The sequence below is a fragment of the Alkalibacterium kapii genome, from assembly GCF_007988865.1.
In the GTDB taxonomy this organism is placed as follows: Bacteria; Bacillota; Bacilli; order Lactobacillales; family Carnobacteriaceae_A; genus Alkalibacterium; species Alkalibacterium kapii.
Genome location: NZ_BJUY01000002.1, coordinates 1 through 115343 on the forward strand (window position 1 = coordinate 1; position 115343 = coordinate 115343).

The following is a 115343-nucleotide window of genomic DNA, read 5'->3' on the forward strand; positions in this document are numbered from 1 at the left end:
GAAGAATAGGTTTTGAGGTTTTTATTATGAGAGTGGTTTAGAGAAGTGTGAAAATGGATCGATGTGTTGCTCCACATGTTATACTGTTTATAAAAGTAGTGAGAAAGAGGCGGCGGGGATGTTCACAAAAATCGTTGATGATGAGATTTCTCTGAAACTAAAAGAATATCAGGATAACGTAGAGTTCTTCCAACTGATCGATGCTTCGCGTAAGCATCTTCGTCCATTTATGGTATGGGTAAATAGTGTTCAGTCCGTGGAGAACGTGGAGGAAGTGACGCAACAGCATCTGCTTGAATTCGTAAACAAGAAAGCGATGCATTGCCTGATTCTTTACAAAGGAAAAATTGCCGGTAGTATCAGTCTTCAGGATTTCGATTGGACGACCCGGTCAGCTGAAATTGGCTACTGGCTGGGTAGTGACTTTACAGGCCGAGGTATCATGACCCGGTCTGTCAGTACATTGCTGGATTATGCCTTTAGTGAGCTGGATTTACATAAAGTAGAAATCTGGGCAGCCGAAGAGAATACAAAAAGTCGACAGATTCCTGAAAGACTAGGCTTTACACAAGAAGGTAAACGGCGGGATAATGAATATATTAATGGAAAGTATCTGACGATGGTCATATATGGTTTGCTTAAGGATGAGTGGCAGCAAATGAAGTATGTTTTTTAACATCCAATAATGTAAAAAAACGCTGGCTACGCCTTCCTTTTTTAAGAGAGGTGTAGTTTTCTTTTATTATGAACATTAATTATGATAATAAATTGTATTTGGTGCCGAACAACTTAAAATAAGTGCTGTTTTTCCTTGATCATATCGTTCTTTCACACATTCAGACTTCGAAGAAGAACTAAACCTGTCGAACATCACTATTTTCGACACATTCTCAACTCACCATAACTTCGAATCAACTGAACATCAAGGCATTCTTCAACGTAATTACTACCCTAAACAGCCCCAAAAAAATCCCAGCCTGAAAAATACCAGAAAGGAATTTGGTGTGTGATAGCAACATTTTTCATAGGCTTTCGAAGCAGTTTTTTTCATTTAAGTATATGGGATTATTATTCAGTGAGGATATGTTATGATTAATTGTGAACGTTGTATGATAAATGAATGAATTTATTGTAAATTTAACTCAGTGAGGTTTGTTTATGAGAAACTGTATGATCGTCATACCTGTATTAAATCCGAATGAGGCTTTCCTGCCTTATGTTGAACAACTGATAAAGGAACAATTTCCCTTTATCGTCATCGTAAATGATGGCAGCTCGAAAGATAAGATACCAATTTTTGATGAGCTGTCTGAGTTGCCCGAAGTGACTGTATTGACCCATGCTGTCAATCTAGGTAAGGGGCGCGCTTTGAAAAACGCCTTCAATTATATAATGAATGAACCCGAGTTTGTTACATATGATGGTGTGATCACAGTCGATGGGGATGGACAGCACGAAATTGATGACGTGATCGCACTTTGCCGTAAATTGGAAGAAAAAAACGATGAGTTGGTGCTGGGCGTCAGACTTTTCGATAAAGAAAACGTGCCCTGGACAAATCGTATGGGGAACGGGATTACCAAGCATCTTTTTGGGCTCTTATATGGCAAAAAAATAAATGATACGCAGACGGGACTAAGAGGGCTGCCTGCCGACATGTTATCGCATTTTGTAGGAATCGAAGGTGAGCGTTACAGTTATGAAACGAATATGCTGATTGTCGCGGTTCAAAGCGGCATGGCATTGACAGAAATTCCCATAGAAACAGTATATTTAGATGATAATAAAGAGAGTCATTTCAACAAAGTAAAAGATTCAGTGGACATTTATATGTTGCTTTTCAAAAATTTTTTTAAGTTTATCAGTGTTTCTTTAACATCCTTTTTGATTGATCTCTCATTTTTTCAAATCTTTCTTCTGGTATTCAGTTTTTTAATTAAAAGAAACCAGATTATCACAGCCACTATTTTAGCTCGAGGTATATCCAGTTTATTCAACTTTACGCTGAATAAGAAATGGGTATTTGAAAGTGACCGCGAGTGGAAACAGACCTTTTTCAGTTATTATGCACTTGTGGCCGTGACAGCAATCGTATCGGGACTTAGTGTGTACTGGCTGTTCAAGTTGACGAGCATCGAGGAACTGGTTTTAAAGATTTTCATTGATGCGATCCTGTTTACTATTAGCTACCGCATTCAAAAGTCACTGATTTTCACAGCAAAAAAATAAAACTAGTCCCGTCGCTCAAGTATAGGGTAGCTTGGGCGTATGAACTAGTTTTGAGATCAGTTTGAGATTATAGTTTCTGCGGCAAACGAATCGGCGCGAGATTTTGTGACTCCATATTCAATTGCATGGCCTGTATCTAAATAAGTGATCTGTTCTGTGACAGCAATAGGATCATTTCTATCGACATTCAGATAGCGCGCTTCTTCGTCGTCAGCTTTTTTGACAGTGAAGAGGCGATGGGCGCTTTGTATATTTAATCCGAGCTCTTTTTTTACGTAATGGTAAATAGAATTCTCCAGATGTTTTTTTTCAAGGCCCGGTACACTTTCTATAGGCATAGCAGCCTTTTCTAAAGCTGCAGGTTTATCATTGATGTACCTTACTCTGTAAATGTTATAAACAAAACTTCCCGGTTTTAGATTCAGCTTGTCCATCACGGTTTCGTCCGCCTGTCTGACATCGAATGCCAAGACTTTACTTGTAACTTTATTGTCGCCTTTACTGTGAGCGGCTGTAAATCCATTTAGCTGATTGATTTGAGTGATCCGCTCGATTTCTTTTTGACTCAAGTCTTTTACAAAAGTACCTGAACCGCGACGCTTGATGATCAGGCCTTCGTCAACTAATAAATCCAGGGCACGCTTGACTGTCATCTTGCTTGTGTTGTAGGCGTCACACAGGTCTTTTTCAAATGGTAGCTGCTCGGTGGCAGTATATTCGCCACTTACGATTTTATTTTTAATATCAGTATATATTTCTTCATATTTTTTCATAACGCACCACACCTTCTATTATAGTTGATTCACAATGTTTAATATAACACACCAAATCCTATACAATATGCCAATTTGTGACAACTATAAATATATCTGTTTTATAAAATAACACGCTTTATACTTGTTATGATATACTTAATAAAAGTAAAAATCAAGCACTTGGAGGGACTATTATGTTAAAAACAATTAAAAACAAACTGATTGTGTCTTGTCAAGCTCTTTCGGATGAACCCCTTTATAGTTCATTCATAATGGGACGTATGTCCAGAGCAGCAACCGAAGGCGGGGCGTCAGCGATACGAGCAAATTCCAAGGAAGATATCGTTGAAATAAAGAAGCAGACTGATCTGCCGATTATTGGATTGGTCAAACGTCATTATCAGGGCGTTAATGTCTACATTACAGCAACAATAAAAGAAGTGGATGAACTGATTGATGCCGGGTGTGACATGATTGCCTTGGATGCCACGAAACAAGAACGACCTGATGGAGAAACGCTGGAAGAATTCGTCAAGGCTATACGTAAAAAATATGATGATGTACTTTTGATGGCCGATACTTCCACCGTCCTGGAAGGAGTAGAAGCTGAGCGGTTGGGATTTGACGTGGTCTCTACAACGCTTGTAGGATATACAAGTTATACAGAAGATCAGTCGCTGTTTGAAGACGATTACGCGATGCTGAAAGAGTACGTTGAAAAAATAAGTATACCGGTCATCGCCGAGGGAAATGTAAAAACTCCTAAGCGGGCCAAAGCAGTCCTTGACCATGGCGCTTATGCTGTCGTGGTGGGCAGTGCAATAACGAGACCTCAAGTGATCACACAGCGGTTCATTAAAGAAATAGAGAGTTGAGCAAGATTGTATAAAAGAATAACCCTGTAGTATTTACTTAGACTATTTACTACAGGGTTGAATATTTTCTATCTGTGTTATTTTATTTCCTTACATCCTTGATCTGATCTAATTTTTCGATATCTTCTTTTGAAATTTCAAAGTCAAGCTGTCTGTTTTCAATGATCCGTTTTTCGTGAGTCGACTTTGGAAGAGGAAGTGTATCTTTTTCTAAACAATAACGGATAGCTAATTGTGCGACAGTGGCATCATATTTTTTGGCCATTTCTTTCAACTCAGTCAAACCTAAAATATCCCCAGTAGCTAAGGGTGAATAAGCTTCGACGACGATATTATTCTCTTTACAAAACGATATCAGTTCCTCTTGATCTTTACCGATGTAAAAAGGGATTTGATTTGCATGAGGCACAATGTCGCATTTATCTAAAATCGGTTTTAAATTTTCAATTTCAAAATTTGAGACACCGATCGCTTTGATTTTTCCTTCATTATATAATTTCTCCATTGCTTTAAAAGACTGTATATTTGCTTCTGTATAATCTGCACCCTTTTCACCCCAAGGCCATGGTGCATGAATGAGGTAAAGATCTAGATAATCCACACCTAAATTTGTGATCGTGGTATTGAACGCTTCAACTGTCTCATCATAACCCTTTGTTTCTGCAGGCAGTTTACTTGTAATAAAAACATTTTCCCGATTTATGTTAAAGTCACGGATCGCCTTGCCCACATTTTCCTCATTCTTATAAGCCAGAGCTGTGTCGATATGGGTATAGCCATTTTTCAAAGCCATTGTAACGGAGTCGTAAGCTTCTTCATTTGGGATCTGCCATGTACCAAATCCGATACTTGGAATGGTGACACCGTTGTGAAAAGTAAAGTTCTCTTTAGACATATTTTTATTCCTCCTAAATATAGTTATCCCTAATAAGTATAACGTAAAAAGATTGAAAATGCTTACTTAAGGTTTCTAAAGTCATTTGTAATCGACTAAAAGGAGAAATTCTCCGTCAATAACCGTCTGCTCTTCGATTTCAATTCGATTAACGATAACAATCAGGCGGTAGTCATCCGTTTCTTCGGTCCACTGCATGTCTTCAAGCGGTCGCGTAAGAGGCATTTCATTTGCTGCCGGTACTTCATCGACCAATTCCGATAAGTCCTGCTGGAGAAGAACTGTATCATTTCCTAAAAGCTGAAAGCAGAGGTTTTCGCTTTCTTCAAGGATTCTAATGGCAAAAGCGTTGCGATTCAATGTAATCGTATCATTGTTCAGTTGATAAGTTGAAACGTCCCCAACTTCATCGATACCTTCAGTTGAAAGGACAAGAGGGTCTATCATATCGCGTTCGATATAGGCATACGCTGGGCGTGTGACATCTAAATTTTCGTTGCTATCAAAATAGTAGTAATCAGAACTGAAACCAAAAGTACTCTCAAAGTCAGACGGGTAACTGAAATCATCAGGCAGCCAGTCTAAACACCCAAGTTTTTCCTGCTGGCTCAAGTAATTCATACTGTAACTGAAAGACACTTTTTCATCAGCCGTCAATTTATCGACTAGGGTAGTCACTTGTCCTGAATCATCGATATGAGGTTTGGCAAGTTTGTTTATCTTGGCGGTCTGGTTGGTGACCCCGATCGAAACAGCATCAATGATAGGTAAAATGGAGACAATGCCTAAACCGATCAGAAAATAAGGAATAAAGAATTTTTTAGAAGTGAAAAAAGTATAAATCAGGGTACTGACTATAGAGAACAGTCCAAAAAGTAATACGAAATAACGGCCATGTGTCAGTCCGATTTCTGCGGTTTTCATACCTGAAGAAACAGTCTGGAAAATCGCAATGACGAGTAGTAGATAAGGATAAAAACGAATAAATAAACGGGAAATCCTTTTTGTAATTTTTTCAGATAAAAACAGCGTGATGATTCCGATGACTGTATAACTGATCAGCATAGGTTCCAGTAAATTATCCTGCCAGAAATCACTTGAAATATTCATCAGGATGTAAACGATCAGGATCAAGCTGAAAATAAGGAGCAGGGGGGTAATGACATAGGCAACCAGGATTTCAAGTAAAGACATCATCTCTTTTGCTTTATCGATGTCTTTTGTATGCTTTTCTTCATCAAATACCGGTAATTGAGACAGAAAATAAACGGGAGTGATAAATTGAAAGATAACTGCAGCACTATAAGCAAACCACCGGTAGTTTAAATTGAAAATCAGTGTCGTGTACGCAGAAAGTACGGCATTGACGCCAATAAATAAAATAAGTAAAACCAGCACACTGGAAAAGAAAGCTTTAATATAGATGATGAGTGAATCACTGAACGTCAGCCGATGGTTAAGCGTGGGCAGCACGATCAGTAACAAGGTGACAATAAAGTAAATGACGACTGTCCGCACCTGACCTGACTGATTGAAATCCATGGGTGCCTGGCGCAAATAAAAATAGTAACTTACCGGTAATATAAGACTGGACAGTTTAAAGATAAAAGTCCGAGCTTGGGTCACCTTGAATATTTCAGAAATAAGTTGAATGGAGACAAGAAGCAGTACACTTAACCCCAAGCTGATCAACTGATCAGTAAAATTTAAATCACCTTCTGAGTGAATGATCAGAAACGTTAGAGTGAGTGCTGCGACGAGTGATATGATAGCTAAAGGAAAGCGTGAAAAAGATTTCAGCCACAATATTTTTCTGTCTGTAAACCACTGTTTTATCAACATAAGGCATCTCCTTTCAACAAGTTTATATGTTCACTAATTTTACGTTTTTCTGACAGATTTAGCAATGATTTGAACGGGTCGAAAAAAGTCATCCCAACCGAGATCAAAAAATCACTGTATTATTTGCAGCACTTTAAACAAGTGAGCTGCATAAATTTTTGTGAATAATCGAATAAGTCAGGGTACATTTATTAACGATTTAGTGTATACTTACTATATTGATATATAGGGTGGCGGAGTGATAGCATGAAAAAATGGGTATTCTCTTTTTTAATAGCTTTTTTAGCAGCCTTTCTTTTATTCATACCTGTTCATTCGCTTCATCGCGAATACAATGAACAATTGATCGAAGAAGAACATACGGCCGCAAGCAAACACTTAGATCAGGTGGAAAATGACATAAAAGCACGACTTGACAGCAGTCTGTTTTACGCAGACTTTTTTGAGATGATCGTAAGTCAAAATCCCGGTATAGGAGAACATGAACTGCTGAAGTACAGCAAACTTATTGTGGAGCGTAACCCCCTCATCGATAGTGTCAGTTTAGCTAAGGATGGTATTATAAATTTTATTTATCCGTTAAAAGGGAACGAAGAAATGATTGGTTTCAATTTGACAGCGGATTCAAAAGAAAAGATCTTTTTGAAAAAGGCACTGAAAGAACCTAACAGCGTGGCACAAGCGCCAGTCAAAACTGTTCAGGGAAGCAATAAAATTTTCAATCGGAAACCTGTGATCATCAAAGATACAGGGGTTGAAGAAATTTGGGGTTTCGCTAATGTGGTGATCGATTTCGATAAGTTAGTGGAGAGTACTTTGTTACCTGACCAGATATACATGTTTGAATCAGCCATAGTCGTCGAATCAGAATGGGCCGAACCGATGATTTTTGGAGATCCGGCTATTTTTGAAGGAGATGCGTTAAGAACTTCTATTCATCTGCCGGAACATACTTGGAAAATTGCCACGCTGCCGATCGGTGGATGGAGCAGTGACGAAAATTATCACCGATTGGAAACCGTTGTGTTTTACTTCTTCATACTTATTATATTCTTTCTGGTTATGTTTTTCGTTCTACAGTACTTCAAAAAACGAGAACTTTCACGGATAGATGCTTTGACTCAATTACTTAACAAAAAAACATTTGAAATGCTGGTCAAGAAAATATTGCAAAGGTCCAAAAATAAGAATGGCTTGCTTTTAATGGATTTTAATAACTTCAAAGAGATCAATGATACGTATGGTCATTTAGTTGGGGATCACATACTGACTATCAGTGCAAAACGTCTGATGAACTGTTTGAAAAAGGGGGATGTCATAGGTCGAATTGGAGGAGATGAAATAATGATTTTCGTTAAAGACGTAGAGACAGAAGATTTAAAAGTTATCAGTGAACGTGTCGTGCAGCAGGTCGAAAAGCCTGTTTCTTTAAATGGTTCAACCATCGTACCATCTGTTTCGATCGGGTTCATGCTGGTTGAGCGATGGCTGCCATTCAATGAAATTTATGAAAATGTTGATAAAAAAATGTATCGTGAAAAGTCCAAGAAAAAAATGGAAAAAGTGACATCAAACCCCTGTTTTGAAACAGATTACTGATCCAGCCAATTCTGTTAAAGGATTTTCTCCAGTTCTATTTTTTGAAATCATGAGACCTTTCAAGGTAATCTAAAGGTACAAGTCAATCTTTGAAAGGAGAAATATCATGAAATTGAAAGATAAAGTTGCTTTAGTGTTTGGCGGAACGTCAGGCATTTTAGAGGCTGCAGCAAAAGCATTTGCCGATTAAGGAGCCAAAGTCGTTGTTTGTGGTCGGGATAGAGATGATGGTCAAAGGATCGTTGACGAAATCAGAGCCAAAAATCAGGAAGCACTTTTTGCAGAAGTCGATATAACAGAAAGCACCGAAATTAAAAAGGCAGTGGATAAAACGCTTGAGCAATATAACCAGATCGATATTCTTTATAATGGAGCAGGTATTCATGACAAGTACAAAACAGCCGGAGAAGTAGAAGAAGATGAGTATGAAAAACTGATGGCCGTTAATGTCAAGGGACCTTATCTAGCTGCAAAAGCAGTCATCCCGCATTTTCTGGAAAGAGGAGGCGGTATTATAATAAATGTCGGCTCACAAGCGTCTCACGTTGCCGGGCCGGGCGGTTCAGCTTACGTCACATCCAAACACGCCATAAAAGGTTTCACTAAGCAGTTGGCTTATGATTATGGTCAGCAAGGAATCCGAGCTAATCTATTGGCACCTGGCTATATCGATACGCCAATGACGGAAGGCATCCAGGATGAACGACTGAATGATATACCCGCTGGACGTGCCGGGAAACCCGAAGAAGTTGCTGCACTGGCAGTATTTTTAGCTTCAGATGATTCCAGCTATATGCATGGAACAACGGTAACGATGGACGGTGGCTGGGTCGTCGGGAGATAACAAATAGAAAATAAAAGGCTGGAGGTTTCCGGCCTTTTATTTGTAATGAAAAGGTTTAGATAATGGAAGCAGTCAGTGTTGCGGTAGAATGTCAATACCTCCCTCAGTAAAATCGGTTAACTAGGTCTGTCTTTGTTCGCGTAAACACAATATAATCGCTTTTTTTATAAAAATATCTGAATATCGCTTTATTTATTCCTTTATTTTTGTTAAACTATTCACATAAAGAAGGTTAGGAGAGATTACTATGAAAAAAATCATGAATGCTCTGCACTTTATTTTTCGGAATGGTGAAACCTGGACAGTCAATCGTGAAACGATCGGAGACTTGTGGATCAAACAAGTGACAACGAGTTTTGGTCGTATAGACGGTGGAGAATTTGAAGAGATCCATCCATGTGAATCATTGAGGATCGAAATATACAAAGAAGCAGACCATGTAAATTCTGACGATATCAACAAAGGCGGACTGGAAGCGGGGATGTTTGCCCGCATCAAACAGTTCAAGGATATTGAAAAGATGGATATTCTATATCGCGATACCAAAAATGGTGAAAAGCGTATGAATGTTGAAAAAGACACCATTTATTTCCCTTATGAAGCGCTCGATACTGATGGTCATGACAACGCACACCAAACTTCGAAAGTCATGAACGAGACGCTTTATATCGTTATCGACCCTGAGAAAACTGTCGAGGAAATTTATCCGGAAACAGGCTCTTCTCATTCCTAATGTGTTCCCTTACCTCAGCCAGATGAATAACCCTCATCTGGCTGTTTTTTTTGCTTAAAAATTGTATTTCAATAGATCAATCGGTACAATAAGTATGAAGAAAAAGGAGGATCAGCATGACGAATGAGAAATATAGACGACCTTTTACTTTCAAGAGTGGCCAGACTTTGAAAAATCGATTTGTAATGGCACCGATGACCACTAAAATGAGCTTTTATGACGGTGTGATCACAGAAGATGAAAAACGTTATTATCAGATGAGAAGTAAAGAAGTTGGAGCCGTGATCACTGCAGCCGCGAATGTGTCTGAAAATGGTAAAGGCTGGGAGGGTGAGCTTGGCGTTCACGATGACAAGCATATCGCTGGACTCAGTGAATTAGCTTCTTCCATCAAAGTTAATGGAACAAAAGCCATTTTACAACTTTATCATGGCGGACGTATGACACACGCGTCTGTCTTGAAAGGGATGCAGCCTGTTGCTCCAAGTTCTGTGAAGGCACTGAGACCCGATTCGGAGATGCCGAGAGGACTTGAAGAAGAAGAAATCGTTCAAATCATTGATGACTTCAAAGGAGCGGCAATACGTGCGGCTAAAGCGGGGTTCGATGGAGTAGAACTTCATGGAGCGAATACTTATCTCATCCAGCAGTTTTTCTCACCGCATTCAAACAGACGATCAGACAAGTGGGGCGGCAGCAGGGATAAGCGGTTCAGGTTCATCGATGAACTGGTGGACAGCGTGACTGCTGCTGTGGAAGAAATAACCACAGACCCTTTCATCGTCGGCTACCGGTTTTCTCCGGAAGAGATCGAAGATCCTGGGATACGCTTTAATGATACCCTTTATCTTATAGAACAACTTTGTCAGAAACCGTTGGACTACCTGCATGTTTCACTTAGACACTACGACCAGGTCTCACAGTCAAAAGACTATAAAGACCAGCCCATACTCAAGTATTTACACGAGCAGATAAATGGCCGTGTGCCTCTTATTTCAGTCGGTGATATAAGAACAGGGGAAGATGCTGAAAAAGCACTGAAAAACAGTGAGCTTGCTGCTGTTGGACGTGTTTTGCTGTCCGATCCCAACTGGATCAATAAAGTCATGGAAGATAAAGAAGACATGATTCGTTATGATGTGACTGAAGAAGAACGCGATCTTCTGGCTTTGACGAACGGTGTCTGGGGATTCATGCAGGGCATGATGCCGGAACGTTTAAAATAAGTATTGTAACGTATTGAGGCAGAAATGAGGTGGTTCAAAAGGAAGTGAGTATTTGTTAAAACGATTATACACCAAATTTCAACAATTTATCGATTACTTTCTTTTTGGACTGATTACAGCGGTTCTTGCCATCGGTATTTTTTATGTCATGAATGTATGGGTTGGTCTGCAGTATTTACTGGCGAATATTATTTCGGTCATTACAGCGATCCTTTTTTCTTATACTGTGAACAAACGCTATGTCTTTAAGACGAAAACGCGCACTTGGAAACAATCACTCAGAGAGTTCGGCTTGTTTGTTTCAGTGAAGATGTCAGGATCCCTGCTGAACATGCTCGGTTTATTTGTATTCGTACAGTTCTTGAATATGAATCCTACTTGGGCTAAAATCGTCCTGGAACTAACGATTGCCTCGCTGAGTTATTTAATCAGCAGGAACTTGATTTTCAAGAAAATAACGGAACTGGAAGGAAGAGACGAATGAAAAAAGCGTTGATCAATATCGATTATACGATAGATTTTGTTGCAGACGGTGGCGCGTTGACCAGTGGTGAGCCGGGGCAGGCAATCCATGACAACATCCTTGAACTGACAAAGGAGTTTTATAATACGGGAGATTTTATTGCTTTCACAATCGATAAGCATACAAAGAATGATCCCTATCATCCTGAGACCGGCTTATTTCCAGCTCATAATATCGAAGGAACAAAAGGACGTCTACTTTACGGGGAATTAGAGGACTATTATCAGGAAATAAAAGAAGCTGAAAACGTATATTACACGGATAAAACCCGTTACAGTGCCTTTCAAGGGACGGATCTGGAAACGAAGTTAAGAGAACGCGAGATTACTGAAGTGCATCTCGTAGGGGTTTGCACAGACATATGCGTATTGCATACGGCTGTGGATGCTTATAATAAAGGATTTTCCATTGTTATTCATAAAGATTGTGTGGCCAGTTTTAATCAGACAGGACACGAATGGGCTCTCGGACACTTCCAGGAAACACTCGGCGCAGCTATCGTTTAACTGTTCAAATGAAATACAACAGCCCCTGTTCACTCATTTTTTAAATGGGTCGACAGGGGCTGTTTTTCAGCTGAATTGGATATAAATACTTAAATCGAATGGTTCTTTTTCTTCCTCAATGACGACGTGCTGTTCTTCGTTGTAATATTTATAAGGGCCACCTTTTATATAAGCAAAAGCCGTCATCATACTTGTCTGCAAGTAGTGTCTCATATCGGGATTTAGTTCTTTTGGTACTTGGCCTAAGTAAATATTCTCCACATAAAGGTCAAAACCGTTTTTAGTGTTTGGAGTAACCTTGATGTTTGATGTGCAGAAACTTTCATACTTGTAGATCGTTCGCTTTGCAGCTTCAATGTTCTCGTTTTTTTTGCCTATGTAATAACGGTGCGATCGATCTCTTTTAATAATTTTTTTAACGATCAGATCGATGGTTTTCTGATAAGCCGACATGTCGCTGGCTGAGAACAGATGTTTATTTTGAATCGTTAAAATATTGCGTGCTTTCTTTAAAGTGCTGGCTCCAACAAAATCGCTTGAATAAGCCGACTGGTTTTTTACTAAGTATTTTAATCGGTTAAAAAAACTCAAGAGTACTTCTCCTTTCGCATTTTGATCCTTTCGTAACGACTCACCACTAAACAGGATGTGTAAATCCTTTTTTCGCCCTTTTTATGTCTTTATAGATTAAAGAACTGGCAGCAGGGTTCACACTATAATAAAGTAAACTGGAGCTGTATTTATCCTGCCCGGAAATGAAACTGTTTACAAATAAACTCTCTAATAAATATAATCGACAAAAAGAGTTGAACATTAACCTGTTTAATAAAAAGCGACTATACTATTTTAATACAAATAAAGGAAAATGAAAAGGGAAAGGATGTTTATTCTGTTTAAAAGGCGTTTATAGATAAGAAAAATCATCTTCAGGATTTAATGAAAAAAATAAATACCAAAAAAGAAGAAGGCGTTCTGATTTATCTAAAACTTAATGAGTTAATATCCACTTTTAAAGTGCAACCAATTTTGCTTGATAAACTTGAATCATTTAAAGTATTTTAACTTCCAGTAAACTAAAGGGCTTTCTTTCAAACAGGATAGAGAAGCCAGTTATCAGTCACTTAACAAGATTTTTATTTTTGAAAAGATGTTAATATAAAACTAATTTAAATGAGTAATGATTTATAAATGTTATTTTAATAACAAGTAACTTGATTTCACTTCTAATATCTTAACAGTGTTCAAGTCTTATCAATTGCTTCTAAAAAAGTAGTACCTTAATATATTAAGTGTACAAACTAATCGGTGCGTACATATATTATTAAAAACAAGGAGGAATTACGTTGGGCACTTTTGAGTGGAAGAAATATATTAAACGGGGAATCATGCTTTCCTCTATACCTTTAGTACTGGCAGCATGCGCAGATGATACGGAATCGGATACGACGAGTGGAGAGGATCCTTCTGCAAATGATACCGGCGATTCGGGGAATGGGGGAGAAGTTGCCGAACTTGAATTCTGGTCATTCTGGGGTTCAGGATCAAGACGGGAAACCATTGAAGCGATCATAGAAGATTTCAACAGTGAACATGATAACATCAACGTTGAACATGTTTATCAGCCTTGGGGGGATATCTGGACAAAAGCACTGGCAGCCATCGCGGGAGGGAATGCACCTGATGTCATTGTTCAAGACATCAACAGCGTTAGACAACGAGCAGAAGCTGAGCAGGCAACGAATCTTGAAGAATATATTGAAGATGAAAGTTTTTCTGAAAAATTCTACCCTCAATTATGGGACACCGTACTTTATGAGGATGAAGCATATGGCGTACCATTCAATACGGACACGCAAGTTATTTTTTACAATAAAGATGCTTTTGAAGAAGCCGGACTCGACCCTGAAAATCCACCAGCAACCTGGGCTGAACTTGAAGACGCTGCGCGCGCTTTGGATATTGAATCAGGTGATGGCTATGAACAGATCGGTTTTTACCCTCGCTGGAACATAGGACCGGATGTCTGGACTTTAAATGCAGATGAAGGCGTTTCCTGGTTTGATGATGAAGGAAACGTTGAAATCAATACACCTGAAAAAGTGGCGGCCCTTGAATGGATGCTGGAGTGGCAGGATTACTATGGTCGAGATACCATTAATCAATATGAAGCAGAATTCGGTTCTGGTGTAGCTGATCCATTTATTTCAGGCCTTGTAGCTATGCGGGGACAAAACTTGAACTATTATGTCAATCTTCAGGAAAATGCGCCAGATGATTTAGATTTTGGTGTTTTCCGCTTACCGGAATACGAAGAAGGCAGTGGACACTGGACATGGGGCGGCGGATTTGTTCTGGAAATTCCGGAAAATACCGACAACCCTGAAGAATCCTTTGAATTTATCAAATACCTGACATCAACTGAAGTACAAGAACGCTTTGGTATGAACAGTTTTGATATTATGGCCAATATCGAAGCCAATGAAAACCTGACCACACATCCTGAACTTGGTGAACGTGGTTTAGAGATGTATCAAATGGCTGAGAAAAGTCTGGAAAAAACAGTCATTACACCGGTTCCTTTAACAGCACCGGATTATATTCCGCTGGTCAACACACAGATCGATGCTGCTTTCTTAGGAGAGCTGACAGCTCAAGAAGCTTTGGATGCTGCACAAGAATCTGTTGAGAATCTTGTAGAACAGAATCAGTAACAAAAAATATGAAATCCTGATGACATAAGATAGAGAAAAGGGAGTGAAACCATTCCCTTTTTCTGCTATTTAAAGAAAGGGGTGCAGATGATGAAAAACGCCGATACGTCCCAGTTTAGTAAAGCAATACAAGAAATCAAAACTTTGAAAAAGAAGAACTGGTCGAAAAGAAAGAAGAAAGAAGCATGGTGGGGACTATTGTTTGTTGCGCCATTTATTATCGGATTTTTAGGCTTTATGCTTTTACCGATGCTTTTTTCTTTCTATGGAAGTTTTACGAATTATAATATTACATCGCAGATGGACTTTATCGGACTGGCTAATTTTAAGCGTATGTTCACCCAGGACGAATTATTTACAACCTCTTTATATAACACGGCCTATTACGTCTTGTTCAATGTCCCATTGACAGCGGTCGGCAGTGTGTTTTTAGCCGTATTACTTAATCGCCAAATCTTTGGTATCCGTGCTTTTCGAACAATATTTTACTTACCTGCTGTGTTATCCGGAGTAGCCGTTTATGTCTTATGGATGCAGTTGCTTTCTCCTTCTTCAGGACTTGTCAACACAGTTTTGTCCTGGGTAGGCATTGATGGACCGGCTTGGCTGTTTGATCCTGAATGGACAAAACCTGCTTTGATACTTATGCGGCTATGGAGTGTAGGCGGGTCTATGCTCTTATACCTGGCGACATTGCAGAATGTACCTAAACAGTTATATGAATCAGCAGAAGTGGATGGAGCGGGTTTTACAAGAAAATTTTTCCACATTACACTGCCGCTTATCACGCCGATCATATTTTACGATATAGTCACGTCGACGATTGGTGCCTTCCAGATTTTCCAGGAAGCTTATGTTATGACAGAAGGCGGGACAGGAGGCCCTTCCAATTCACTATTGTTTTACAACCTGCATATGTGGAATAAAGCTTTCGTAGCTTTTGATATGGGGTATGCTATGGCGATGTCGATGATTCTATTCATTATTGTTTTAACTTTAACTTTTATAAACTTGAAATTAGCCCCTAAGTGGGTCAACTATTAGAAATATTAAACCTTTGAAAGGAGGAAAAAAATGGACTTATCTAAACAGGCACCTATAGAACAAGCAGGAAAGAAAGTCAATGAGAAGCATTTTAAAAGCCGTAAACGGCAACAATTTATCGGGAAAATAATCGTGTATATCATATTGATCGCGGTCAGTCTTGTCTTGCTCGCACCACTTGGCTGGATGGTCAGTACATCTTTAAAATCAATGGAAGAGATCGTTAGTTTTCCTCCTACATTATTGCCTGAAACATTTCACTGGGAAAATTATGCCTATACAGTAAAAGCCTTTCCCTTTTTTAACTACATGAAAAATACAATATTCATCACTGCTTTCGTGGTTGCGGGAAATGTTTTATCCAATTCTTTTATTGCTTATGGCTTTGCAAAAATAAACTTTCCAGGTAAGAATGTCTTGTTTGCCTTAGTTTTAGCGACGATGATGGTTCCAGGCTTTGTTACAATGATTCCTCAATATATTCTTTTTACTAAAATCGGGTGGGTCGGAACCTATTTACCGCTGATCGTACCTTCTTTTTTCGGTAGTGCTTTTTACATTTTTCTGATGAGACAATTCTACATGTCTATTAATAATGAACTGATTGAATCTGCCCAGATGGACGGCGCGAATCATTTATATATCTGGAGCCGTCTGATGTTGCCGCTGACAAAGCCGGCGCTCATCACTATTGGAATCATGTCGTTCAACGGAGCCTGGAATGATTTTCTCGGACCTTTGCTTTATATTACACGCGAAGAGAATTATACCCTGCAGATCGGTTTACAGAGTTTTCAGAATCAATCAACAACTCAGTGGAATTATTTGATGGCAGGAGCGACGCTGGTTATGATCCCGACTATCGTACTGTTCTTTTTTGCACAAAAATACTTCGTTGAAGGAATGGACTTAACGGGAGGAACGAAAGGATAAAATATAGCCGCTGAAAGGAAGAAAGAAGAAGATGGATTCCGCAAAAAATGAAAAAGCAGTTGTAGTAAAGTTTACTGAAACGTTTTCGACACTTGCAGTACTGAACGTCTACTGGCTCTTTTGCGCACTTTTTATCTTGCCGCTCTTTTCTGCAACAGAAGCGGTCTTCTATTGTATCAATAAGTATATGGAAGAAGGAGAGACAGAATTCAGACAGATTTTTTTTCATTACGTCAAATCTAATTGGTTTAAAAGCTTCAAAAGACACATCTTGCCTTTTATGATTCTTTTAGTCACCATACTTGATGCGCTGGTAATATATTTCAGTCCAATGCATGGAGCGATGCGCTCCTTAATGCTTGGAATCTTTTTACTTATGAGTATTCTCGCGTTTTTCTTATTCATGTATCAACTGAGTGTGATGCTTTTAGATAATGGCACAGAAAAAACGATGAAATATAGAATGCTGAAAGCTCTCTTTATTATTATGCGCTATCCGCACTATACCCTGGCTCTTTTCTTGACCCTATTTGTTTACTTGCTGATCGCTCTCTATTTTGTTCCGATGCTCATTTTCTTTGTAGTGAGCTTTCCAGCGTATTGCTTTACTTACGTTATTTTAAAAAAGATCAATCAAAAAAGTCACCGAATGGAGTAAATCTGTCCGGTGACTTTTTGACTGAATGACGTGTCAAATGTTAGTGATTATGAGAAAGAACGATTTTACCCACCGTATGTCCGGATTGAAGCTGTTGATACGCTTCTTTAAGGGTATCTTCATTCATTTCTTTGAAGTGTGTTTCAAGATTGGAAGAAATGAAACCTTGTTCGACCTGGTTTTTCAATTCTGTCAAATACTCGTGCTGCTTGATCCAGTCTTCTGTTTTATAAACAGACCGCGTATACATCAATTCATAACTGAAGGTGATGCTTTTACCAAAGAAGCGTCCGGGTAGAGCGTTACTTAAAGGGAGCAGAGAGCAAATATGTCCCTGAGGTGCAATCACTTTGCTTGCTTCGTCAATGTTTTTGTCTGCCTCAGCAGCGATAAAAATCGCGTCCACTGTCTCGATGCCTATTTGTTGAAGTTGTGGCTTATAAGCTTTAGTATGATCAATGATGTTTTTTACACCGAGATTTTTTACATAAAGTCTACTTTCATCTCGAGAAGCTGTACCGATAACGTTAAAGCCGTAGTTTGATGCAATCTGGCAAGCGACGGAGCCCACACCTCCAGCAGCACCAATAATAAGCAAGGTGATATCGCTTGGGTTTTCCTTCAAAGAAAATAGGTTTAAACGATCATGGATCACTTCATAAGAGGTGAGAGAAGTTAAGGGAAGGGCGGCTGCTTCTTCGTGCTCCAAGTTTTTTGGCTTAAGAGCCGCCATGCGCTCATCGATTATGTGGTAATCTGCTTGTGCCCCTTGAATGTTACTCGTGCCGGGATAAAACACATCATCTCCTGCTTTAAAAAGTGTGACCTCTTCTCCAACTTTTTTGACTGTGCCTGAAACGTCCCGGCCTAAAACGGTGAAAGAGTCATCAGAAGACTTTTTCATCATACGGGTAGCCAAATCAGTTGGATTCACACTCACTGCTTTCACTTCAACAAGTATTTCGCGCTCTTTAGGTGTGGGTATAGCCATCTGGATTTTTTTGATAGGCGGCAAGCTCTGATCTTTTTGTGGATCGTAAAAACCATAGGCAGTCATTTTATCATTCATTATTATCATCCTTTCAGCCTTTTCTCCAGTGTACAATGTAAGAGAGGCAACAACAACTTTGAAAGGATTAAATGAGAAAATAATTATTTCCATTTTTATTTTTATATTGAAGTATTATTCGATATGATATGATAACAGTAGAGTTTAGAGAATAGAGGAGAGAGAATATGACCAATTATATTGATAATGCTTTGAAGTGTTTGAAAATAATCTTGATTTAAAGAAAGATGAAAAGGTCGTGATCGTTACGGATGACCGCATGCGTAATATTGCCGTCCCTTTTTACGAAGCGGCCTGCATCAAAGGGAATGAAACAGTTTTTCTGCAATTCCCTCCCCTTTATAAATCCGGTGAAGAACCACCTGCGGTAATAGCTGAAGCGATGAAAGTAGCTGACGTGGCACTTTGTGTAACTCAAGCAAGTCTGACGCATACGCGAGCCAAAAAAGAAGCTGCCGCAACCGGAACGCGTATTGGAACGATGCCTGGGATCACCTTTTCAATGCTTGAAAAAGGGGCGATCGAAGCGGATCCCGATACTGTAGAAGAACTGACCAAGTATTTTACAGATTTACTTGAACGCTCGAGTGAAGTAAAGGTTGAAAAAGATGGAGAAGTACTCACATTTTCAATCGACGAGCGTAAAGGAATATCAAGTACCGGTATCTTCCGCAAAAGAGGTCAGGCGGGAAATGTACCTTCAGGCGAGGCTTTCATTGCACCGATCGAACATTCCGCTAATGGAAAGCTGGTCATTGACGGTTCTATCGCTCAACTAGGTAAAATAGATAAACCGGTAATTTTGACAGTGAATGATGGAATACTTGTTGACGCAACAGGGAAACGCGGGAAAGAGTTGCTTGAGCTTTTGGGAACTGAGGAAGGAAAAACGATTGCGGAGTTTGGGATAGGCACCAATCCGACAGCCAGAATCACTGGGGTTGTTCTGGAAGACGAAAAAGTATTCGGCACCATTCATATCGCCTTTGGTTCCAACAAACCTTTCGGCGGGGTCACAGAAGCCGGGGTTCACATTGATTGTGTCGTAAAAGAACCTTCTTTCTGGATCGATGGCAAAAAAATCATGGAAAAAGGAAAAGTTCTCGACTTTGATTCACATATTGTTAAATAAAATGTGATCAGTATCGTCGATCGGCGTACTCAGGCTGAGATTTCTTTGAGTTAGCTGATATGGGTGCTACATCGACGGACTTAGAATGAAATCCATTTGAGTCAGCTGATATAGGTTCTACATCGACGGACTCAGAATGAAATCCATCTGAGTTAGCTGATATGGGTGCTACGTCAACGGACTCAGAATGAAATCCATTTGAGTTAGTTGATATGGGTGCTACATCGATGGACTCAGAATGAAATCCATTTGAGTTAGCTGATATAGGTTCTACATCGACGGACTCAGGACTAAAATCATTTGAGTTAGTTGATATGGGTGCTACATCGGTGAACTCAGAATGAAATCCATTTGAGTTAGTTGAAATGTCAAACTCACGCATCTACTCATCTCTGAGTCTGCACTTTCACAGTCCAAATGTCGAACTCGGGAGTCAACCCTAGCGCGAGTGTGCACTTTTTAAGATGAAATGTCGAACTCGCGAAGTACACCCTGCGTGAGTGTGCAGTTTTTATTATGATATGTCGCACTCAGGCGTCTACTCCTCTTTGAGTAGGCACTTTTACAGTCTAAATGTCGAACCCAGGCGTCTACTCATCTTTGAGTTAACACTTTTTCATCTCAAATGTCGATCTCAGGTGTCTGATACTCTTTGAGTCTGCACTTTTACAGTCTAAATGTCGAACTCGACCACCTGCTCATCTTTGAGTCTGCATTTTTACAGCCTATATGTCGCACTCACGCATCTACTCATCTTTGAGTTAGCTGACAAGAGCATCACATCAACTTACTCAAGACTAAATCCAATTTGAGTTAACCGATATCGACGTAGAGCAGCGAAAAGATGGCCTATAAGATAACAAATATTTGCGAAGCGAAACCTTAGTTAAAACAAATCGAGCTGCTTTGGACCTAAGCCGGTAAAATCAATACCGAGTATGGACTGTAGCTCTTTTGCATTTTTAGCGGCGTGACTACCGGAATTATTGTTGAAAATCACAGAGACCTCTTCAGCCTCCTTCTGCAATCGACTCACTATATCAGCCAACTCCTGCAGTTCTTCTGAAGAGTAATCATAGAGCGTGCGTTCAGCGCGCCAGTCGTCAACGTTTTTGCCCAGCCAGCCTTCGTAATTGCGACCATGCAGACGAAGCACGCTTAAAGTCCCGGTCGTGACTACAGGAACCTTTGGAACGCTATTGTTAGGGGTTTGTGGCTGATCCACGATAACATTGGTCCAGTTCTGCTTTTTTAAAAAGGCGAGGGTATTGGCTTTATTGGTTTCATTAAACCAGCTGGGCTGGCGAAATTCAACAGCAACAGGCAAGTCGCCCATCCGCTCTTTAATGTAGCGAAGATAGGTGACATGTTTTTTAACACAATCAAAGTAAGGTGGAAACTGAAACAGAAAAGCTTTGATTTTATTCTGTTCGAGCATCGGTCGAAAGGCATCCTTGTATACATCAAAGGCTTCATCCAGTGAGTTGAATGCTTCTTTATATGATTTATGCAAAGTCAACACACTGTATGCCTTAGGAAAAAATTGAAAGGCAGGCGCTGTTTGCTCGATCCAATTTAAGATTGTTTCTTTTTTGGGGATCGCGTAAAAGCTGGTGTCGACTTCGACAACAGGAAAGTGCCCAGCGTAAGCGACTAATTTTTTTGTCTGATTTTGCTGAATGAGCGGGTGATCGCTCCATCCCGTTAAACCTATTGAGATCATCGAACTTTAATCCTTTCTTTCGTGTTTAATTTCTTCGATCACAGAGACAAGTAACTCTTCAAAATCAACTTGTACTGCATCAGCAAACGGGTGAAGTGATTTTACCCGCTTACTGCGTTTTGACGTTCGTCTTGCTTTGGCAGAAAGGTGACGGCCATCAACAAGTTTCTGAATAATGGCTTCAGTATACTCGTAACCGTCATGATGCAGCACACGGCACCCTTTAGGCAGCAGCATGGAAGCCAGTCCAAAATCCTGCGTGATCACGATATCATTCGGCAAGGCGATCTCAACGATTTTAAAATCAGCCTGATCGTTCCCGCGTTCGACCCACAGCTGGCTCACATGATCAGGCATTTTTTTGGTAGAGAAATGGGCGATGCTGGCTACGAGCATCACTTCAAGATCATTTATTTTAGCAATAGCGATCGTTTCTTCTTTTTTGGGACAAGCATCCGCATCAATTATAATTTTCACAGGGATCATCCTTCTTAAGTCATTGTTTTTGGAGAATTTTTTGGGTAATTGTGAATGGGCTAGCTGTGACGTATGTCCAGGCCCAGTAAATCAAGAAAGTCTAGTGCTTGTGTCTGGTTGACGATGGCGCCTTTTAAAGCATCGATAGAAACTGACAGCGCTTCAAGTGAAGACGTACTGAAATCTATACCGTCTAGTGATGTTTTGGTGAATCGGGCACCTTTAAGGACAGACTCACTGAACCGAATATCTGACCATTTGATTTCCAGGAAATCGGCTTCATTGATTCGAGTTTGATTGAATTCAATAACATTAAGTGTGCTGAAACCGAAACTGCAGAGATCCATGATGCAGTCATTAAATAAAAGGTGTTCCAGTTTGGAGTCATTGATCAAGGTGCCATTTAAACGGCATTTACTGAATTCAACACGCTTGAATGTCGTATTGGAGAACACGCCTCCAACAAAGTGGCACTTTTCAAAAACAACATCTCTGAAATAACCGGCATCCAGTTCAATGCCTTCAAACTGCACATTGATGAAGCGGACGGTTTTGAATTCCATTTGGTGAATATCATGCATGGCCACAACGCAATCTCTGATTTCGACGTATTCAATATAAGGATCATCTAAATCGAAACTGTTGTCAAAGGTCGCTGAATCAAGATGCATGGGTACTTTTGGTTTATTGCGTTTTTTCATAATAAATCTGCTCCTTTATCTGAAGTATAACATGTTAAGCATTTTCTATAAGAAGAAAGAGAAAGATTTTCTCTTTTGGCTTAATCTTTGTTATAATAGAAAGATGAACAATTACGACTTATAAAGCGTAAAACTTTTTTCAAAAAGAAAAAGTTTTCTATAAATAATAGGTTAAAGGACTGACAAAACCTTATGAAAAAGCAAACCTTTCCAGAAATGACATTGACAAGTCTGGCAAGTAATTATCCGACTTTTCTTCAAGGGAAAGAACTGTACAAAAAAGGACAAGTAAAAAATCTGAAAGCAGAAGAATCAAATAATACGATTCAAACATTAGTGGAAGACAAGCAATTGCAGACGGTGCATTTAAGGTTTTATCCAAACGGCGTTGCAAGGAAATATCATTGCACATGTAAAGCCTTTGAAAAAAATACCGGAGCCTGTCGACATGTGATTGCTTCGATGATGTACCTTAATGACCTGGATGCGGAAGATCTGACCAAAGATACGACGGCCGAAAGCAAAACGGTATCGCCGTCCATGTTTTCTTATAAAAAAAGTGAGAAGGCCATCAATGCACTGATTCATTATTCGAAAAAAGAAATTTCGCGTCAGACGGATATCCTATACAAGGAACCGGTCTACGTTGAGTATATATTGAACGTGAGCGGCACAAGGGCCAATCCAATCTATGATTTGTACTTCAAGGTGGGGAAAGATTATCTTTATGTGATCAAAAACAGTACCCAGCTTATTTCAGATATCGCCAATGAAGAAGACATTGTTTTTGGTAAAAACTTTACTTTCAATACAGACGAGTATGCGCTGATGCCCGAAGACAAAAAAGTTTTTGATCGACTGAATGAGATTCAGACCGTGATCAAGTCTATTTTGCCTATGGGCTATGAGAATCAGTTTTTAAATAAAGACAGCTTTACTTTACCGCCTTCTTATATCAAGGAACTGTTGACTTTACTGGACAAGACGATGGGGGCTTTCGTCCGTTTTGGCCGTCCGCCGCGCCAGCTGAGTCAGGCAGACCGAGGAGAAACGCTTGAAATACGCAGTGATTTATCGGAATTGAATCTGTCTTTTCGTATTGATAAAATCGATACGCTGTTTCATTTCAAACTGACGGATGCCGAGCTTAGTTTAAATGATTTAACTTTTCATGATCAGACAAAAATGATCGAGTATGAACACATTTTCTATTTCTCTGAATCCCCGTATTATGAGCTGATCAAACAAATCATTGAAGGTCTCAAAGAATCTGGCTCAGATACGTTAGTTATGCGCCGTCAAGAACTGGAGTCTTTTTTATCCGTGACACTCAGTCAACTCCAGCAAATCGTTGATGTGACAATGGATGAGGACGTCCAGGCTTTACTTCATAAAGCGCCTTTTGAAGCACAGCTTTATATGGATACACAAAATGATCACTTACTCGTGCGTCCTGTGTTTACTTATGGGAATGTCACGATTTACCCACTTGAAGAAAGCACGTCTGAAAAAAATGAATCGATCGTGGTGCGTCAGTGGGCAGAAGAGTCAAACATATTGGGACGTTTATTTGAAGAAATCCCATTGCCTGCTCGAAATGGCGATGTATGGGAACTCACACAAACGGACACGATCAGTCACTTCTTATACGACGCGCTGCCAGGATTAGCAGATGACATGGATGTTTTTCTATCTCAATCTGCTAGAAGCTTGCTTTACAGTCCGTCTAAGCAGCCTCGCATCACGATGGAAATGCGGGAATCGTCCAACTTACTGGATATTTCCTTTGATACTGAAGATATTTCAACGGACGAATTGAAAGAATTACTCAAAGAACTCGAGAAAAACCAGTCCTACTACCGCTTGTCAAGTGGTCAGATCGTCAATTTGAAAGATCCAGCTTTCCAGGCGATGCGCCGTGCCAAGGATTCACTGGATATCGAAGACGATGAACTGGAAAAAGACATGACGGTGTCAGTGTTCCAGGGACTTTCAGCGATGGAAGAAGATACGATCAAAACCGGTAGAAAATTTAAAAACCTTGTCAAGCAGCTGTTTTCACCAGAAGATTTGACCTTTGACTTGCCGGATAAACTAGAAGCTGAAATGAGACCTTACCAGGTCACGGGTTTTAAGTGGCTGAAAAGTCTGGATCATTACGGTTTCGGTGGCGTACTGGCTGATGATATGGGACTTGGTAAAACGATTCAGACGATCGCCTTCCTTCAGTCAAAAATCGAACAGGAAGAAGGAAAGTACCTGATCATCTGTCCGTCGAGTGTACTGTTCAATTGGCAGCACGAGTGGGATAAGTTTGTTCCTGAAACGGAAACGATCATTATTTCCGGGAACAAAGAGGAGCGCGAAGAAAAGCGCCAGGAAGCGATCGATAAAAATATCCCGGTATGGATCACCAGTTATCCGCTTATCCAGCGTGATTTCGATTTATATAAAGACGATACATTTAAAACCATCGTGCTTGATGAATCCCAGAACGTGAAAAACAGTGCAGCCAAAACCACTAAAGCGGTGAAGCGACTGACATCTGAAACGAAAATCGCCTTGTCAGGCACTCCGATTGAAAACCATCTGGGTGAGTTGTGGTCACTATTTTCGATCATCCAACCTGGCTTGTTCAGGAATAAGAAAGCCTTCCAGTCAATGGAACACGAACGGATCGCGGCGAAAATCAAACCGTTCATCCTGAGACGTCTGAAACGTGATGTTTTAGACGACTTGCCTGAAAAAACAGAAACCACCGAGTATATCGAGCTGTCTGAAGGGCAAAAACGTTTGTATCAGACCCAGCGTGCCGCAATCAAACAGGAACTGAAAGAACTGGTCGATTCAGATACCTTGAAAACGAACCGCATCAAAGTGCTTGCCGGTATGACACGACTGCGTCAAATCTGTTGTGATCCGAGACTGGTCATGCCGGATTACGAAGGCGAATCTTCAAAACTGGAAAGATTGATGGAATACCTGAAAGAAGCGCGCGCGAACGGGAAGCGTGTCGTACTGTTTTCACAATTCACGTCCATGCTCAAAATCATTCGTGAGCGTCTGGATGCCATAGATGTGGATTATCACTACCTGGATGGCCAGACCAAAAATGAAGAACGTCTGAAACTGACGACCCGCTTTAATACGGGAGAAAAAGACTTGTTCCTGATATCTCTGAAAGCGGGCGGGACCGGGCTTAACCTCACCGGTGGAGATACGGTTATTCTCTTTGACTCCTGGTGGAATCCGGCAATTGAAGACCAGGCAGCTGACCGTGTGCACCGTTTCGGTCAAAAGAAATCGGTGCAGATCATCCGTTTCATCACGACCGGAACCATTGAAGAGCGAATCAATGATTTACAGGATAAAAAGCGTGAGCTGATCGATTCAGTTATCACGAAAGGCAATAAAGAATCCGTGACCAGTCTGTCAACGGAAGAAATTCTGGAACTGCTTTACGAAGATTAGATAATCGTACTGCTTTAATCAATAAAATTTCGGGCTTCCGATACATTTGAGTCGAGTACTCATGTATCGGGAGTTTTTTAATAGCTGTCCATGTCTCGGTGCTGTCAATATATATACAGTCATTTTTTAACCGATTCATTTAAAAATATAGATAAACAGTCGAAATAGACTCTTGCTTTTAAACCTCAATCAACGACACTAACCTAAGCGAGTGGGTTGATTTTCTATACAAATCAGCAAACGAATCTTTAATACATGAAAATCTGTGCCATGTCTTTTATCATCACCCAGGGTCTGTGCTATACTGATTACGACAGCTTATGAGTGGAGGATTTATGTGAAAGAAAAGATAATCGTTATAGTAGGGCCAACAGCCGTAGGGAAAACGCAGCTTGGGATCGCTCTTGCAAAAGCTTTTAACGGCGAAGTGATCAACGGAGATTCAATGCAGGTGAATAACCAGCTGGATATCGGCACAGCAAAAGTGACTGACGAAGAAGCCGATGGGGTTCCGCATCATCTGATCGATATAAAATCACCTGCTGAAAGCTACACCGTTTCTGATTTCAAAAAGGATGGTAGAGAGAAAATACAGGAAGTGATCACTAAAGGAAAACTTCCCATCATCGTTGGAGGGACGGGTTTATACATCGAATCGCTTCTATATGACGTGACCCATGGCGGCAAAGCCGAACCAAACCCGGCGTTCCGTGATGAAATGAATCGTCTGGCTCATGACAAAGGGCGGGAAGCTTTACACCAGTTACTCCAGGATAAAGATCCTCAAGCTGCGGAGAGAATCCACCAAAATAATGTGAGACGCGTCATCCGAGCGCTTGAAGTGATGCATGAAACCGGGAAAAAGTTCTCCGACCATCAAAACGAATGTAAAAAGGAACCTCTGTATGATGCCTATGTGATTGCCTTAAACACTGACAGAGACGTTTTGTATGACCGCATCAATAAACGTGTTGAACTAATGTTGGCTAAGGGATTACTTGAAGAAGTAAGGTGGCTTTATGAGAGCTTTCCTGGTGACTTGCAAAGTAAAAAAGGCATTGGTTATAAAGAATTCGATGCGTATTTACAAGGTGACCAGTCTTTTGATGAAGCCGTTTCGCTGATCAAACAGCATTCAAGGAATTATGCCAAAAGACAACTCACCTGGTTCAAGAATCGATTCAAGGTGAACCAATGGGACGATCTAGTCGCACATCCAGAAGAGCTGGAAAAAATAAAAAACAGCATCCAAAATTTTATAGAGGGTGATTAAATGGATAAAGAAAAAGTATATGAAAAAGTTATTATCGTCGGGATCGAAAAGCAGCATGAGGAAGAAGCCTTTAATTATTCTTTTGACGAATTGGAGCAGCTGGTCGAAAATGCCGGCGGGAAAGTTGTTGCCCGACTGTCACAAAAAAGGGAACGACCAGATTATAAAACAGTGATCGGTAAAGGAAAAGTAAACGAGCTCAAGAATCTGGTGGAAGAATTGGATGCACAGACAGTCGTATTCAACTCGGAATTATCCCCAAGTAATGTACGCAATATTCAAGAAGTCATTGACACCAAAGTCATCGACCGCATCCAAGTGATTTTAGATATTTTCGCTTTGCGTGCTAAAAGTAAAGAAGGTCGCCTGCAAGTCGAGCTGGCTCAGCTGTCTTATATTTTACCGAGACTTGCCGGACAGGGCGTCAACATGTCACGACTCGGTGCAGGCATCGGGACGCGTGGACCAGGAGAAACCAAGCTTGAAACCGATCGGCGTCACATTCAGAGCCAAATGTCAGATATCAAACAGGAACTGAAAAAGTTTGCCGCACACAGAAAGCGCAGCCGTGAAAAGCGTAAAAACAATAATGTGTATCAGATTGGTCTTATTGGCTATACGAATGCCGGGAAATCAACAGTCTTGAACCAGTTGACCGATGCAGAAACTTACGAGAAAGACCAGTTGTTTGCGACGCTTGATCCGCTGACACGAAAATTTGAACTGCCGAGAGGGATGCAAGTTACCTTAACCGATACGGTTGGCTTTATTCAGGATTTGCCGACCCAACTGATTGAAGCGTTTAAGTCCACTTTGGAAGAATCGATGGATGTCGACTTGCTTTTACACGTGATTGACTCTTCAGCAGAGAATTTAAAGGCACATGAGCAAACCGTTTTAGACTTATTAAAAGAATTGGGTATGGATAATATCCCAACTTTGCATGTTTATAATAAACGTGATTTAGTCAAAGGGCCTGTTCCGTCCACGCTTTATCCTAATATCGTTATCTCTGCTCAAAATGATAATGATGTTTTAGCTCTGCGTAAAAAGCTGGAAACTGAAATGAGAAAAAACATGAAGCCATATCAGCTGGAGATCGAAAGTCATCGAGGGGATCTCCTCATAGAATTGAGACAACAGACCCTGCTCGAGCGACAACTGTTCGATGAAGAAAACCAGGTCTATTTTGTCGAAGGCTATGCCAAAAAAGGGTCTAAGTGGGTGACGATGCAGTAAATTCATTTAAATAATTAAATTTTAAAGTTAATTAGACCAGTCGGAGAGCACTAAGCTCCAACTGGCTTTTTTTATTATGTAAGAGTCGAAGGGCTTCGACTCTTGCCAATCAGCATAAACCACAAATCAATAGATGAATACTTTTATTTTATAGAATGACGTTAGAATCAACCGAATATAGTGTTGTTCGACAGATTCGGGAACAGCTTTATGCTTAAATCGACCGAAGATGACAACGTTCGGCACATACGGGGGAAACCAGTAGTGCAATCGACCGAAGTAGCTGAACTTCGGTCAACAAAGGAACCTGTTGATACCGTTAACGACCGAAGATGACAACGTTCGGGACTTACGCGGGGAAACCAGCAGTGCAATCGACCGAAGATAGCTGAACTTCGGTCAACAAGGGAACCTGCTGCTTCAGTGAATGACCGAAGATGTCAACGTTCGGCACTTTAGGGCTACACCAATAATGTTGTCGATCGAAGATAGGCCAAATTTGACAGATCGAAGTTGTAAACAATTAATTTCGACAAAAGCTAGGCTTCAACTTAAGTTATAAATACTTCGACGATTACCGATGCAATAAGAAGGGATCTATATGAGATCAAAATCAAATAACAATTCACTGATTTTGTACTTTTTTCACTAAATCACCAAAAAGCACTTAAATCTTATCTATTCTATCCGATAGTACAATGGGCGTGGATATCATAAGAAAGAAGGAGTTGAATGAAAAAGATAGCATTTTTTAAAAATCTAAAGGAGAAAAAGAAAATAAAACGATTCGAACACGTTTTATTCTAATGTTCACAAGTATTGTTTTTGTACCTATTGTGATCGTTTCGCTTGTTTTATTTTACAGAATGGATGAAGCCGTGACTCAAAGAGTGATGCATGAGCAGCGGGAAGCAACCAGCAGTATTGTTGAAATGTTTGAAAATATTAGAGATGAAGCTAATAATTCACTCGCTGTCCTTTTTGAAGCTGATGAAGTACAAGGTGCTGCGGGTTTAGAGGATACAACGGAACTACAGCAAGTCATCTCGCTCATCCAGGCAGCTTCAGATTACATAAGTGACGTCTTTGTATACATACCTGAATCGAAAACACTTTCAACTAGAGAAACGGAAGCTGTTGAAAAATCGACAGGTGAGTGGCTGGAAGAAACACTTTCAGCAAACGGTTAAATCGTTTATTCCCAACCTTATGCCGACGTTGTAAGCAGTGCGACTACAATGGCTGCGACAATGGAAATTGAGCAGTCAAATGGAGAAACAAGTATCCTTGGTGTACAGATCGACATGGACTGAAGAAATATCTAAATAGAAACTGGAAATATACAAAAAGTTTCAAACAGCGGAATCTTCCTGTATCCGATGGGACAGGTGTGTGTGAAACAGGTCATCGTTTGTACAGTTACCGTACGGAAAAACAGGGACGTAGCTGGACAAAAAAAGGTGTAGCTAACGTAGTAGCTATCCTCACAGCTGAACAAAACAATTTTTTAAATGATGCTTTAACCACAGAAATAGATTCTGTGGTTGAGCCGTTAGGCGAAGATATTAAAGGGGCCGTACGCCAGGCTCTGAAAAAGTCTGAATCGACACCGCATACTGTTCAAACGTGAAAAATAGCTAACTATGGTTCCGTAAGCAGCTTCGTTGGGAAATTAGCACAATCATTTAGTTAAAAATATATATTTATTACTGATTGAAGGTTACCGAGAAAAACTTGACACATACTTATTTTAAGTGAAAAGTGCAATTTTAATGACAGCCGTGTATACTAAGAACTAACTAGAAACAGATAAATGAGTCAGCTCGCATCAAAGTGACGGAGGGAAGCTTATGATTGAAAAATGGAATTTAAGTATGGAGGAAAGAAAAGTATGGCTGACACTTGGCGGGAGTGTCCTGTTTTCATTTTCCTTAGCTGTTTTAGTTATTCTTTTTGATACACGCATATTAGCAGGGGTAGAGTATTTGCCTAAATGGACACTGACGAGCGTAGGACTCGCACGTCAGATTTTAGGTCTCCTGGCAGGTTCCCTTTTTTCAGTCGCAACCTTTACCTTTGCCACGATGCTTTCAATCATCACGCTCTACACATCAAATTTTAGTCCGCGGGCCATTGAAAATTTCCTGCTCAATCCTACATCGATGCAGACGTTAGGTATCTTTTTAGGCGGCTTCATCTATTGTCTGGCCTCACTCTTTTTTATGCGAAGTTCGGAAGATGAATACGTTGTCGTATCAGCGACGATTGCGCTGGTGTATGCCTTAGGAGCGGTATTTACCTTTACCCGATTCGTATACACGAGTTCGCAGTATGTCCAGCTTGAAAAGCTGATCCACAGTTTGTACGAAGAAGCACAGGAAGTTTACGATAACTATATTAAGCGGTTTGAAGATTATCCATCGATCAAGCATCTGCCAGAGATGACTTACATGTATACTTTCGATATTACAGCCACAGAGAGCGCATACGTTGAACATATCGACTTTGGCACATTGAAGAAAATCGCCGATGAAGAAGAGGCCAATATCATCGTGACCATACGCGTAGGATATTTTGTCACCAAAGACGAACCGATCATGGAAATCAAGACAAATAAAAATTTGGAAGATGATATGGAAGAAATTACCAGAAGAGTGAATCAGAGTTTGAGTTTCGAATCAGAAAAATCAGCGATGTATGACCCGGACTATGCACGGATAAAACTGACTGAAGTGGCTTTGAGAGCAGTATCCCCCGGCGTCAACGATCCGAATACGGCTATCCATGTTCTGCATTACAAATCTTTGCTTGAAAAACGACTGGCAGGAATGCCCGGTAAATATGCGATCTTTATAAATGAAGACGAAGAAGAAAAAGAAGACAAGGACAAAGGCACAATCGATCAGGGAAAAGAGAAAAATGAAAAGCAGAATACAGATGAAGCTCAAAAAGAGAATGAGCCCAGCACATCAGAAAAATCCAAAGAAAAAGGAATCAATCCTGAAGATGACGATTCAAAGGATGAAGAAAAGGAAAGTAAAGCTTATAAGACGGAAATTATATCTTCAGATAAAGATCAAAACGATGAAGAAGACAAAGAAGAGGATAAAGAAAAAGATAACAGCAATAAAAAAAGATCAAGAGTTATTTCTGGTATAAAAAATTCCAGCGAAAAGAATAAAAAATATGAAGCGATCCTGAAAGACGATTCAGAAGATAATAATCCAAGTAAAGATAATAAAAAAGAGGAAAAAAAACAGAAAGACAATAAATACACTAAAAGCGTTTTTTACCGCTACAATGATTTTGCGGAAGACTTGCATTCGGGTTACTGGCAGCTCGTCTTTTACATGCAGAAAGATATCTCTGGCGTTCACGCCTTGTTTGAAGCGTTAAAAACGATATCTTATGCTTCACACCTGGACAATCTGGGATTTATCAAAGAGTATAACGAGTATTTATACAATATGACCTCTAAAAACTTTCAGGAAACTTTTGATCAGAATATTATTGAAAGAGACTATGAAGCTGTCAAAACGATCATTGAAAAGAAAAAGGCAGAATTAAGTGAATAAGGACGAAAAAAAGACATATTAAAAAATATGTCTTTTTTTGCAATTTCAGCCTTAATAGTAAAGATAAGTGGTCGATAGTAAGACATATGAAAAGAATCGAGGGGGATATGGAAACAACTCAAAAAAATTAGCCTCAAATAAATGTGGAAGATACAGCGACTGTAAAAGAAATTCTTAAAGAAAAATTAAACCTAAAAGCTTCAAAAATTATTAACTATATTAAGTGTGATTATAATAATGACTGTTATTCCAGTTATTTATATTTTGAGTTCTATGGATTTGATACCAGCAAAAAGCTTATGCGGGTTCCTTATTTTTACAGTTTCAATCAGTTTACATATATATGATAGTCAATTTATATATCATCATATGAAACAAAAGAGAGAAGCCTTGATTGAAATCATGCTCAGCCTTTTAACTTTTTCTGAAGAAAATGCCTCAACAATAGAAGAAATATCGGCTTAAATGCGTTCTACCAATACAGATCTAGGATCTATTTCGGAAGAAATCGACATTATATATCACTAAATAAAGAATTTAAAAAAGTCACAAAAAAATAAACAGTACCTATTCTCACAGAGATAAATAGTGTATGCTTGTTTTGTAAAAGAGTTAAACTAGAAATAATAAATCAGTACTTGTTAATGAATAAACAGAGTATGATACTTTTCGACAGGTATTGAGAGGAGTAAAAAGTAATATGATAAATCACATACCATCATTACTGATACTAAATGTATTAAATAACTTGGATCTTACTGATTTAAAAATCATTGGTTTTGGGTTCTATATAGTCTTTTTATTTCAAATAAGCAAAAAAATACATCCTTCTTCCTATATATATTCTATTGTTGAAGGGTCATACAATGATAATAAAAAGGAATATGAGACTAAGAAACAAGATGAGAAGTGGTTCAAGAAAATGTTTAATAAATTTAAAATTTTCAGTAAAAAAGAACAAGACATGATGCTAGACGCTGAAAAACAGAGAAAAGAGTTACACCACGTTACATATTTTGATATGCTCACAGAACTACCTAACCGTACGAAGCTCCACGACGATTTTAATTTAAAGCTGGCTTATTATTCAAAAAAAGAAGAAATGATTGAAATGTCTATTTTCGTTTTGGACATCGATCGCTTCCGTACAATCAATGAATTATATGGACGGGATGCAGGAGATAAAGTGCTGATCATGGTGACACAGCGCCTCAGAAATCTCTTAGGTGAATTAGTGATTATAGCGCGGGAAAGTGAAGATGAAATTTTTATTTTAATCGAAGATATCGATGAAGGAGAAACGGTTAAAACAGCTGGTGATATTGTAGAGTTATTTACAAAACCATTTAAAATTAATGATTATACCTTTTATGTGACTGCCAGTATAGGGGTCAGTCGCTATCCTGAAACTGCTCAGGACATTGATGCTCTGCTGCAGCAGGCTGAGATTGCAATGTATAAAGTAAAGCAATCAGGAAAAAATAATTACCACATTTTTATGGTCGATGATGCCGCGGCAATCGAAAGAAAGAGACGAATAGAATTTGGATTAAAAGAAGCCATATTACATAATGAATTGTATTTGCTTTATCAACCTAAAGTGAAAATCGTGACAGGTGAAATTTATGGCGTCGAAGCGCTTCTGCGCTGGGAACATTCTATATTAGGCTTGGTGTCACCTGTTGAATTTATACCTATCGCTGAAGAATCCGGAATGATAAATGAAATCGGTTATTGGGTCTTACATGAAGCAGTCAAACAGACTAAAGATTGGCATAATCAAGGAAAACTGTTAAGTGTCGCAGTCAATGTTTCTGCACTGCAATTTGATGATCCTTATTTTGTAAAGCGTGTGCAAAATGTTTTAGATTTATATGAATTAGACGAACGCTACCTGAACATAGAAATAACAGAGAGCGTTATGAAAAATACAGATTATGCAAATAAAATCATTAAAGAATTACATGATATTGGCGTGGGTGTGGCTATTGATGATTTTGGGACAGGGTATTCTTCTTTAAGTGTTTTGAATAATATGTTTATTGATACGGTTAAGATTGATAAAGCCTTTATTGATCACGTCGTTTCAAGAAAAAACACAGCTTCTCTTGTAAAAACAATTATCGAAATGAGTAAAAGTATGAACTTTAAAACAGTCGCTGAAGGCATTGAAACAATCGAACAGTCATCCTTTTTACAACAGCATAACTGTGAATTTGGCCAAGGGTATTATTTCAGCAAACCAATAAAACCAGACGAGGTCATCACACTTATGAATAAAGATAAACCGTGAAGGAACTAACTTCACGGTTTTTGAGCAATGCATACTGAAATGAAAGCGATATTAATAATTCGATGTATTTTTATACCAAATCGATTGACTATTATACTGAATAAATATAAACTTGTAATGTTACGTTCATCTCATTTTAATACTAAGATAACGAGGTATATATAATGAATAAAGAAAAAAAGCAAATGCTCACCTGGGTATTTGTTATTCCCCTAACCGGAATAATCCTTAGTACCGCTTATTACATAGAACTGAATGTCTCATCTTTTTTGACAACTGACTACATTATTTTGTTGCTGTTAGCTATTTTAGTCGGTTTATTTCCTATTAAAACAGAAAATTCAATTTTGTTTCTAATCAATGGGATATCACTACCCGTATTAGTTATTTTTGGTCTGGTACCTGAAATCCTTGTGTCTTCCATTGCCTTAGTTATTTTAATGATAAGATCCAACTTGAGAATAGATCAACATTACAGGTATGCAGTCAATTTATTGATGTTTTACTTCCTCTCCGTCTTCTCAGCTGTATTTTATTACTTCACTGTCAGTATTACGAATAGCATCTTTGATCGTCCTTTTATCTTTTTAGCGCTCGTTATATACTTCACTGCTCACTTTACTTTGAATCAAATAGGTGTTTATTTAATTAACCGGTACTGTTATGATCAAAAAAATAATTGTGTATTCGAGGAAAATTCTGTTTTCTTTTTATTTATTAATCTATTGATTTCACCTTTATCTTTTTTGCTTATTTATTTATATGAGATTGCAGGAACAATAGGTATCCTAATCGGGGCGTTTCCTTTTTTAACTTTGACAATAGGGATCAATGTCTATTACAAAGTAAAAATGCATAACAAATATTTGAAACAAATGAATCGTTTTTCTCAAAAATTGAATGCTAAAAAAAGCCGGGAAAATGTTCTGAATATGTTTATTCATGCCTTAATCGAAATTTTTCCAACTGATGCTTTATCTTACTTTACCATTGATGGACAAGACAGAGTTTTACGGGAAAAAGTTATCGTGAAGAAAAAAAGTGTAAAGACTAATCAAGAAGAGTTCCATCTCGCTGAACAGTCTATCTTGAAACAAGCAATTGTAAACGATCGGATCCTTTATCACAGCCAAGCAAAAGACTGGAAAGCCTATTGTGAAAATGATTTATCTTACAATGCGGAAAGTGCACTAGTCATGCCTGTAAAGGTACTGGATAATATTCAAGGTGTTATATTGATGACACACAATACACGCTCAATCTACGATGAAATGCTTGTTTCCCTTATAGAAGTTTTCCATAAATACTTTATTATTGCCATGGATAATGCGATGTACTATGACCAACTCGAACAAAGTGCTGAAAAGGATTACCTGACTGCATTACCTAATTTAAAAGGACTTTCTAAACAATTACAGCTGTTAAAGCAGAAAGACTGTTTAGATTCTTTATCATTAATCGTGCTGGACTTGGATTTTTTTAAAAACATTAATGATACACATGGCCATCAATCCGGGAATGAAATTCTTAAAGAATTGGGCAAAAGATTACGGGCAAATTTACCTGAAGATATCTATATAGCCAGATTCGGTGGAGAAGAATTTATCGTCCTGCTCCCCAATTTTTCACAAGAGACCGCGTTAAAGATTGCCGAAGAAATCCGACAGTTGATTGCAGATACACCATTTTCAGTCTCCGAATCCATGCAGACAAATACTAAACAAGAGGTTACCGTAACAGCGAGTTTGGGCGTGGCTACGAGTACACATCAAGGCGCTGATATTGAAGAGCTGATCCATCTCGCTGATCGCGCCATGTATATTGGTTCAAAACAGCAAGGAAGAAACAGAGTGACCGTAGCTCAAAAAGGAAGTTGATTTTATGAGTAAAAAAAGCACCTTCAAAAAAATGAGAAGTGATGACACGGGTGTTACCCTAGTTGAACTTTTAGCTGCCATTGCTATCTTATCGATAGTAGTGACAGCCTTTTTGGCTTTTTTCATCCAAGCGGCTGAAACCAATAACCGTACAAATGAATTAAATGAAGCAACTTTTTTGGCTCAGGAAGAAATGGAATTAGTTACAAGTTACTCAAATGGAAATTACAGTGGTCAAGAGGTTGTAAATGATTTTTTTGAAGGAACTATGCAAAGAGAAAAAACGACAAATGGATTTACTGTAAAAACAACATTAACAGAACCTGACGGGGATACTAACTTATATAAAGTAATCGTTACAGTCGAAGGGGATAAAGGACATGCTAAAATGGAGACACGCTTGCCATTCGAAAAGGATACAGAAAAATAATAAAGTTCAGTGGAAGAGTGATAAGGGGATTACTTTAGTCGAATTACTTGCTTCCTTAGCTATTCTTTCTATTGTTATATTACTCGCCGGTTCAGTTAACATATTTGGACAAAAACAATTTATCAATCAGACACAATCAGCGAGTCAGGCTAATGATATGAGCTACGCCTTGTCCGTGATGTCACGAGATTTAAGAAAAGAAGAAGCAGGTGCAGTGAGTGTGACGGAAGCGGAAGATGGGAAAGAAATAACGACCAATAGTGGATTAACATTCACTTATATAAATTCAAAAAATCAGTTAAGAAAAAATGGAACAGTTCTTGTTGATGCGATCAGTTCAGCGGAATTTGAAAAAAACGATAATAATATCAAAATCATTCTTAAAAATAATTCACCACAAGTAAAAGACAAGTCGTATCAGACAACTATTTACTTTAGGAGGTAAACAATGTCATTCAAACAATTACATTCATATATAAAAAATGAAGAGGGTAGTGGCCTTATTCTTGCACTAATGACATTATTAGTTTTATCTGTCTTAGGAGCTTCTTTAGGTGCTGTAACCATAGGTAGTTTTAAGCTAGGGGATAACACCCGTGATGACAGTTCTGCCTATTACATAGCAGAAGCGGGCGCCAACATGGCTTATGAAGAAATGAAAGCTGGTGTTATGGCTGTTTACGATAAAAACCTTCCTGAAAATTCTTTTTTTAACGGTGAAGATGGAGTAAAGGGAGTAAGAGAATCGATAGACGGAGAAGGGTACACTTTTGAAGAACAGTCAGGAGAGGTACCAACCGCTACAATTACAGTAAAGGAAGTATCAAATGCTAATCCCAGAGAATATGTTATCACCTCAGTAGGTGAAGTAGATGGCAAGACAAGGACAGTGAAGAAACCATTAACAGTAAGTTGGTCAGAAGGCGATATTCCTATTGAGTTCCCTAATGAATCTGCCATTATTTCAAAAGGGGATATCGAATTAAAAAATGGAGTTGAAATACATGGGAATATTTATCTTCCATCTGATAAATCAATAACTAAGAAAGGAAACCCTACTATATATGGAGAAACATTTCATGATTCAAAATATGATGGTTTGTATGATAAATTAAATGGTTATATTTTAGAGGATTTTAAAAATCCTGGGGACGACACAGTAGTTATTGATGAGGGAGATTATACTGTACCTAAAAAGTCAACACACAATGGTACAATAATTGTTTTAAAGGGTGATGTTGTTGTGCCTAATCATACAGTAGTTAATGGATCAATTTTTGCACCTCTAGGAAATATATATATAGGGACTAAGTCAGATATTTACGGAATGGTTTTAGGTATAAATATTAATATTGATACCCATTCAATAATAAAAAATGAAAATAACTTTGATTTCCCTCCTGGTTTAGAAGAAGATACTAACGAGAAAAATGATGACTTAATCTCCACCAAACCCGCCATAGAACCGAACTAGAAAGGACATGTTATATGAGAGAACAAAAAAGAAAAAAATTAGGCGATCTGCTCAAGGACTCAGGATTAATAACTGAAACAGAGATCGTTGAAGCTTTGGAAAATAAAAAGCCTCATCAAAAGTTAGGCGTAGCTCTGGTTGATCAAGGCTATATTACAGAAAAACAACTTCTAGATGTTCTTGAAATCCAATTGAAATTAGAAAGTGTTTCACTCTATCAATACCCAATAGACGAAACGCTTATTGACTTGGTGTCTAAAGACTTTGCACGTTCCAATCTGCTTTTGCCAATCAAAAAGGAAAATAATCGTTTGATTGTCGCAATGCATGATCCGCTAGATTTTTATGCGATTGAGGAACTTGAATTGGCTACGGGCTATAATCTAAAGCCAAAGATTGCGACCAAAGATGATCTGCTTCAAACAATTAACCGCCTTTATGATGCGGAAGAAGTTGAAATCGAAGAAATGGAAGGTGGCGATTCTCCTGCCGTTCGTATCTTTGATCAACTGCTTGAAACGGGTGTCGCCATGCATGCGTCTGATGTTCACTTGGATCCAAAGGAAAATACGGTTTCTGTTCGCTATCGTGTGGATGGCATCTTAAGAAATGACCGCACTCTGCCCAAGTCTGTCATGAATTCTTTGGTCGCCCGTATTAAAATAATGGCAGGTTTAAATATTACTGAAAGTCGACTGCCACAAGATGGTCGAATCAGTACGACAATTATTGACAAAAAGGTTAACTTAAGGGTTTCAACTTTGCCCATCGTTTTTGGTGAAAAAGTGGTTATACGAATTTTAGATATGTCGAATGTGTTTAATAAAGTTTCTGATATCGGACTTCAAGAGGATACATTAAAAGAATACCAAGACTTGATTAGACAACCCTCTGGACTTATTTTACTTACAGGTCCAACAGGTTCAGGTAAATCATCTACATTATATGGTTCAATTAATGAACTGAATAGTCCAGAAAGTAATATCATAACAATCGAAGATCCCGTGGAATATCAACTGGATGGCATCAATCAAGTCCAGGTCAATACACCTATCGGGCTAAGCTTTGCGAAGGGCTTACGCTCTGTGTTGCGACAGGATCCAAATATCATCATGGTAGGGGAAATACGTGATACTGAAACAGCCGAAATCAGTATTCGTGCGTCTTTAACAGGGCACTTGGTTTTCAGTACACTACACACAAACAGTGCCATTGAAGCTATACCACGACTATTGGATATGGGAGTCGAACCCTATCTTGTTGTATCCTCATTAAGTGGCGTGATGGCTCAGCGTCTTGTGAAAAAGGTCTGTAAAGATTGTAAACAAGTTCGACAAGCCAGTCCGATTGAAAAAGACGTGTTCAGTAAAAGAGGAATGACTATAAATGAAGTATCCATTGGCATAGGGTGCGACGCCTGTCGTCATACCGGTTACCGTGGGCGTATGGCGATTCATGAACTGATCGTCATTACAGATGATATCAAAGAAATGATGATGAATAATGCATCAATGCAAAAAATAAAAAATCATGTAAAAGAAAAAGGCGTCCGTTTCTTAATTGACGATGGACTCGAGAAAGTTAAACAGGGTAAAACGACGATCGACGAAGTTTTACGTGTTGCTTCACTGGATGAATAAAAGTACTGAAGGAGGTATGACATGGAGCATTTGGATGAACTCCTTAAAATCGGTCATGGTAAAGGTGCATCAGATGTACATATTGTTGCAGGCTCGCCGCCGATCTACAGAATAAATGGACAACTTATTCCTCAAAGACAAGAAGATAGAATGCTCCCAAAAGACACTTCAAAAATGGCAAAAGCAATTTTGACTGAAGAAATGTGGGAAACACTGGATAAAAGACGTGAAGTTGACTTGTCTTATGGGATAGACGGTGTTTCTCGTTTTCGTGTGAATATTTTCTTTCAAAGAAGTGCTATTTCTCTCGCTTTTCGTGTGATACCTCGAAAGATTCCATCAATAGATGATTTGGGTATACCTAAGATTCTGGAAAAAGTTGTACAGAATCCACATGGCTTGTTTTTAGTCACGGGTCCTACTGGAAGTGGGAAAAGCACCTCTCTAGCGTCAATGATCGATTATATGAATAAAAATATGAATAAACATGTGATAACTTTAGAAGACCCGATTGAATACCTGCATTCGCATAATCAATCGATTATTGAGCAACGTGAGATCGGTTTTGATACCTTATCGTTTAAAGACGGATTGCGCGCCAGCTTGAGACAAGACCCGGATGTCATTTTAGTCGGGGAATTGCGTGATCTGGATACGATTCAAACCGCAATCACAGCTGCAGAAACTGGTCATCTGGTTTTGGGCACTTTGCATACACAGGATACAGCCGGAACGATTGACCGAATGATCGATGTGTTTCCTGTCCACCAGCGGAATCAGACACGAACGATGCTCGCTAACGTTCTGATCGGTGTAATGTCGCAGCGATTATTCAGAACAATCAGTGGTGACCGCGGACGTGTCGCGGCGACTGAATTATTGATCAATAATGCGGCGATCAAAAATCACATCCGAACTGAAAAAATGCATCAGATACCCAATGTTCTTCAAACGGCCAGAGACCAGGGGATGCACACAATGGAAATGAGTATCAAGCAACTCATTGCAGAGAAAAAAATTCGCGCATCAGAGTTAGACCCTTATTCATAAAATATATCAATCGAAAAAGAGAGGAGGAATATTTTGGCTACCTATTCATATAAAGCTAAAACTAAAGAAGGTAAAATTATTAAAGGGAAAGTAGAAAGTTCCAACAAAAAAGAAGCAGTCAGTGAACTTTCGCAAATGAGTTTGATCGTTTATGAAGTGGAACCTTTGAATGATATCTTGAACAGAAATATAGTGATTGGCCGTCCTTTGAAACAAAAAGACTTTGTCATTTTTTTAAGGCAGTTTGCAACACTGATGGAAGCGGGATTGCTGCTTGTTGACTCGATAGAACTATTATCGGAACAATCTGAAAGCAAAGCCTTGAAAGAAGCGCTGGATGAAATTGCCGTGGACATCAAAGAAGGAATCCCGCTGTCTAAAGCGATGGCAAACTACCCTAAACTGTTCCCGGATTTACTGATTCAAATGATCAAATCTGGTGAGGTGAGTGGTCAGCTTGAAGAGGTACTGGAACGGATGGCAACCTATTATGAGAAACAGTACCGGATCAAGCAGAAAGTTTCTACGGCTTTAACATACCCACTGGTCGTCGGGACGTTCGCAGTCTTGATCACTGTCTTTCTTTTAGTGTTTATCGTCCCCATTTTTGGAGATTTATTTGCTTCTTTTGGAAGTGATTTGCCTTTTATTACCCAAATCGTTTTAAATCTAAGTCAGACTATGCAGACGTACTGGTGGATATTAGCAGGATTGTTGCTTGTGATGGGATTTGCTTTCATCCAGCTTAAAAAAAGAGAGAACGTCCAGTACTATTTAGATAAAATATCTTTTAAGATCCCAATCCTGGGTACTTTTATTCAGAAGGCGGTCTTGTCCCGGATGACTCAGACACTCAGTTCCTTGATCAACAGTTCTGTTCCGATCTTACAAGCTGTTGAAGTTACGAGTCAGGTCGTTGGGAATCGCGTGGTTAAAGAAGTGCTTTTAGACTCGCGTGCTTCATTGGAGCGGGGAGAGTCTTTGGCTAAACCGATGTCAGAACACTGGGTATTTCCGCCACTTATCATTCAAATGATACGCATTGGTGAACAAAGTGGGGCCCTAGACGATATGCTGAAAAAAGTTGCAGATATCTATGAGCAGGAAGTAAACGAGGCGTCCGACAAACTGCAATCCCTTATTGAACCCGTGTTGATTATATTTTTAGCTGTTATCGTAGGATTGATCGTTTTGTCTATCGTTGTCCCGATGTTCAGTCTTTTTGAAACGATTTAACAGTATGTTCACATATTAAAGTATATAATAGTTGTGATTATACAATAAGTATTATATAATTATTCCAAGTACGACCCCTGTAGACTAGGCTCTAGCCAATGTTTATAGAAAAATGCAATAAAAAATGAAAGAATATTCACTCTAATTAGAATTGATGAATCAATCTTGTACTATTTACATAATGATTCATTAAACCCTGGTAGAGTGGAAAAACTATTAGGAGGAAAAAGAATGAGAAACAAAATCAGACAGATGATGAAGAAAGAAGAAGGATTCACACTCGTAGAACTACTGGCGGTAATTGTTATTTTGGGTATTATTGTTGCTATTGCGGTGCCATCAATTGGTGGTATTATCAATCGTGCTGAAACTAAAGCTAGTGAAGCAGAACAAGAATTAGTAGTTGATGCAGCAAGACTTTATATTACAGAAAACGGTATGAAAAAAGATGCTGCAGATGGCAGTTTAACTGTTAAAGAATTGATTGACGCTGGATTTTTAGAAGATATTACGAACGGTGAAGAATCAAATCCAACTGTAAAAGAAGATACGAGTTTGAAACTAACAGACTCAGTACAAGTTAATAAAGATGATAGTAACAAAACTTATACTTACAAATTTAGCGAAGGTACTGCGGAAGAAAACCCAGCATAAAATCTTATTTTCGAAAGACCCCTGGGATGGGGTCTTTCTTACTACATAGGAGATTTACTATATGAATGTTTCCATACTACTTATTCTTTTCTTATACGGCTTGATCTTCGGTTCGTTTTTCAATGTCGTTGGACTACGAGTACCTAATAAAACCTTATTTAAGCAAAAACGTTCTTACTGCGATACGTGTGAACGCACGCTCACTTGGTCTGAATTAATTCCGGTCTGGTCTTTTATTGTTCAAAGAGGGAAATGCAAGGAATGCAAGTCTCAGATTTCTTTCCTTTATCCCATTATGGAACTTACCACAGGTTTTTTATTCGTCTTTACTTACTATCTGACAGGATTCACTTCTGAATTTGTTTTGGGACTATTACTTATTGCACTTATTATTCCCGTAACGGTTTCAGACATTGTTTACCGACGGATTCCTAACCGATTGCTATTATTTTTCAGTTTAATATTCGTTAACTATCGCCTTTTTTATCCGCTAGATCCTATCTGGGATTCTTTTATCGGTGCCGGCTTTGCATTAGTTCTTGTCTTCCTTATCATAGTACTTTCTAAAGGAGGCATGGGGATGGGAGACCTAAAGTACTATACGCTGTTTGGCTTTATCTTCGGGTTCAGTCACTTCTTGCTTTTGTTTTTCCTGTCTACTTTATATGGGGCTGTTTTTGGAATAGTCTTTGCAAAAATCAAAAATCTGGGACGAAAAGCAAAAATCCCTTTTGGACCTTTTATCGGACTCGCCGCATTGACCGTCTTTTATTTCGGGGACACTTTGATTCAGTGGTACTTGAATCTCTTTCTTTAAATCAAAACAATTACATTATCCTATTCTATACCGGAGGAAACCATTATGCTATTCGATTCTAAACCTTTAATATATTTGCAGCTTCTAGATCAGAGTTTAAGATATCTTGCTCTTGATCCAAAAGACCACACCATTATCGATAAAGATGACATCGTTTTTGAAACAAGCATCATAGAAGAAGGAAAGATCACGAATATCCCCTTACTTGAAACGCGACTTGATGCGTTAGTCAAAGAGAAAAAGTGGAAGAATGCCAAAGCACATATTTTGCTGCTCAATGACTTTGTTGCGGTAAGAGAAGAGACTGTTCCTGTACAGTTAACGCCGTCAGAAATAAAAGATTATTTGTCTTTACATATCAATCAGTCCATTCGTTTACCTTTTGACAATCCAGTATTTGACTTTCAATTGATCGAAAAGAATGATTCTGAACAAAAAGTGGTGATCATTGCTTATCCAAATGAACAAGTCAAGCAGTACCAGACGATCCTGCAAAATGTTTCACTGAAACCGGCTGTTGCTGATATTTCTGCTCTATGCCTCTATAGAGTAGCTGAGAAACAGAGTCTGATCGATTCAGACCAAGAAAGGCACTCGCTTATTCTGGAATGGAATCCCTCTGATTTATCGATAATGGTTTTCAATGACGATGCCCCTAAATTCAACCGTCATTCACGCCTGCCGCGTGTTTCTGAGAACTGGGAAGTGGATAATAAAGGAAAATGGACATGGAAAAATACTGAAGCCGAGCTTGAGTTAATGCTTGAAGACCAGCTTGACGGATTAGAACGTTTCCTGGATTTTTACCGCTATAGTGTTCTGGATGGTAAAGGCAGTGTTACAGAAATTATTCTCACTGGGCATTATCCAGATCTGGAAGAATTGAAAACACGTTTGTCAGAAATATTTGACGCAAAAGTAGACCTGCTCAAATTACCTGATACGCTGGAACAAGCTTTTGCTGCTCTTTACGGTTTATCACTGAAAGAAACTAAAATCAAAGCAAAAAAAGCAAATAAAACCAATCGAAATAAAAATAAAGGTAAAATAGCTGGCATTAAAAGTGAGGGGGGAGCAGATGCTTAACATCAATTTTTTTGAGAAAAAACAAGTCAATGTGCTTCCCTATGTGTTAGCCGGCGTGTTTTTAGTTCTCATTGTTCTTATGGGCATTTATTTTTACTTTACGCAACTATACTATAATGAGGCAATCGAACAAGATACTGCCTGGGTAGAATCAAATGCTTCTGACGTTGCTTTGTCGCGCCGCATCGAACAAATCGATGAACGTACGAATCAGGCCAGCAGTGTACAGAACACGCTGACCGATACGCAGTTTCCTATGAGTTATGTTACCGCTGACTTAACAAATTTGATTCCTGAAGAGGAGAACCGAGTATTATCGTATCAGTTGAGCGAAGCAGATCAGATCGTACTGGTTCTGGAAAATACCAATGTCAATGAAGCTTCTTCGATCATCAATGATTTCAAGGATTTAAATTACATTGACCGAGTGCAGTTACTAAGGCTTGAAAATCAGCTCAATGACTCGGACCAGTTTTTATTTGAATTGACCTTGGACCTAAATAGAGAAGTTTTACATGAGGTGACTCAAAAATGACCGTAAAATGGAATAGAGAAAGTTTCCTCATCACACTGACCCTCGTAGCGATTTTATTCGGACTGTTTTATTATGGGAATCAATACTTTGTCACTCCTGTAAAAGAAGAAGCCGACACTTTATCAGTGCTCGTGAGCAATCAGAAGTCGGTTCTTTCAGCTTATCCGCCAGAGGAAACTTTGTATGATGAATACGAGTCTGAATACGCAACGACAGAAATTTATTTACCCGTGAATGATGATTCAGAAAAAGCGATGGTAACACTCGAGGAGCTAGCCGATAAAGCAAAGGTTGACATACTCACGATTGCCCGGCTGACAGACCAGGAAACTGTTGAAGGTGTCCCAGATAATTTTGTTAAGAACAGTTATCATGCCGAAGTGACTAGTAAGTCATCTGAAAACTTGAGGAACCTTATTGAACGCTTAATGAAAGAGGAACGCACTTGGAATATCACTTCATTTTCTTATGAAAAAAATAGTGAGGCTGATTACTCTGGTAACTTCACCTTTGAGTTGTTCTATTACACTGATATGTATGAATAGAATAGTTAACTTATGATTAAACTAAAACAAAAGTAGGGGATTTCGTTTTGAGGATCGAAATCTTTTACTTTTTTCTTTTCCAAGAGATTCGTATAGATCATAGTAAGTATAGAGCACCGTAAAATGCGGATGTAGGGGAACAAATCCTAAAAATGTTAAACTCAAACTTCTATTTAGTTTGAGTGTGCACTTTTTAGAGCAGAATGTCGAACTCGTACCACCAAACTCAAGCGAGTATGCAGTTTTGCAATCTAAATGTCGAACTCAGTTTCTCCCATCAGTACGAGTGTGCACTTTTCAAAGCAGAATGTCGAACTCATCAGGTAAAATCCATTTGAGTGTACACTTTGTCATCCAAAATGTCGAACTCAAGCACCATAAACTATCTGAGTATGCACTTTAAGAACTAAAATGTCGAACTCGAGTACCAACGACAGATTGAGTATGCACTTCCTTTAGTGAAATGTCGAACTCAAGGCAAAAGTGTAGTCGAGTGCACCCATTCTAGTTCAGAATCTCTTATATTGAAAGGGTCATTCAAATCGATCATGAAATAAGGAAGAGAGATGGCCATCTCTCTTTTTCATTATAAAGTACTCATTGAACAAGCTTTATAAGAAGTAGGAATAATCATTTTTTTATAGCTGACCAATAAATGAACAAATTTTTAATTTTATATATAGCTATTTTGGTCAATGTCGCGTATCATAGATAGAGTTAGTTTCATAAGTGGAGGAAGACACATGAACTAAAATCAATAACGTTGGAAAAGGAAGTTGAAATATGGAACAAAATAAAATGGGAATTATGCCCATCAACAAACTTTTAATCAGTATGTCTCTACCTATGATGATATCTATGATCGTGCAGTCTTTATATAACGTGGTGGACAGTATTTTTGTCGCGCAATTAAGTGAAAATGCGCTCACAGCTGTAACGCTCGCTTTCCCTGTTCAAAACTTAATGATTGCGATTCAAGTAGGTACAGGAGTGGGAATGAATGCCCTTCTATCAAGAAGATTGGGTGAAAATAGATATGAGGAAGCAAATAATGCCGCCAGTAATGGAGTTTTTATATCGATTCTACATTACCTTGTCATTTTGATTTTAGGCTTAACTATTGTCCCGTTCTTTTTCAGAAGTCAGACCAGCAATCCTGAAATACTGGCTCAAGGTGAATCCTACATGCGGATCATCATGATTTTCTCACTAGGGCTCTTTATGCAGGTTATATTTGAAAAGCTCCTTCAAGGTACAGGGAAATCCATCTTTTCGATGTGGGTACAAGGTTCCGGTGCCATCATAAATATTGTTTTAGATCCTCTTTTCATCTTCGGCTGGTTCGGTTTTCCAGCTCTTGGTGTAACAGGTGCGGCGGTCGCTACAGTTATCGGTCAGACACTTGCGGCTACGGTAGGGTTTCTCTTGAATTATTTTAAAAATGATGAAATCAAGCTGCAGTACAGAAATTTCCGTCCTCATTTAAAAACGATCAAAGATATTTATATTGTAGGTATACCTTCTTCGATGATGATCGCGATCACTTCAGTAACAATTTTTTCAATGAATAAAATACTATTGAAATTCTCGCCGACTGCTATTGCAGTGTTCGGTGTTTACTTCCGTCTGCAGAGTTTTGCTTTTATGCCGATCTTTGGTTTGAATAATGGTATGATCCCAATTGTTGCCTTTAACTATGGCGCTCGCAGCAAAGAACGGATCAAGCAGGCTATTCGCTTAGGTATTACTTATGCAATGGTCTTCATGATGATATGCTTAGCTATTTTCCAATTTTTCCCAGTAGCATTATTGAATTTATTCAATGCGTCACCGGAGATGCTTGAAATAGGGATCCCGGCCATGCGCATCATCAGCATCAGTTTCTTGTTTGCAGGGTTCAGTATCATTGTAAGTACGATATTCCAGGCTTTTGGCAAAGGAACGTTTGGTTTATATGTATCGATCGCTCGTCAACTCGTCGTACTCATCCCACTGGCTTATCTCTTTTCGTTAACTGGAAGAGTAGAAGCCATCTGGTGGTCCTACCCCGTATCTGAGCTCGTGTCAGCACTTTTATGTGTGTATTTCCTGCGGGTGATTTACAAAAAATACATCGAACCGCTTCCTGATGAACCAATCAACTTAACTCACCAATAATATATACAGAAAAGCTGTTTCTCACATAATAAAGAGGAGCAGCTTTTTTTACATTTCAGTATTTATCTGTATTGTGGGAAAAGTTCGGCCACTTTTAAAGCCAAGTCTCCCTATACATGTTGACGATTGTTTAATTTAAAGGATTCGACACATAGTAAAGATCCTAACAACTGAATCCACCGAAGAATGCAAACTTCGACACATTTAGCTCATCATTTCTCTGTTATATGTCGAACCCCCCCTAAGTTCGGTCGCTACAAAATATCGACTCAACGGAATCAACCGAACATCGCAAACTTCGACACATTCTCCTCTTCTCTAAGATTTAATCAGCCGAAGTAGGAGCAGGTTCGACAGTTATTTGAGGAAATTCATTTCGAATCAACCGAATATCGCATACTTCGGTACTTCCAAGTCCACCTTAAGATTCAATCAGCCGAAGTTGGAACATGTTCGACTACAAATCAATAGATGTTATTTCCTATCAACCGAACACCACCCACTTCGACACATTTAACCCATTCTCAAACTGAATTTTGCCAAATTTCACACAATATCACTGGTTTCTCCAATACACTAAAAAGAGCACGTCAAAAGCAATCAATGGCGCTTGCCCTCAATCAGTTTTTCATGAAATATCAAGTTTTCTGTGTTAAGATAAAAGAATACTGAATAGAAAAAGAGGCGAGTGCGATGTCTTATTCAACACAGATGATCGAAGCGATCCAGAATGAAGAATTGGGACTGGCATCTGAGTTGCTTTTACAAGCAATCGACAGTGATCCAGATGAAGAATTGTATGCTTTGATCGAAACACTTTATGATTTAGGCTTTTTAAATGAGACGAAAGAAGTCGTAACCGAGCTTTTAACGCGGTACCCTGAAGATGATGGCTTGAAACTGACTTTGGCTGAAATAGCTATTGAGGAAGGCGACGAACTGGAAGCTTTTGAATGGTTAAACAAAGTGGAGCCTGATAGTCCGTTTTATGTTCAGTCACTCCTTGTCTCGGCAGACTACTATCAGACGCTCGAATTGCCTGAGGTTTCTAAAGAAAAGCTGATCGAAGCTAAAACATTATTACCTGAAGAGCCTGTCATAGATTTTGCTTTAGGCGAGCTGCTCTTTACCAGTGGAAAATATAAAGAAGCCATACCTTATTATGAAAATTTACTGATGAGTCACCACTTAGAATTTGCCGGAACAAGTATTTATGGCAGATTAGGTAGTGCGTATGGAATCATTGGTGATCTGGGTAATGCCATCGATTACATGACTGAAGCGGTAGATATGCAGGAGAGCACCGACCATCTTTTCCAGCTGGGGTATCTCTATTTCACGAATGAAAACTATACACGTTCAACTGAGTTGTTCAATAAAGTAAAAGAACAAGACCCGAGTTATACATCCGTTTATGTCTATCTTGCTAAAGGGTATCTCGAACAGAATGATGAAGAAGCGGCGCTCAAAGTCGTTGATGAAGGACGATTTTACGATAAAGAAAACCCTTCCTTATATATTGTAGGAGCTGAAGCCAGTTTGGCAAAAGGCGACACTGAAGCAGCCGAAACCTTTTACAAGAAGGCAATGGAACGAGATCCTGAAAATCTGACGCTGACTCTGCACCTGTCTAATCTTTTAATTGAACAGGAGCGGTTTCAGGAAGCCTTAGATATAATGGAAATGCCACTTGAAGCCGGAGAAGACGACCCACAGCTTTACTGGAACAGTGCCAAAGCCTATAACCATGAGGAAGATTTTTATAAAGCACGTGAAAATTACGAAAAAGCTTATTATTCTTTGAAAGATTCACCTGAATTTCTTAAAGATTATGCAGTTTTTCTCCGTGAAGAAGGGGACAGAGAAGGATTTATAAAATTAAGTGAGCGCTATTTAACACTGAGACCAGACGACTTGGAGGTGCTTGAGTGGGTAAACAATGAAGAACTGTACTAATTTTGGTATAATGTAAGTAACCAGAAGGAGGGGAGTATCCATGTATGATCGTGTTCAACTCAAAGAGAAAAAAACGTTCCTGAAGTGGTTTCTAGAACGTTATCAACTGAAAAGAAGAGAATCGATGTGGATTTTAAATTATTTACTCAATCATGATATTGTCTTGAACAAAACAAAGTTTGTTGAAAAAGCGGATCGAACTCCTCGAGGTATCAGTATGGCCACCGTGGGGGGCGACGATGAAGCCTTCCGTTTTTATAAAGATGGACAGGAATTCAATCATCCTGAACAAGCGTTTCATGAAGTGAGACTGAACTGGCATACTGACTTGTATATCGAACTGTTTTTCAAAGATGCTCAGTTGTCTCCGGAATATGCAAAGGTACTTGAGGATAATCCTTATGCAAAATGGAATGACCTTATCCCAGAAGAAATGAACCAGCACGTCGACGAGGCAATCGATAATTTTTATCTTCAGGAACAAAAACAACAATTACTGAACGACATAGATCGTGCGCTGGAAACAGATAATAGAGAAGGATTTTACGAGCTGACAGAGTCATTGAAGGATATTGAAATGAAATTGGAAAATGAAGTATCTCCTTCTTAAACTACCTGAACAAGGGGAATAAATATGACTGAAATGAAAGACATGCAGGCCAGGGTGGATGACTATATCGGGCAATTTAAATCTGGATATTTTACTCCACTTGTTCAGCTTGCCCGTTTATCTGAAGAAGTAGGTGAGCTTGCCCGGGAGATCAATCATGTTTACGGGCAGAAAAAGAAAAAAGACAGTGAAACAAACAAGCTGATGGAAGAGGAAATTGCGGATGTGCTCTTTGTCCTGATCAGCTTATCGAATGCACTGGATATCGATTTATCAGAAGCATTTGATTTAACCATGAAAAAATTTGAATCACGCGATTATTTTCGATTCGAACGTGTGGATGGACAAACAGATTCAGGCACCACACGTTGAGAACTAAAGGAGAGAGAGAACATTAGAGTTGGAGTATAACTTTAGATGTTCGTTTATATGATGAAAAGAGTACCGATCACAGGTGAATTCAAAAAAGCCTTACCCGTGTTGAAAAAGATTCAGGCTGCTGGTTTTGAAGCTTATTTTGTTGGCGGAAGCGTGCGCGATGCGCTGCTTGAAAAACCAGTTAACGATGTGGATATCGCGACAAGTGCCTTTCCTCAGGAGATTAAAAAGCTGTTCAAGAAGACAGTGGATGTAGGCATCGAGCATGGGACGGTTATGGTTTTGATGGAAGGCGAAAGTTATGAAGTTACGACCTTTAGGACCGAATCGACGTATCAAGATTTTAGACGTCCTGATTCGGTCACTTTTGTGCGCTCTTTAAAAGAAGATTTAAAGCGGCGTGACTTGACGATCAATGCTTTTGCTATGAATGAAATGGGCGAAATCAAAGACTTCTTTGGTGGAGAACAGGATCTGTATGATAAAGTGATCCGTGCGGTAGGCAAAGCGGAAGAGCGTTTTCACGAAGATGCCCTGCGCATGATGCGTGCTGTTAGATTTGCTGCCCAGCTGGGGTTTGACTTGGAAGCTGACACCTTTTATGCGATCGTAGTCAATGCTCATTTGCTGAAAAACATCGCTACCGAGCGTATTCGCATCGAATTTGTAAAAATGGCCATGGGTAAACACTTAATGCAGGGGATGACAGGGTTTATTGAATCCAATTTGTATAAATATTGTCCCGGACTGGCTCAGGCAGAAGAAAATCTGGAACAGTTTGCCAAGATAGAAAAACCTATCAATAAAGAGCGACATGTGTGGGTGCTGCTGTTATATTATCTAAGGATCCAGAACGAAAAAGAAGCCCGTGCCTTTTTGAAACATTGGAAGCTATCCAATCAACTGATTAAAGAAAGCACAGAACTGCATCAGCTTTTTCTTCATCGGCTGCTTTATGATCATACTAACGCAACAGTATATCGTTACAAGAAAGACCTTGCCTTAGATTCAGAAACGCTGTTAGAACAAATAGGAAAAACCGGCGATAAAAATGCGGTGGAACAAATCGATAAGAACTTGCCGATCCATAGTCGGGACGAACTTGCAATAAACGGGAAAATCATTCTGGAGGAAGCTGAGCGTCCTGGTGGGAAATGGCTGGGATTGGCTCTTGAGGCTGCAGAAAAGGCTGTCGTTACAGGAGAGCTGGCCAACGACACTACTGAAATACTGGCTTATTTAAAAGATAAGCATTACATTTCTTAAGTATAAAAAATACAACTGGAAGGAGGAAAATAATGAAAAAAAATCAAATCTATGCAATCGTCGATATCGAGGCCACAGGAGCAAGTATAGGTAGAGACGAGCGGATGATACAGTTTGCCTGTGTGCTTTTAAAAAATGGAGAGATTATTGAAATTTTTGATTCATATGTCAATCCTTCACGAAAAGTCAGCCGTCTGATCCGTAATCTGACAGGTATTACCAGTAAAGATCTGGCAACCGCTCCATATTTTGAAGACATTGCCCAGCCTATCCATCGACTTTTAGAAGACACGATTTTTGTCGCTCACAACGTGGCCTTTGACTTTGACTTTTTAAATGAAAGCTTCAAACGGGCGGGCATGCCAGCCCTAGACATACCGGCAATCGATACTGTCCAGCTTTCACAGATCCTCTTTCCTAAAGAAGAAAGCTATAGATTGAAAAATTTGACCGCTTCGCTGGGGTATACCCTCGACTATGCACATAATGCGCTTTTTGATGCTAAAGCAACGGCTTATCTTTTAAAGAAACTGGATGAAAAATTAAAAGGATTACCCTTAGTGACTCTTGAAAAACTGGCGGAATTATCTGGAGCAACAATCGCTGAAACGTCGCTCTTTTTTAAGCAGGCTTTATACGAAATGAAGAAACAACCGGTTGATTTGGATGATTCACTGATGATCGTAGAAGGACTGGCGCTCAAAAAGTTGAAGTCGGACAGTGAGCAACTGGATCATCGAAAAAGTCATACATACCCTTATAAGGAATCAGATAAGCGGGCACAGCTGGAATCGATGGGACTGAACTACCGCGAGAGTCAAAATCAGATGATGAATACAGTATTCAATTATTTAAAAAAAGAACATCCTGAGCCTGTTCAATTTATTGAAGCACCCGCTGGTTCCGGAAAGACATTCGGTTATCTCTACCCGAGCCTTTATCTGTCGTCTCCAGAAGAAAAAGTCGTGCTCTCAACTTATACGAAATTGCTTCAGCGTCAGCTTGTCGAGGATAATCTTCCACAGTTACTTGATCGTTTACCTTTTGATAAAACGATCGCACTGATGAAAAGCCCGAGTCATTATTTATCACTTTCTGCTTTTTATACAAAACTGAAAAATATTGATATCAACGATACAGAAGCTTTTTTTTGTATGAAACTGCTGGTGTGGCTGACTGAAACTGATGAGGGGGATTTGGAAGAAATCGGTTTGGGGAAAACCCTTCATCACACGTTCTGGACTGAAGTAAAAAGCACGCTTGATGCCAAAAACCAATTGGACAGCTTCAAAGAAATGGATTATCTGGCACGTAGAGAAAAGCGGCTGAAAAATGCCTCAATACTTGTGGGCAATCATGCTTATCTGTTTTCAGAATGGCAGCATCATCCCGGACGATTCAACAAAGCAAAAGTGCTGCTGGATGAAGCACATCATGTTCCTGATGTCATTGAACAGAATGCGACGATGAAGCTATCTGTTAAAACATTAACTAACGAACTGAAGCAATTAGGGTCAAAAGAAAAAGAGGACACACTGTTATATGAATGTCTGAAACTTTTACCGTCTCAAAATATAAAAGAATATCAGCTGGACACGCTACATTCGACTGTTTCGATCGTTTCAGAAGAATGGGAAATGTGGTGCCGAAAATGGACCGACTGGCTGATGCATAATGATGCATATGAAGACCATGTCGCTGAGTGGAAAGAAAAAACGGTTTACTATGATCAATTACCGCTTGATATCAAGCGGGACACCAAGTTTTTCTGTAGAAACCTGGAAGAACTCGTTTATGTAGGACGCCAGCTGACTCAGTTCCTGGATACAGCTGATCAGGATCTGCCAAAAAATGAACAGCGGCTTTTATCTAAAATAAATGTGATGCTTGATCACTTTTCAACGGTGATCGATCGTTTGAACTATCTGTTTTCTTCAAAGAATCCTTCCAATCCGACGATCATACGGTTTTACTCTAAAAATCCATTGGCTACATTGAATTTTTATCGTTTTGATCAAAAGATTAAAGATCAGCTTTTGAAAGAATTGAATAAGACGGAACATCTGATCCTTACAAGCAGCACATTAACAGTCAATGGTTCCGTGTCTTATCTGAAAAAACAGCTGGGGATAGAGAAAGAGCGGCTAAATCGATACCCATCTTCTTACAACTATAAAGAACAGGCAAGGTTTTATGTCACAAAGGATGTGGATACTTCTGCACAAAAAAATTCGAGTGTCTCAGCCTCTTTTATAACTGATCTGATCGAACGCATTTTGAGTAAAACAGATGAGAATTGTCTCGTTTTATTTCGTTCGCATGATATGATCCAGCGTGTTTACAAAAGGTTGAATCAACGCGGACAGTTGAAAGACCGTACGATACTTGCACAGAATATTTCGGGCAGTACAACAAAAATAAAAAAACAGTTCAAAAAAGCGAAACAAAGTGTGCTGTTAGGCTCAGACAGTTTCTGGGAAGGCGTCGACTTTCCTTTAGATGAACTTAAAATCGTGATCATCACTAAACTGCCTTTTGATTCACCAGAAATGCCTGTGGTGAAAAGACGTCATCAAACCTTGCGTGAAAGCGGAGAAAATCCTTTTGTGACTGATCTTTTGCCGCGTGCAGTCATTAAATTCAAACAAGGCATCGGCCGACTGATACGCAGCGAGCAGGATAAGGGTGCATGGATCGTTCTGGATCGTCGTTTTGTGGAAGCAAGTTATGCATCCCTGTTTATTGATTCTTTACCAGAATGCCTCGATATCAACGAACGGTCTCTTGATGAAATAAGTGAAGAGTTGACTAAATTTTTCGATCAGTAATAGTGACCGGAGATACACCTGTGAATTCTTGAAAAGGCGTATTTATTTATCTCTTCCAATTTGATATACTTAAAACATTGATTAGAATGAATAAATGAGGAGACCAACGTGAAAAAAGTTATTATCGGACTTGTCCTTACTCTGAGCGTCATTATCGTTGGGGCTATTTATGTCTATCAGACTGCCCATGCTCCTTATGCTCAAGCAGAGCAGGAGACCATTACTTTCTTGAAAGAGCGGACAGATTTGAACGACGTAAAAGATTTCTACTGGTATAACGGTGAAAAAACAACATTTACTGTCAGAGGTTCGAATGAGTCTGACGAGGAAAAATATTATATTGTGAAACCTGACGGCGGAACGGTCATTACTTTGGATGTTGCTGAAACACTGTCAGAACAAAATGCCCGAAAAATGGCTACAGATGCAACAGATCTGAAGCGTATTTTAGATGCGAAAATTGGTTTAATGGAAGACACGCCTGTCTGGGAAGTTACTTACAAGAATGAAAACGATCGGCTGGGGTATTACATCATTGATTTAAAGACAGGTGAATGGATGAGGTCTGTCGATAATATATGAGATTGATTAAATGACTAAAGGAGATACACGATGAAAAAGATACAGATTATAGACTCGAAAAAACATGTAGGAGAAAGAGTGACAATCGGTGCCTGGATCGCAAATAAGCGTTCCAGCGGTAAGATTGCCTTTCTAAGTCTGCGTGATGGTTCTGCCTTCTTCCAGGGTGTTGTGGTGAAAAGCGAAGTAGACGAAAAAGTTTTTGATCAGGCAAAAAGTTTGAATCAGGAAAGCTCCGTCTGGGTCGTAGGGACGATTCAGGAAGATTCACGTTCAAAATTCGGTTATGAGATACATATCGAAGACATTGAATTGATCAGTGAAGCGATCGACTACCCGATCACACCGAAAGAACACGGGACAGAATTTCTTATGGACAACCGACACTTATGGCTCCGTTCATCCAAACAGCATGCCATCATGCAAATCAGAAATGAAATTATTCGAGCAACGTACGAATTTTATAACAACAAAGGCTTCGTTAAAATCGATCCGCCTATCCTGACTGGAAATGCTGCAGAGAACACGACTGAACTTTTTCAGACCAGGTATTTTGATCGTGATGCTTTCTTATCCCAAAGTGGACAACTGTATATGGAAGCAGCTGCGTCGGCACTTGGCCGCGTTTTTTCGTTTGGTCCCACTTTTAGGGCAGAAAAATCAAAAACACGTCGTCATCTGATTGAATTCTGGATGATGGAACCTGAAATGGCCTTTATGAATCACGATGAATCACTGGAAATTCAAGAACAGTATGTGGCATATTTAGTGGAAAGTGTCCTGAAGAATTGTGACCACGCACTGGATATTCTTGAGCGGGACAAAGAACTGTTGAAAAAATATACGGAGCTGCCTTACCCGCGCATTTCTTATGATGAAGCTGTAGAGATGCTTCAGAAGAATGATTTTGACGTAACATGGGGAGAAGACTTTGGTTCACCGGAAGAAACCTTTATTGCCAAGCATTATGATAAGCCGGTCTTCATCGTGAATTACCCTAAAGCAATCAAACCTTTTTATATGAAAAAACACCCTGAGCGTGAAGATGTCGTTTTATGTGCAGATATGATCGCGCCTGAAGGGTACGGCGAAATTATTGGTGGATCTGAACGTGAAGATGACTATGAAACCTTACGTAAAGAGATCATCGACTTTGGTTTGAATGTGGATGATTATGAATGGTATCTGGATCTGCGTAGATATGGTAGCGTACCGCATTCCGGCTTTGGCTTAGGTTTAGAGCGTATGGTAACATGGATCAGTGGAACGGAACATATTCGTGAAGCCATCCCATTCCCACGTTTATTGAACCGTATTTACCCTTAAACAATTATTAAGAGACTTAGAAAGGAGGATTGGGACATGAACCCGGTCCTTTTTTCGTAGACTATCACTGAAATTGAATGAAATATTTAGATGTAGCCTTGAAGGAGAATAACAATGAATAAGCACCTGCTGTTTGAATGGATAAGGACAGGAACATTGGCTGTTCCCAATTATCTTTTGAAAAATTATAAAAAAATAGGTCTCGATAATGATGACCTGGTTACCCTTCTTCAATTACTGGCACTGGTGGAAAATGGCCAACGATTTCCAGATAGTCAACTTCTCGCTGACCGGCTTGCCGTTTCGAGGGAAGAGGCTTTTAAGGCCATTCATCAACTGATCACGAAAAAAGTATTGACCATTGAAACGCGAACTGATGAAGAAGGAAAAACAACGGATGAGTTCTCGTTTGATTTACTTTACGAAAAACTTGCCACCCTGTTGACGCAGTCTATTGAAAAAGAAGAGACAGAAAAGGAATTATTGGCTTCAAAAAATATTTATCAGCTTTTTGAACAGGAATTCGGCCGAAGTTTGTCAGCGATGGAGATTCAGACTTTGAATATGTGGATCGAAGAAGATAAATACCATCCCGAATTGATAGAAATGGCTCTAAGAGAAGCTGTATTGAATCAGGTTTATAGTTTGAAGTATATCGACCGTATCTTATTGAGCTGGGAAAAAAAGAATATACGTACAAAAGAACAAGTAGAAAAAGAATCCAAACGTTTCAGAAAAAACCAGGCCAATGAAGAGACTAAGGAAAAATCGGATCCCAATGAGACACCCGTACCCATGTATAATTGGCTTAAAGATAAATTGGATAATTAAATGGTTAAAGGAGACAAGAATTTGGAAAAGAACGAGACCTTGCTTTCATCTAAAGAAACGATTGAACTGATCGATGCCATGGGCGTGCTGTTTCCTGAGGCTAAGGCGGAATTGACGCATAAAAATGCATTTGAACTGCTGATATCGGTTATATTGAGTGCACAAACGACTGATGTCGGAGTAAACAAGGCAACACCGAAACTTTTCGCAGCCTATCCAACACCTGAAGCCATGATGCATGCTGATATCGATGATATTATAGACAAAATAAAAACTATTGGATTATATAGAAATAAAGCTAAGTTTTTGAAAAAGTGTGCGACTCAACTTGTTGAAGAATTTAATGGAGAAGTACCACAAACTCACAAAGAGCTCGAGAGCTTAGCAGGAGTCGGAAGAAAAACAGCCAATGTCGTAATGAGTGTGGCCTTTGACGAGCCGGCGATTGCAGTGGACACACATGTTGATCGCATTAGTAAAAAATTTAATATTGCTCCGCAAGAAGCGACGGTCAGACAAGTTGAAAATATACTGATGGACAAACTGCCGCGTGACATGTGGAGTTCTGCCCACCACCGCATGATTTTCTTTGGACGCTATCAGTGCCCAGCTCGCGCCCATGATCATGATGAATGCATCGAAAAAATCAATGTGGCCATAAAAGAAAAAAGAGAAGTTAAAAAGTTGAGTTTTAGAATGTAACGTTTTCATAATTACACCACATACGTTATAATTATAGATGTTAGTTTAAAAGTCATGAAGGGAGGATTTATGGATCAGAAACAAAGTCGTTTAGATAGAGCAAGGACTCAATATGCCCTTTACAAAGAGCGTCCGCTAGATATATCCATGGCTAGAGGGATTCCTTCAAAAAAACAACTTAAGCTGTCTGAATCTTTAGTCAATGATATAGAAATAGAGAGCTGGCTCAGCGAGGATGAGCTTGATATTCGTAACTACGGCGGCCTTTATGGTATAAAAGAAGCCAGAGAGCTGTTCGGATTGTTACTTAAAACAAAGATTGAAGAGACATTCGTTGGGGGGAATTCCAGTCTTCAATTGATGTTCGCTGTTTTGAATTATCATATGTATAATAAGCAAAATCCCTGGAGCAAAGCGAAAGATCAGCCAGTTAAATTCATTTGTCCCAGCCCGGGATATGACCGGCACTGGTTTATGCTGGATTATTTAGGTATTGAAATGATTCCAGTAGAACTGACGGGTAATGGTCCGGATATGGAAGTTGTTGAAAAACTCGTCTCACAGGATCCTTCCATCAAAGGGATGTTTGTAGTACCGAAATACAACAATCCGACAGGCGAATCGGTTTCAGATGAGGTGGTCGACAGATTAGCCTCTATGCATACGGCCGTACAAGACTTTCTGATCTTATGGGACAATGCCTATATAGTGCACCATTTAACGGATGAAAAAGTAGAGATCAAAAACATCTTGGCGGCGAGTAAAGATTCCGGTAACCCGGATCGTGTCATTCAATTCGTCTCTACCTCTAAAATGACACTCCCAGGAGCTGGAGTTTCAGCAATGGGATCCTCAACTAAAAATATCGATGCTATGGCAGAGTACTTCAGTAAACAACTGATCAGTTTTGATAAAATCAATCAGAAACGCCACGTGAAATTTTTGAAAGACAAGCAATCGATCGAAGCACATATGGAAAAACACCGAGAGATACTGGAGCCTAAATTTTCCTGGATCGATGCCATTCTTTCTGCTTATTTTGGAGGGGAGAGCCAGTCATTTGTCGAATGGACGTCACCAAAAGGCGGGTATTTCGTTCATCTGACTACTCGAGTAAATTGTGCCAGTAAGATAGTAGCGGCGATGGCGGACATCGGGATAACATTGACACCGGCGAATGCAGCCTATCCTTATGGCAGCAACCCACTGGATAACAGCATCCGACTGGCACCGAGTAATCTTAGTCTTGATCAATTGGAAATCGCGATGGAAGCTTTATGTGTCTGCATCGAAATGGTGACACTGGAAACTTATGAAAATCTCTAAGGAGGAATTGATATGTCAAAAAAAAGTTTTGGATTAGGAGCAATATTAGGGGCACTAACAGGAGCAGCGGCAGCTTATTTGCTGGCTCCACAATCAGGACAGGAATTTCAAGACGATATGAAATTAAAAGTCAAAGAAGCAAAAAATAAGGCAATCATACGCATGGATGAAGCAGTCATGGAAACAGAAATTTGGCTCGATCAGCAATTATCTGAACAGGATATTAGAAACCAGCCTGTCAAATACGAACGCACACCTGAAACTACAGCAGAAGCACCAGTTCATGCTTACACAGATACAGATGACTACACAGAATCCCCAGATGTTTTCACTGAAGAATAACTAAACCGATGATGTAGAGAGAAGCGTTGTGCTTCTCTCTTTCCTTTTTAACTAGAGAGGAGAGAGTCGGTTTTGACCGACTCCTACTCGATTGGGTGACTTCGGTCGATTATGAAATGCGGAAGTATTTGCAAGAGCCGAAGCTAATAATATTCGGCTGATACGAGTAGTAAAAAAGGAGACAAACGACCGAACGTGGATGAACTTCGGTCGATTGCGATATGAAAAGTGGTATGCAAGAGCCGAAGTTAATGATGTTTAGCTGATACGAGTATTAAAAAAGGAGACAAACGACCGAACGTAAGAAATAATAAATGAATACTAATAAAAAAAAGACTCATAAAGCAGCATGATTAGCTGAGCTTTACGAATCTTTAATTGTAAATTATTAGTCCTGGCGTTCGCCGTCTTTTGTAAAGCGAATAACTGAGGACCCCTTGTTTTCAGCGATTTCTTTTGCCCGGTCGACCGCATCGTTTTTCTTTTCAAAAGTCCTATCAGCCTGTTTAGCATTTTTAGTTCGTACTTTCCATTGGTCTTCTTCAAAGTAAACCAGTACATCATTATCCAAGAGATCCGTGCGAGCTTCTGAATCATGTTCATCATTTTTTCTTGGGCGATCAGCATGTTTATACGAACTCAGTTCCTCATCCGAGGCATTGTCAGCCCACTCTTTTGCCTGGCTTGTAGCTATAGGGATCGCACGGTCCTCTTCATAACCCTCATCAACTAAAGCATTAGCAATATCGATGGCTTTTTTTCTGACAACCTGATCGAGATTCTTGAATGAAGCCGGGTAATCGTCTAAATTCCATGGCATAGTGTTTCATCCTTTCTTATTCCTTGTTTTCGTTATATCATGAATAAGTAAAATCGTCTAATATTAACTATTGAAATGAGGCAAGTGTATGAAAAAAAGCGATAAATCAAAACTGTTCCTTCTGGATCATTTAAATCTGTTCAAATGTCCAGTTTGTGATAGTGACTTCGAAGAGATTTTAGATAATCAACTGATTTGCAGTCAAGATCATACTTTTGATATTTCAAAAAAAGGAACCCTTCATTTCCTTATGAAACCTTCTAAAACTGAGTACTCGAAAGATATGCTGTTATCAAGGCAACATATTGCTAAGATGGGTTTCTGGCAGCCCATGCTGGATGTTTTATATTCATTGCTGAAAGAAAAAGGTGGGACGACATTGGATGCAGGGTGTGGCGAAGGATCACACAGTGCTTATCTTAGAGAAAGAGGCTTAGCAGGACCTGTGATTGCTTTTGATATTTCTAAAGAAGGGATCAATTTAGGCGCGGCAACTTATGAAGATCTGTTTTTCCTTGTTGCGGATCTAGCTCAATCACCTTTTCAGTCGGAACAGTTCGACACGATACTGAACATACTCTCGCCCTCTAATTATAAAGAATTCAAACGTCTATTAAAAGATGGTGGGCAGGTCATTAAAGTCATTCCGGGACAAGATTATCTCATCGAGTTACGTTCTTTTCAGACCAAAGAAAGGCAGTTCTATTCTAATGAAAATGTGAAAGATAAATTTATTGAACACTTTGAAGATTTGGAAAGTCATCCTGTCAGGTATGCTGTTGAGCTTACAGATAGAGAAATAAAAGATTTTTTAAAAATGACACCACTAGGATGGAATGTAAAAGTCACAGAGAACGATTATAAATCATTGAGAAAAATAACTGTGGATATGGAAATACTTATTGGAAATAAAACAGCTTAGGAACGCAAATACCAGCTTGAATTTCAAAGGCTCTAAATTTGTTAAAAAGCTCGATAATCTTATAAGAATAGTCATTAATCACTTGTGCTTGCTTAATAAAAGTGATACTATAAATAACATAGTCTTATTTGGTTCATTCATTTTTATCAGCAAACCCATCAGAAGCTGATAAAAGCAAATGACGACCCAAGGGCTTCATTAACGTACCGTTTCGCAGTGCTTGACACCGAGGCGGTACGTTTTTTTTGTGAAAAATCAAAAAGTAGGCGGTGAGTCTACTTAAATTAACCCAGAATAGTGTATAATATGATTAGAAAACAACAGAGGAGAATGAATATGGATATTGTTGTATTAGCAGGAGGGTATAGCCATGAGCGTGAAGTGTCCCTGAGCTCGGGGAGTTTGATCGCGAACGCTCTAATGGAAAACGGTCATCGGGTGATACTTTTGGATCTTTATTTTGGAACAACAGAAGCGACGACTTTTGAAGAAGCCTATACTAAATTAAAAAAAGACAAATATGAATACAAAGTTAAAAGACAAATTCCTGATTTAAATGCTTTGCGGTCACAAAAAACCAAGCCAAATGAGTTGATAGGTGATAATGTTATTTCAATCAGTCAAACAGCTGATCTGGTCTTTTTATCCCTGCACGGTGAACTTGGAGAAAATGGTCAGATACAGGCTGTGTTTGATTTATATGATGTTACTTATACAGGTACTGGCTACATTGGCAGTGCGATCGCCATGAATAAGATCCTTGCCAAAGAAGTGATGTCCCAGTATGGAATTAAAACACCTAAATGGGAGGTGCTTAGCACAGAGCAATCACCTAAAATCTCTGTTCCATGCGTGGTGAAGCCAGACGCTGGCGGTTCAAGTATCGGGGTATATCTCGTTGAGAAATCCGAAGAATTAAAAGATGCGGTAAAAGACGCCAGACGGTATTCAAAAGATGTGTTGATAGAAGAAATGATCAAAGGAAGAGAGTTCTCAGTTGGCGTCCTGGAAGATAACGCTTTGCCGCCCATAGAAATCATTCCTAAATCCGGCTTTTATAACTATGAAAATAAATACCAGGAAGGGGCAACTGTCGAAATATGTCCCGCTGAAATCAGTCAGGATCTGACCGAAAAAATGCAGACGATTGCCAGGAAAGTACACAGTGTTTTAAGACTTGAGTATTACTCCAGAATTGATTTCATTGTTACAGAAACTGAAGAAATCTACTGTATTGAAGCCAATACCTTACCAGGCATGACGCCGACAAGTCTTTTCCCACAAGAAGCAAAAGCTGGTGGGATCGATTACAATACCTTATGTAACCGAATTGCCCAACTCGCTGCAGATAAAAAATAATAAAGCGAAGTAAAGAAAGAATGCAATGAAAGTGAAAGGAGTAAAAAGATGAACCAGGAGCTTAAGGAACTGATAAAAACTAAAGCAGCAGAAATCGGAATCGATAAAATTGGTTTTACTCATGCGGAACCTTTTTACTCTCTGGAAGATAAATTAAAAAAACAGCATGCAAAAGGACACCATTCAGGCTTTGAACACAAAGTTATTGAGGAACGTATTTATCCCGAGAAAATCTTTGCTGAACCAAAATCCATTATCTCGATTGCCTTAGCCTATCCATCTAAAATGCCAAATAAACCTCCTCGAGTAAAAGGAGAGCGCCGGGGAGAGTTTGCCCGGGCATCATGGGGGACCGATTACCATTATGTGTTGAGAGACCGAATGAATAAATTGATTAAATATATTGAAGAAATCGGGCCAGAAGACGTCGCCTTCAAGCCAATGGTCGATACAGGAGAACTTGTGGATGTGGCGGTAGCACAACGCGCGGGGATCGGATTTATAGGTCGAAACGGACTGCTTATCACGAAAGAATTTGGTTCATATGTTTATCTGGGAGAAATAATAACGAATCTTGAATTTGAACCAGATGAAGAAGTGACCTACGATTGTGGGGACTGCACACGCTGTGTTGATGCCTGTCCGACGGATGCTTTACTTGGAGACGGGCGTATGAATGCTATACGTTGTCTGTCCTATCAGACACAGACAAAGGGCTACATGACCAAAGAGTACCGCCGAAAAATGGGGCATGTGATCTATGGATGTGATATTTGTCAAATCGTCTGTCCTTATAATAAAGGGATCGATTCGCATATTCATGAGGAAATGGAACCTGAACCTTTTAATACGAATCCAAAACTAAAGCCGCTTTTGACTATTTCAAACCGTGAATTCAAAGAGACATTTGGCAATTTGGCTGGATCCTGGCGAGGCAAAAAACCTCTACAGCGGAATGCGATTATTGCTTTAGCGAATTATCGGGATTATTCTGCAGTCCCAGATCTGCTGAACGTTATTGATAATGATGTCAGACCGATGATCAGAGGAACTGCTGCCTGGGCGGTGGCGGTTATTACCCAAAAACGCCCGAATACTGAAGTGATCGCCTTTTTAGAAGACGCGCTTTTAAAAGAAACAGAAGAAGAAACGATCAGAGAATTCCAGGGAGCTATAGAGAATTTAAAAGCTCGAATGTCACAGCTTGAAACAAAGGAGAATTGATTTGACGAATCATATCGCTCTATTTGAACCACTCATACCGGCTAACACAGGCAATATCTCACGGACATGCGCCGGTACTAATACGAATCTGCATCTTATTGAACCTCTTGGATTCAGTACGGATGACAAGCACTTGAAACGCGCCGGACTTGACTATTGGGACAAAGTGGGAATCTTCTATCATGAGAATCTGGAAGCATTTTTAGAGGTTGTAGGGGATAGCCCACTATATTTGATTTCTAAATTTGCCGAAAAAGTATACACGGATGTCGATTATTCAGATACATCCAAGGATCATTACTTTTTATTTGGAAAAGAAACGACAGGTCTGCCTGAAACCTTTATGAAGAAAAACCCTGAAAAGTGCTTACGTATACCTATGAACGATGAGCATATCCGGTCTCTCAATCTTTCAAATACGGCCAATATCCTTATTTATGAAGCATTGAGACAGCAGCATTTTGCCGGTTTAGACAGGGTGCATACTTACCAAAATGATAAATTAAAGTGACAAGTCAGAAACAATACAAACGTTGACCATACAAAAACGGCATCCTCCTTTATAATCAAAGGGGATGCCGTTTTTTTAAAAGTCAGTATTTACATTTCATCTGGTGCTTCGACACCTAAGATCCGCAAGTCTTCTTTCAAAACTTCAGTTGTGGCAAAGACTAGAGCCAGGCGAGCTTCTTTTTCATCGTGTTCATCTAAAACACGGACATTTGCATAAAAACGATTGAATGCCTGAGCCAAATGAATGGCGTGTTTTGCAATAATTGAAGGTTCGTAATTCAAATAAGCACGTTTCACTGTGTGTGCATATTCTTGAAGCAGCTTGATGACTTCCCAGCTATAGTCGTCACTGAGTTCAAAGTCACTTGATGCATCAAAATCAAAAACGCCGGCTTTGCTTAATATGCTCATAGCACGAGCTCGAGTATACTGGACATAAGGGCCGGTTTCGCCTTCAAATTGAACGACTTCCTCGATTGTAAAGTCAAAGTTATTTAAACGATCATTTTTGAGATCGTGGAACACAACGGCACCGACACCCACTTGTTCAGCTACCGTTTCTTTGTTCGGCAAATCTGGATTTTTCTCTTCTATCTGCTGCAAGGCCAATGAACTCGCTTCGGAAAGGACGTCTTCCAGCAAGACAACTTTACCCTTACGCGTAGACAGTTTCTTTCCATCCTTAGTGATCAGACCGAATGGAATATGATGAATATCATCAGCCCATTCAAAACCGGCTTCTGTTAAAACAGCTTTCAACTGATTAAAGTGGTTGGACTGTTCCTGACCAACAACATACAGAGATTGAGCAAAATCATACGTCCTTTTTCTATAAATAGCGGCAGCCAAGTCCCGTGTCATGTACAAAGTGGCGCCATCGGATTTCATGATCAAAGCCGGATTCAAGTCATACTTTTCCAGATCGACGATATGAGCGCCCTGGTCGGCTGACAGTAAATGCTTGCTGTCAAGAAGTTCAACGACTTCTTCCATTTTGTCATTGTAGAAGGCCTCACCATTCGTAGAATCGAAGGAAATATTCAAACGATCATACACTTTGTTGAATTCGTTGAGCGATTCTTCTCTGAACCATGTCCATAATTCCACTGCTTCCGGATTGCCGTTTTCCAGTTCTTTGAACCATAAGCGACCTTCTTCCAAAAGAGAAGGGTCATCTTCAGCCACTGCATGGAATTTGACGTATAAGCGGAGCAGTTCTTTGATCGGCTCCTTTCTGACGTCTTCCTCAGACCCCCATTTTTTGTAAGCTGTGATCAGCTTGCCAAATTGTGTGCCCCAGTCTCCAAGATGATTGATACGGATAGGCGTATACCCAACTTTTTCAAAAATATTAGCCAAAGAGTTTCCGATAACCGTTGAACGCAGGTGACCCATAGACATTGGTTTGGCAATGTTTGGAGAAGACATATCGATAGGAACGTTGCTTTGGTTACCAATGTTCAAGTTACCAAAGTTATTTTTCTCTGACACGACTTCTTTCAAGACCGCATTAGAGACGATTTCTTTTTTAAGGAAAAAATTGATGTAAGGTCCGACGATCTGTTTTTCTTCTATAAGTGGGGAAGAAACAGACTGACCAATCTCCTGTGCTATTTGAGCTGGATTTTTCCTGAATAATTTTGCCAGCTGGAATGTGGGAAAGGCAACATCACCATGGTCGGCATGTTTAGGTTTTTCGAGTAAATCTTTTATTTCATTTAATTCGAGTTGATCGCTGAGTTGTTCGTGCAGCGTTTCAGCTATAAGTTGTTTATAGTCCATTCAAAGACCTCCAGTAATTGATTTCAAAACACGATCGTTTAATACGTGTATAAAAAAAGGGCAATAATTTTCAACATCTAAAATCACACCGTCTCTTTTTACATAAGTATTAAGCACTTGTATTATAGCAAAGCTCAAAGGCACTAGCAAGATGTTATACAGAATGCCGGACAAACAGACATCACTTATTTAGTACTGTTAATGAGTATTGGATGCATGTTTATTCGAAATAAGGTATAATCGTGCTATACATATACATTAGATAATGGAAAGTAGGGAGGAAATGAAAAAAACAGAAAGACAGTTACTTATAAAACAGATTATTTTAAATAACGAGGTGTCTACTCAGGATGAACTGCTTGAGCATCTTTCTGAAAATGGAGTCCGGGCAACTCAGGCAACGATATCCAGAGATATCAAAGAATTGAATTTGGTCAAAACATCTTCGTCCGACGGTAAATTAAAGTATACTATTTATCAGAACAATCAAGTGACGATGGAAGAAAAACTGAATTCAACCATAAGAAGCGTTGTGGTAGAAGTGGCTCAAGTACAGTTTATCAATGTTGTTAAAACCTTACCAGGAAACGCCCATGTTATTGGAGCTCTGGTCGATGATATTCATTACCCCGAAGTAGTAGGGTCTGTTGCAGGGAATGATACGATCGTTTTGATTTCAAAAACTGAAGAGGAAGCAAAAACGGTTTTCCAGCATTTTGATGGAGAACTGCAAAAAGTGACATAAATGTATAAATAAAGAGATAAGGAGCTGTATTAATGTCAACTATAGACTTGAAAGCTTTGCAGAATGGTTCTGATATCAGAGGTTTTGCACTGGATACAGAAAAACAGAAGAAAAATCTGAACGAAGAAACGATCAAAAAAATCGCTCACGGACTTATCCATTGGTGGTCAGGTAAATCAGAAAAAGAATTATCTGAAACAATTATTACGATTGGTCATGACAGCCGTTTGACAGGTCCGGCCATTAAAAACTGGCTGACTGAAGTGTTTACAAAACTGGGTATCAATGTGATAGATGCAAATATGGCAACGACTCCGGCACTTTTTATGTCGACACGATACAAGAATTTCCAGTCTGATATCGGTATCATGATCACAGCCAGTCATTTGCCAATGGAATATAATGGGCTGAAATTTTTTACACATAGTGGGGGTCTTGAACACGAAGATATTGAATCACTGTTGACTTTAGCCGAAGAAGAAGTAGAAGGCACTGGTGCTGCAGAGACAAAAGCTGTCGAAAAAGATTTACTGTCCGTCTATGCGGAAGATCTAGTAGGGAAAATCAGAGAAGCGCTAAACGTGGATGACTCGAAAAACCCTCTATCAAACCGCAAAATCATAGTGGACGCAGGGAATGGTGCCGGGGGATTTTTTGCTGATAAAGTCCTGGAAGTTTTAGGTGCGGATACTAGTGGCAGTCAGTTCCTGGAACCGGACGGAACATTCCCGAATCACGAACCCAATCCGGATAATAAAGAAGCCATGAAGAGTATTTCAGATGCTGTTTTAGAAAACGAAGCAGACTTAGGAATTATTTTTGATACTGACGTTGATCGCTCGGCAATTGTTGATAGTAAAGGTAACAGTATCAACCGCAATAATTTAATTGGCTTGATCGGCGCTATTGTTCTGGATGAAAATCCTGGAACGACTATCGTTACCAATTCACCTGTATCTGACCATTTGATTCAATTTGTTGAAGAAATGGGAGGTAAGGTAGACCGCTATATTTCAGGCTACCGCAATGTCATCAATCGCGGGATTTCACTGAATGAAGAGGGAATAGATTGTGCCTTAGCTATAGAAACGAGTGGTCACGCCGCTTTACGTGAAAACTACTTTCTTGATGACGGGGCCTATCTTGCAGCAAAAATCATTGCCAAAGAAGCTGAAATGGCCGAAGATAATAAAAGTGTAACAGACCTGATTAAGCATCTGGAGCAACCAGCCGAAATAGAAGAAGTGCGGTTCGTAATAACAGATGATGATTACAAAGAATTAGGGATGGAAACTCTCGAGCGCTTCGCTGACTGGGTAAATAATACAGATGGCTTTACCTTAGTTCCTGATAATCTTGAAGGCAAACGGGTACAAATCAGTGAACCTTATGGTAAAGGATGGCTCTTGCTGCGAATGAGTCTCCACGAACCAAAGCTCGTTCTGCAAATTGAAAATGACCATGCAGGAACGATATCAGCCATCAAAGATAAATTGAAGACATTTTTCCATTACGAAAGTCGTATTGACAATAGCCAACTGTAGTATAAAAACTAAAACAGCCTACCTCGATTAAATGGTGATTGAGGTAGGCTTTACTAATGAGTTTAGACCTCTTTGATTGAATAAAAATCACTCATTTTTGAAAAGACACTGTAAAAGTCTAAGGATTATGAATTTCGGCTTATTCGAGTCGTAAAAATGAATACAACCGTCCGAACCGGGAAGCACTTCGGTCGATTAGATTACGAGAACTGATTGTAACTGCTGAATATTGAAAAGTTCGGTTATTTCATGATATTATGCTACCTTAAATCAAATCCAAAGATTACAAAATTAAACTCTCCAGTAAAGTCAATATAATTAATTAAAATTAAAAACCCGTTATTTACAGATTAGGACCTGTTTATAACGGATTTTTACTAGTTAGAATCTCTAAATAGACTGAATCGTCATACTCTATTATACGTTCGGATTATAAAGCCATCTCTGATCATCCTTGGTGAGCAATTCGTCAGATTCGTCTGGTCCCATGGAACAGGCAGAGTAGAAAGGAATATTATCCAAGTTCTCATTCCAAGCATCCCTTATATAATCTACATATTTCCAGGAAGCAGCAACTTCACCCCAATGAGCGAAATGCGTTTCGTCACCATTCAAAACATCCAGCAGAAGCTTTTCATAAGCTTCTGGTTTCGACTTGATTTCTTCTTTGGAACAAATCGAATTTAATCTGACTGGGCAGATATCCATGCCCGGGCCAATTTGTTTATCGTTCAACTGAAGTTCAAAACCTTCATCTGGACTGATATGGATCGTTAAAAATGAGTCGCCTTCATCAAAAAGCTGGTGATCGGTTTTTTTCCAAAGTACATCGATGCGAGAAGTTTTCTCTTTCATTCGCTTACCCGTTCGAATATATATAGGAACACCACGCCACTTATCTGTATCAACAATCACTTTTCCAGCCACGAACGTTTCAGTCATCGAATCTGCACTGACTTTTTCTTCTTCACGGTACCCCTTCAGTTTACCATCCTCGGAAGTTTTATATTGTCCTCTGACAAATTCTTCTTTTACATTTGGCTTTTTAAGAGATTCAAGTACAGCCAATTTCTCTTTTCGGACATTGTCGGTAGTAAAGGACTCTGGTTCATCCATGGTCAACAGACTGACGATTTGCAGGACATGATTTTGAACCATGTCTCTAAGAGCACCACTTTTATCGTAATATTCACCGCGTTCTTCAACACCTAGATCTTCTGAAAGAGTGATCTGGATAGATGAGAGAGACTCGCTATCCCAGCTTTCCTTTATTAAACGGTTTGAGAAACGAAGAGCGAGGATCGCCTGAATCATTTCTTTCCCTAGATAGTGATCGATTCGGTAAATCTGATCTTCATCAAAGGAGTCGGTGATTTCGTTATTCAATTTTATCGAAGATTTCAAGTCTGTTCCAAAAGGTTTTTCAATGATCACACGATTGAAACCATTCTCAGTTACCAGATTCTGATTTCTCAGATGAGTCGTGATCGTTCCAAAAAAGGCTGGAGACATGGAAAGGTAAAAAATACGGTTTCCTTCAATATTATACTTATTGTCCAGTGAATCGGCCAGGTCTTTAAGAGTATGATAGTGTTCAGAATTCTTCACGTTATGTGACTGATACCTAAAATGACTGGAGAAGTCTTCTGCATCCTTATCAGATTCCTTGATATCGTCAATGGCATCCTTGACAACAGACTGGTAATAATCATCAGACCATTCTCTGCGCGCTGTCCCGATTACGGCAAAATGATCTTTCAAGTATCCTTTTGTATACAAGAGATATAATGCTGGATATAATTTCCTGGAAGCTAAATCTCCTGTTGCTCCGAATATAATATATAAAGCTTTCTTTTCTGTGGACATTATTTCCCTCTTTTCTACATGACAAACATGTTAATACATCTCAATACTATTCTACTTTTAATTGGTGTAGCAATCAACTGAATTGTCGCAAAGAAGCGATTGTTTCTATATAAAGCGTTTTTATTGCAAAAGTGAATAAAGATGAATTACAGTTGAATAAGAGAGACAAGCGAAAGGAAGGATACAAATGCAGAAATACGAACAGCTGGACAAGAACTATATTGACGGTAAATGGCGTGATGGAAACAGCCAGAAAGTGATTGAATCGATCGATCCATATAAAGAAGAAACGTATATGTCACTGCAGGTCGCTTCGCTTGACGATTTGGATGAAGCATACGAGAGTGCAAAAAATCACCAAAAAGAGTGGGCTGAAACGAACCCATTCAAAAGAGCTGAAATCATGAAAAAAGCGGTACAGATCATGAAAGACAGACATGACGAAGTGATCGATATTCTTGTGAAAGACTCAGGCTCCACTTTGGCAAAAGCTGAAATGGAAATGAATATCACTACTGGAATCATGGAATTGGCGGCAGATTTTCCGTTTAAAATGGAAAAAATCGTCAATGATTCAATGATACCCGGCAAAAAAAATCATCTCATCAGAAAAGCACGAGGAGTAGTGGGTGTGATCGGTCCTTTTAACTTCCCGCTTTATTTAGCTATGCGATCAGTAGCACCAGCTTTGGCTACAGGAAATGCAGTCGTACTAAAGCCAAGCAGTCAGACGCCGATCAGTGGCGGCAATATTATTGGAAAGGTCTTTGAGGAAGCAGGACTTCCAAAAGGATTGCTGCACGTTGTTCATCCAAAATCGTCTGAAATTGGGGATGCGTTCTATTCACATCCTGTGCCGGATATGATTTCTTTCACAGGTTCCACAAGCATTGGTAAGCAAATAGGAGAAGTATGCGGAAGAGAAGTGAAAAAAACGATCCTGGAGCTTGGCGGGAACAATGCCATGGTTATTTTAGACGATGCAGATATGGATTTAGCAGTGAAAGGAGCGATTTACGGACGGTTCATGCACAGTGGTCAAATTTGTATGGCAACGAACCGTATTATCGTTGATGAATCGATATTTGATGAATTTGCTGAGAAATTTGTTGAGATGGCACGTTCACTTAAATACGGAGATCCGACGCAGGAAGGTACGCTGATTGGTCCACTTATTTCAGGTGACGAGGTCGACCGTCTGCTTGATGAAATTGATAAAGCGAAGTCAGAAGGCGCAGAAGTCCTGCTTGAAGGAAAACGTGAGGGCAACGTCCTGACACCGGCTATACTAAAAGGAACAAACGACATGACAACGGCCCAGCATGAAATGTTCGGTCCAGTCATAACTTTGATACCTGCAAAAGATGAAGCGCACGCTCTGGAACTGGCTAATGATACCGAAGCTGGTTTAAGCGGAGCCGTGACTTCAGGCGATACTAAACGCGCTTATGCCTTTGCGGAGAAGATGGAAACAGGTATGATCCACATCAATGATCAAAGTGTCAATGATGAACCTTACATTGCTTTTGGCGGAGAAAAACAGTCAGGAGTCGGACGGTTTGGACGCGAGCATTCACTCGATGAATTTACGACATGGAAATGGATTTCTGTTCAAGAAGAACCAAGAAACTATCCATTTGAATAAAGAGTGAAAATATAAAAGCGGCATCTTCTTTTGGGAAGGTGTCATTTTTGCGTTGTTTACTATTTGCTATAGTCATAGCGGCCAGGCTTTGGTACAATGTGAGTTGAAAAGAAATGAGGAATGAAAAATGACACATCCATTTGATAGATTTAATTTGAATGATTATTTGATAGAAGCGATAAGTGACATAGGATTTAAAGAACCGACTGAAATCCAGGAAAAAGTGATCCCAGTAGTGAAAAAAGGACGAGACATCATTGGACAATCACAAACAGGATCCGGGAAGACGCATGCTTTTCTGCTGCCGCTTTTTAACCAGATCGACCCGGATAAAGAAGAAGTACAAATCGTCATTACGGCACCAAGCCGAGAACTGGCTGAACAACTTGCGAATGCTGCATCACAGTTGGCCAGTTATTCAGAAAAACCGATCAATGTCCAGTCTTATATTGGCGGCACTGACAAGAATAAACAGATTCAAAAACTGCAGCATGCGCAGCCTCACGTAGTTATTGGGACACCAGGACGTTTGGTCGATGTCATTGAGAGTAATGATTTGCTTATATATACGGCAGATTATATGGTCGTGGACGAAGCGGATATGACCCTGGATATGGGTTTCTTGGAAGATGTTGATAAAATTGCCGCCCGTTTACAGGAAAACGGACAAATGCTCGTTTTTTCTGCAACAGTACCACAAAAACTGCAACCGTTTTTGAAAAAGTATATGAATAATCCAATTATAATCGAAGTGGAAAACAAACAGGTAATCGCAGACACTGTCTCAAACTGGCTGATTTCCACAAAGGGAAAAAATAAAATCAATTTGATTCATCGACTTTTAACAATAGGACAGCCCTATTTGGCTCTGGTCTTCGCTAATACGAAAGAATACGTGGATGAGATCGCTGAAGAGCTGAAGAAAAAAGGTTTGAAGGTCGCCGTGATCCATGGTGGGATTTCTTCCCGCGAACGTCGTCGAGTCATGAGGCAGATCCAAAATCTGGAGTATCAGTATATCGTGGCCACAGACTTGGCTGCTCGCGGTATCGATATCGAGGGCGTTTCCCATGTCATCAATGCGGAAGTTCCTCAAGATCTGGATTACTTTGTTCACCGAGTGGGGCGTACAGGTCGTAACCAATTAAGCGGAATTGCCATTACACTATATGGTCCGGACGACGAACAGGACATTGTGACGATTGAAAAACGTGGAATCACTTTTTCGCCTAAAGAAATTAAAAATGGCGAAATCGTCGATTCCTATGATCGAAACCGTAGAAATCAGCGGAAAGGCAAGAATGTGCAAAAGACCGACTTCGATCCTGAAATACACGGGTTAAGAAAAAAACTGAAGAAAAATGTCAAACCGGGATACAAGCGCAAAATTGAACGTAAAAAGCAGGATAAAAGAAGACGTGCCAAACGATTAAACTCTAAAGATAATAAATAAATAAAAAAGTTCTTCACACTGATTCTCAGACACATCAGTAGTGAAGAACTTTTTTTAAATTTTTTGTTTATCTATATAAGCTTTTAAAGAACGATAGACGAAATAGAGTGAAAAGCCTAAAGTGATCTCAAAAGTATAGGGAATAAACAGGCCTAAGGTTTCAAATATAGCGAAAATCGTCGTAGGAACACTTAAAGCGATCAGAGCCATGCGGGCGATTTTTCCAAAAGGAAGAGTGATCCGAGAAAAAGTCTTCAGTATATTCGCAAACAAAGCAATGATCAGCCATTCATACAAGAGACTGATACTGCTTGCCAAATATGTGACCACAAAGGTAAATATGAGGACGACTGGTGAGAAACGTCCCATATCCTGCATGATATCCTTGAAATTCGAGTCAGTGAAACGATCGAGCTGAGTATAAGAAACAGGTAAGGACTGGCCCATAATATTTAAGTAAAATTGATCATCCATCAAACCGATACCGATAGGCACATTCAAACGTTCAACATTACTGTCGATTTCTTCTTCTTGTATGGAGTTATTAGGGTCAAAGAAGAAAAGAAAAGACTCTGTCTGATGTACATATGATTCTGTTTCCTCTTCGGTCACAAGCTTATCGTTTACGATTTCAAAAGATGGGAGCTTTTCAGTGATTTCCTGTCCGTCTTCTTTGAGATTTCCCATCACGTTCATTAAAAGGGAAGCCATGGATACAGTTACGATAAGACTAAGTAAAGCAAAATAGTAAAATAACTGTTTTCTGGACATTTTGACAGCCTTGTAGAGCTGTTTTGGAGCAGTGAAACCGAGTTTTAAATAGTCTTTCATTTAGCAAACGCCTTTCTAATTTAGATAATAAGATAAGTCTACTTCTAAACAAAGGAAAATGCAATCATCCATTAGTCGTAGAAGGAAATTCGCGTGTCATTATTATGAAAGGAAAAATTTATTCAATGCATATCATTTGATAAGTGTATCTTAAATGTTAAAATTAAAGTGTAAGATAAAAAGTACAGGAGGAATGTTAACTATGGCATACACTTTACCAGATCTACCTTATGCTTATGATGCATTGGAACCGACGATCGACGAAGAAACCATGCATCTCCACCATGATAAACATCATGCAGGCTATGTAACTAAAACAAATAAAGCTCTGGAAAACCATCCAGATCTCGCTGAATTAAGTATCGAAGATTTAATGAAGAAACTGGATTCAGTTCCAGAAGACATTAAGACAGCTGTAAGAAACAATGGCGGCGGACATGCCAACCATTCACTATTCTGGAAAGTCCTTTCACCAAATGGCGGTGGAGAACCAGCGGGTGAATTAGCTGATGCAATCACAGAAACTTTTGGTGACTTCGAGTCATTCAAAGAAAAATTTGCTGCAGCGGCAACCGGACGTTTTGGTTCAGGATGGGCATGGCTCGTTGTTTCTGATGGGAAATTGGAAGTCATGAACACCTTGAATCAGGATTCCCCTTATTCAGAAGGCAAGACCCCTATTTTGGGACTGGATGTCTGGGAACACGCATATTACTTGAACTACCAAAACAAACGTGCGGAATATGTGAAAGCTTTCTGGAACGTTGTAAACTGGGAAGAAGTATCAGACCGTTACAATAAAGCTAAATAATTTCAAAAAATCAAATCGTGCATGTCAAAAGGCCGGGAAATCTCTCCCGGTCTTTTTTACATAAAAAAGTCACAATTCCAATGGTAGAATTCACTTTTGTGTCATAGCATTATTCACTTGAATTTGGTAAACTAGTACGAGTATATAAAAAGTATTGTTGAATCTAGAGTCATCAACAAATATTTTCCGTGTAACTGAGGAGGAAATAAAGTGAAAGTACCTAAGAAAAAGAAAAACAATAAAAAGAAATCACATATTCCTTTTCGATTGAATTTACTGTTTTTTATTATTTTCTTACTTTTTTCAACATTGATTTTACGTCTGGCTTATTTGCAGATCGTACAGGCCGATGAGTATAAAGCGGAAGTTGAACGGACAGAACAGAGAACGATCACCGGCAGCGTCCCCCGCGGAGAAATATTTGACGCGAATTTAAACAAATTAGTGGGAAATGAAGCAAGACACACGATCACCTATACACGTGGAAGTAACGTTCCCGCAAAACAGATGGCTGCTGTTGCTTATGAACTGGCGGATTATATAGATATGCCCCACACGACATCCTTTGAAGTTGATCGACAGTTTGATCTAAGTGAAAGAGATTTGAAAGACTTTTTTATAGCCCGAAATCAAGATGAAATAATCGATAGGCTAAATGATGAAGAACAGAATTTATCTGGTTCTGAATCGTATAGTGCCATGCTCGATAAAGTAGAGGAAACCGAGATTCTGTCGTTAGATGAAAGGCAATTAGATGCAGCAGTAATATTCAAGAAAATGAATGCTGCATACGCTTTAAGTACAGTCAACATTAAAAATCAGGATGTTACCGAGATAGAAATTGCACGCGTAAGTGAAAATCTGGATAAATTCCCCGGCGTCGATACAGGAACGGATTGGGTAAGGTATTATCCTGAGGGAGACATGCTAAGTTCGATCTTGGGAGTCGTCACTTCTGAAGAGCAAGGGGTACCTGAAACAAGACTGAAAACATATCTTGCAAAAGGGTATTCAAGAAATGACCGCGTCGGAAAAAGTTATTTGGAACTTGAATATGAATCTGTATTGAGTGGAACGAAATCGCGGATCGAAACAGAAACGAATACCGATGGTGATATTATTAATCAAGTCCAGAAATATTCTGGTCAAAAAGGCGATAATTTGGTATTGACGATGGATATTGATTTTCAGGAAACCGTTGAACAGATCGCTAAAGATTCACTCAGTCAGCGGGAAGGCCTGAATAATAGTATTTATATTGCAGCAATGGATCCCAATAATGGAGATATACTCGCTATGACAGGCAAAGAAATCGATGAAGGCAAAGTGAACGACATCACTTATGGTATTTTTAATCATAATTTCAGTATGGGTTCCTCGATAAAAGGGGCAACCGTCTTGTCTGCCTACATGGACGGCGTTTTAGATAAAAGCAATAATGTGATCGTCGACCAGCCTCTCCATTTAAAAGACTCTAAGACCATATCTTCTGTCTTCAACAGATACGGCGCTGAACCGGTCAATGATATTAAAGCTTTGGAGGTGTCGTCAAACGTTTACATGGCGCGTCTTGCTATGAGAATGGGCGGAGAATATGATTACACTAAAAATATGTCTTTAAATATTAGCGGGCAGAGGCTTTTGGATAAAGAAAGACATTATTTCAATCAGTTAGGACTTGGAGTTCCAACCGGTATCGATTTACCATCAGAATCAACCGGATTGGAAGGAGCAGCCAGTGTTCCAGGAGGCTTGTTTTTCTCTTTCGGACAGTATGATACCTACACACCGCTCCAGCTTTTGCAGTACACATCAACAATCGCTAATGGCGGTACGCGTATAGCTCCACGTTTAGTATCTGAAATCCGTGATACTAACAAAGATACGGGGAGCGTCGGGGCTTTGAGAACTGAAATTCCAACAAAAGTACTCAATACAGTCGATGTTTCAAAAGAAGCGATGGATCGGGTACAAAAAGGATTTTATGAAGCAGTTAATGGTAGTAGAGGAACAGCGAGAAATTATTTTAAAGGAACGCCTTATGTATCTGCCGGTAAAACAGGAACAGCAGAAGCGTTTTACTGGGATGATGATTTAAAAGAAATCACTGAAAGTGTTATAAACATCACCTACGTGGGATACGCACCCCATGATGATCCGGAAATTGCTGTAGCTGTTGTGGTTCCAAACCTTCCTTTAACAGGACGTACGAATCGCGAAAATACTAGAGCGGCGCGTCGAGTAATGGATGCTTATTTCCAGGTTGGCGAATTTAAAAAAGATAGCTCAACTAAGCCACTGGAAACAGTAGAAGATTTGGCTGACGAAGCGGAAGATCTGGCGACAGAAGAAGCGCCTGAAGAAGTCGAAGAAGAAGTAAATGAAGGAAGCATAGACGAATAGAATCATTTAAGGCATGCTGTGGTGTTTTGCAGCATGCTTTTTCGTATGATAATTTACTTTATTGAAATATATAAGTAAAATTGGAGAGCTTTTTATTTTAAAATTACACGTTCGACAGATAAAGTAGCGTCTTACTGTTCGAACCAGCCGAAGAAGGCTAAGTTCGACTGATTCGTCAGGATAATTAGATGCAACATGCCGAAGTAAGAAAAATTCAACTTTAATAGATAGGTTCGCAAAAAATCTTCTATAAATACAGTATTTACAGTTAACACTTTTTTTAAGGAAACGCTATTAAAAATGAACGCACAAAAAAGGAAGATAAAAGATTCACTTTTATCTTCCTTATATAGGTTTTAAACTGATTATTTCGTTTCGCGGTGCAAAGTTACTTTGCGTTCGCGCGGGCAATACTTTTTAGCTTCCAAACGCTCAGTGTTATTACGTTTATTTTTTGTAGTTATATAGTTACGTTCTTTACATTCTGTGCATTCCAAGGTAATGTTTACTCGCATGATTGTCCCTCCTACTATTCCTGTTTTGAAGGCTATCAAACATGTTAGGGTATCTAGCCTTATACCTTGATTAGAATACCATAATCTGACTTTAAATGCCAATATTTTTTTACAATATCATTCTTTTTTATCTGAAGTTTTCATATAGTGTTCACTCCGATATCCTGCTGGTAGGCTTTTAGTTTATTCTTAAATATGCTATTATTTTAAGGTGAAAGGGGCTGTAATTGTTAGGAACAGAATCGTTTAGAACATATTTGATGGTTTTTTGTATAATTTGTTTACATTGGAAATTACATATTTATACACATATAAAATGGAATAAAAAGCCTAGAAAATTAAGGTTTGAAAACTGTATAGAAAGGTGGAATAAAAAATTGAAAAAGAAGACGATTCAGATACTTTGTCTGGGCTTATTGTTATCTGGCGTAATATTTTTAGGTATGATAAGACTGTTTCCAACACAACCTGATTTAACCAGTGTCCAATCTTCTGAGTCTCTAGTAGAACAAGTGAATATACTTAAAGAAAAAACTCAAAAACTTGAAAAAGAGAATGACCGTATAATAGACGAACTGGATCGCCTGACTGAAGGCTACTCTAATACATTGTCTCTTACAAAAATTTTAGAAATCAAAGAAGATGACCAGACTGAGTATGATTTAGTCGAGGTAAGCAGTGAGAAAGAGTCGCGCGAAAGAAAACAGTTCACTATAACCGTAAAAGATGGAGAGCCGAGCAGTGTGATAGCGGAGCAGCTTCTTGATTTGGGGCTAATTGAAAATCGTTTAGAATTTAATGATTATTTACAGAAGAAAAATTTAGCAGACAAAATCAGTCCGGGAAATTATGTCGTCAGTGAAGGTATGACTAGAGATGAACTTGCTCAAGCTGTCATAGATTAAAAGCTAATATTTGTATTCATACCTATTTCCTTTAAAATAAGAGTATATGAAATGGAGGGAATAAGAGATGGAACTTACAAAAATAACATTAACGGATGGTACAGCACATATTGTCAGCCATTCTCCCCAAGAGGTTTATGAAACGGTTACACACTCTGATGGAAAACCCAAAAACCTTATGCATCTTTTCAAACTGGAGAATCGTGAAGAAATCTATATCAATGCGACTTATATTCAATCAATTGAAAAGGTTGAATCCCATATGTCAGAAAATCATGCCGTAAACAAGCAATCAGAAAACAAGGACGATTCTGAACGCATCAAAGAAAATTTGGAAGCCTCTAAGAAATTTAAAGAAGATCTAGACGGAAACATGGAATAAAACGTTCAATTATCTAAGCTCTTTATACTGTAAAACTGCCTTAAACGGTCGTTAACAGGAAGGGCTTAGATTTTTTTGTGAAAAACCAATTATGGATTGGGTCATTGCAGAAGGGTATGCTATACTATTTAGAGAAAGCAGCAGGGGAGATTAAAGGATGGATTATAAAACAAGACTCAAGATTGAAAGATGGAAACAAGGCCCTTATATTACTTATATCATTCTGGCTATCACAGGATTTATGTATGTGATACAAGAAATATTAGGCGGGAGTACCAATCAATTTGTCCTAGTCAGGCTGGGAGCAAAAGTAAATGAATTCATTGTGCTGGGAGATTGGTTCCGACTGATCACCCCTATGTTTTTACACATTGGTCTTACGCATATTTTATTTAATGCGCTGATTATCTATTTTCTTGGTATTCAACTGGAATCGATTTTTGGACACTGGCGTTTCTTTTTACTATATTTTTTAAGTGGTATTGTTGGTAATGCAACCAGTTTTGCATTCAATCCAAGTATCTCTGCAGGTGCCAGTACAGCTATTTTCGGACTGTTCGGTTCGACCTTGGTTCTGGTGAAGTTATTTCCGGGGCAACCTCAAATCAAAGCCATGGCTAAAAATTTCACCCTGCTGATCATTTTGAATCTGGTTTTTGGGATTTTCAGTTCGGGTATTGACATGGCGGGCCATATAGGCGGATTGATAGGCGGGTATTTAGCAGCTTTTGCACTGTCAACACCAATCGCTTGGCGCACAGATAAAAAACAGCAGTTAATGTATGGTGCACTGTTATTGGTCGTTTTGATCATCCTGATTGTTTTAGGGTACAACAATCTTATTTCTTTAGTAAACCTTTTTTCTTGAAAATGAATAGATAATGGAGGAAAAAACATGCAGAATAAAAACATTATTGGTGTGGACTTGGGTGGCACAACAATTAAATTCGGTATTATAACCCGAGAAGGTAAAATATTGGAACAATGGAGTATAAAGACGGATATAAGCGACGAAGGAACACATATCACGCCGTCGATCATACAATCGATCAACAGTTACATGAAAAAGAACGATCTTTCTGCTAGTGATTTCCTAGGAATCGGTATGGGGTCACCTGGTACAGTGAATAAAAAAAGAGGTACAGTGATAGGTGCCTATAATTTAAACTGGAAAACAGAACAGCCCCTGGAAGAAATGATTGAAGGACAAACAGGGATACCCCTTCATATCGACAACGATGCAAATGTGGCGGCACTTGGAGAACAATGGATCGGTGCGGGGAACAATGAACCGGATGTTGTTTTCATCACGCTCGGTACCGGTGTTGGTGGTGGTGTGATCGTAAACGGAGAACTTGTCCATGGTGAAATAGGAGCGGCTGGTGAGATTGGACATATGACCGTCGATCCAAATGGCTATAGATGTACATGCGGTAAAAAAGGATGTCTTGAAACGGTTGCAAGCGCAACAGGTATTAAAAGATTAGCTCAAGATGGTGCAGCTTCATTTGAAAAAGAAACACCACTGATAAAAGCAATCGCTAACGGTGAAAAAATAAACGCTAAGATCATAATAGATGCGGCTAAAGACGGTGATGAATTTGGTTTGGCTGTAGTTGATAAAGTCACAGATTATCTGGGGCTAGCTTGCGGAAACATCGCCAATTTACTTAATCCTTCTACAATCATTATTGGGGGAGGCGTTTCTAAAGCGGGTGAATTTCTGGCAGAGCGTATAAGAAAACATTTAGCTGTTTATGCGTTTCCAACCATCCGCGAAAGTACGAAGATTCGCATTGCTGAATTAAGTAATGATGCCGGCATCATCGGTGCGAGTTCTCTTGTGATCATAGAGTCTATAAATCAGTCAAATAAATAACAGATATATCCTTTTTTATGTTAAGATGTTTGTATAGAATATGACTATAAAAGAGGTGATAACGATGATCAGAAAAAGGCTTCACAATGATATAGATGTGATCCTTCTTTTGGTTTGTTGTTGCCTTTTTTTATTTGCATGTTCGCCAAAAGAGAATGAAGACCCCGTTTCGGATCAACCTTCAGAAAATGAAAGCTTAACGCTGGCGTCTTTAGATATCGATTATCGTCTCTTTCAAAAAGTTGTTGGCTGGTTTGATGAGACGACACTGCTTGTCCATCTTGGTGATTCAGAAAAACAGCAACTCAATACTTTTGATATATTCACCGGAGAGATGGAGCAAGTATATAGTACGGATTCCGCCATACTCACAATAGAGATGAATCAGGCGAGAGATAAAATTTTACTTCAGGAAATAAAAGATGAACAAACCATCTTTAAAATCGTTACAAAAAAAGGCGAGGTCATTCAGTCGACAGAGTTTTATTTTACCAGCTATGTCAACTTTCATTGGAATCCTACGAATGATAACACCGCCTTTGTGTCTCATTACAACTATGATCACGAGTTGGAAGTAGAAACCATGATCGTATATATCTGGGACATTGAAGAAAACAGTTTTTCTTTAAGAAATATTCCCTCATTGTCGCCAAAATGGTATTCGGAAAATGTTTATTTGTACGTAAATGAACAGCAGGATAATGGACTTTACATTGGCGATGTCAGAGAAGACCAAGAAGACATGATAATCAATAAGGATGTATCCAGCTTTTATATAAATCAGGATACTTTTATCGGTTTAGTGGAATCAGATATTATGGAGGACGAAGTACTGCTTTTCCATGAGTATCCTTTCCTTATAGGCGACAAGGTCATCCGTATACCAAAAGTTACAGCAAACAAAACACTCATTGACCCGCATTTTACACAGTCTACTCGAAATGGAAAGATTTTTGGCGTGATCCCCGACTATTCTTTTGTTATGGAAGAAGATCTGGGTAGTTATCATCTGGCTCATTTAAATTTTCAGAAAGAATTTGTAAATGAAATAATTGAGTTGCCGGAAAATGCGCCCATCGCTTTAAGTCCAAATGAAGACTATTTACTATATGGATGGCGACTCGAATATATTATTGATTTATCTGACCCGGAACTAATCGAACTGCTGGCTATTTTAAATTAAATTTAGACTAGAATATTACTATGTATTGCTGTAAACTGTTAAATGAAATAGAAGAGAGAGGAAGTTTGTTTTTGAGTAATTGGACAATCGCTACAATTATTTTATGGGTCTTGATCATTGCCTATGCAGGATGGGAACTTGTACAATATTTCAGAAGAAAGAAAGCTGCAACACCGCTTGAAAACGAAGCATTTAAAAAAGATATGCGTCGTGCTCAAATCATAGACGTCAGAGAAAAAGACACATTCAATGCTGGTCATATTTTAGGTGCTCGTAATATTCCTTATTCGCAACTAAAACAGCGTGCCGGGGAATTGCGTAAAGATCAGCCTGTTTACTTATACGATGACAAGAAAACGTTCAGCTATCGTGCCGCAATACTGCTGAAAAAACAGGGCTATACAGACTTATATGTTTTGAAGAATGGCTATTCTGGCTGGGATGGAAAAATCAAACGTAAAAAAACTTTCAACTAATAGAGCGACACCACTTGATGAAGTGGACGTTTTTTAACATAATATACACAAAAGGAGATCATTTTGATTTCCTTTTTTTATTAGAGAAGATAAACATACATGATCTTTGACACGCTTTTAATCACCGCAAAAGGGGTATACACGTGAAATATAAAAGCAAAAGGCTGAAGGACGCCGCTTTAAAAGTTTTGACGAATCAATTAGATCTCCGAGATAGAAATGACGTTCCGATTTCGTGGGTTTATACCGCCCTGTTTATGGGAACACTTGTAGTAATCATGAATCAGAATGCAATAAAAACAGCACTACCACAACTGATTATAGATTTACACGTATCTCCTGCAATCGGTCAATGGACAATTTCTGGCTATACATTAGTTAAAGGCATCATGGTTCCCATCACAGCTTTCGCTATGAATAAATTCCGGTCAAGAAATTTGTTTATCTTGATGATGCTGTTTTTTGGTCTTGGATCCATTGTTGCAGCTACCGGGATCACTTTTTATATTGTTTTAATAGGAACTCTGCTTCAAGGCGTCGCTGCGGGTATGGTGATTCCATTGATGCAGACGATTGTTTTAACTGTCTCTCCTATGGAAAAGCGAGGAAGCGCCCTCGGTATGATGGGGGTCATCCTTGGTTTTGGTGGAACATTGGGTCCAGCCCTAGGCGGCTATATTGTAGATGAGTTGTCCTGGCAGTTTATATTCTGGTTCGCTTTTATCGGATCAGTTCTTGTCATTCCTTTAGCTCATTTTACGTTGACTGATGTACTTCCTATGAGCAATCCTACACTAGATTGGGTATCCATCAGATATTCACTTATCGGCTTTGGGTTACTCCTCTTTGGCTTGTCCGTTATGGGGTCTGACGGGTTTGAGTCTGTTACCGCTTGGGCGGGTATACTGATAGGCGTATTTTTTGTGATCCTTTTCATTAGAAGGAATTTAAAAAGTGATGAGCCTATGCTCAATGTTTCGCTTTTTAAAAATAAAACTTTTAGTTTAGCTGTAATAATAGCTATGCTGGGACTCATGGTCGTGACTGGATTGACCAATGTAATGCCGATGTATATTCAAAGTGTGTTAGGCCGTTCAGCAACCTTATCAGGTTTAATTATTTTACCGGGAGGTCTGCTCAAAGCATTTATTGCCCCATTAACCGGAAAACTTTTTGATAAGTATGGTATCAGAGTCATTGGTCCTTTAGGCGGAGTCATTATGTTTAGTGGGACGCTTCTGCTGACCTTTATAACAGAAGCAACACCATTATGGTATGTTGCTGTCATCTACTTGTTCTTGTCCTTAGGATTCGGTATTTTCAACATCCCAGTTACTACAGCGGGCATGAATGCCTTGCCCGACAAAGAAATGAGTCATGCTACCCCGGCGCGACAAACGGTCAGACAAATCGGTTCAAGTTTCTCTATCACCATAGTATTTGCTACAATGTCTATCGTTTCATCTCTTTTACAATCACAGACTTCCGGTACATCCGATGTTTCTGATGCAGGGTCAGCTGTGAGTATTTATGGGATCCAAGGTGGATTTATACTGATTTCCATCCTTGCTTTCATAACCTTTATACTGACACTCTTTTTAAAAGAATCATCAAAAAAAGTATAGCGTAAGCATTCATATAGTCATTCTGTCATGCTGAGTCAAATCAGCGCAGGATGGCTTTTTTAATTTATAATCCTAGAGAGGGGATATGCTCTATAAGTCGAACTCGCTAAGCACCCCTAGCGTGAGTGTGCACTTTTTAAGGTGAGATGTCGAACTCGCTAAGCACCCCTAGCGTGAGTGTGCACTTTTTAAGATGAAATGTCGAACTCACGAAGCAACCCCTGCGTGAGTGTGCAGTTTTTGAGATGAGATGTCGAACTCGCAAAGTACACCCTGCGTGAGTGTGCAGTTTTTAAGAAAAGATGTCGAACTCGCTAAGCACCCCCTAGCGTGAGTGTGCACTTTTTAAGGTGAGATGTCGAACTCGCAAAGTACACCCTGCGTGAGTGTGCACTTTTTAAGGTGAGATGTCGAACTCACGAGTGAATCCTAGCGCGAGTCTGCATTTTCCCCAGTAAAATATTGAACTCGTGAACGAAACCAGTAAATGAACACCTAACTTCTATAACGCTAGACTAAACAATAATATTGCCGATAGCTTTTCTATAAATACTTCTTCTTCATCAGACTAAATAATTTACTTGAACAAACAGTTTATAATATACTAAAAAGAGTACTTTACCTTTACATGAGAAATTATACAGATCTTTTAAAACAGTTAACATACAAGAATCGATCCCATACGGAGGAAATAGACATGGAACTTACCAAGCTGCTTCAGTCAATCAACATTATTGCTAAGAAAAACATTCAAGATAATATAACGATCAACAAGCTGGCCTATCATTCAAGTGAAGTAGAACCGAACACTCTATTTGTCTGTATTCTCGGCTTTAAAACTGATGGCCATCATTATGCTGAAGTCGCAGTAAAAAATGGAGCGCCTGCGCTTGTCGTAGAGCGTTTCATCGAAGACATAGACGTTCCGCAGTTTCTTGTAGCGGATGGAAGAGAAGCGTTAGCACGCTTGTCAGATAGATTCTACGATCATCCTTCGCGCGACATGCGTCTGTTTGGCGTTACGGGAACGAACGGAAAGACAACGATCACTTATATGACCGATGCGGTGTTTGAGGCGCACGGGCTGGATACAGGTATGATAGGTACCATCATGGTAAAGTCTAAAGATAAAAAGATTCCAAGCGTTCTGACCACACCAGAATCGCTTGATTTACAAAAGTACTTTAATAACATGCGGTCGGAAGGTGTTTCACATGTATCAATGGAAGTCTCATCTTCAGCCTTAGCTTTAAAAAGGACAGAAAATGTAGCGTTTGATGTTGCCGCTTTCACTAATATCCACCGCGACCATATCGAACTGCATGGTTCTTTCGAAGCTTATTACAACGCCAAAGCTTCCTTCATACGTCAAGCACCCAAGTCTAGTATAGCTTTACTTAATATCGATGAGGGACTGCTGGAAAATCTGACGAATGAAACAGAAGCACAAGTCGTATCTTTTGGTATCGAGAATGATGCCGGCCATTTTCACGTCACTGATATCGATATGTCAAACGGACTTCCTTCGTTTACAGTCACCCAAAAATATCCAATCAAAAGCTTGACGCACAAACAGATTCAACTCAAACCTTTCAGAATCCACTTATCTGTTCCCGGTTTTTACTCCATATACAATGCTCTAACGGCTATTATTACAGGATTAGTCAATGATATTCCACTGTCAGTCGTGACAAATGGCATAGAAAATTTTAAAGGAGTCGAAAGACGTTTCCAGATACTTTATGAGAAGGATTTTATGGTTATCGACGATTTATTTTTAAATGAGGACAACATTGACGCCGGGATGAATGCACTGAAAGAAATGGACTTTAACACGATCCATTTTGTTCACGCGGTCAGGGGCAATAGAGGCGTAGACGTCAACCGTGAAAATGCAGTAAGAATGGCTGAACGGTTTCCTGAATTGAATATAACCAATATCACGCTTACAGCAAGTCGTTCCCATGTCGGGGAACTGGACTATGTTTCTGACGATGAGACAGCAACGATCATGGATGTGATGGAAGACCAGAATATTGCTGTAGATTTTCATGATGAACTTCATGACGCGCTTGAATCAGTCATCAAGCGAATCAGACCTAATGATATCTTGCTGATTACAGGTGCGCACGGAATGGATCATGGTGCCAGGATCACATTTGAACTGCTGAAGGAGAATAAAATCGGAATCGATCAGAAAGCAATTGAAAAAATGTTGAAATCCAAAACTATCGGCATGGAAGAGATGGATACCTTAGATGTTTCCTGATTTTTAAAAGTAATATAGAAAAGTAAATCACGCCAGTTCTGGCTTTTTCTGAATGAGAAAAGGGCAGATCTGGCGTATTTGTGTCTTGGCAAAAAAGGAAGGACTTAATCATTATTGAGTGAATCGATGATGATCGCAGATGTTTCTTCTATAGATTTGCTGGAAACATTGATGATCTGACAATTCAGTTTTTTATATAAGTCTTCTGCGAATTCAATCTCTCTTCTTATACGTTCCTTGCTTGAATAGGCTGTTTCTGGATCCATGCCGTATGAGATCATGCGCTCACGTCGTATGTTGGAAAGCATTTCTTCTTCATTAGTCAAGCCGACTAACCGTTTTGTATCCACCTTCCATAACTCGTCAGGGATCCGGGATTCTGGCATAAGAGGCAAGTTGGCGACTTTATAGCCTTGATTAGCCATATATATGCTTAAAGGTGTCTTGGATGTTCGAGAAATACCTAAAATAACGATATCTGCTTCCAGAAAACCTTTAGGATCTTTGCCGTCATCATATTTGACTGCAAACTCAAGCGCACTGATGCGGTCAAAGTACTTAGCATCCAGTTTGTGATTGGCACCTGGTTTATGCTGCGGCATCGTGTTTGTTTTGGCTGTGACCTCTCTTATAAGCGGGTTGATCACGTCAATGCATGCAATGCCGTGTTCTGAACAGTAAGTTTCAATTATTTCGACCAGTAAGGTATCTACAAAAGTATGAAGAACAATGGCTTTGAAGTTGTTAGCTTTTTCCAGAACAGTATAGAGCTGATCCTCTTCTTGTATAAAAGGGAAATTTTTCATTTCATAAGCAACATCTGGAAACTGAGCCATCGCAGCAGAGACGACGTTGCCGGCGGTACCTCCAACAGAATCAGACAATACCATGATCGTTAAAGAGTGCGTTTTAGACATAACAGATTCTCCTTTTTTAATGCGTTCTAACCATAGTATATAGGAAGCGGGACATAATGAGAACTTATTTGTAACTTGAAATTTCAGTCTTTTGCGCTATACTGGTTTATGAATAATAAAACATTTAAAGGAAGCGATACATTGACTGCTTTTGAACAGGCTGTTAAAACGTTGAAGCGCAATGGATACAAGACGACAGGAAAAAGACAGCGGATCCTTGAGTTGCTTTATCACTCCAACAAGTATATGTCCGCAAAAGAAGTTCAAGATAGATTAAAGAAAATGTTCCCGGGAATCAGCCCCGACACTATTTACAGAAATCTGCGAACCTTTGTCAGTTTGAAAGTAGTAGAGGAGACGGAACTGAATGGGGAAAAATTGTTCAGAGCCACGTGCGATGTGCACGGGCATCACCATCACTTTATTTGTACATCATGTGGTGAAACCAGAGAGCTTGATTGTCCAATGAGCTTTTTCCAGGATCAGCTGCCGGGATACGACGTGCATTCACACCGATTTGAACTTTTTGGTGAATGCAGTAAATGCCTACAGAAAGACCAATATAAATAGATTAGAAAGAACGTGACTATTTTGTCATTATTTATTCAATGATGTGGTTGACGCTCTGCATATTTTTATATATAATGAATAATGAATTGTAGTATACTTTTTGTTCTGCAATTACATCATTTACTGATAGGGAAGACCAATTGTGACTATTTTATTTTTTGAAAAGCAAATGGAATCCCCTGAACGCACGAGGGGAGGGGAAGAACGTTGACTAAAACAGAAATCAAGAAAGGCGAGAATCTTGAGGATGCTCTTCGTCGTTTCAAACGTTCCGTTTCTAAATCCGGCACTATGAAAGAAGCCCGTAAACGCGAGTACTATGATAAACCAAGTGTTAAACGTAAAAAGAAATCTATAGAAGCACGTAAACGTAAATAATATTTTTGTTTACCAGACGTTTCTTAATGATAGAAGGTGAACGAGATGAGTAAACTTGATCAATTGAATCAAGATATGATAAATGCTATGAAACAGAAAGATAAAGAAAAATTATCAACTGTTCGTATGCTTAAATCTGCACTGCAAACTGAACAGATCAATAAGGGTGAAGAACTCACGGAAGAAGAGGAATTAACGATTCTTGCACGTGAGAAGAAACAGCGCATGGAGTCTTTGAACGAATTTAAAGCAGCCGGTCGCGATGATCTGGTCCTTAAATTAGAAAAAGAACTTTTTGTTGTGAATGGCTATCTTCCAGAACAATTAAGTGAAGAAGAGGTCCGCGCTATTGTTCAGGAAACGATCTCAAAGACGCAGGCTTCATCCATGCAGGACATGGGAAAAGTCATGGGTGCACTGATGCCCAAAGTCAAAGGGAAAGCAGATGGCTCGCTGGTAAGTTCTATTGTTAAAGAAGAATTAAACAAATAAAGTTAAAAAAGAGCGCTATTTAGGTGAAACTAAACCAGCGTTCTTTTTTGTACTCTTTTAATTGAATTAAAAAGATGAATTCCCTGTCAGATTATAGAGTTTTCGCCTTGTTTGTGCTATTATAACTATACTTAAACGACTATGTATCCACTATCAACGACGTGGTCGCTTTTTTATGAAAAGGAGATGTTAACTGGTTGACTGAATCAAATGAAAAACGACGGATTCATCTGGAAGATTCTCAGCGTGTCTTTGCTTTATTTGGTCCTCAAAACAGTTATTTGAATCTAATGGAAGAAGAAATGGCCGTTACTATCAATAGTCGGGGGACCCATCTTGAGGTTGAAGGCGACAGCAAAACGATCGATATGATCGAAATGCTTTTCCAGCAGCTGCTTGTTTTAGAAGACAAAGGCATAACAATAAAAAAAGCAGATATAGTTTCTGCTGTCAGAATGGCGAAACAAGGAAAACTGGATAAATTTGTACGCATGTATGAAGAAGAAATCACCAGAGATAAAGATGGTAAAGTTTTGCGTGCCCGCAATGTGGGGCAGCGAGATTATATCGAGGCGATCAAAAAAGATGATATCGTTTTCGGTGTTGGACCTGCCGGAACAGGAAAGACCTTTGTAGCCGTAGCTATGGCTGTTTCTGCTATGCGAAAAGGAGAGGTCAAGCGTATCATCTTAACACGACCCGCAGTTGAAGCGGGCGAAAATTTAGGCTTTTTACCAGGAGACTTGAAAGAAAAAGTTGATCCGTATCTGCGGCCTTTATATGATGCTCTTTATACCGTTCTCGGTACTGAACACACCAGTCGTCTGATTGAAAGGGAAACGATCGAAATTGCGCCACTGGCTTACATGCGAGGCCGGACACTCGACGATGCTTTTATAATACTGGATGAAGCGCAGAATACGACGACACAACAGATGAAGATGTTTTTAACACGCTTGGGGTTTGGATCGAAAATGGTTATCAATGGCGATATCACTCAAATCGATTTACCTAAAAGAGTAAGCAGTGGCCTCATTCATGCTGAACGGGTACTAAGTACTGTAAAGGGGATTTCACACATTCAGTTTGAAGCGGCAGACGTTGTCAGACACCCACTTGTGGCAAAGGTGATCAACGCTTATGTAAATGAAACGGATAGGGAAGATTAATGGATATAGCGATATATGATGAAACAAAGCAAATAACTGAAACAAAGCGGGAAATGATGGAAGCGATATTAGAATTTGCTGCCGGCAAGCTAAGCATCCCAGAAAACGCAGAAATTTCAATCTCAGTGGTCGAAAATGAAAAAATAAGAGAAATCAATCGTGACTATAGAAACAAAGATGCAGTAACGGATGTCATCAGTTTTGCTCTAGAAGATGATGAAGATATATTTATGACGCTGGATACGCTGGATACAGCTATACCAAGAGATCTGGGTGATATTTTCCTTTCATACGATAAGGCAGTGGAACAAGCAGCAGAATATGGACATTCCGTTGACAGAGAGTTAGGCTTCTTGCTCGTTCATGGCTTTTTGCATCTCAACGGTTATGATCATATGGCTGAAGCGGATGAAAAAGAAATGTTTGCACTACAAGAGGAGATTCTAAGAGAGTATGGACTCACAAGATAAAAACGATTTACCAAGTAAAAATAGAAAATACAGAGATTCTTTCCGCTATGCTTTAAAAGGAGTTAAAACAGCTTTTCAGGAAGAACGTAATATGCGGACACATGTGCTGGCTGGGTTATTTATCTTTATCCTGTCTTTGTTTTTAAATTTAACACGAGATGAATGGCTCTGGCTGATTCTGGTCAGTTACCTTGTTTTTGTTATGGAGCTTATTAATACCGTGATCGAAAATCTGGTAGACCTGGTCACTGATAGATATCATCCGATAGCTGAGAAAGTAAAGGATATGGCGGCGGCTGTCGTTCTTGTGACAGCTGGTTTGGCTGCACTGACCGGGGTTATTATTTTGTTACCAAAAATTTTGAAAATACTAATGTAAAGAGGCGATAGCAATGGATGAAAACAAAAGAAAAGAATTAGTAAAGCAAGCTGACGGTATGCTGGAAAAAGCGTATGTTCCTTACTCACATTTTCCTGTGGGCGCTGCACTTAAAACTAAAGATGGTAAAACCTATACCGGCTGTAATATTGAAAATGCTTCATACAGCTTATCTAACTGCGCAGAACGTACAGCTATTTTCAAGGCAGTTTCTGAAGGGGAAAGAGAGTTTGACTACTTTGTTATCACAGGTGGGACAGATGAACCGATCTCTCCATGCGGAGCCTGCCGTCAGGTTATGGCAGAATTCTTTGAGCCGGATATGAAAGTGCTGCTGACAAACGAAGATGGAAAAATAAAAGAAACAACAGTAACAGAATTATTACCTGGTGCATTTCAAGCGGAGGACATGGTTTGATAGAAGAGTCTTCGTATAAATCCGGCTTTGTATCGATTGTGGGGCGTCCTAATGTAGGGAAATCCACATTATTGAATCGATTAGTCGGACAAAAAATTGCAATCATGAGTGACAAATCTCAAACGACGCGTAACAAAATCCAAGGCATTGCAACAACAAATAAAGAACAAATCGTATTTATTGATACACCAGGCATTCATAAACCCAAGCATCGTTTGGGAGACTTTATGGTGGAAACGGCATTAAGTACATTTAATGAGGTGGATGTGGTGATGTTTTTAGTCAATGTCACCGAAAAACGTGGCCCTGGCGATAATTATATTATTGAAAAGCTGAAGTATGTGGAAAGTCCTGTGTTTCTGGTCCTCAATAAAATCGACCAAGTTCACCCGGATGAACTGCTTCCAATTATTGAAGACTACAATAACCAGATGACATTTTCAGAAATCGTACCTATCTCAGCAAAAGACGGTAACAATGTGGAACATCTAGTGAAAACGATTCGTAATTACCTGCCTTTGGGACCACAGTTTTACCCGGAAGACCAGGTGACTGATCACCCAGAATACTTTATCGTATCTGAACTGATCCGTGAAAAAATACTGGAACGCACACGTGAAGAAGTTCCGCATTCGATCGCAGTTGTCATTGAAAGCATGCAGCGTAATGCAGATGACAAAGTAGAAGTAAGAGCCGTCATTAATGCGGAAAGAAAGTCACAAAAAGGGATCATCATAGGAAAACAAGGTAAAATGATCAAGGAAATCGGAATACACGCACGACGTGATATCGAGAAGCTTCTTGGAGATAAAATTTATCTGGAGTTGTTCGTGAAAGTACAGAGCAACTGGCGCGACAAACAGACGAATCTGAAAGAGTTTGGTTATAATAAAGAAGAATATTGAGACTAACTTGAAAGTGAGAAGGTGAAGGATTGGCTCAGTTAGAAGAAGTGCATGGACTGGTGCTGTCTGTTAGAAAACACCGGGAACGCGACTTTCTGGTCAAACTCTTTACATGTGAGTACGGGAAATTGATGTTTTTTGTGCGTGGAACAAAGAATCCGAACAATAAACTGAGACCTGCAATCCAGCCGTTCACTCAAGCTGTGTATATTGCGGATATCAGAGATAGGGGCTTGAGTTTTCTACGGGATTCCAAAAATGTGTCCCCTTTTTCTTTCATTCAGCAGGATATCTTTAAAAATGCCTATGCCACTTATATCCTGCAGCTGGCCGATGCGGCTCTTGAAGACAGACAAACTGACCCAGGCTTATTTGAACAGCTCAATAAAGGACTTGGAGCGATCGATGAAGGACTGGATGCTGAAGTCATCATGAATATGTTCGAAGTCCGTTTCCTCAGGTATTTTGGTGTTATGCCCGAGCTGCGCGGCTGTGTGATCTGTGGAGTGACGGAAGGCGCTTTTGATTATTCAAGTCTGCATCATGGCCTTTTATGCCCGAAACACTTTCATGAAGATGAGAGGCGCTACCATGCCAGTCCTAAAGCCATTCACTTTATCCGACTTTTTTCTGTCATCTCCTTTGATAAGATCAATTCGATCTCGGTCAAAGAAGAAACGAAAAAAGAAATCAGGGATGTGCTGGATCAGCTGTATGATGAGCTTGTTGGAATCAAACTTAAAAGCCGAAAATTCATCGACAGCATGAAAGAGTGGGGTAATCTGCTGAAACGACACTGAAGGGGAATAATAATTAATCACTTCATTACTGTCCTGTTTTTAGCAGGATTTACTTTGATCAATGTAAAAATAATCTTAAACATAAGAAAAATCACTCTTTTTCATCAGATTTCAAAAGGTCTGATCTTTATTCAACCTGTCATCGTCATCGTATTCTTGGTTATGGCCGTTTTGCTGGCGGAGACGATAATGGAATACAGCGTCTTTATTAGCGCTGCTAGTGCTCTGATTCTTTCGATTTTTAATAAAGGATTTACTGATAAGGGCATCATTCCTCTACTGACAAGTAGTTTAAGAAACATGATAGGGTATGAATATAAATTTGGTCAGACACGAGAATGGTTGATCCTGGTTCAGAAAAAACGGTTGAAAATCAGATTTACCGTGACTTATGGACAGAAACGTGAGAATGTTTATTATGTCTATTTCGACAAAAAGAACAAAGAAGCCATAGAGTCATTGCTGCATGCACATCAGTTACCGGTCAATGTCGAGATCGACAGGTGATGGCTGTTGACAAAAAGCTGACTTTCTGTAAAAATAGTAAAGAATAACATGATGAATAGCACGATGACAGAAGAAGTAAAATCGACTTCTCTTTATTAGCGACTGCAGGACAGTGAAAGCTGCAGAAGAGAACGTTTTGAAAGGCATCTGAAGTGCGTATATAAAGTGCCGGTGATTTTGTATATTTCCGGAAGTAGGGTGGAACCGCGAGAAGACTCGTCCCTATACTGAACCAGCATGTATCAGTATAGAGATGAGTCTTTTTTTGTTTTATTAAAAGGAGAGAAAAAAATGGAAGAAGTCAAAACATTTCAGGACATAATTTTAACTTTACAGAAGTACTGGTCTGATCAGGGCTGTATGCTGATGCAGGCCTATGATACAGAAAAAGGTGCTGGAACGATGAGTCCGTACACTTTTTTACGTGCGATAGGACCTGAACCTTGGAATGCCGCATATGTCGAACCAAGTCGCAGACCTGCCGACGGGCGTTATGGGAAAAACCCCAATCGTTTATATCAGCATCATCAATTCCAGGTCGTGATGAAACCTTCGCCAAAAAACATACAGGAACTTTATATCGAAAGCCTTAAAGCTCTAGGTATCGATCCTTTAAAACATGATATCCGTTTTGTTGAAGACAACTGGGAAAATCCTTCCCTTGGCTGTGCGGGATTGGGCTGGGAAGTCTGGCTGGACGGAATGGAAGTCACACAGTTTACTTATTTCCAACAAGTTGGCGGACTTGAAGTCGACTCTGTAACGAGTGAGTTAACTTACGGGCTGGAACGTCTGGCTTCATATATCCAGGACGTGCAGAGTGTTTATGATATCGAATGGGCACCCGGAGTAAAGTACGGAGAAATATTCAAACATCCAGAATATGAACATTCAGTTTATTCTTTTGATAACAGTGATACAGCCTTTTTGTTTAATCAGTTTTCAGTTTTTGAAAAAGAAGCGATGAAGCAGATCGAAAGAAATCTGGTCCATCCTGCCTATGATTATGTTCTTAAATGCAGTCACGCCTTCAATCTCTTAGATGCCAGAGGAGCCGTATCTGCTACGGACCGTCCAGATTATCTGAAACGTATCCGTCATATGGCACGTCTTATCGCCAAGGCCTTTTTACAAGAACGTGCAAAACTGTCTTTCCCATTACTTAAAAATGGTGAGAAAGACAAGTGGATCGAAAAATACGGCAGCAAGGAGGGAAAATAATGACACACACTTATTTACTTGAAATCGGACTGGAAGAAATGCCGGCAAAAATTATCTCAAATGCTGCAATTCAGTTGAAAGATATCGTCAGTACTCATTTAAAAGATAACGAACTGAATTATTCCAGCATCGATGTTTGGAGCACCCCAAGACGTCTGGCTGTTACGGTAAATGGTTTGGACACCAGGCAGGCCGACCGATTGGAGACTGTGAAAGGTCCTGCTAAACGTATAGCTTTGGAAGACGACGGAAACTGGTCAAAAGCAGCGATCGGTTTCACTAAAGGACAGAAAGCATCTGTGGAAGATATCGTCTTCAAGGAAGTAAAAGGCGAAGAATATGTCTTTGTCGAAAAAGAAATCAAAGGAGAATCTGCCCAGCAGGTACTAAAACGCCTGGGAAGCCAATTATCGTCACTATCCTTCCCGGTATCGATGAAATGGGGCAATTTCTCATATAAATTTATCCGGCCTGTCCATTGGCTCGTATCCTTACTTGATGATGACGTTGTTCCAATGGATCTGTTCGATGTTTCTGCAGGACGAAAAACAGAAGGCCACCGATTCTTGGGCCAGACGATCACATTAAATCGTGCAGCAGATTATGTAGAGGCTTTAAAACAGGAACACGTTTCAGTCGATCGAGCAGAACGAAAACAGACGATCATTGAGCAGATCCAAAGAATGTGCCAGGAAAACAATTGGCAGGATCCCACGGATAATGAAGCACTAGTTAATGAGGTCACTGATTTAGTGGAGTGGCCAACTGTTTTTTATGGTTCTTTTGATAAAGATTATCTTGAAGTCCCTGAAATCGTTCTGGAAACAGCCATGGCTGACCATCAGCGTTACTTCCCTGTGCGAGAAGCAGGAAAGGGCAGTTCTTTCTTGCCTTACTTTATCGCTGTCAGAAATGGGAACGACAAAGGACTCGATCATGTACGCAAAGGCAATGAAAAAGTACTGGATGCTCGTCTGGCTGATGCCGCTTTCTTTTATGAGGAAGATAAAAAACATGACATTGACTTCTTTGTTGAAAAACTGAAGCATGTATCCTTCCATGAAAAAATTGGCTCTCTTTATGAAAAACAGGAGCGTATCGAACGACTTTCTCAGTTTTTGGCACCGTATTTTGAATTAACACTTGGAGAAAATCAGGAACTGAAACGCGCTGCACATATATGTAAATTTGACTTAGTGACTCAAACAGTGACAGAATTCACGTCACTTCAAGGGGAAGTAGCTGGAATATTTGCCCGTGAACGAAAAGAAACACCGAATGTTTCAAAAGCTTTAGCTGAACAGTATCTCCCTCAAAGCCTTGAAGGAAAACTACCTGAAAGCAAAATAGGAGCGATCATATCACTTGCCGACAAGATGGACTCTTTGATGTCGTTTTTCGCAATCGGTCTCGTGCCAACGGGCTCTAATGATCCTTTTGCATTACGCAGACAGGCTATGGGAATCGTACGTATAATCGAAGCCTTCAGTATCCCATTAGCTGTCACGGACTGGATCGATGACATCGTCAACGAGACTCAGGATGTCGAGACAAAAGCGTTATACGAACAAAACAAAGCCAATGTCAGTCGGTTCATACTCGATCGTCTCGATTTATGGCTGTCAAAATATGCAGAGCTGGAAAAGGCGTTTGATGTGAGGAAAGCTGTCCTGCATGCTTCGCATGACGAGCTGATTGCTTTGATCGACCAGGCAAAGGTTTTAAATAAAGAAAAGCAGTCAGAACAGTTCAAGCCGGTTGTTGAATCATTGACCCGTGTGGCTAATTTAGCTGAAAAAGCAGATCTGAATGTTTCTGTAAATACTGAATTATTCGAATCAGACTCTGAACGAGCACTCTATGATGCTGGGATCACGATGCAGATGCAAAATGATAACAATACTAGCGCCAAAGAAAAGTGGCAGCAGTTCGTTCAGCTTCACCCACTAATTGATGCCTTTTTCGATGAAAACATGGTCATGACAGATGATAAAGCGGTGAAAGACAACCGTCTGGCTCTTCTGAGACAAATCGATCAGCTGGCAAAACCTTTCGCTCAGTTCAAGGCACTTGTGATCAAATAAAAAATCAGAGAAGGCAGTCCATCTGCCTTTTTCTGTTTATACAAAGAAGGTTTAGAGCACAACGTAGCTGAAAACGTTTCTAAGTAATTTCAAACTCATTTAAAAGGAGGAATATTATGAGCGCGGAGGAAAGACGTGAAGAGATTCTCACCTTGCTAAAAAAGTACAAGAGTCCGATCATTGCCCGTGAACTGGCTGAACGATTCAATGTCAGCCGGCAAGTTATCGTAGGTGATATCGCCTTGTTGAGAGCAGCCGGTCAGTCTATTTATTCGACACCTAAAGGGTATGTGATGAGAGAAGAGAAGACCAAGGGGATGACGACTCAGCTCGTCTGCGTGCATAGACGCGAAGAAACGAGGGAAGAGTTGTATACCATCGTTGACTGTGGATGTGAGGTACTAGATGTTATCGTCGAACATCCATTTTACGGTATGATCCGGGGAGATCTGAATATTTCCAGCAGACTGGAGGTCGATGAATTCCTTGAAAGAATAGAGGCGACGGAAACATCTTTACTGTCAACGCTGACTCATGGGATCCATACCCATACGATTCGTGTAAGAGATGAAAAGACACTGGGAAAACTGACTTCAGCTCTTAAAGAAAAAGGCTACCTTTACGAGTAAAAATAAACTATTGACATCTCCTGTTTCCCCCGTATACTTAATAGGTGTAAAGACACCTGTATACACATAGAAAAAGGAGATGTTTCATATTAAACGAACAAATACATTGAAGCTGACTATGACAGCTTTACTCACTGCAATTGCCATCACGATTCCTTTAGTGATGCCAGTAAGAGTGGTCCTGCCGCCTGCATCATTCACTTTAGCAAGTCACGTGCCTATTTTTTTCGCATTGTTTCTTTCTCCTAAAATCGCGGTACTGGTATCTTTGGGATCCGCTGCCGGTTTTTTACTTGCCGGGTTGCCTATCGTCATTACGATTCGCGCTCTAAGCCACGTCGTCTTTGCCTTTTTTGGTGCGCGGTACCTACATATTAGACGTGAGAATGTTTTGGATTCGCCAGTGAAAAGTCAGATTTTTTCCTTTTGGATCGGCTTGATCCATGCCGTTGCTGAGGTCGGGGTCGTGTCGCTGTTCTTTTTCGGCTTACTTAAAGGGGCTGACTACAATGAAACATTCTTTTATTCCGTGTTTTTACTCGTTGGTGTTGGTACCTTGATTCATAGTATGGTCGATTTCTTGATTGCTCAGGTAATCTGGAAAAGTCTGGGGAAACGTATGAGATCCCTCACCAAAAAATTGAACATTTAGTCATTAAACAAACAAAGTATGAAATAATAAGATAAATCAGCCGGGCCGGGACAATAAAGTTCCAGCCTTTTTCTCATTTAAATGTATTGTTCAGATTGAGTCTCATAAAGTAGATAGGTTATTTAAAATTTTATTTACTGGCTTTAATACAACAGAAGGAGAGCTTGGTTTTATAAAAAATGACACTAGAGAAATGATTGTTTGAATCATCAGTTAATACTGATTATCTTTGGAGTTAAACTTAAGAGAGCCATTTATTCAAAGCCGAAAGATTTAAGTCCTACTGAATTTGTGGTATACTAGTGAATGATTATTATAGGGGGAGTATGCTTTCCTTTTATTCCTATATAAGCAGCCCGTATAAGAAGGGGGATGAAAAATGAGTAGAATACCTGAAGAAACAATTAATTCTATTCGTGAAAAAACGGATATCGTTCAGGTTATTTCTCAATATCTTCAATTAAGAAGTTCGGGACAGAATCTTTTCGCATCCTGCCCCTTTCACGATGATAAAACACCTTCTTTTTCAGTCAGTAAAAAGAAACAGATTTATCATTGTTTCAGTTGTGGAAGAGGAGGAAATGTTTTCGGTTTTCTACAAGAAATCGAAGGCATATCGTTTGTGGAAGCTGTAGCTAAAACGGCTGAACTTTCAGATGTCGAAGTCGACCAGTCCTTGTTCGATCAGTCGAGAAGCAGTCGGTTCGATCCGGACTCCACGAAAGGCAAGTTACTGGCCGTTTATGAAAAAGCCCAGCTCTTTTATCATCATATCCTGATGAACACGAAAGCAGGAGAAGCAGCCTTAAACTATCTCATTGACAGAGGGATAACTGAAGAAAGTATTGAAACATTTAAAATCGGCTTTTCTCCACCACAAAGAGAAGCTCTGAAAATGTATTTAGAAAATGAAAATTTAGACGATGTGGATATCCTGAAAAAATCAGGATTGTTTTCTGATAGAGAAGACGATAAGTTTTATGACCGCTTCACGAATCGTATCCTTTTCCCGATAACCGATGCCAAAGGTCAAACAGTTGCCTTTTCCGGACGGATATTTTTAGAGAATGGCGATCAGCAGAGAAGAACAGCAAAATATATGAATAGTCCAGAAACCGAAATTTTCAATAAACGTCGTATTTTGTTTAATTATGATAAAGCGCGACCGATTATACGTCGTGAAGGAGAAGTTTTTTTATTTGAAGGTTTTATGGATGTCATCTCAGCCTGGCAGGCCGGAATAAGAAATGGCTTGGCGACGATGGGGACCAGCTTGACTGAAGAACAGGTACACACACTGGATAAAGTAACAGACCATATCGTGATCGCTTATGATGGTGATTCAGCTGGACTTCAAGCAATCAAGCGAGCGACCGAATTTATTTCAGAAGAAACGCACTTTTCGATAGAAATCGCTGCCTTTCCTGAAAAAATGGATCCGGATGATTTCATACAAAAGAAAGGCCCGGAAGCTTTCAAAGATTTTCTTGCTCACGGACGCGATACTCTGATGAGCTTTTTAATGAACTACCATAAAAAAGAAGTCAATCTGGATAATGAAAGTGATCAGTTAAAATATATAGATAAAGTGTTGAGTGAATTGACACGTGTCACTTCAGCTGTCGAACGGGAGATGTATCTTAACCAGTTGTCTGAAAGATTCGATTTGTCGATAGAGTCTTTAAAAGAACAGCTGCACGGACATATCATTTCCAGTCAAAAGGAACGCAGAAAGCAGCACCACAGAAGAAGTGACAATCAGCCAGTCAAAAAACAGGAAGCCACTCAGATCATTGTGCATCAGAACAAGAACAAAATGACGGCAGTAATGAAAGCAGAAAATGCATTGCTGTACCGATTGTTTACGAATGATGAAGTTTGGCAGAACATTACCTCACTTGAAAATGAATTAAGCTTTTCTGTAGAATCAAACCAGCTTTTATTTTTATTGTACGAAAAATTTTACCACTCACACGATTATCCCAATGTTCAGTCCTTTATCGACTTTCTCCCGGATGAAAAACTTAAAAGCAAAGCGACAGAAGTTATGATGCTCTCTTTATCAGAAGACATTGCACCGGGTGAAATAGAAGATTATCTGGATTTGATCTGTAACCGACAGCCACTCGAAAACCTTATAGAAAGCAAGCGTGAAGAACTGGCGGAGGCAAAGCGGAGTGGAGATAAAGACAGACAACAATCGTTGAGTATTGAAATAATCAATTTATACCGACAATTAAAAAACAAATAGAATAAATCAGGAGGCATGTCATTTTATGGCAAAAGACACAAAGAACAATCAAAAAACGCCTGAAGAAAAATATGAGCTCGCAGTCGTTCGCTTTATTAAAGATTTAAAGAAACAGAAAGAACAGACAGTTTCATATGTTAAAATCACTGACGAGCTGGCAGAACCGTTCGGCTTGGAAAAAGAACAAATGGATGACTTGGTTCAAAAGCTTGAAGATGAAGGTGTGGGCGTTGTCGATGAAGAAGGCAATCCACTGACAAAGCAATTGAAAAAGCAGGAAAAAGAAGCAGAGAAAGCTAAAAAAGAAGAAATGATCGCTCCTCCTGGCGTTAAAATCAATGACCCTGTGCGCATGTACTTGAAAGAAATCGGCCGCGTAGATTTACTTTCAGCCGCTGAAGAAGTGTCTTTGGCTAAGCGCATCGAAGCAGGGGAAGATCTGGCCAAGCAGGAACTGGCTGAAGCCAACTTGAGATTAGTTGTGTCTATTGCAAAACGTTACGTTGGTCGCGGCATGAGCTTTTTAGACCTGATACAAGAAGGTAATATGGGTCTTATGAAAGCTGTTGAAAAATTTGACTATGAGAAAGGATTCAAATTCTCAACCTATGCCACATGGTGGATCAGACAGGCGATCACACGTGCAATCGCAGACCAGGCACGTACGATCCGTATTCCTGTCCACATGGTGGAAACGATCAACAAACTGGTTCGTATTCAGCGTCAACTGCTGCAGGATCTAGGTAGAGAACCAACACCCGAAGAAATCGGAGCGGAAATGGATCTTCCTACAGAAAAAGTTCGCGATATCCTGAAAATTTCCCAGGAACCTGTCTCACTTGAAACGCCTATCGGAGAAGAAGATGATTCTCACTTAGGAGACTTTATTGAAGATGACGGTGCAACAAGTCCGGCTGACAATGCTGCTTATGAATTACTCAAAAACGAGCTGGAAGATGTGCTGGATACATTAACTGACCGGGAAGAAAATGTTCTGCGACTGCGGTTTGGACTGGACGATGGTCGTCAAAGAACACTGGAAGACGTAGGCAAAGTATTTGGGGTCACAAGAGAACGTATCCGTCAAATCGAAGCCAAAGCATTGAGGAAATTACGCCATCCAAGTCGCTCGAAACAATTGAAAGACTTTTTGGAATAAAGTTATAGTCGTGAACACGTAGAGAGAAGCGGATAAAGACGTGTAAAGTAAAAGTTCTTGTCGCTTTTCTTTGCATTCTGTTCACAATTTTGGTATACTAATTTCTGGCTTGTTCAGTTAATGAAATATGCTAGATACTTAAAATAAAATCGTGGAAGGTGAAAATTTTATGAAAATAACAGCGACAAAACGTACAGAGACTGGAACATCCGCTTCCAAAAGAGCCAGAGAAGAAGGTATGATCCCTGCTGCTATATACGGTAGAGAGGTAGAAACAGTACCTGTCTTATTAAATGCAAAAGAACTGGAAATGACTTTACGTGAAGTTGGAGCAAACGGCGTATTCAACGTAGAAGTAGACGGAGAATCTTATCAAGTTTTCGTCAAAGAGAAAAAGAATGCTGCATTGAAACCTGAAATCTATCACGTCGATTTACTAGCCTTTGTTAAAGGTCAGAAAGTTAACATGATGATACCCGTTTACGTCAGCGGTGAAGAACAAATCAAAGAAGGTATCGTATCACAGTCTATTTCTGAGTTGGAAGTAAACGTTGCCCCTGCTGATGCACCTGCAGAGTATATCGTTGATGTCAGCGAAATGGAAATCGGCGATGCCAAGCATGTTTCTGATATTGAGATTGCTGATGATGTTGAATTATTGACAGATACTGATTTAACTGTTGTATCTGTATCAGCACCACAAATCGAAGAAGATCCAGAACCTACTTCTGAAGATGAAATGCCTGAACCAGAAGTTATCGGTGAAGACAAAGATTCAGAAGAGTAAAATTTCTGGAGTAAATATTTAATTTCACAGATGAGAAAGTCGAGAGCTTATGTTTTGACATAAGACTCTCGACTTTTTTCTACAAAAAAAGCGAAGATCAGAAGAGGTTATTACACGCATTAAAAATATTTTGTTTTGTGACGGGTATTAATCTAAAAAGACAATAGAGACAATATGTTTAGACAGTAGCCGTGATTTAATGAATTTATTTCCTGAAAAAAATTAAAAACCTCACTGGTTTATGAGTGTTCAATGGAGAAGTGGGGCGTAAACGTCTCCGTCAGATTTCAAAAGATAATTTTACTCAAAAAGGAAAAAAAAAGCAACCCTTTACATTTCATGCTCAATTCAATGCGTATCATTCGTTTTATTATAAAATATTTTTTATAATGGGAATAGACACGCAGGAGACTTTAAAATCTAAAGTGGAGGTTTTATAAATGTTAAATGAAAATAAAACAGTCGTTGGCAGTTATTCTACCCAGGAAAAAGCACTCGATGTCATCAGTCGTTTGAAGAATGAAGGGTACCCGAAGAACGATATCATTCTGTACTCTAATGAAGAACAGGCTAGTGCGATGAGCCACTATGAAGCCCACGATGTAGTGGTCGACACAGACGAAAACAGTAACACAAAAAAATACACAAATGATGAAGACCAGTCAATGTGGGACAAAATCAAAGATGCTTTTATGACAGACACTTATGATCAGAAAAAGGAAAACAAGCGTGACGATTATGATCAGACAAAAGACTTTCTTTATCCTTATAAAGAAGATATAGAAAAAGGCTATTTTGTGGTAGCTGTTGAAAATTATCGCGGAGAGCCAACGGAAAAGATTGCTGATGCAGGAAATACTTCAGCGATGCCTTCCAATGCAGGAACTACCGTAGATGACCCTGGCAATACATCAGTAGTACCTTCCGACACAGGTAAAGCTGCTCACCCAACAAAAGATAAACGAACAATTGAGAAAGAAAAGGAATTGAAAAGAGAAAATGAAACAAGAATGCGTTACAAAAAATAAACATAAAAATTAATTGACGTAACGCAAACTCTTGAATTTTCAAATAATTACGTTAACAAATTCAAATAATTATTTAAAGGAGAAGAAAATGAATAATAATGTAGACAGAGATCATGACAAATTAAATAAAACGAATTTGGAAAAAGATAAGGATAAAAATAATTTAGATGACAACGCATCTGTCAGTAACTTCAGCGGTGAGAGAGGTAAAAATCCAAACCGAAAAGACAATCCGGATGCGGTGGAAAACTTTGATGAAGAAGGAGAGCTTTTAGAAGATGAAGAAGCTACTGGAGACATTAATGATCCGCTGACTGATGGGCGTCAATTTTCTAGAGAAGATGACGATCTGGATGGCTATAAAAAATAAAACGTCATAAAATAATTTAAAAGTCTAATGCCTGGTTTAAGCTGGTATTAGACTTTTTTAAAGATATAGTTTCGCGAAAGTAGTTTGCCTCTTTTCAATTCGATCAGAAAACTGGTAAAATAAGAGCAGAATAAAATGAGAGGTGACTTATGAATTCAGTAAATCTCTCCGCTAGACTTCAAGTTGTTGCGGATTACGTTGAACACGGGGCACGACTGGCCGATATTGGTTCAGACCATGCCTATTTACCCTGCTATTTAGCACAGAATAATCGTATTGACTATGCTGTTGCCGGAGAAATAGTTAAAGGCCCTTACCTTAATGCAGTAAGTGAAGTATCCAAACTCGGTTTAAAGGAAACCATCGATGTTCGTTTAGGTGACGGGTTAGAAGTCTTAACAGCCAAAGATAACATTGATACTATTACCATAGCAGGTGTTGGAGGGCCGCTTATCGTACATATACTCGAGGAAGGCAAACAAAAAGAAAAACGATCGGGTAAGGAAACCCTCATACTACAGCCGAATATCAATGAGCGAATTGTACGGGAATATTTGATGAATGAATCTTACGTCATTGATGCTGAAACGATAGTGGAAGAAAATGCGAAACGATATGAAATCATTAAAGCAACAGCCGTAAATGACAAAGTAAATTACGATGAAAAAGATTTATTGTTCGGCCCCTTTTTGAAAAAGAAGAAGTCCCAGGTCTTTCTAGATAAATGGAAAAGTGAAGCCAAAAAGTATGAATACATTATCAGACAAATGGAAAAAGCAGATGAAAGAAATGATGAGAAAATAAATGAATCAACTGAACGATTGAATTTGATCAAGGAGATGATAAAGTGAGCCAGGTAAATGTATCAGACATCATCAGTCAAATAGAACAGTTGGCGCCGAAAGATTTGGCTGAAAGCTGGGATCCGATCGGTCTTTCTTTTGGGAGCTTAAAGCGTGATGTTAAGCGTTTACTTATCGCGCTGGATATCGATGAAAATACGATTGCTGAAGCCAAAAGGAAACAGGCTGATTTGATCATTACCCACCATCCAGCTATCTTTACTTCACAAAAAACGCTGAATGCTGAGGATAAAAGGAGAAAACAGTATATCGATTTAATTAAATCGGATATCGCTGTATATTCTGCCCATACTAATCTCGATGCAGCGGAAGGCGGCGTGAATGACTGGCTGGCTGATCGATTAGGTATGAAAGCTTCTGATCGAGAGATTTTATCCGTCAGCTTGAAACGCGAATATAAAAAATTAGCTGTTTACGTTCCTGATTATGCGGCTGAAAAAGTCCGAAAAGCTTTACATCAAGCAGGAGCCGGGGAAGTCGGTAACTATAAAGATGTTTCTTATACCCTTAGTGGTTATGGACGATTTACTCCGCAAAAAGGGGCGGATCCAGCGGAAGGTGAAATAGGAAAAGCTGAACAAATCGAGGAAGATCGTATTGAAATGATGGTCAAAGATTCAGATGTTATGAAATGTCTGTCTGCTTTAAAAGAAGCACATCCGTATGAAGAACCGGTTTACGATTTGTATATACTAAAACACTACTCCAAATCTTTTGGACTGGGACGTTCAGGCAAATTGGCTGAGCCCCTCACGACTAAAGCTCTCGCAGAAAAAGTAAAAGAACAGTTTGATGTGGATGGCGTAAGGTACGGCACGGTAGATCCGGATCGCACACATAAAAAAATTGCCGTTTTAGGAGGTTCTGGCGAAAAATATTTCAATGAAGCCTTAAATAAGGGAGTGACCCTTTATATAACCGGAGACATATCTTACCATGGTGCCCAGGATATGCTGAGAGAAGGGTTGGATTTTATTGATGGCGGTCATTATATGGAAGCGATCATTGTAGCCGAGCTTTTTGACTATCTGAATCAGTGCAGTAAAGAAAATAATTGGGATATCGAAATAATGAAAGCAGAAACACAAAAAGATGTATTTACCTATATCAAATAGAGGCGGGATAACATGTATGAAAATTTAATGGAGCGTTTTTTGAAGTATGTCAAAATAGAAACACGATCAGACAGTTCGTCAACCACCGTTCCTTCTACACAGTCACAAGTAGATTTTGCAAAAGTGCTGATGAAAGATTTAGAAGAAATCGGTATGGAAGAAATAGAATATAATGAAGACAATGGATTCGTCACAGCTACACTACCGGCCAACACCGATAAAGAATTACCCGTAATCGGCTATATCGCTCATATGGATACGGCAGACTTCAATGCAGAAAATGTCGATCCAAAGATACATGAAAACTACGATGGCGAAGAGATTCTCTTGAATGAAGAAAACAATATAAAGCTTTCCCCACAGGATTTTCCAAATATGAAAAATTATATTGGACAAACTCTGATCACAACAGACGGAATGACCTTGTTGGGTTCAGATGATAAATCCGGTATTGTTGAAATCTTTTCTGCTATGGAATATTTAATTGAAAATCCAGATATTAAGCACGGTAAAATTCGAGTAGCCTTCGGTCCGGACGAAGAAATCGGCGTTGGTGCAGACCGGTTCGATGTCGATCACTTTAATGCAGATTTTGCTTATACGATCGATGGCGGTCCTGTGGGCGAACTGCAGTACGAAAGTTTCAATGCTGCTGGAGCTAACATTTTGATTCAGGGGAAAAATGTGCATCCGGGTACTGCTAAAGGAAAAATGGTTAATGCTTTGAAACTGGCTATTGCATTTGACGAAGCTTTGCCTGATCATGAGGTACCGGAACAGACAGAAGGCCGGGAAGGGTTCTTTCATCTTCTAGGTATGACTGGAACGGTAGAGGGAGCCACAATGAATTATATTATTCGTGATCACGATAAAGAGTTATTCATAAAGCGAAAACAGCTCATGCGTGACATTGCGATAAGACTGAATGCGCCTTTTGAAGAAGAACGTGTCAAAGTAATCATGGAAGACTCTTACTATAATATGCGTGAAATCATCGAAAAAGATATGCGCGCTGTTGATCTGGCAGAACAGGCTATGAAAAACCTGGATATAAAACCGGATATCCAACCCATCAGAGGGGGAACCGACGGCTCAAAAATCTCATTTATGGGATTGCCCACACCTAATATTTTTGCCGGCGGAGAAAACTTTCATGGTAGATATGAATTCGTTTCAGTCGAAAGCATGGAAAAAGCGACTGACGTTCTTGTGGAAATAGCACGTTTGGCATTTGAATAATGTGACGAAAGGAATGGAAGTAGAAATACTTTCTTTCCTTTCTTATTTATTTCAGATGTACTCTGTAAAATAAGATCAGAAATTTATTATTTCAATGAAAAGGAGTGTTTTAAATGAGTTTGCAATTTATCTTGGGACGCTTACATACGAATAAAAAAGAGTATATCTATAGCCAACTTGTAAAGTGGTCTCAAGAAAACAGTGACAGCGAGGTCTTTTATCTCGTACCCGACCACATAAAATTTGAGTCTGAAATGAATATACTGGAATACATCAAATCACACACTTTTGACAAGTCAAGAGATTATGCTGGCATGATCAACTTACAGGTTTTCAGTTTCAGTCGCTTAGCCTGGTATTACCTTCAGGACACGGCCATTTTCAGTCATTCGCAGTTAACAGAAACTGGGCTGTCGATGCTCATCCGCAAAATATTAAGGGAAAAAGAAAAGGAATTGACACTTTTTAGAGGTGAAAGCCGACAGTCGGGGTTTGTTGACAAACTGACTACCTTATTTATGGAGATGCGAAACGGTCGTGTTGATCCGGAAGATTTAACCTCTTTATTTAATGAAAATTTTAATGATAATGAGTTCACCAGCGATTTGAAATTGAAACTCGAAGATATACAAACATTATATGAGCGTTTCATGGAAGAACTTATCGGAAAGTATATAAAGAAAGAAGATATCCTTGAAGCCTTGATCAAAGAAGTAAGAAAAAGGGACATGAGCGGCACACATATCATTATTGAACACTTCAATAGCTTTTCTGCACAAGAACAAGCACTGATTCTCGAACTCGTTGAACAAGCGCAAGACGTTAAAGTTTCTTTGGTACTAGACAAAAAACATGCAGTAGAGCCACCCGAGCTGACCGATTTCTTTTACGAAACGGGAATGACTTATTATCGTCTATACCAGCAGGCTCTTATGCGTAAACTGAAAGTTCTGCATGACATTACGTTGCATGAGACAAGTAATGAACATTGCAAAGAACTTACAATTCTTGAAGATTATTGGGTGAACAGTTTTAGCTTATCGCCTGTGTCTAAACCGTCAGCAGAAACAGATATGACTCACTGCCTTGAAATAAGAGCTGCTGAGAACAAACAAGCTGAAGTGTTGCATGCGGCAACGACTATAAAAAAACTAGTTGCTAAAGACAATTATAGATATAAAGATATTCTTGTCGTTTCCCGTATTCTTGATGATTATAAGCAAATGCTTGAAGCCACTTTTGCTGAAAATGATATCGAGCTTTTCGTGGATCAGGCTGATCACATGTCAGGACATGCACTTGTAGAAATGATACAGAGTCTATTACGCATTCATAAGCGATTCTGGCGTTATGATGACATTATGCGATTATTGAAAACCGAGTTGTTTATTCCCTTAAACCCCGATGAACAGTTGCCTAAAGACAATTTGCAGAGATTGGTATTTTTGAAAGACAAAGCTGAAGAATGGCGTGAAAGGCTGGATATTTTAGAAAACGTCATGCTGGCATATGGATATGAAGGCCGCGACTGGACTGAAGAGCGAGAGTGGATCTATGCCCGTTTTCATCTAGAAGAAATGGATGAACAGCTCGATGCTGATAAACAGATGCAGCACGTTGCCAACGCTATGAAAGATCAAGTCCGGCACATCCTGCTGCCTTTTTACGATAGGCTGTCCAGTGCAGGAACGAATCGTGAAGGCGCCCGACTATTGTATCAGTTTCTGGATAAACAAGGCATCAATGACCAGCTGCTTTACTGGCGTGATCAGGCAATCGATGAAGGTAAGCTTGAAGACGCCCGGAAACACGAACAGGTGTGGCAGACATTTATTCAACTCCTCGACGAATTTGTAGATGTCTTGGGTGATGAACCTTGGGATATGGATTCCTTTTTGTCTATTCTGGAAACAGGTTTCGAACAGGCGACTTATAGTATTGTTCCTCCGACTATCGACCAGGTCATGTTCACTAGTTTTGATAAATCACGGATCAATACCAAAAAAGTAGTGATCATCCTTGGTTTGACTGATACACATTTACCGATGAATCAGGAAAACGACTCGATATTGACGGACGAAGACAGAGAGAGCTTATCAGGGTATTTACCGCCTGACAAATATTTGGCTCCGACAACAAGCGGACGATTAGCAAGTGAACCATTTGCTGCTTATACTGCTTTTATGAATGCTTCAGAGCGACTCATTTTCAGTTATCCGATAAAAAATGATGGCTCTGGCGATAATCAGTTGAGTCCGTACATCGAAAGAATCAGTCATGATTTAAATGTACCGATCAAGCAGGTCAGGTCTGAACCTGGTCATCCGGCACAAGAAGATAAGAAAACGTTATTATCTTTTGTAGGATCACGGCGGGAGACGCTGGGGCATTTAGTCAACGTCTTAAGAGAAGGCATCGATAAAGAACAGCAGCCTTCTCTTTTCTGGGTCAAATTGTATCAGTCGCTGTTTAAAGACGCGGATACGATCGAACAGAAAATATTAAGCAGTCTTGAATACGTCAATATCCCAAAGAGACTGGACCGCGATTTGGCAGAAGCCCTTTATGGTAAAGATCTTTACTTATCTGTTTCACAACTTGAGAGCTTTTACCTTGACCCTTATAGCCACTTCTTACGGTACGGATTGAAATTAAAAGAACGAACCATTCAGGAGCTGACACCAGCTGAAACGGGCACTTTCTTTCATGATGCCTTGGACAGCATCTTTAAAACCGTTGTCAATCGCGACTTAAAGCTTAGTGAATTGACTGATAATAAGCTGAATGAACTGACTGACGAAGTGCTTCAAGGTTTATACGAGAAAAACAAATTCCGATTGCTTTCCATGTCAAATCGAATGAAGTTCATCCGTAAACAATTGAGTGATACGATCAGACAGATGATGTGGGCTATTTCCAATCAATCCAGACGGTCACGTATGTCTCCACAGAGATCAGAAGTACTGTTTGGCCGCATTGCTGCCCAGCAAGGTATACCGGGGCTTAAATTTTCTTTGAATAATGGAGGCATCTTACACGTTCGTGGAAAAATCGATCGTTTAGATACGATGGAGATGGACGATCAGCTTTATATCAGTGTGGTCGATTATAAATCGGGAGACAAGAAATTAGAATTCAGCGAGATTTATCACGGATTGATGATGCAACTATTGACGTATCTAGATACAGCTGTAGAACACTCTGAAGAATTATTCGGAAGAAAAGCGAAGCCGGCCGGTGCTTTTTATGCGCAAGTCAAGAACCCACTGCTAGATGGCCGGTCAGCGAAAAATAAAGATTGGCTGGAAGAAATGCTGAAGCAGTTCAAAATGAAAGGGATACTTTTAAATGAAGAAGACTTGCTCATGAACCTAGATAAGACACTGGATAACGGGATGTCATCATTGGTGTATCCGTTGAAGAAACTGGTAAAGGGTCAACTCAAGGGGACATTTATCACTCTTGATGATTTAAGACTGCTCTTGAAGCACCACCGAACCAAAATAAGAGAAGCAGGCAATCTGATTCTATCAGGTGAAAATCAATTGGCACCTTTCTATGAGAAAAAGGGACGCACGCCCACAACTGTAGGCGGAGAATATCATCCGATATCCCAATTTGATGTGCTTTTACCAGACAATCAGAACTATTACCGTAACCTGCCAAAAATCAAAGATCAATCCGAACTGATCGATAAGCTGAAAGCAAAATACCAGATTTTAGACCCACAAGAGGAGGACGATGAAACGTGAAAAAAATACCCAAAAAACCAGTAGATACCCAGTTTACTGACCATCAGTGGCAGGCGATCCATGATGAAGGTAAAAATCTATTGGTCTCAGCCTCAGCCGGATCGGGAAAAACGACGGTACTCGTTCAGCGTGTGATCGAAAAGATAAAAAAGCAGACAGATATCGACCAGCTTTTAGTTGTCACCTACACGAATGCTGCAGCTAGAGAGATGAAACAGCGTATACAATACGCTATCCAGAAAGAAATCAACGAAATAAAGGATCCTAAACAGAAACAACATTTGATCAGACAAATCCCTAAACTCGGGCAGGCAGATATCTCAACACTGCATTCCTTTTGTTTAAAGGTCATCAGACGTTACTACTATCTCATCGATTTCGATCCAGTGTTTCGTTTATTGACCGATGATACTGAAATCGCTCTGATGAAAGAGGATATCTGGGATGAATTGCGGGAAGAACTTTACGGTAATGAAGACAAATTATTTGAAGAGCTTGCAGCGGCATATTCAAGTGATAAAAACGATGATGGATTGACAGATCTTATCCTGTCGCTGTATGAGTTTTCCCGAGCCAACCCTGATCCATTGAAATGGCTGTCAGAACTCAGCCGGATGTATATGGTAGAAAATAACGATTTAGGACAGAGTTTTGTTTTTCAGGAACTTATCAAAGGTCAGATCACAGGCAGCTTATCAAATGTAAAAGAATTGTTGATCGATGCAATAGATATGGCTGAGGGCGAAGATGAGCTGAACAAAACACTTGAAATATTGCATGAAGATCTCTCTCATATCAGTCATTTAGAGGAACTTGTCTATAGCAACCAATTACAAGAAGCTTATACGCTCATCGATAATTTCAGCCACAGAAGATGGTATGCGCCAAATAAAAAAGATACACCAGGAATGGTAAAGGAAATAGGTAAAGACATGAAAGTGTTTCGCGATAAAGCCAAAGATTTCTATACTGCCATGGTCAATGATGTGTTTGCCTACTCACCTCTAGAGCAGCTGGAAAATATGTCGCGAGTCAGAGTACTAGTGGAAGAGATGGCTCGAGTAACGACACTTTTTTATAAACGGTACCAGACGCATAAAGCTGATCAGAAAGTTATTGACTTCAACGACTTGGAACATCTTACATTGAAAATTCTAACTGAACAGACAAAATCAGAGAATACAGCTTCTGAAGCAGCCCGGCATTACCGTCATCAATTCAAAGAAGTTATGATCGATGAATATCAGGATATCAATCAGATCCAGGAAGAAATACTCAAGTGGGTCACACAACCTGATGCAAAAAACGGAAATCAGTTCATGGTTGGTGATGTCAAGCAATCTATTTACTCCTTCAGATTGGCTGATCCGGGCTTGTTTATAGATAAGTATGAACGCTATGCATCAAAAGAAACCGGGGAACGTATTATTTTGGCCGAAAATTTCCGTTCACGCCATGACGTTCTGTCTTTTACCAACTTTGTTTTTGATCAATTGATGGATAAAGAAGTGGGGGATTTGACTTATGACGCGTCCGCAAAACTGATCAATGGTTTTACGGCATTTCCAGACTCTGCTGACTATGAGACTGAGATATTGATTTATGAATCCGAAGAAGAAGAGCCAGAAGAGGACCAGGAGGATGAACCGGAAGCTTTATCAACCAGTTTCAAAATCGATACCAAAACAAAGGGCGAACTTTATATGGTAGCCAACAAGATTTTGAAAATGCTGGCTGAAGGATATAAAATTTATGATAAGAAAGCTGGAGTCATGCGACATTTGGAGTTAAGGGATATCGTTTTGCTGACACCGACAAAGAAAGATAATTTGGATATACAAGACATTTTCAAAGGGTTGGGTATACCAACTGCTGTAAAAGATACGCAGAATTATTTCCAAACCACTGAAATAACGATCATGATGTCTATTCTTAAAATCATAGATAATCCACAGCAGGATATTCCTCTTGTTGCAGTCCTGCGCTCTCCCATTTTAGGACTCGATGAAGTTGAACTGACACGGATCAGAATTATAGACAAGCAGTCTTCTTTTTTTGATGCCCTGAAAAAATTTGCTGCCAAAGATGATTGGGAGGACATGAAAAATATTGAACTGCAGGCAAAGGTGCAGAAATTTTTGGTTAAACTTGAAAATTGGCGGAAAGAATCACGTAGACAATCATTGATCGATTTGATCTGGACGATTTTTGAAGATACAGGATTTCTGCATTATGTCGGAGGGATGAGTTCAGGAAGACAGCGTAAAGCAAACCTGCATGCTTTATACGAACGAGCAGCTGCTTATGAAAAGACTTCTTTTAAAGGTCTGTTTCAGTTTATCCGTTTTATAGAAAAAATGCAGAAAAAAGACAAGGATCTGGCAGAACCGCAGGCAATTTCCGATAACGAAAATGCAGTTCGTGTGATGACGATCCATGCCAGTAAAGGGTTGGAATTTCCAGTCGTTTTTATTTTAGATATGGCTAAACAATTCAACGTTAGAGATGCTCAAGGTGCAACCGTCTTTGATGAAGAGTACGGGGTAGGTGCCGAGTTCCGAGACCTCGACACACGTGAGAAGAAAACGACACTGCCTGAAAAAGCATTGAAATATAAAAAGAAAACCAAACTCCTATCTGAACAAATGCGTGTACTTTATGTTGCTTTGACTCGTGCAGAACAGAAATTAATATTAGTTGGCTCTTACAAGAACGAAGAAACGGCGCTGGAGCGGTGGGGTCTGGTCGGAGGACATCCCAAACACGTTCTGCCGGCAGATATGCGTCTAGGCGCACGAGGGTTTATGGACTGGATCGGCTTTAGTATCATCAGACATCAGTTGATGGATGACTTGCGCACGATCACAGTTGAAAACAAAGATATCAACCAGTACGATACTTCGTTTGCTGTCCATTTCTATTCTCAGGACGAACTTGAAGAAGCTTTATTATTACATCAAAAATCAGAAACGTCAGACTGGTATCCAAAATTAAAACAAGGAACGATCAAGGTCCAGGGAGATGATGAAATCAGGCAGGCAGTTTCTGAAGCTATCATGCTGATGAACAAACCGTATACTTATCAGATAGCCACTCAAACTACCAGCTATCAATCTGTTTCTGAAATCAAACGACTTTTTGAAGAACCTGACGATGGTCAAATGGTTAAAATCGATGTGACGAAGCCCAGACAAGTCAATCGTTATGTCCAGGACCGACTGTCTCGTCCATCATTCATTCAAGAAGATCTCAAGCCGACGCCGGCAGAAGTAGGTCAGGCGACACATCTGGTTTTACAGACGCTCGATATAAGCGATACGCCTACAAGTACATCGGTTCATTCCGTCATCGATCGTTTGGTACATGAAAATGTCTTCACTGAAGCACTTGCAGAACTGATCCGTGTAGAAGAAATTCTCAGCTTTTTCAAAACGACGTTTGGAAACTTCATCATTTCTCATTTTAAAGAAATGAAACGAGAAGTGCCCTTCTCGTTACTAATGGAAGCCAAAGACATCTTCAATGATATGGAAGAACTGGATGATCATGTATTGATTCATGGAATCATAGACGGTTACATCGAACAGGAAGAAGGCATCATCTTGTTCGACTATAAAACAGACCGTGTAGCTCATTTAGGACAGATGGCCGGGGAGGAAATGCTTAGAAAATACAGAGGACAATTGAATTTGTATAAAAAGGCATTGGAATCGATCCTAAAAAAACCTGTAAAAGAATCACATTTAGTTCTGCTTGATATCAGCGAAACTGTGCAAGTCAGCTGATGAAATCAGTTAAATAAAAAACGAGCTGTCTCTCTAAACGGAAACAGCTCGTTTTTCAATATCTAGGTAACTATAACCCCAACTCAAGCACGACAAGCAGTCTGAGTTCCTATTAAGGCTTACTATAACCCCAACTCAAGCACCATAAGCTGACTGAGTTACCATTACAACTCAAAAAGCAAAGCATTGAACGAATGATTAGACATCACGTCTAATCATACCGTTTTGATTTAAGAGCTTCTTGATTTCTACATGTATAAAACGAGTAGTAGATGAA

General features: G+C 39.5%; 100 protein-coding genes and 1 pseudogene. 87 read left to right on the plus strand and 14 right to left on the minus strand.

What is annotated here, in order from left to right:
- Positions 1-118: 118 nt before the first annotated feature.
- Complete coding sequence (locus AKA01nite_RS00945; protein ID WP_186805045.1) at positions 119-676, plus strand: GNAT family N-acetyltransferase; 558 nt, start codon at positions 119-121, stop codon at positions 674-676.
- Between the two features lie 482 nt (positions 677-1158).
- Positions 1159-2229: a bifunctional glycosyltransferase family 2/GtrA family protein gene (locus AKA01nite_RS00950; RefSeq protein WP_146922896.1), complete on the plus strand. Its 1071-nt coding sequence runs from the start codon at positions 1159-1161 to the stop codon at positions 2227-2229.
- Positions 2230-2285: 56 nt separating this feature from the next.
- On the opposite strand, the gene AKA01nite_RS00955 is transcribed toward AKA01nite_RS00950, so the two are convergent.
- Positions 2286-3002 carry a GntR family transcriptional regulator gene (locus AKA01nite_RS00955; RefSeq protein ID WP_146922898.1) on the minus strand — a complete coding sequence of 239 codons (717 nt, stop codon included), beginning with the start codon at positions 3000-3002 and terminating at the stop codon, positions 2286-2288.
- A 176-nt stretch (positions 3003-3178) separates the two neighbouring features.
- Between AKA01nite_RS00955 and AKA01nite_RS00960 the strand changes: the two genes are divergently transcribed.
- The gene (locus AKA01nite_RS00960) at positions 3179-3859 is read left to right on the plus strand and encodes an N-acetylmannosamine-6-phosphate 2-epimerase (protein ID WP_146922900.1); all 681 of its coding nucleotides are present in this window, start codon (positions 3179-3181) and stop codon (positions 3857-3859) included.
- Positions 3860-3941: 82 nt separating this feature from the next.
- On the opposite strand, the gene AKA01nite_RS00965 is transcribed toward AKA01nite_RS00960, so the two are convergent.
- Together AKA01nite_RS00965 and AKA01nite_RS00970 are read right to left on the minus strand one after the other, a co-directional pair.
- Positions 3942-4754 (minus strand): aldo/keto reductase family protein, encoded by an 813-nt coding sequence (locus AKA01nite_RS00965; protein ID WP_146922902.1) that lies wholly within the window; start codon positions 4752-4754, stop codon positions 3942-3944.
- Between the two features lie 81 nt (positions 4755-4835).
- Positions 4836-6596: a DUF4153 domain-containing protein gene (locus AKA01nite_RS00970; protein WP_146922904.1), complete on the minus strand. Its 1761-nt coding sequence runs from the start codon at positions 6594-6596 to the stop codon at positions 4836-4838.
- A gap of 246 nt (positions 6597-6842) precedes the next feature.
- On the opposite strand from AKA01nite_RS00970, the gene AKA01nite_RS00975 reads away from it, so the two are divergent.
- The 6 genes and pseudogenes from AKA01nite_RS00975 (at position 6843) to AKA01nite_RS01000 (ending at position 12027) form a co-directional block, all read left to right on the plus strand.
- Positions 6843-8195 (plus strand): diguanylate cyclase domain-containing protein, encoded by a 1353-nt coding sequence (locus AKA01nite_RS00975; protein WP_146922906.1) that lies wholly within the window; start codon positions 6843-6845, stop codon positions 8193-8195.
- A 202-nt stretch (positions 8196-8397) separates the two neighbouring features.
- Positions 8398-9039 (plus strand): annotated as a pseudogene (locus tag AKA01nite_RS00980) (SDR family NAD(P)-dependent oxidoreductase); the annotation flags it as partial.
- A gap of 247 nt (positions 9040-9286) precedes the next feature.
- Positions 9287-9772: a hypothetical protein gene (locus tag AKA01nite_RS00985; protein ID WP_146922908.1), complete on the plus strand. Its 486-nt coding sequence runs from the start codon at positions 9287-9289 to the stop codon at positions 9770-9772.
- 116 nt (positions 9773-9888) lie between these two features.
- Positions 9889-10998: an NADH-dependent flavin oxidoreductase gene (locus AKA01nite_RS00990; RefSeq protein ID WP_146922910.1), complete on the plus strand. Its 1110-nt coding sequence runs from the start codon at positions 9889-9891 to the stop codon at positions 10996-10998.
- Positions 10999-11050: 52 nt separating this feature from the next.
- Positions 11051-11482, plus strand: a complete 432-nt coding sequence (locus AKA01nite_RS00995) for a GtrA family protein (RefSeq protein ID WP_146922912.1) — start codon at positions 11051-11053, stop codon at positions 11480-11482.
- Positions 11479-12027, plus strand: coding sequence for a cysteine hydrolase family protein (locus AKA01nite_RS01000; protein WP_146922914.1), 549 nt, complete (start codon positions 11479-11481; stop codon positions 12025-12027). Before AKA01nite_RS00995 ends, AKA01nite_RS01000 begins: the two co-directional genes overlap by 4 nt.
- A gap of 66 nt (positions 12028-12093) precedes the next feature.
- Here the strand turns inward: AKA01nite_RS01000 and AKA01nite_RS01005 are convergent, their stop codons facing one another.
- A complete protein-coding gene (locus AKA01nite_RS01005) occupies positions 12094-12618 on the minus strand; it encodes a hypothetical protein (protein WP_146922916.1) in 525 nt (174 codons plus the stop codon).
- Between the two features lie 794 nt (positions 12619-13412).
- Here AKA01nite_RS01005 and AKA01nite_RS01010 point away from each other — a divergent pair.
- The 4 genes from AKA01nite_RS01010 to AKA01nite_RS01025 all read left to right on the plus strand — a co-directional run bounded on the left by AKA01nite_RS01010 (position 13413) and on the right by AKA01nite_RS01025 (position 17373).
- The gene (locus tag AKA01nite_RS01010; RefSeq protein WP_146923168.1) at positions 13413-14738 is read left to right on the plus strand and encodes an ABC transporter substrate-binding protein; all 1326 of its coding nucleotides are present in this window, start codon (positions 13413-13415) and stop codon (positions 14736-14738) included.
- 237 nt (positions 14739-14975) lie between these two features.
- Positions 14976-15782 carry a carbohydrate ABC transporter permease gene (locus AKA01nite_RS01015; protein ID WP_146923170.1) on the plus strand — a complete coding sequence of 269 codons (807 nt, stop codon included), beginning with the start codon at positions 14976-14978 and terminating at the stop codon, positions 15780-15782.
- Positions 15783-15968: 186 nt separating this feature from the next.
- Positions 15969-16715 carry a carbohydrate ABC transporter permease gene (locus AKA01nite_RS01020; protein WP_371860842.1) on the plus strand — a complete coding sequence of 249 codons (747 nt, stop codon included), beginning with the start codon at positions 15969-15971 and terminating at the stop codon, positions 16713-16715.
- Positions 16716-16746: 31 nt separating this feature from the next.
- Positions 16747-17373, plus strand: a complete 627-nt coding sequence (locus AKA01nite_RS01025; RefSeq protein WP_146922919.1) for a DUF624 domain-containing protein — start codon at positions 16747-16749, stop codon at positions 17371-17373.
- A 40-nt stretch (positions 17374-17413) separates the two neighbouring features.
- Here AKA01nite_RS01025 and AKA01nite_RS01030 read toward each other — a convergent pair whose 3' ends face one another.
- Positions 17414-18442 carry a zinc-binding alcohol dehydrogenase family protein gene (locus tag AKA01nite_RS01030; protein WP_186805046.1) on the minus strand — a complete coding sequence of 343 codons (1029 nt, stop codon included), beginning with the start codon at positions 18440-18442 and terminating at the stop codon, positions 17414-17416.
- A gap of 196 nt (positions 18443-18638) precedes the next feature.
- Here AKA01nite_RS01030 and AKA01nite_RS01035 point away from each other — a divergent pair, with 196 nt between their 5' ends.
- Positions 18639-19574 carry an aminopeptidase gene (locus tag AKA01nite_RS01035; RefSeq protein ID WP_222592456.1) on the plus strand — a complete coding sequence of 312 codons (936 nt, stop codon included), beginning with the start codon at positions 18639-18641 and terminating at the stop codon, positions 19572-19574.
- An 886-nt stretch (positions 19575-20460) separates the two neighbouring features.
- Here AKA01nite_RS01035 and AKA01nite_RS01040 read toward each other — a convergent pair.
- From AKA01nite_RS01040 to AKA01nite_RS01050, 3 genes are read right to left on the minus strand one after another with little or no spacing between them, the layout of a single operon-like run.
- Positions 20461-21297, minus strand: coding sequence for a DUF72 domain-containing protein (locus AKA01nite_RS01040; RefSeq protein ID WP_146922923.1), 837 nt, complete (start codon positions 21295-21297; stop codon positions 20461-20463).
- Between the two features lie 6 nt (positions 21298-21303).
- On the minus strand, positions 21304-21774 hold the full coding sequence (locus AKA01nite_RS01045; protein ID WP_186805047.1) for a DUF188 domain-containing protein: 471 nt from the start codon (positions 21772-21774) through the stop codon (positions 21304-21306).
- 59 nt (positions 21775-21833) lie between these two features.
- Positions 21834-22475, minus strand: coding sequence for a pentapeptide repeat-containing protein (locus AKA01nite_RS01050; protein WP_146922927.1), 642 nt, complete (start codon positions 22473-22475; stop codon positions 21834-21836).
- A 192-nt stretch (positions 22476-22667) separates the two neighbouring features.
- Between AKA01nite_RS01050 and AKA01nite_RS01055 the strand changes: the two genes are divergently transcribed.
- From AKA01nite_RS01055 to AKA01nite_RS01205, 31 genes are all read left to right on the plus strand, one after another.
- Positions 22668-25946, plus strand: a complete 3279-nt coding sequence (locus AKA01nite_RS01055) for a DEAD/DEAH box helicase (RefSeq protein WP_146922929.1) — start codon at positions 22668-22670, stop codon at positions 25944-25946.
- Positions 25947-26277: 331 nt separating this feature from the next.
- The gene (miaA, locus tag AKA01nite_RS01060; protein ID WP_146923173.1) at positions 26278-27219 is read left to right on the plus strand and encodes a tRNA (adenosine(37)-N6)-dimethylallyltransferase MiaA; all 942 of its coding nucleotides are present in this window, start codon (positions 26278-26280) and stop codon (positions 27217-27219) included.
- Positions 27220-28458, plus strand: a complete 1239-nt coding sequence (gene hflX, locus AKA01nite_RS01065; RefSeq protein ID WP_146922931.1) for a GTPase HflX — start codon at positions 27220-27222, stop codon at positions 28456-28458.
- Between the two features lie 806 nt (positions 28459-29264).
- Entirely contained in the window at positions 29265-29648 is a 384-nt protein-coding gene (locus AKA01nite_RS01070) for a hypothetical protein (RefSeq protein ID WP_146922933.1), read from the plus strand.
- A gap of 200 nt (positions 29649-29848) precedes the next feature.
- A complete protein-coding gene (locus AKA01nite_RS01075; RefSeq protein ID WP_146922935.1) occupies positions 29849-30088 on the plus strand; it encodes a hypothetical protein in 240 nt (79 codons plus the stop codon).
- A 220-nt stretch (positions 30089-30308) separates the two neighbouring features.
- Positions 30309-32033, plus strand: a complete 1725-nt coding sequence (locus AKA01nite_RS01080; protein ID WP_146922937.1) for a DUF2254 domain-containing protein — start codon at positions 30309-30311, stop codon at positions 32031-32033.
- A gap of 700 nt (positions 32034-32733) precedes the next feature.
- The gene (locus tag AKA01nite_RS01085) at positions 32734-34326 is read left to right on the plus strand and encodes a putative bifunctional diguanylate cyclase/phosphodiesterase (protein WP_146922939.1); all 1593 of its coding nucleotides are present in this window, start codon (positions 32734-32736) and stop codon (positions 34324-34326) included.
- A 164-nt stretch (positions 34327-34490) separates the two neighbouring features.
- The gene (locus tag AKA01nite_RS01090; protein WP_146922941.1) at positions 34491-36203 is read left to right on the plus strand and encodes a GGDEF domain-containing protein; all 1713 of its coding nucleotides are present in this window, start codon (positions 34491-34493) and stop codon (positions 36201-36203) included.
- A gap of 4 nt (positions 36204-36207) precedes the next feature.
- A complete protein-coding gene (locus tag AKA01nite_RS01095) occupies positions 36208-36633 on the plus strand; it encodes a type IV pilus modification PilV family protein (protein ID WP_146922943.1) in 426 nt (141 codons plus the stop codon).
- On the plus strand, positions 36584-37078 hold the full coding sequence (locus tag AKA01nite_RS01100) for a PilW family protein (RefSeq protein ID WP_146922945.1): 495 nt from the start codon (positions 36584-36586) through the stop codon (positions 37076-37078). The genes AKA01nite_RS01095 and AKA01nite_RS01100 overlap by 50 nt, the downstream gene beginning before the upstream one ends.
- Before the next feature lie 3 nt (positions 37079-37081).
- Positions 37082-38107, plus strand: coding sequence for a PilX N-terminal domain-containing pilus assembly protein (locus tag AKA01nite_RS01105; protein WP_146922947.1), 1026 nt, complete (start codon positions 37082-37084; stop codon positions 38105-38107).
- Positions 38108-38121: 14 nt separating this feature from the next.
- A complete protein-coding gene (locus AKA01nite_RS01110) occupies positions 38122-39747 on the plus strand; it encodes a GspE/PulE family protein (protein ID WP_146922949.1) in 1626 nt (541 codons plus the stop codon).
- Positions 39748-39768: 21 nt separating this feature from the next.
- Positions 39769-40797 carry a type IV pilus twitching motility protein PilT gene (locus AKA01nite_RS01115; protein WP_146922951.1) on the plus strand — a complete coding sequence of 343 codons (1029 nt, stop codon included), beginning with the start codon at positions 39769-39771 and terminating at the stop codon, positions 40795-40797.
- A gap of 33 nt (positions 40798-40830) precedes the next feature.
- Positions 40831-42033, plus strand: a complete 1203-nt coding sequence (locus AKA01nite_RS01120; RefSeq protein WP_146922953.1) for a type II secretion system F family protein — start codon at positions 40831-40833, stop codon at positions 42031-42033.
- Positions 42034-42264: 231 nt separating this feature from the next.
- Positions 42265-42687 (plus strand): competence type IV pilus major pilin ComGC, encoded by a 423-nt coding sequence (locus AKA01nite_RS01125; protein WP_146922954.1) that lies wholly within the window; start codon positions 42265-42267, stop codon positions 42685-42687.
- A gap of 61 nt (positions 42688-42748) precedes the next feature.
- Positions 42749-43504: a prepilin peptidase gene (locus AKA01nite_RS01130; RefSeq protein ID WP_146922956.1), complete on the plus strand. Its 756-nt coding sequence runs from the start codon at positions 42749-42751 to the stop codon at positions 43502-43504.
- Positions 43505-43549: 45 nt separating this feature from the next.
- Positions 43550-44590, plus strand: a complete 1041-nt coding sequence (gene pilM, locus AKA01nite_RS01135; protein WP_146922958.1) for a type IV pilus biogenesis protein PilM — start codon at positions 43550-43552, stop codon at positions 44588-44590.
- Positions 44583-45125, plus strand: a complete 543-nt coding sequence (locus tag AKA01nite_RS01140; protein WP_146922960.1) for a PilN family protein — start codon at positions 44583-44585, stop codon at positions 45123-45125. The genes pilM and AKA01nite_RS01140 overlap by 8 nt, the downstream gene beginning before the upstream one ends.
- Complete coding sequence (locus tag AKA01nite_RS01145; protein WP_146922962.1) at positions 45122-45670, plus strand: hypothetical protein; 549 nt, start codon at positions 45122-45124, stop codon at positions 45668-45670. Before AKA01nite_RS01140 ends, AKA01nite_RS01145 begins: the two co-directional genes overlap by 4 nt.
- Before the next feature lie 783 nt (positions 45671-46453).
- The gene (locus AKA01nite_RS01150; protein ID WP_146922964.1) at positions 46454-47827 is read left to right on the plus strand and encodes an MATE family efflux transporter; all 1374 of its coding nucleotides are present in this window, start codon (positions 46454-46456) and stop codon (positions 47825-47827) included.
- A gap of 693 nt (positions 47828-48520) precedes the next feature.
- Positions 48521-49783, plus strand: coding sequence for a tetratricopeptide repeat protein (locus AKA01nite_RS01155; RefSeq protein WP_146922965.1), 1263 nt, complete (start codon positions 48521-48523; stop codon positions 49781-49783).
- Positions 49784-49823: 40 nt separating this feature from the next.
- The gene (locus AKA01nite_RS01160) at positions 49824-50393 is read left to right on the plus strand and encodes a ReoY family proteolytic degradation factor (RefSeq protein WP_146922967.1); all 570 of its coding nucleotides are present in this window, start codon (positions 49824-49826) and stop codon (positions 50391-50393) included.
- A 24-nt stretch (positions 50394-50417) separates the two neighbouring features.
- A complete protein-coding gene (locus AKA01nite_RS01165; protein WP_146922969.1) occupies positions 50418-50765 on the plus strand; it encodes a nucleotide pyrophosphohydrolase in 348 nt (115 codons plus the stop codon).
- Positions 50766-50825: 60 nt separating this feature from the next.
- Positions 50826-52037: a CCA tRNA nucleotidyltransferase gene (locus AKA01nite_RS01170; protein WP_146923175.1), complete on the plus strand. Its 1212-nt coding sequence runs from the start codon at positions 50826-50828 to the stop codon at positions 52035-52037.
- A gap of 32 nt (positions 52038-52069) precedes the next feature.
- Positions 52070-54865, plus strand: coding sequence for a helicase C-terminal domain-containing protein (locus AKA01nite_RS01175; RefSeq protein ID WP_146922971.1), 2796 nt, complete (start codon positions 52070-52072; stop codon positions 54863-54865).
- A 108-nt stretch (positions 54866-54973) separates the two neighbouring features.
- Positions 54974-55447 carry a cell wall elongation regulator TseB-like domain-containing protein gene (locus AKA01nite_RS01180; RefSeq protein WP_146922973.1) on the plus strand — a complete coding sequence of 158 codons (474 nt, stop codon included), beginning with the start codon at positions 54974-54976 and terminating at the stop codon, positions 55445-55447.
- A 30-nt stretch (positions 55448-55477) separates the two neighbouring features.
- The gene (asnS, locus tag AKA01nite_RS01185) at positions 55478-56773 is read left to right on the plus strand and encodes an asparagine--tRNA ligase (RefSeq protein WP_146922975.1); all 1296 of its coding nucleotides are present in this window, start codon (positions 55478-55480) and stop codon (positions 56771-56773) included.
- Between the two features lie 114 nt (positions 56774-56887).
- Positions 56888-57604: a DnaD domain-containing protein gene (locus AKA01nite_RS01190; RefSeq protein ID WP_146922977.1), complete on the plus strand. Its 717-nt coding sequence runs from the start codon at positions 56888-56890 to the stop codon at positions 57602-57604.
- A 39-nt stretch (positions 57605-57643) separates the two neighbouring features.
- Complete coding sequence (gene nth, locus AKA01nite_RS01195; RefSeq protein ID WP_146923177.1) at positions 57644-58306, plus strand: endonuclease III; 663 nt, start codon at positions 57644-57646, stop codon at positions 58304-58306.
- 69 nt (positions 58307-58375) lie between these two features.
- Positions 58376-59632, plus strand: a complete 1257-nt coding sequence (locus AKA01nite_RS01200; protein WP_146922979.1) for an aspartate aminotransferase type Ic — start codon at positions 58376-58378, stop codon at positions 59630-59632.
- A 12-nt stretch (positions 59633-59644) separates the two neighbouring features.
- On the plus strand, positions 59645-59974 hold the full coding sequence (locus AKA01nite_RS01205) for a YtxH domain-containing protein (RefSeq protein WP_146922981.1): 330 nt from the start codon (positions 59645-59647) through the stop codon (positions 59972-59974).
- 388 nt (positions 59975-60362) lie between these two features.
- On the opposite strand, the gene AKA01nite_RS01210 is transcribed toward AKA01nite_RS01205, so the two are convergent.
- Positions 60363-60794, minus strand: coding sequence for a DUF2188 domain-containing protein (locus AKA01nite_RS01210; RefSeq protein WP_146922983.1), 432 nt, complete (start codon positions 60792-60794; stop codon positions 60363-60365).
- An 88-nt stretch (positions 60795-60882) separates the two neighbouring features.
- Between AKA01nite_RS01210 and AKA01nite_RS01215 the strand changes: the two genes are divergently transcribed.
- The 4 genes from AKA01nite_RS01215 to trmL all read left to right on the plus strand — a co-directional run bounded on the left by AKA01nite_RS01215 (position 60883) and on the right by trmL (position 64810).
- Entirely contained in the window at positions 60883-61716 is an 834-nt protein-coding gene (locus tag AKA01nite_RS01215; protein WP_146922985.1) for a methyltransferase domain-containing protein, read from the plus strand.
- A gap of 336 nt (positions 61717-62052) precedes the next feature.
- Positions 62053-63075, plus strand: a complete 1023-nt coding sequence (locus tag AKA01nite_RS01220) for a D-alanine--D-alanine ligase family protein (protein ID WP_146922987.1) — start codon at positions 62053-62055, stop codon at positions 63073-63075.
- A 48-nt stretch (positions 63076-63123) separates the two neighbouring features.
- The gene (gene queG / locus AKA01nite_RS01225) at positions 63124-64299 is read left to right on the plus strand and encodes a tRNA epoxyqueuosine(34) reductase QueG (protein WP_146922989.1); all 1176 of its coding nucleotides are present in this window, start codon (positions 63124-63126) and stop codon (positions 64297-64299) included.
- A 1-nt stretch (position 64300) separates the two neighbouring features.
- Positions 64301-64810 carry a tRNA (uridine(34)/cytosine(34)/5-carboxymethylaminomethyluridine(34)-2'-O)-methyltransferase TrmL gene (trmL, locus tag AKA01nite_RS01230; RefSeq protein ID WP_146922991.1) on the plus strand — a complete coding sequence of 170 codons (510 nt, stop codon included), beginning with the start codon at positions 64301-64303 and terminating at the stop codon, positions 64808-64810.
- An 89-nt stretch (positions 64811-64899) separates the two neighbouring features.
- On the opposite strand, the gene argS is transcribed toward trmL, so the two are convergent.
- Positions 64900-66594 carry an arginine--tRNA ligase gene (gene argS, locus AKA01nite_RS01235; protein ID WP_146922993.1) on the minus strand — a complete coding sequence of 565 codons (1695 nt, stop codon included), beginning with the start codon at positions 66592-66594 and terminating at the stop codon, positions 64900-64902.
- A 283-nt stretch (positions 66595-66877) separates the two neighbouring features.
- Between argS and argR the strand changes: the two genes are divergently transcribed.
- Entirely contained in the window at positions 66878-67339 is a 462-nt protein-coding gene (gene argR / locus AKA01nite_RS01240) for an arginine repressor (RefSeq protein WP_146922995.1), read from the plus strand.
- A 32-nt stretch (positions 67340-67371) separates the two neighbouring features.
- Positions 67372-68883: a phosphohexomutase domain-containing protein gene (locus AKA01nite_RS01245; RefSeq protein WP_146922997.1), complete on the plus strand. Its 1512-nt coding sequence runs from the start codon at positions 67372-67374 to the stop codon at positions 68881-68883.
- Between the two features lie 417 nt (positions 68884-69300).
- Here the strand turns inward: AKA01nite_RS01245 and zwf are convergent, their stop codons facing one another.
- Entirely contained in the window at positions 69301-70749 is a 1449-nt protein-coding gene (gene zwf / locus AKA01nite_RS01250; RefSeq protein WP_146922999.1) for a glucose-6-phosphate dehydrogenase, read from the minus strand.
- A 187-nt stretch (positions 70750-70936) separates the two neighbouring features.
- Here zwf and AKA01nite_RS01255 point away from each other — a divergent pair, with 187 nt between their 5' ends.
- Together AKA01nite_RS01255 and AKA01nite_RS01260 are read left to right on the plus strand one after the other, a co-directional pair.
- Entirely contained in the window at positions 70937-72394 is a 1458-nt protein-coding gene (locus AKA01nite_RS01255; protein WP_146923001.1) for an aldehyde dehydrogenase family protein, read from the plus strand.
- A 127-nt stretch (positions 72395-72521) separates the two neighbouring features.
- The gene (locus AKA01nite_RS01260) at positions 72522-73847 is read left to right on the plus strand and encodes a DEAD/DEAH box helicase (RefSeq protein WP_146923003.1); all 1326 of its coding nucleotides are present in this window, start codon (positions 72522-72524) and stop codon (positions 73845-73847) included.
- Positions 73848-73901: 54 nt separating this feature from the next.
- On the opposite strand, the gene AKA01nite_RS01265 is transcribed toward AKA01nite_RS01260, so the two are convergent.
- On the minus strand, positions 73902-74678 hold the full coding sequence (locus AKA01nite_RS01265; protein ID WP_146923005.1) for a DUF1189 domain-containing protein: 777 nt from the start codon (positions 74676-74678) through the stop codon (positions 73902-73904).
- Positions 74679-74880: 202 nt separating this feature from the next.
- Between AKA01nite_RS01265 and AKA01nite_RS01270 the strand changes: the two genes are divergently transcribed.
- Together AKA01nite_RS01270 and AKA01nite_RS01275 are read left to right on the plus strand one after the other, a co-directional pair.
- Entirely contained in the window at positions 74881-75489 is a 609-nt protein-coding gene (locus AKA01nite_RS01270; protein WP_146923007.1) for a superoxide dismutase, read from the plus strand.
- A gap of 210 nt (positions 75490-75699) precedes the next feature.
- Positions 75700-77892 carry a peptidoglycan D,D-transpeptidase FtsI family protein gene (locus tag AKA01nite_RS01275; RefSeq protein ID WP_146923009.1) on the plus strand — a complete coding sequence of 731 codons (2193 nt, stop codon included), beginning with the start codon at positions 75700-75702 and terminating at the stop codon, positions 77890-77892.
- A gap of 365 nt (positions 77893-78257) precedes the next feature.
- On the opposite strand, the gene rpmG is transcribed toward AKA01nite_RS01275, so the two are convergent.
- Complete coding sequence (gene rpmG / locus AKA01nite_RS01280) at positions 78258-78407, minus strand: 50S ribosomal protein L33 (protein ID WP_146923011.1); 150 nt, start codon at positions 78405-78407, stop codon at positions 78258-78260.
- Positions 78408-78784: 377 nt separating this feature from the next.
- Between rpmG and AKA01nite_RS01285 the strand changes: the two genes are divergently transcribed.
- The 8 genes from AKA01nite_RS01285 (at position 78785) to AKA01nite_RS01320 (ending at position 87126) form a co-directional block, all read left to right on the plus strand.
- Entirely contained in the window at positions 78785-79312 is a 528-nt protein-coding gene (locus tag AKA01nite_RS01285) for an endolytic transglycosylase MltG (protein ID WP_146923013.1), read from the plus strand.
- Positions 79313-79379: 67 nt separating this feature from the next.
- Positions 79380-79694: a hypothetical protein gene (locus AKA01nite_RS01290; RefSeq protein ID WP_146923015.1), complete on the plus strand. Its 315-nt coding sequence runs from the start codon at positions 79380-79382 to the stop codon at positions 79692-79694.
- Between the two features lie 157 nt (positions 79695-79851).
- Entirely contained in the window at positions 79852-80562 is a 711-nt protein-coding gene (locus AKA01nite_RS01295) for a rhomboid family intramembrane serine protease (RefSeq protein ID WP_146923018.1), read from the plus strand.
- Between the two features lie 27 nt (positions 80563-80589).
- Positions 80590-81573 (plus strand): ROK family glucokinase, encoded by a 984-nt coding sequence (locus tag AKA01nite_RS01300; RefSeq protein WP_146923020.1) that lies wholly within the window; start codon positions 80590-80592, stop codon positions 81571-81573.
- Positions 81574-81637: 64 nt separating this feature from the next.
- Positions 81638-82756 (plus strand): YqgU-like beta propeller domain-containing protein, encoded by a 1119-nt coding sequence (locus AKA01nite_RS01305; RefSeq protein ID WP_146923022.1) that lies wholly within the window; start codon positions 81638-81640, stop codon positions 82754-82756.
- Positions 82757-82827: 71 nt separating this feature from the next.
- The gene (locus tag AKA01nite_RS01310) at positions 82828-83232 is read left to right on the plus strand and encodes a rhodanese-like domain-containing protein (RefSeq protein ID WP_246116957.1); all 405 of its coding nucleotides are present in this window, start codon (positions 82828-82830) and stop codon (positions 83230-83232) included.
- A gap of 143 nt (positions 83233-83375) precedes the next feature.
- Positions 83376-84857 (plus strand): DHA2 family efflux MFS transporter permease subunit, encoded by a 1482-nt coding sequence (locus tag AKA01nite_RS01315; RefSeq protein ID WP_146923025.1) that lies wholly within the window; start codon positions 83376-83378, stop codon positions 84855-84857.
- 697 nt (positions 84858-85554) lie between these two features.
- Positions 85555-87126 (plus strand): Mur ligase family protein, encoded by a 1572-nt coding sequence (locus AKA01nite_RS01320; protein ID WP_146923028.1) that lies wholly within the window; start codon positions 85555-85557, stop codon positions 87124-87126.
- Positions 87127-87230: 104 nt separating this feature from the next.
- On the opposite strand, the gene AKA01nite_RS01325 is transcribed toward AKA01nite_RS01320, so the two are convergent.
- Positions 87231-88043, minus strand: coding sequence for a pyruvate, water dikinase regulatory protein (locus tag AKA01nite_RS01325; RefSeq protein WP_146923030.1), 813 nt, complete (start codon positions 88041-88043; stop codon positions 87231-87233).
- A gap of 141 nt (positions 88044-88184) precedes the next feature.
- On the opposite strand from AKA01nite_RS01325, the gene AKA01nite_RS01330 reads away from it, so the two are divergent.
- The 24 genes from AKA01nite_RS01330 to addA all read left to right on the plus strand — a co-directional run bounded on the left by AKA01nite_RS01330 (position 88185) and on the right by addA (position 115066).
- Entirely contained in the window at positions 88185-88613 is a 429-nt protein-coding gene (locus AKA01nite_RS01330) for a Fur family transcriptional regulator (RefSeq protein WP_146923032.1), read from the plus strand.
- Between the two features lie 207 nt (positions 88614-88820).
- Complete coding sequence (rpsU, locus tag AKA01nite_RS01335) at positions 88821-88991, plus strand: 30S ribosomal protein S21 (protein WP_146923034.1); 171 nt, start codon at positions 88821-88823, stop codon at positions 88989-88991.
- Between the two features lie 45 nt (positions 88992-89036).
- Entirely contained in the window at positions 89037-89483 is a 447-nt protein-coding gene (locus tag AKA01nite_RS01340) for a GatB/YqeY domain-containing protein (protein ID WP_146923036.1), read from the plus strand.
- 197 nt (positions 89484-89680) lie between these two features.
- On the plus strand, positions 89681-90652 hold the full coding sequence (locus AKA01nite_RS01345) for a PhoH family protein (RefSeq protein WP_146923038.1): 972 nt from the start codon (positions 89681-89683) through the stop codon (positions 90650-90652).
- Positions 90652-91122 carry an rRNA maturation RNase YbeY gene (gene ybeY, locus AKA01nite_RS01350; protein ID WP_146923040.1) on the plus strand — a complete coding sequence of 157 codons (471 nt, stop codon included), beginning with the start codon at positions 90652-90654 and terminating at the stop codon, positions 91120-91122. Before AKA01nite_RS01345 ends, ybeY begins: the two co-directional genes overlap by 1 nt.
- Positions 91106-91501, plus strand: coding sequence for a diacylglycerol kinase family protein (locus AKA01nite_RS01355; RefSeq protein ID WP_146923042.1), 396 nt, complete (start codon positions 91106-91108; stop codon positions 91499-91501). Before ybeY ends, AKA01nite_RS01355 begins: the two co-directional genes overlap by 17 nt.
- Before the next feature lie 13 nt (positions 91502-91514).
- Positions 91515-91919: a cytidine deaminase gene (locus AKA01nite_RS01360; RefSeq protein ID WP_146923044.1), complete on the plus strand. Its 405-nt coding sequence runs from the start codon at positions 91515-91517 to the stop codon at positions 91917-91919.
- A complete protein-coding gene (gene era / locus AKA01nite_RS01365; protein WP_146923179.1) occupies positions 91919-92824 on the plus strand; it encodes a GTPase Era in 906 nt (301 codons plus the stop codon). The genes AKA01nite_RS01360 and era overlap by 1 nt, the downstream gene beginning before the upstream one ends.
- Before the next feature lie 29 nt (positions 92825-92853).
- Positions 92854-93624 carry a DNA repair protein RecO gene (recO, locus tag AKA01nite_RS01370; protein WP_146923046.1) on the plus strand — a complete coding sequence of 257 codons (771 nt, stop codon included), beginning with the start codon at positions 92854-92856 and terminating at the stop codon, positions 93622-93624.
- Between the two features lie 54 nt (positions 93625-93678).
- Entirely contained in the window at positions 93679-94131 is a 453-nt protein-coding gene (locus AKA01nite_RS01375) for a hypothetical protein (RefSeq protein WP_146923048.1), read from the plus strand.
- Between the two features lie 291 nt (positions 94132-94422).
- The gene (gene glyQ / locus AKA01nite_RS01380) at positions 94423-95352 is read left to right on the plus strand and encodes a glycine--tRNA ligase subunit alpha (protein WP_146923050.1); all 930 of its coding nucleotides are present in this window, start codon (positions 94423-94425) and stop codon (positions 95350-95352) included.
- Entirely contained in the window at positions 95352-97436 is a 2085-nt protein-coding gene (glyS, locus tag AKA01nite_RS01385) for a glycine--tRNA ligase subunit beta (protein ID WP_146923052.1), read from the plus strand. The genes glyQ and glyS overlap by 1 nt, the downstream gene beginning before the upstream one ends.
- Positions 97437-97552: 116 nt before the next feature.
- A complete protein-coding gene (locus AKA01nite_RS01390; protein ID WP_146923054.1) occupies positions 97553-98065 on the plus strand; it encodes a transcription repressor NadR in 513 nt (170 codons plus the stop codon).
- A gap of 79 nt (positions 98066-98144) precedes the next feature.
- A complete protein-coding gene (locus tag AKA01nite_RS01395) occupies positions 98145-98717 on the plus strand; it encodes a hypothetical protein (protein ID WP_146923056.1) in 573 nt (190 codons plus the stop codon).
- 379 nt (positions 98718-99096) lie between these two features.
- The gene (dnaG, locus tag AKA01nite_RS01400) at positions 99097-100968 is read left to right on the plus strand and encodes a DNA primase (protein WP_146923058.1); all 1872 of its coding nucleotides are present in this window, start codon (positions 99097-99099) and stop codon (positions 100966-100968) included.
- Positions 100969-100993: 25 nt separating this feature from the next.
- The gene (rpoD, locus tag AKA01nite_RS01405) at positions 100994-102127 is read left to right on the plus strand and encodes an RNA polymerase sigma factor RpoD (protein ID WP_146923060.1); all 1134 of its coding nucleotides are present in this window, start codon (positions 100994-100996) and stop codon (positions 102125-102127) included.
- Between the two features lie 169 nt (positions 102128-102296).
- On the plus strand, positions 102297-102914 hold the full coding sequence (locus AKA01nite_RS01410; RefSeq protein ID WP_146923062.1) for a 50S ribosomal protein L25: 618 nt from the start codon (positions 102297-102299) through the stop codon (positions 102912-102914).
- A gap of 440 nt (positions 102915-103354) precedes the next feature.
- On the plus strand, positions 103355-103942 hold the full coding sequence (locus tag AKA01nite_RS01415; RefSeq protein ID WP_146923064.1) for a general stress protein: 588 nt from the start codon (positions 103355-103357) through the stop codon (positions 103940-103942).
- An 88-nt stretch (positions 103943-104030) separates the two neighbouring features.
- A complete protein-coding gene (locus AKA01nite_RS01420) occupies positions 104031-104312 on the plus strand; it encodes a hypothetical protein (RefSeq protein ID WP_146923066.1) in 282 nt (93 codons plus the stop codon).
- A 149-nt stretch (positions 104313-104461) separates the two neighbouring features.
- The gene (locus AKA01nite_RS01425; protein ID WP_146923068.1) at positions 104462-105163 is read left to right on the plus strand and encodes a tRNA (adenine(22)-N(1))-methyltransferase; all 702 of its coding nucleotides are present in this window, start codon (positions 104462-104464) and stop codon (positions 105161-105163) included.
- Positions 105160-106290, plus strand: coding sequence for a Nif3-like dinuclear metal center hexameric protein (locus AKA01nite_RS01430; protein WP_186805049.1), 1131 nt, complete (start codon positions 105160-105162; stop codon positions 106288-106290). Before AKA01nite_RS01425 ends, AKA01nite_RS01430 begins: the two co-directional genes overlap by 4 nt.
- Before the next feature lie 12 nt (positions 106291-106302).
- Complete coding sequence (gene pepT, locus AKA01nite_RS01435) at positions 106303-107529, plus strand: peptidase T (protein WP_146923072.1); 1227 nt, start codon at positions 106303-106305, stop codon at positions 107527-107529.
- Between the two features lie 113 nt (positions 107530-107642).
- Complete coding sequence (locus tag AKA01nite_RS01440) at positions 107643-111281, plus strand: PD-(D/E)XK nuclease family protein (protein ID WP_146923075.1); 3639 nt, start codon at positions 107643-107645, stop codon at positions 111279-111281.
- Positions 111278-115066 (plus strand): helicase-exonuclease AddAB subunit AddA, encoded by a 3789-nt coding sequence (addA, locus tag AKA01nite_RS01445; protein WP_146923077.1) that lies wholly within the window; start codon positions 111278-111280, stop codon positions 115064-115066. Before AKA01nite_RS01440 ends, addA begins: the two co-directional genes overlap by 4 nt.
- Positions 115067-115343 lie beyond the last annotated feature (277 nt).

Bases quoted from the DNA above. Each gene is read 5' to 3' on its own strand.
- AKA01nite_RS00945 (WP_186805045.1), top strand. From the start codon at position 119: ATGTTCACAAAAATCGTTGATGATGAGATTTCTCTGAAACTAAAAGAA.
- AKA01nite_RS00950 (WP_146922896.1), top strand. From the start codon at position 1,159: ATGAGAAACTGTATGATCGTCATACCTGTATTAAATCCGAATGAGGCT.
- AKA01nite_RS00955 (WP_146922898.1), bottom strand. From the start codon at position 3,002: ATGAAAAAATATGAAGAAATATATACTGATATTAAAAATAAAATCGTA.
- AKA01nite_RS00960 (WP_146922900.1), top strand. From the start codon at position 3,179: ATGTTAAAAACAATTAAAAACAAACTGATTGTGTCTTGTCAAGCTCTT.
- AKA01nite_RS00965 (WP_146922902.1), bottom strand. From the start codon at position 4,754: ATGTCTAAAGAGAACTTTACTTTTCACAACGGTGTCACCATTCCAAGT.
- AKA01nite_RS00970 (WP_146922904.1), bottom strand. From the start codon at position 6,596: ATGTTGATAAAACAGTGGTTTACAGACAGAAAAATATTGTGGCTGAAA.
- AKA01nite_RS00975 (WP_146922906.1), top strand. From the start codon at position 6,843: ATGAAAAAATGGGTATTCTCTTTTTTAATAGCTTTTTTAGCAGCCTTT.
- AKA01nite_RS00985 (WP_146922908.1), top strand. From the start codon at position 9,287: ATGAAAAAAATCATGAATGCTCTGCACTTTATTTTTCGGAATGGTGAA.
- AKA01nite_RS00990 (WP_146922910.1), top strand. From the start codon at position 9,889: ATGACGAATGAGAAATATAGACGACCTTTTACTTTCAAGAGTGGCCAG.
- AKA01nite_RS01000 (WP_146922914.1), top strand. From the start codon at position 11,479: ATGAAAAAAGCGTTGATCAATATCGATTATACGATAGATTTTGTTGCA.
- AKA01nite_RS01010 (WP_146923168.1), top strand. From the start codon at position 13,413: ATGCTTTCCTCTATACCTTTAGTACTGGCAGCATGCGCAGATGATACG.
- AKA01nite_RS01015 (WP_146923170.1), top strand. From the start codon at position 14,976: ATGCTTTTACCGATGCTTTTTTCTTTCTATGGAAGTTTTACGAATTAT.
- AKA01nite_RS01020 (WP_371860842.1), top strand. From the start codon at position 15,969: ATGGTCAGTACATCTTTAAAATCAATGGAAGAGATCGTTAGTTTTCCT.
- AKA01nite_RS01025 (WP_146922919.1), top strand. From the start codon at position 16,747: ATGGATTCCGCAAAAAATGAAAAAGCAGTTGTAGTAAAGTTTACTGAA.
- AKA01nite_RS01030 (WP_186805046.1), bottom strand. From the start codon at position 18,442: ATGAATGATAAAATGACTGCCTATGGTTTTTACGATCCACAAAAAGAT.
- AKA01nite_RS01040 (WP_146922923.1), bottom strand. From the start codon at position 21,297: ATGATCTCAATAGGTTTAACGGGATGGAGCGATCACCCGCTCATTCAG.
- AKA01nite_RS01050 (WP_146922927.1), bottom strand. From the start codon at position 22,475: ATGAAAAAACGCAATAAACCAAAAGTACCCATGCATCTTGATTCAGCG.
- AKA01nite_RS01055 (WP_146922929.1), top strand. From the start codon at position 22,668: ATGAAAAAGCAAACCTTTCCAGAAATGACATTGACAAGTCTGGCAAGT.
- hflX (WP_146922931.1), top strand. From the start codon at position 27,220: ATGGATAAAGAAAAAGTATATGAAAAAGTTATTATCGTCGGGATCGAA.
- AKA01nite_RS01070 (WP_146922933.1), top strand. From the start codon at position 29,265: ATGTTCACAAGTATTGTTTTTGTACCTATTGTGATCGTTTCGCTTGTT.
- AKA01nite_RS01080 (WP_146922937.1), top strand. From the start codon at position 30,309: ATGATTGAAAAATGGAATTTAAGTATGGAGGAAAGAAAAGTATGGCTG.
- AKA01nite_RS01085 (WP_146922939.1), top strand. From the start codon at position 32,734: ATGATAAATCACATACCATCATTACTGATACTAAATGTATTAAATAAC.
- AKA01nite_RS01090 (WP_146922941.1), top strand. From the start codon at position 34,491: ATGAATAAAGAAAAAAAGCAAATGCTCACCTGGGTATTTGTTATTCCC.
- AKA01nite_RS01095 (WP_146922943.1), top strand. From the start codon at position 36,208: ATGAGTAAAAAAAGCACCTTCAAAAAAATGAGAAGTGATGACACGGGT.
- AKA01nite_RS01100 (WP_146922945.1), top strand. From the start codon at position 36,584: ATGCTAAAATGGAGACACGCTTGCCATTCGAAAAGGATACAGAAAAAT.
- AKA01nite_RS01105 (WP_146922947.1), top strand. From the start codon at position 37,082: ATGTCATTCAAACAATTACATTCATATATAAAAAATGAAGAGGGTAGT.
- AKA01nite_RS01110 (WP_146922949.1), top strand. From the start codon at position 38,122: ATGAGAGAACAAAAAAGAAAAAAATTAGGCGATCTGCTCAAGGACTCA.
- AKA01nite_RS01115 (WP_146922951.1), top strand. From the start codon at position 39,769: ATGGAGCATTTGGATGAACTCCTTAAAATCGGTCATGGTAAAGGTGCA.
- AKA01nite_RS01125 (WP_146922954.1), top strand. From the start codon at position 42,265: ATGAGAAACAAAATCAGACAGATGATGAAGAAAGAAGAAGGATTCACA.
- AKA01nite_RS01130 (WP_146922956.1), top strand. From the start codon at position 42,749: ATGAATGTTTCCATACTACTTATTCTTTTCTTATACGGCTTGATCTTC.
- pilM (WP_146922958.1), top strand. From the start codon at position 43,550: ATGCTATTCGATTCTAAACCTTTAATATATTTGCAGCTTCTAGATCAG.
- AKA01nite_RS01140 (WP_146922960.1), top strand. From the start codon at position 44,583: ATGCTTAACATCAATTTTTTTGAGAAAAAACAAGTCAATGTGCTTCCC.
- AKA01nite_RS01145 (WP_146922962.1), top strand. From the start codon at position 45,122: ATGACCGTAAAATGGAATAGAGAAAGTTTCCTCATCACACTGACCCTC.
- AKA01nite_RS01150 (WP_146922964.1), top strand. From the start codon at position 46,454: ATGGAACAAAATAAAATGGGAATTATGCCCATCAACAAACTTTTAATC.
- AKA01nite_RS01155 (WP_146922965.1), top strand. From the start codon at position 48,521: ATGTCTTATTCAACACAGATGATCGAAGCGATCCAGAATGAAGAATTG.
- AKA01nite_RS01160 (WP_146922967.1), top strand. From the start codon at position 49,824: ATGTATGATCGTGTTCAACTCAAAGAGAAAAAAACGTTCCTGAAGTGG.
- AKA01nite_RS01165 (WP_146922969.1), top strand. From the start codon at position 50,418: ATGACTGAAATGAAAGACATGCAGGCCAGGGTGGATGACTATATCGGG.
- AKA01nite_RS01170 (WP_146923175.1), top strand. From the start codon at position 50,826: ATGAAAAGAGTACCGATCACAGGTGAATTCAAAAAAGCCTTACCCGTG.
- AKA01nite_RS01175 (WP_146922971.1), top strand. From the start codon at position 52,070: ATGAAAAAAAATCAAATCTATGCAATCGTCGATATCGAGGCCACAGGA.
- asnS (WP_146922975.1), top strand. From the start codon at position 55,478: ATGAAAAAGATACAGATTATAGACTCGAAAAAACATGTAGGAGAAAGA.
- AKA01nite_RS01190 (WP_146922977.1), top strand. From the start codon at position 56,888: ATGAATAAGCACCTGCTGTTTGAATGGATAAGGACAGGAACATTGGCT.
- AKA01nite_RS01200 (WP_146922979.1), top strand. From the start codon at position 58,376: ATGGATCAGAAACAAAGTCGTTTAGATAGAGCAAGGACTCAATATGCC.
- AKA01nite_RS01205 (WP_146922981.1), top strand. From the start codon at position 59,645: ATGTCAAAAAAAAGTTTTGGATTAGGAGCAATATTAGGGGCACTAACA.
- AKA01nite_RS01210 (WP_146922983.1), bottom strand. From the start codon at position 60,794: ATGCCATGGAATTTAGACGATTACCCGGCTTCATTCAAGAATCTCGAT.
- AKA01nite_RS01215 (WP_146922985.1), top strand. From the start codon at position 60,883: ATGAAAAAAAGCGATAAATCAAAACTGTTCCTTCTGGATCATTTAAAT.
- AKA01nite_RS01220 (WP_146922987.1), top strand. From the start codon at position 62,053: ATGGATATTGTTGTATTAGCAGGAGGGTATAGCCATGAGCGTGAAGTG.
- queG (WP_146922989.1), top strand. From the start codon at position 63,124: ATGAACCAGGAGCTTAAGGAACTGATAAAAACTAAAGCAGCAGAAATC.
- argS (WP_146922993.1), bottom strand. From the start codon at position 66,594: ATGGACTATAAACAACTTATAGCTGAAACGCTGCACGAACAACTCAGC.
- argR (WP_146922995.1), top strand. From the start codon at position 66,878: ATGAAAAAAACAGAAAGACAGTTACTTATAAAACAGATTATTTTAAAT.
- AKA01nite_RS01245 (WP_146922997.1), top strand. From the start codon at position 67,372: ATGTCAACTATAGACTTGAAAGCTTTGCAGAATGGTTCTGATATCAGA.
- zwf (WP_146922999.1), bottom strand. From the start codon at position 70,749: ATGTCCACAGAAAAGAAAGCTTTATATATTATATTCGGAGCAACAGGA.
- AKA01nite_RS01255 (WP_146923001.1), top strand. From the start codon at position 70,937: ATGCAGAAATACGAACAGCTGGACAAGAACTATATTGACGGTAAATGG.
- AKA01nite_RS01260 (WP_146923003.1), top strand. From the start codon at position 72,522: ATGACACATCCATTTGATAGATTTAATTTGAATGATTATTTGATAGAA.
- AKA01nite_RS01265 (WP_146923005.1), bottom strand. From the start codon at position 74,678: ATGAAAGACTATTTAAAACTCGGTTTCACTGCTCCAAAACAGCTCTAC.
- AKA01nite_RS01270 (WP_146923007.1), top strand. From the start codon at position 74,881: ATGGCATACACTTTACCAGATCTACCTTATGCTTATGATGCATTGGAA.
- rpmG (WP_146923011.1), bottom strand. From the start codon at position 78,407: ATGCGAGTAAACATTACCTTGGAATGCACAGAATGTAAAGAACGTAAC.
- AKA01nite_RS01290 (WP_146923015.1), top strand. From the start codon at position 79,380: ATGGAACTTACAAAAATAACATTAACGGATGGTACAGCACATATTGTC.
- AKA01nite_RS01295 (WP_146923018.1), top strand. From the start codon at position 79,852: ATGGATTATAAAACAAGACTCAAGATTGAAAGATGGAAACAAGGCCCT.
- AKA01nite_RS01300 (WP_146923020.1), top strand. From the start codon at position 80,590: ATGCAGAATAAAAACATTATTGGTGTGGACTTGGGTGGCACAACAATT.
- AKA01nite_RS01305 (WP_146923022.1), top strand. From the start codon at position 81,638: ATGATCAGAAAAAGGCTTCACAATGATATAGATGTGATCCTTCTTTTG.
- AKA01nite_RS01320 (WP_146923028.1), top strand. From the start codon at position 85,555: ATGGAACTTACCAAGCTGCTTCAGTCAATCAACATTATTGCTAAGAAA.
- AKA01nite_RS01325 (WP_146923030.1), bottom strand. From the start codon at position 88,043: ATGTCTAAAACGCACTCTTTAACGATCATGGTATTGTCTGATTCTGTT.
- AKA01nite_RS01340 (WP_146923036.1), top strand. From the start codon at position 89,037: ATGAGTAAACTTGATCAATTGAATCAAGATATGATAAATGCTATGAAA.
- ybeY (WP_146923040.1), top strand. From the start codon at position 90,652: ATGGATATAGCGATATATGATGAAACAAAGCAAATAACTGAAACAAAG.
- AKA01nite_RS01355 (WP_146923042.1), top strand. From the start codon at position 91,106: ATGGACTCACAAGATAAAAACGATTTACCAAGTAAAAATAGAAAATAC.
- AKA01nite_RS01360 (WP_146923044.1), top strand. From the start codon at position 91,515: ATGGATGAAAACAAAAGAAAAGAATTAGTAAAGCAAGCTGACGGTATG.
- glyQ (WP_146923050.1), top strand. From the start codon at position 94,423: ATGGAAGAAGTCAAAACATTTCAGGACATAATTTTAACTTTACAGAAG.
- glyS (WP_146923052.1), top strand. From the start codon at position 95,352: ATGACACACACTTATTTACTTGAAATCGGACTGGAAGAAATGCCGGCA.
- AKA01nite_RS01390 (WP_146923054.1), top strand. From the start codon at position 97,553: ATGAGCGCGGAGGAAAGACGTGAAGAGATTCTCACCTTGCTAAAAAAG.
- AKA01nite_RS01395 (WP_146923056.1), top strand. From the start codon at position 98,145: ATGTTTCATATTAAACGAACAAATACATTGAAGCTGACTATGACAGCT.
- dnaG (WP_146923058.1), top strand. From the start codon at position 99,097: ATGAGTAGAATACCTGAAGAAACAATTAATTCTATTCGTGAAAAAACG.
- rpoD (WP_146923060.1), top strand. From the start codon at position 100,994: ATGGCAAAAGACACAAAGAACAATCAAAAAACGCCTGAAGAAAAATAT.
- AKA01nite_RS01410 (WP_146923062.1), top strand. From the start codon at position 102,297: ATGAAAATAACAGCGACAAAACGTACAGAGACTGGAACATCCGCTTCC.
- AKA01nite_RS01415 (WP_146923064.1), top strand. From the start codon at position 103,355: ATGTTAAATGAAAATAAAACAGTCGTTGGCAGTTATTCTACCCAGGAA.
- AKA01nite_RS01420 (WP_146923066.1), top strand. From the start codon at position 104,031: ATGAATAATAATGTAGACAGAGATCATGACAAATTAAATAAAACGAAT.
- AKA01nite_RS01425 (WP_146923068.1), top strand. From the start codon at position 104,462: ATGAATTCAGTAAATCTCTCCGCTAGACTTCAAGTTGTTGCGGATTAC.
- pepT (WP_146923072.1), top strand. From the start codon at position 106,303: ATGTATGAAAATTTAATGGAGCGTTTTTTGAAGTATGTCAAAATAGAA.
- AKA01nite_RS01440 (WP_146923075.1), top strand. From the start codon at position 107,643: ATGAGTTTGCAATTTATCTTGGGACGCTTACATACGAATAAAAAAGAG.